We start from the raw sequence: 102,381 nt of genomic DNA, 5'->3' as shown, positions 1-102,381 counted from the left end.
CGGTTCTCCGCAACGCGGATCACGTCGTCTCTGAATTCCTTGGGAAAGGGCTTGGGCATGATGACATCCTTCCAGGCCAGCCTCTCGGCTAGCCATGTTTGATGTCACCTGTTCCTGCACCAGACCCATACCTCTCTGCGCTCGCAGGGTGCGAGCCTCACTACGAACACTAAGTCATACCTCCGACAACCTCACCTGCAGGGTACTAACTGGCATGTCTGCATGCTGCCTGCTGACGAGAGGGCGCGCCAGCCCGGGCCATCGTTGGGCCATTCTTGCCAAGAAAAACAACTGAAACCAACTGACACTCACTGACTGAAACCGCATGTTTCTGCGGATCGCTCCCATATATACAGTGCTGAAGAACCCCTGATCACACTGAAAATCGAAAGGTCACCGGATCGATGCCGGTCGGAGCCACGTAACGGCTATTACACCGTTGCTGAACCCCCGCGTAGCTTCTACATCGCGGGGGTTCTTTACTTTTCCACTCGTCGTCGAGTTCGCAGCTGGTCCAGCGAGCGCGTTGCGACAATGACGCAGTAGATGGGTATAGGAGCGCTATCGAGCCCCCACTACTGCGATACTGCGGCGCTCGACCGAATCGGACACGGCTCCCAATCCGGGGGCGAGAGTCCGCCCGGCCCGGCCGTTCGACGCGACGGCGGGATTCGAACCCGCGCATCCCCGACTATGAATCGGGTACCGAAACCACTTCGGAACGCCGCGATATCTGCCACGGTACGCGAATCGCGACCGCAGATCTCCGATGTTACGCAGCTTTTACCCGGATGACATCGAAAGTCTCGGGGCTTGATTCCGCACCTTCCGAGGTGTAGGGCTGAGTACGCGTTAGGTCGTCGAGGTGCCCGAACGGCTTGCGGCCCACCTAGACTCGGCGTATGACTCGCGCACAGCGCTCGCGCCGCTCACACCGCCCGCACGGTCCGCAGCGTCCGCGCCGCCGACTCGGCCTCTGGCTCGTGTGGGGCGGTGCCGCGCTGATCGCGGCCTCGATCCCTCAGTTCTTCTTCGGCGTGCCGCTCTCCGAGGGCTTCGCTCCGGCCGGCCTCTCGCTCGGACCGATCGCCGTCATCGGAGGGATCGTGCTTCTCACCTCGCGCCGCCCCGTGCGCGGCGAGCGCTACGTCGATGACGGTTCCGCCCTCCGCAACCTCGATCATCTGCAGTGACCTGTAGCGACCCGCACGCGCCCGCGTTACGGCAGCACCGAGAACCCCGCGGGCAGAACGCCGCGCCCGGTGATCGCGAGCAGCAGTTCGGCCCCGGTTCCCGAATCGAGCGCGAGGCCCGCGGCCAGCTCCAGGGTGCTGCGCAGCGCCGGGAGGGGCGGCGCGGCGGGCAGGCCCGAGGCGCGGGCGATGTCGAGACCGTGCACGATCAGTTCGAAGGTGCGGGTGGGCAGGTAGTCGCTCAGCCGCATCCCGCCCACGACCGTCGTGATCGACCGGTCATCGATTCCCGACAGGGATCCCGTGACGCGATTCACGATCGCCTCGAATGCGGGCGAGGGATCCGCTCCGAGCGCAGCGCCGGCATCGATCCCTCGCCGCAGCACGGCGTCGGGGTTGGCATTCGGGATCGCTCCGACGCGCGCGTAGTACTCGGCCGCGCTCGCGGCGTCCGCGCGGTCAGCCGGTGTTCGAAGGTACTCTTCCACGGTGAGCAGCGCACGGCTCGTATGCCCGACGAGTGCGCGCATGTCCCAGTCGCCGAGGCCCGGGCCGCTCCAGGCGGCCTCAGGCAGGTCACGCACCAGCTCGCCGGTCCAGCGCGCGGCGGCGGTGAATACCTCGATCGTCTCGCCCAAGCTGCTCATCACGCCCTCCTTGCTGCCTCAGCCCGAGCGTACCTCGTGTCTGTCAGAGGCGCGGGGTAGCGTGGCACCATGGTCGACCGGCACCGGCACCGGCACCAGTGCGGGAGCGACCGGCCGGCACGAAGAGGTGAGGGAGGCGACGCGATGAGGGATCGGAGGAGCGGAGCGGCGGCGGTCGCGAGGGGAGGGGCGTGCGGCCCCGCCCCGCCGCGGGCGGCCGCGAGGGCGGTCGCGGTCGCGGCGGCGCTCGCACTCGCCGGAGTTCTCGGCGGCTGCGCCGGGGAGGCCGGGGGCGAGCCGGCACCCACGGGAGGCGGCTCCGAACCCGAGTCGGGGGCTGAGGCCCTCTCCGCCCCCGCCCCCGTCGTGTCGGGGTTGGAGGCGCCGTGGTCGGTGGTGTTCCACGAGGGCACGCCGATCCTCAGCGAGCGCGACTCCGGGCGCATCCTCCTGCTCGATCCCGAGGGCGAGGTCGTCGAACTCGTCACCGTGGACAGCACCCACCGCGTCGAGGGCGGGCTGCTCGGGCTCGCGGTGCGCGACGATCACCTCTACGCCTACGCCACGTTCGGCGACGAGAACCGCATCGTGCGCTACCCGCTCATCGGCGAGGGATCGAGCCTCGCGGCAGGAGACCCCGAGCCAGTCCTCTCAGGCATCCCCGCCGGCACCAATCACAACGGCGGCCGCATCGCCTTCGGCCCGGACGGCATGCTCTACGCGACGACGGGAGACGCCGGCGACACCGACCATGCGCAGGATCTCGACTCGCTCGCGGGCAAGATCCTGCGCATGACCCCCGACGGCGGGGTACCAAGCGACAACCCGTTCGAGGGCTCTCACGTCTACAGCTACGGACATCGCAACCCCCAGGGCATCGCCTGGGCCGAAGACGGCACGATGTACGCCTCTGAGTTCGGGCAGAACACCTGGGACGAGCTGAACGTGATCGAGGCGGGCGGCGACTACGGCTGGCCGGAGGCCGAAGGCCTCTCAGGAGACGCGAGGTACATCGACCCCGTGCAGCAGTGGGAGCCGGCGAATGCGAGTCCGAGCGGCATCGCCACCCATGAGGGCAGCATCTGGATCGCCAATCTGCGCGGCGCTTCCCTCCGCGAGGTGCCCCTCGACGCCCCCGCCTCATCCGTGGTGCACTACGCGGGCGAATACGGTCGCATCCGCGACATCGCGGTCGCGCCCGACGGGCGGCTCTGGATGGTCACGGGCAACACCGACGGCCGCGGCGATCCCTCGCCGCAAGACGATCGCATCCTACGCCTGCCCGCGCCCTGACTCCTCGGCGCCCTGCGGGAGCGCGCTCCGGTCGGGGCCGGGCTCGGGCATGAGCACGAGCCCGTGCTCGGAGTACGACGCCCGCATGAGCTGCTCCACCCAGCGGCGCGAGAGCACGATCCGTTCCCGGGAGGAGGAGTGGAAGACTATCGGAACCGACGGGGTGATCCACAGCGAGACCGGACTGCTCCTGCCGTCGCACGGCGTCCAGGTGAGGAAGAACGATTCCCGCTTCCGCAGTCGTGCCGTGATGACGACACGAAGATGCTCGAGGGTGCGATCGTCGAACTCGTAGCGCTGTTTCTTGCCGTAGCTGAGTGTTCCCAAGAGAGCTTTCGTGTGTCGTGGTCGTGCGGTTCGACTGGCGCAGCGCCGCCCCGGCGGCCCATCCGTCGGAGCCGTCGGAGCGCGCGAGAAGAAGAGCTGCAGCGCCGACAGTACCGATCGTCGCCTCACCCCTGGGGGTGTGTTCTCGACGCCGCAGGTCCCTTAGAATCACGCGGAAACCGGGGGTATCGGAGCCCCCGCTGCCGCCCTCGAACTCCCTATACTCAAGGTGTGCACCGAGATCCCCTGCGCTTGCGCCTGCTCAACGACTACGAGGTCGTGCTCGCCGGTCTCGGGGCTATGCTCAGGCCGTTCGCCGATCGCGTGCGCATCGTCGAGGCCGATATCGGCGTCGAGGCGAAGCGTCCCGTCGATGTGACCCTGTACGACACCTTCGCGGGGGTGCAGCCCGACCAGGATGACATCGATGCGGTGCTCGCGGACCCGTTGGCGGGAGCGGTGGTGGTCTACTCCTGGAACACCCATGACGAGCTCGTCCGCGCCGCCCTCGAGAAGGGCTGCCGCGGGTACCTCGGTAAGACGATGCCGGCTGCCGAGCTCGTAGAGGCCCTGGAGCGCGTGGCCGCCGGCAGCACCGTCGCCCGGAAAGGATCGCTTCCGGCGCCCGGAGCCGAGCTCTCGACTCCGGGGGCCGATTGGCCCGGCCGGGCGCAGGGCCTCAGCGTACGTGAGGCCGAGATCGTGGCGCTCATCACGCAGGGCTTCACGAACTCGGAGATCGCCGCCCGCAGCTACATCAGCATGAACTCCCTGAAGTCCTACATCCGCTCGGCCTACCGCAAGATGGGCGTCGAGCGGCGGTCTCAGGCGGTGCGATGGGGCATCGAGCACGGGATGCTGCCGTCGGCGTCCGAGCGCAGCGGTCGGTGACCGTGCTGGGCGAGGGACCGGCGACGCCCTCCCGCGCCGCAGACGGCGAGGGGTGCGATCGCGATGGATGAGCGCATCCGCTCCGCGGCCCGTTCGGCCGAGCGCTCCTCGCCGTTCCGGCTGCTCGCCCGCGGCGGCTACGTCGCGAACGGCCTCATCCACGTGCTCATCGGCTCGCTCGTGATCGCTGCCCTGGTGCAGGGGGGTCGGGCGCGCGCTGATCAGGCCGGCGCTCTGGAGGCGATCGCATCGGTGCCGCTGGGGCTCGCGGTGCTCTGGGCGATCGTCGTGCTGCTCGGTGCGCTGGGCGCCTTCCACGGGGTCCACGGCTTCGCGCTGCGCCGGGAATCGCGGCGGGAGCGCTGGGGCCGCCGGCTGTCGGAGTGGGGGCAGGCCTGCGCTTTCATCGTCATGGGCGGCATCGCCGCGGTCATCGCAGTCGGGGCTAGGCCCGACCCGGATGAGAGCGCCCAGGAGGCCAGCCGCGGGCTGCTGGGGCTCCCGGGCGGATGGGCGCTGCTCGGACTCGCGGGTGCAGGCGTGGGTGTGGCGGGCATCGTCTGGATCGTGATGGGGGTGGGGCGGAGCTTCCGGAAGCAGTTGCGACTTCCGCAGGGCCGAGCCGGGCGCCTGATCTCAGCACTCGGGGCCGTGGGCTTCGTGTCGAAAGGGATCGCGCTGCTCGCGGTCGGAGGGCTGCTGATCAGCGCGACCGTGCAGCGGGACCCCGAAGCGGCCGGCGCGCTCGACGCCGCGGTCGGGTCGCTCCGAGGTCTGCCGTTCGGCGAGGCCGTCATGCTCGTGATCGGGGCGGGCTTCATCGTGTACGGCGTGTTCTGCGTCTTCCGCGCCCGGCTCGCGACGCTGTGAGACGTCTCCGTATAGCCTCTTCTCCTGCCTCGCGTCAACGCCCTGTCCTCTCCGAGAGCCGCGCGTACCGTGGAGATCCAGACCACACCGGATCACTGAGGAGGTCGAATATGTCTGAGAACGAAGAGCATGATGTTCACGAGGCCACCGAGACCGAGGCGCAGAACGGTCACGGCACCGCGAGCGCACCATCAGGGGGCAAGACGCAGGACCGTCCGATACTCGACGGCTCGACCGTCGACTACGGTCGCGCCGGATCGGGAGTGAACCCTCGATACGGCGAGGAGGATCCCGGGCTCGTGCGGCATCCCGAGACGGGGGAGAAGACGCCGACGCCCGACGAGGAGAGCTGACGCCGCGCCGTCGCACCGCCGAGAGTCGACGAACCGGAAATGGGGAGAAGACGGGAAAGAGCGGGAGACGGGGGTTCCGTTCTGAGCCTCGACGTGTAGGCTTATCGAGAAGCACCGAAGAATCGAGTGCAGTTCCCGTTCAACGATCGCCGTATTGCTCGGCGTCGCACTCAGTTTCTTGTTTTCCAGGCGGCTCAGCCGCTCTTCTCAATCGGATCGATTTCTCATCTTCTTCGCGCGTGACTCTCGCGGCCCGGATCACTCGGCCGCTCGCCTCACGTTGCCCCTGCGCCGCCTCCAGGGCGACGCCCCAGACTCCGTGTCGGCATCGCCGTCGCGGTCATCCGGGCCGCTGACGCGGTCCACGACACTGTAAGGAAAGGCGCTATGGCAACTGGCACCGTCAAATGGTTCAACTCCGAAAAGGGCTTCGGCTTCATCGCTCCCGATGACGGCTCGCGAGACGTGTTCGCGCACTTCAGCGCGATCTCGGGTTCGGGCTACCGCAGCCTGGAAGAGAACCAGCGCGTGGAGTTCGAGACCGAGGAGGGCCCCAAGGGCCCGCAGGCGGCTGACATCCGCGCTCTCTGAGCCTCTCGCGGGCCGGTGCCGCTGAGCACCGGCCCGCGCAGCTCACCCGTGGGGCGCGCGTTCGCGCGTCAGCCCCGTGACCCGGAGTAGAGTGCTCTTCCGTGGCCTCCTCCCTCGCGCCGCTGCAGCGCATCCCGCCCAGCGCACTCGCGATCCTCGCCATCTTCAGCGTGCAGTTCGGCAACGCGCTGGTGGGATCCCTCTTCGACGCCGTCGGACCGTTCGGGGCGGCCGCCTGCCGCCTCTGCTTCGCCGCCGCGATACTCGCGCTCGTCGTGCGCCCGAGGATGCGCGGCTGGAGCCGTCGCACCTGGCTGGGCGTCGTGCTGCTCGGCATCGGCCTCGGCGGCATGAACCTCTTCATCTATCTCGCCATCCAGCAGATCCCGATCGGTATCGCCGTGACGATCGAGCTGATGGGCCCGCTCGCCGTCGCCGCCATCGGCATCCGCCGAGTCGTCGACGCGGTCTGGGTGGTGCTCGCCGTCGCCGGCGTCGCGCTGCTCGGCCTCCGCGGAGGCCCCTCGTTCGAAGCCGTCGGCGTGCTCTTCGCCCTCGTCGCGGCTGCTTTCTGGGCGCTCTACATCCTCTGCTCAGCCATGCTCGGCCCGCGCGTTCGCGGCGTCGACGGGCTCGCAGCGGCGAGCGTGGTGGCTGCGCTCGTCATCGCTCCCTTCGGCGTGGGAGAGGCGATCGCGGCGATGGCCGTGGATCCCTCGCTGATCCTCGCGTTCCTCGGCCTCGCCCTGCTCACCTCGGCGGTCCCCTACACGCTCGAGTTCGTCTCGCTGAAGCGCATGTCGTCGCGGGTGTTCGGCGTGCTCTCCAGCCTCGGCCCCGCGGTCGCCGCGCTCGCCGGATTCGTCGTGCTGCACCAGCGTCTCGAGCCGCTGCAACTGCTCGCCATGCTGCTCGTGATCGCCGCGAGCGCCGGGGTTGTCGCGGGGTCGCGCGCCCGCTGAGGAGGGCGGCGCGGAATGCCTCGCCGCACGCGGCGGATGTTATTCTCCGAGCCCCGCGCGAGCGACGATGCTAGCGTGTCTGTGGGGAGAATCCCGCGAGAGGGGTGTATGACGCGATGGTAGACCGGGGACGACGCAGGCTGAGGAGCATTCTCGGAGCCGTGGGAGCGACGCTGCTGGTCGGCGCGATGCTGGTCGGCGGGCAGGGCGCGGCGACCCCGGCTCAGGCCGTCGATCTCCCGACGTGGGACGATGTGCAGCAGGCGAAGAACAACCAGGCCAGCGCCGCGGCGAAGGTCAAGGAGATCGAAGGGCTGATCGCCGCCGGCGAGAAGGAGCTCGAGCGCCTGCGCAACCTGCACGCGACCACCATCCAGGAACTCCAGGAGGCCGAGGCCGCGCTCGCCGCAGCCGCTGCGAAGGCCCAGACGCTCAATGAGCAGGCCGCGGCCAGCCGCGAGGAGGCTGACCGCGCCGCCGAGCAGGCCGGCGTGATCGTCGCGCAGATGTACCGCTCGGGCGGCGTCGACCGCAGCATGGAGCTCTTCCTCGACTCCGACGGCGAGACGGCCGATGCGCTGCTCGAACGGCTCGCCTCGATGTCGAAGGCCACCGAGCGCAACACCCAGCTCTCGGAGGAGGCCGAGCAGGCGGCCAACACCGCGGACTCGCTCGGCAAGCAGGCGAAGGCCGCCGAGGAGGAGCGCGAGGTGCTGCGCCAGGACAAGGAGCAGAAGGAGGCCGCGGCCGCCGAGGCGGTGACCAGCCAGGGCGAGCTGGTGCGGCAGCAGGAGGAGCAGCAGCGTGACCTCGAGGTCAAGCTCGAGGCGCTCAAGGACACGACCACCAAGACGGTCGCCGGATACCAGGAGCGCCTGCGCATCGAGGAGGAGCAGCGCCGCGCCGCCGCGGAGGAGGCCGCCCGCCGCGCAGCCGAGGCCAACGCCGGCGGCGGTGGTGGAGGAGGCGGCGTCGTGGCACCGCCGCCCGGCGGTGGCGGGGGCGGCGGCGGAGGCGTCAGCAACGGCTGGGTGATCCCGACCTCCGGCTACTACGTCTCCGAGGGCTTCGGCGCGTACCCCCGCAACCACACGGGCATCGACCTCGCCACGGGATGCGGCACGCCGATCGTATCGGCAGCCCCGGGCGTGGTGGCGCTCACCTACTGGGACGGCGGCGGTGGCGGCAACATGGTCAGCGTGAACCACCCGAACGGCTGGCAGACCCGCTACGCGCACATGATCGGCTGGGCAGTCGTGTCGCCCGGACAGCCGGTCGGGGCCGGTCAGGTCATCGGTTACGTCGGCACGACCGGCGCGAGCACCGGCTGCCATCTGCACTTCGAGATGCGCCCCAACCAGGACAACGGCTGGTACGGCTTCGTCAACCCGGCCTACTACATCAACTTCTGATCGGGACGTTCGCGGCCGAGTCCGCTGCGGGCGATGCGAAAGAGGGGGTGAGGGATCCGCGGATCCCTCACCCCCTCTTTCATGCGGGGCGCGCGCCCCGCCGCACTCAATGCCCCTCGGCCTTGAGGCGCTCCTGAGCTTCGACGATGAGCTGCTCGGCGTCGGCCGCCGAACCCCAGGCATCGACCTTGACCCACTTGCCGGGCTCGAGATCCTTGTAGTGCTCGAAGAAGTGCTCGATCTCCTTGCGGGTGTACTCCGGGATGTCCGCGACGTCCTGGATGTGCGCCCAGCGCGGATCCTTGTGCTGCACCGCGATGACCTTGTCGTCGCCGCCGGCCTCGTCGCTCATCTTGAGCACGCCGACGGGGCGCACCTTGACGCCGACGCCGGGGAACACCGGGTAGTCGAGCAGCACGAGCACGTCGAGCGGATCGCCGTCCTCGCCGAGGGTCTCCTCGAAGAAACCGTAGTCGGTGGGGTAGACGAAGCCCGTGTAGAGCACGCGGTCGAGGTAGACGCGACCGGTCTCGTGGTCGACCTCGTACTTGTTGCGGCTGCCCTTCGGGATTTCGATGACGGCGTCGAATGCTGCGGCCATATGGAGCTCCTAGCGGTGTGAGAAGGTGGCGTGCACGATCCGGCCGCCTGGCGCGCCGGAGCACGGCTCTAGCGTACCCGCTCGATCTCCAGACGCTTCCGCGCGCTGACCTCGGTACCCATGCGGGGCCGGGAGCGAGGCCGCCGATACCGGGTGGCGACCCATCGAGCTGCGGGGGCGCCGGTACGACTGCGCGGGCGCCCTAGGGCGGCCCGCGAGCCGGGCGCTGCGCGCTGCGCGGCACCGGTGGTCGAGGGCGGCTCGTCCCGGTGAGGCGCTACCGTGGGGGCATGGTGCAGCGGGCGGTTCTCGAGACCAGGGCGTCGGCGCGGCGCGCGCTTCGCGGGTGGCTGACCGAGCGCGCCCCGGAAGCCGGGCGGGGCGCGTCGCCCCCGCTCGTGCTCGTCGCGCTCTCGGGCGGGGCCGACTCCCTCGCGCTCGCCGCCGCTGTCGCCTACGAGGCTCCGCGCGTCGGCCTGAGGCCCGGCGCCGTCGTGGTGGATCACGGCCTGCAACGGGAGTCCGCATCGGTCGCGGCGGGCGCGGCCGAGCAGGCCGCAGCGCTCGGCCTCGACCCGGTGCACGTGGAGCGCGTGCGGGTGGAAGGCGAGCGCGGCGAGGGGCCCGAGGCCGCCGCGCGCGACGCCAGGTACGCAGCCTTCGCGCGCGTGGCGGGGCGCACGCGCGCGGCGGCGATCCTCACCGCCCATACCCGAGACGACCAGGCGGAGCAGGTGCTGCTCGCCCTCGCGCGCGGATCGGGGCTGCGCAGCATCGCAGGCATTCCGCAGCGGCGGCCGCTCCCGGGCTCCGAGGGGGCGATCGTGCTGCGGCCGTTCCTCGGAGAACGGCCCGCGATCACCCGGCAGACCACCCTCGCAGCCTGCGGCGAGCTGGGGCTCGAGTATTGGCGAGACCCCCACAACGGCGACCCCGTCTACGCACGCGTGCGCGTGCGAGAGCGGGTGCTGCCGGAGCTGGAGCGCGAGCTCGGGCCTGGGATCGCGGCGGCACTCGCACGCTCGGCCGACCTCGCGCGCGACGACGCGGACGCCTTGGACGCGCTCGCCGAGGAAACCCTCGAGGAGATCGTGGAGCACGCCGAGGCGGGGATCGCGGTGTCGCTCGCCGCGCTCGCGGCGAACCCGCCGGCGCTCAGGCACCGCATGATCCGGACGATCGCCCGCGCGGAGTTCGGGGTGCAACTCAGCCGGGAGCACACCCTCGCGGTCGCGCGGCTCGTCACCGACTGGCGCGGGCAGGGACCGATCGACGTACCGGGCGCATCGGTGCGGCGCGAACTGGGCCGCCTCGTGTTCACCGCACGCTGAGCCCCGATCCCTCGCCTGCCCCCGTCCTCGTCCACCGTCCCGTGAGTCGGATCTGACCCGTCATTCGGACGAGAACCCGCGATTCCGTCCGAACGACGGGTGCGATCCGAACGAGCAGACGCCCGCTGGGGGCGAGAACGCGACCCGTCCTCCGCGCCCCGCCGAGCAGTGGGAGAATGGAGCGCATGGACGCGAAACACCTGGGAGACGAGCTCTCCGTCGTGCTGCACACCGAGGCCGAACTGCACGCGCGCCTCGCCGAACTGGCCCGCGAGATCGAAGCCGACTACGCCGACGAGCCCCCGCTGCTCGTCGGCGTGCTCAAGGGCGCGGTGATGGTGATGGCGGATCTCGCCCGCGAGCTGCGGTTCCACGCGCAGATGGACTGGATGGCCGTCTCCTCCTACGGCGCGGGCACCAAGTCGAGCGGCGTCGTGAAGATCCTGAAGGACCTCGATTCCGATATCACCGACCGCGACGTGCTGATCGTCGAGGACATCATCGACTCCGGCCTCACTCTGCACTGGCTGAAGGAGAACCTGGAGAGCCGCGGCGCGAGGTCCGTGCGTATCTGCACGATGCTGCGCAAGCCCGACGCGATGAAGGTCGACCTCGAGGTCGCGTACAACGGCTTCGACATCCCCGTCGACTTCGTCGTGGGCTACGGCCTCGACTACGCGGAGGACTACCGCAACCTGCGCGACGTGGCGATCCTCGCACCGCACGTCTACGGCGGGGAGGGCTGAGCGGATCCCTCGCCCCCTGGGCCCCGGCTGCGCCGTGAGCGGACAAACGCCCCCGCTCCAGGCCGGTGTCAGTGGCATTCGTTACGCTAGCTCCTGCTGGACGTCCCGGCACGGTCATCTCGAAAGGCGCCGACTTGGCAGAGAAATCAACGAAGAGCACGTCGAAGACCCGGAAGCTGCTGCGCGGCCCGCTGCTCTACCTGGTCCTCGCACCGCTGATCGTGCTGCTCGGCTGGTCGCTGCTCTCGGGCGGCGACACCCGTGAGGTGACGACCGAGCGCGGACTCGAGATGATCTCGAGCGAGCAGGTGAAGAAGGCCGAGATCGTCGACGGCGATCAGCGCGTCAACCTCGAACTCGCGAAGACCGACAAGAAGACCGGCACCGCCAAGGTCTACTTCTACTACGTGGAGCAGCGCGGCGCCGACGTGGTCGCCGCGATCGACGAGGCGAAGCCCAAGGACGGCTTCACCGACAAGGTGCCGCAGCCCAACCCGATCTGGTCGCTGCTCGGCTTCCTCCTTCCGATGCTGCTCATCGGCCTGCTGATCTGGTGGATGCTCTCCTCCATGCAGGGCGGCGGTCGCGGCGTCATGCAGTTCGGCAAGAACAAGGCCAAGCTGATGTCCAAGGACATGCCGCAGGTCACCTTCGCGGATGTCGCCGGAGCCGACGAGGCGGTCGAGGAGCTGCACGAGATCAAGGACTTCCTGCAAGACGCCTCGCGCTTCCAGGCCGTCGGGGCTCGCATTCCGAAGGGCGTGCTGCTCTACGGCCCGCCCGGCACGGGCAAGACGCTGCTCGCCCGCGCCGTGGCAGGCGAGGCCGGTGTGCCCTTCTACTCGATCTCCGGCTCCGACTTCGTGGAGATGTTCGTCGGCGTCGGCGCGAGCCGCGTGCGCGACCTCTTCAAGGAGGCGAAGGCCAACGCGCCCGCCATCATCTTCGTCGACGAGATCGACGCCGTCGGTCAGCGTCGCGGGCAGGGCATGGGCGGCGGTCACGACGAGCGCGAGCAGACGCTCAACCAGCTGCTCGTCGAGATGGACGGCTTCGACCCCAAGACCAACGTCATCATGATCGCGGCGACCAACCGGCCCGACATGCTCGACCCCGCGCTGCTGCGCCCGGGCCGCTTCGACCGGCAGATCGGCGTCGACGCCCCCGACATGCCGGGTCGCCTCAAGATCCTGCAGGTGCACTCGAAGGGCAAGCCGCTGTCGCAGAGCGTCGACCTCGAGGTCGTCGCACGCAAGACGCCCGGCTTCTCCGGCGCCGATCTCGCGAACGTGCTCAACGAGGCGGCGCTGCTGACCGCGCGATCGAACGCGCAGCTCATCGACAACCGCGCCCTCGATGAGGCCATCGATCGCGTGATCGCCGGCCCCCAGCGCCGCACCCGCGTCATGAAGGATCGCGAGAAGCTCATCACGGCCTACCACGAGGGCGGTCACGCGCTCGTCGCCGCCGGGCTGAACCACACCGACCCCGTCACGAAGATCACGATCCTGCCGAGAGGTCGGGCGCTGGGCTACACGATGGTCATCCCGCTCGAGGACAAGTACTCGGTGACCCGCAACGAGTTGCAGGATCAGCTTGCCTACGCGCTCGGCGGCCGCGTCGCCGAGGAGCTCGTGTTCCACGACCCCACCACGGGCGCGGGCAACGACATCGAGAAGGCCACCGGCACGGCGCGCAAGATGGTCACCGAGTACGGTATGACCACCACCGTCGGCCCCGTGAAGCTCGGACAGGCGCAGCCCGGTGCCTTCATGGGCGAGTTCGGGCAGAGCCGAGACTACTCCGAAGGCGTCGCGGTGACGATCGACAGCGAGGTGCGCGCCCTGCTCGAGCAGGCGCACAACGAGGCCTACGAGGTGCTGGTGATGAACCGCGACATTCTCGACAACCTGGCGCGCGAGCTGCTCGAGAAGGAGACGCTCGACCACATCCAGATCGCCGAGATCTTCCGCGACGTGAAGAAGCTGCCCGAGCGGCCCGTCTGGCTCTCGAGCACGGACCGGCCGATCTCGGACCGACCCCCGATCGAGGTGCCGGTCGCGGTGCGCACCGACGGCGAACGGGCGAACGCCGACGATGTCGAGGTGAAGCCCGCGGCCGGTGAGGCAGCATCCGAGGGCGACGCGGCGAAACCCGCGGACGGCAGTGCCGCCGCGGGCGAGAGCGCCGCGGGCGTCGCGGGGCAGACCTCGACCGAGGGTGCAGCAGGCGAGGCGCCTCCCGCCCAGACCCCGCCCGCGCCGACCTCGGACGGGACGGGCGCCGGGAGCGACGCTCAGCACCCCGCGAACCCCTCGCAGGGCGGGACCGGCCTGCCGCCCCGCAACCTCGGTGTTCCCGACCGCGACGACGACCGGTAGCGCGCATGGCTGAGGGAGTGGACCGTCCGCGCATCGCAGCGGCGGTGCGCGAGCTGCTGGCCGCGATCGGCGCCGATCCGGCGAGCGAGGAGCTCGCGGGAACGCCGGGCCGTGTCGCCGACGCCTACGCCGAGTTCTTCTCCGGAATGGGCGAGGATCCCTGTGCCTTCCTCGCAGACTCCGTGCCGGTGGGCGACCAGTCGGGCGAACTCGTGCTGATGCGCGACATCGAGCTGCGGTCGGTCTGCGAGCACCACCTGCTGCCGTTCCGAGGGCGCGCGCACGTCGCCTACCGCCCGGGGGAGCGGGTCGTCGGCCTGAGCGCGCTGCCGCGCGTGGTCGCCTCGCTCGCCGCGCGGCCCCAGGTGCAGGAGCGGCTGGGCGAGCAGATCGCCGCGGCCATCGATGCCGCGATCGGCCCCCAGGGCGTGCTCGTGGTGCTCGAGGCGACGCACGGGTGCGTGGCCGACCGCGGTGTGCGCCAGACCGGCGCCCGCGCGATCACCGTCGCGGCGCGCGGATCCCTCGCCCGTCCAGCGGAGCAGGCCGCCGTCTTCGCCCTGATCGGCGGCCGCGATGCCTGAGCGCGGCGTGCTCGTCATGGGCGTGCTCAACGTCACGCCGGACTCGTTCAGCGACGGCGGCAGCTATCTCTCCGCCGAGGCTGCGGTGGCGCACGGCCGACGGCTCGTCGAGCTCGGCGCCGACATCGTCGACGTCGGCGGCGAGTCGACGCGGCCCGGAGCCGAGCCGGTGCCGCGCGAGGAGGAGCTGCGGCGCGTGCTGCCAGTGGTGCGCGCGCTCGCCGCAGAGGGCATCGCCGTCTCGATCGACACGCTGCACGCCGAGACGGCGCAGGCGGCCGTCGCCGCCGGCGCGCGCTACATCAACGACGTCTCGGGCGGTCTGCACGACCCCGCGATGCATGCCGCGGCGGCATGGGCCTCGGCCGAGCACGGGGCGAGCTACATCATCGGGCACTGGAGAGGGATCCCCGACCCGCGGCACGAGCGATCCGGATACGACGACGTGGTCGCAGAGGTGCGCGACGCGCTCGCCGGGCTCGCGCGCGAAGCGATCGCCGCCGGTGTCGACCCGAATCGCATCGTCATCGACCCGGGCCTCGGCTTCGACAAGACCGGCGAGCAGTGCTGGGAACTGCTGCGGCGTCTCCACGAGCTCTCCGCCCTCGGCCACCGCGTGCTCGTCGGCGCCTCGCGGAAGCGGATGATCGCGGAAGCCCTCGCCGCCGGCCTCGGCCGCACCGTCTCGCCGGAGCAGCGGGATCTGGCGACGGCCGTGGTGAGCACTCTCGTCGCCCGGGCCGGGGCGTGGGGTGTGCGCGTGCACGACGTCGACGCCACGGCGCAGGCGCTCGCGGTCGAGCGCGCATGGAGCGGTGGGGATCCCTCGCCGCCAGCGGCGGCACCTGAACCGGCACGGTCCCCGGATCCTTCACCGGTACCGGCACCTGAACCGACCGCCGCTCCTGAACCCGCCGTGAGGGACCGCATCACCCTGACCGGGCTCGAGGTGTTCGCGCACCACGGCGTCTTCGACTTCGAGCGGGAGCGGGGGCAGCGCTTCCTGATCGACGCCGAGGTCGAGGTCGACCTCCGGCCGGCCGCGGCGGGCGATGCGCTCGAGCGCACCGTGCACTACGGCGAGCTCGCCGATGCGATCGTCGAGGCCGTGCGCAGGGATCCCGTCGACCTGATCGAGACCCTGGCCGAGCGCGTCGCACAGGTGGCGCTCGGATTCCCCGGAGTGCGGGAGGCGAGCATCACGGTGCACAAGCCGGACGCGCCGATCGACGCGGTCTTCTCCGACGTGTCGGTGAGCATCGTGCGAGGGCAGGGAGGCCGGTGGTGATCGCTCGGATCGTGCCCGTACTCTTCGCGTTCGGCGCCAATCTGGGCGACAGGGGCGAGACCATTCGTGCGGCGCAGCGGGAGCTCGCCGCCGTGCCGGGCGTCTCGGCGTTCCGCGCCTCGCCGCTGCGCGAGACCATCGCCCTCACCACGCACGGCCCCGACCCCGATGCGCCGCGATACCTGAACGGCGTCGCGCTCGCCGAGACGACGCTCGAACCGCACGCGCTGCTCGACGCGATGCAGCGGATCGAGGCCAGCCACGGGCGCGTGCGCGACGTGCACTGGGGGGATCGCACCCTCGACATCGATCTCGTGCTCTACGGGGGTCGCGCGATCGCGGACGACCGCCTGACCGTGCCGCACCCGCGCGCCCACGAGCGCGACTTCGTGCTCTCGCCGTGGCTCGACCTCGACCCCGACGCCGTGCTGATGGGGCACGGCAGGGTCGCCGAACTGCTCGCACGCATCGGCGACACCACCCGCAGGATCGACGAGGCCGGCGATGCGCGGTTTTGAGCGGATGAACCCGCTCGCCTCGCTCGCCGCAGCGGCGATGGGGGCGGCCGTCGGCCTCGTCGTGCAGTTCGCGCTCTCGGGGCGCGGGCAGGCGCCGTTCTCGCCGCCGCTCTCCCTCCCGGTGACGCTCGTGCTCGTCGGCGTCGTGCTGCTCGTCTTCGGCATCCGCCTGCGGCGCAACGTGGAGAAGCGCCCGGGAGCCGTGAACCCGTTCCACGCGGTGCGGCTGCTCGCGGCCGCCCGTGCCGGCCAGATCGTGGGAGGCCTGCTCGGCGGCTTCGGAGGCGGTCTCGCACTCTCGCTGCTCGGCCGCAGCGTGCCGGCGCCGGTCGACACCTGGCTTCCCATGGTGCTGACGCTGGCGGGGGGTGCGGTGCTCGTCGCCTGCGCGGCCGTCGCCGAGCACCTGTGCCGCGTGCCCCCGGGCGACGGCGACGAGGAGGGAGACGCAGGCCCGGATCCCTCGCTCGGCCCCGCCGACAGCGCCGCCTACCGCAAGCCCTGACCCGGCTGCTCACCGGCCGCCCGCACCCGTCTCCCTGCCCATGCACGCCCCGTACCGGGGCAGCACCGAGCTTGGGGGTGTCTGCGGCCTCTAAGCTGGTGCGGTGACGACCCTGCGTGAATTTGCGACGAAGTACTCCTCCCTCGACGAAGCCGAAGTCGAATGGCTCGAACGGTTGACCCTCGACTGGTCGCTGATCGCCGACCTCGCCCTGAGCGACGTCGTGCTCTGGGTGCCGACGGAGGAGGGCGAATATCTCGCCGTCGCGCACAGCCGCCCGGCCGGCTCGGTGACACTCTTCTACCGCGACGTCATCGGCGACTTCCTGCGCTCCGACTGGCGCGCGATCGTCGACGAGGCCATGGAGACCGGCAAGCCCGTCATCTCGACCTCCCCGGCCTGGTACGAGGAGAACCCCATGCGTCTCACCGCGCACGCCGTCAGCCGTCGCGACGAGAACGGCGAGCTGCACGGGCCCTTCGCGGTCGCGACCGTGCACGCGAGCGTCGCCGACACCCAGAACGCGTCTCGCATCGGCGCCGCCTTCCACGAGGTCGCCGACGAGCTGTTCGGCATGATCGAGGAGGGTCTCTTCCCGCCGCCCGGCAACACCCGTGGCGGCGAGCAGGGCGCCCCGCGAGCCGCCGATGGCCTCGTGCGCCTCGACCCCGAGGGCATCGCCACCTTCGTCAGCCCGAACACGCAGACCACCTTCGCGGGGATCGGCTACCGCGATGAGATCGAGGGCGAGAACTTCGCCGCGGTCGTCGCCGAAGTGGTGAAGGGCCAGTTCGACACCAACGAGTCGCTGCCGCTCATCGCGCAGGGCAAGATCGCCAAGCGGGTCGAGATCGACGTGCGCAGGCACACGATCACCCTGCGGTCCATCCCGGTGATCCGCGACGGCGTGCGCGTCGGCGGCATCGTGCTCACGCGAGACGTCACGGAGCTGCGGCAGCAGGCGCAGGAGCTCATCACGAAGGACGCGACGATCCGCGAGATCCACCACCGTGTGAAGAACAACCTGCAGACGGTCGCGTCCCTGCTGCGCGTGCAGGCGCGTCGCGCCAGGAGCGAGGAGGCCAAGCAGGTGCTCGGCCAGGCGATGCGCCGCGTCGCAGCCATCGCCGTCGTGCACGATACGCTGTCGGCCGGCCTCTCGCAGATCGTGGACTTCGACGAGGTCTTCGCCCGCGTGCTCGGCCTCGCCGCCGAGGTCGCGAGCCTGCACAACACCGTCGTGCATCCCCGCAAGGAGGGCGAGTTCGGCGAGCTCCCGTCGGAGTACGCGACGCCGCTCGCGCTCGCGCTCACGGAGATCGTCACGAACGCGGTCGAGCACGGCCTCGCCGGCAGCGAGGGCGAGGTCTTCATCAAGGCCGATCGCAACGACGAGCGGCTCGTCGTCGAGGTCGTCGACACCGGCACGGGCCTGCCCGGCGGCACGGTGGGCGACGGGCTCGGCACCCAGATCGTGCGCACCCTCGTCGAGGGCGAGCTCGGCGGCAGCATCACCTGGGGTCCCGATGCCAGGGGCGGCACCCGCGTGGTGATCGAGGTGCCGCTGCACTGGATCGCGACGCAGACGCGCGAGATCCCGCGCGTGCGGGGGTGATTCGAGGGATTCCCCGCGACCCCCAGCCCGAGCCGCGATGCCCCGGCGGCGCGGGGATCCTCGAGCTAGCGGCGGCCCCGCACCACCACCGCTGCCCCCACGAGCAGGAGCAGGGCGCCGAGCGCGATCGTGGTCGCGGCGATCCACCAACCCGCGTCGAGCTCTGCGGTTCCGAAGACCCGCTGCGCGATGTACCCGCAGAACGCCAGGATGAGCGCGCCCCACACGATGGGCCCCGTGCGAGGTCTCGGCCTGCGATTCGGCGAGGGATCCGCCACCGCTCCGGGGGTCGGCGCCGCGTGCGGGATTCCCGGCGCGGGCTCGGCGGGCGCCTCCTCGCCTGAGGGGGGTGCCGCTGCCCGGAGCCGGGTCTCGGGCGGCGCGTCAGTCGGGAGCGGCGCGTCTCCCGGAGGCTGCGCTTTCTCCGGCGAAGGCTGCGTGTCTGTCGCGGTCGGCGTGTCCGCCGTGGGCGCGGCACCTGCCGAAGGCTGCGTCTCCTCCGTGTGCAGTCCCTCCGTGAGCGGTTGCGTGTCGTCGTGCTGCTCGTTCATCGCTGCGTCTCCCGTTCGCGCGTGCGTGTGTTCTGATCCGCCGGCTCGTCGCCTGCTCTCTGCCCGCCGGTCACGTCCACCCCTCCGGCGAGCAGGTAGACGGTGACGGTGCCGATGCCGTCATCGGCGATGGCCGACTCCCGCTTCCCGGGGGCTCCGACCGAGACCGTGCGGCCGAGGAAGGCGCCTGCTGCCGCGTCCGCCGGGCGGGCGCCGTGGTCGTCGATCCGGCCGGCGAGCACCCGCACGTCGAGGTCGACGGGGGTGTCGTCCGGCAGTCGCACGCTCGTGTCGCCCGCGAGTTGCCAGATGACGATGTCGGAGTCGGGGCCGCGCTCGTCGAGATCCCTCAGGTCGATATCGGCCGATCCCGCGATCAGCACGGCGCCGGTCGCCGTGCGGCCGTCGACCTGCATGGTGCCGAAGGGCTGGAACCGAGTGCCGCCCGGCAGCACGACGGTGGCGAGCAGAGCGAACACGCCGCAGGCCGCGAGGAAGCCCACCCAGCCCGTGTGGCGGCCCCGGATTCCCACGATGATGAGTGAAAGGGCGAGCACCGCGACAGAGGCGGTGAGGCCCGCGACGAGGGCGGGGGCCGCCCCGGAGTCGATGCGACCTCCGGCCGATGCCGCTTCGAAGCCGACCCAGATCGCGGCGGCTCCGCCCGCGAGCAGTGCGAATGCGAGGCTGAGCACCGTCTGCGCGGTGCCCATGCGGTGGGCGTCGTGATGCTCGGCGTAGCGGGCACTCCACTCGTCGGCCTGCTGACCGACCTCCTCGCCCCATCGCGAGGCGCGCTCGCCGAAGCTGCGACCCCACTCCTCGGCGCGCTCGGAGGTGCGTGCCGCCCATTCCCCGGCCCGCTCCTCGAACGGTCTCTCGGTCGACGAGCGCCCCGAGGCCGTCCGCTGCGCGGAGAAGGCGGCCGTCGCGGGCCGTTCGCCCGCGGGCGCCGCGCTGTCGGAGGGCGAGCTGTCCATTCGCGAGGGATCCCGCGCCGTTGCGCTCTGCGCCCCCTGACCGCCAGGAGCGCACGCATCGCCCGCACTGTTCTCGCGCCGCTCGCGTCCGTGCTGCAGCACGAGGTGCCTGACCAGGAAGAAGGCGGCCACGAGCACCGCGATCCAGAACAGCCAGCCGACCGTGCGCATGAGCCAGAGCGGCACGCCCATCGCACTCCAGAGATCCCACCCCCAGAAGCCGGGCGTGCCCGCGAACGGGGCACCCCCGAAGACGAGCCCGACGAACAGCGGGATGATGATGACGCCCGCGACGACGGCCGCCGTGATGATCATCCCGCTCGATGCTCGCCCCCGGATGATCTCCTCCGTGTGGATGCGTCCCGTCTCATCCGGCAGCAGCAACCAGCCCACGAGGTAGAGCAGGAGGCCCGGGCCGCCGAGCAGGGTCAGTACGACGAAGACGCCGCGCACGATGAGCGGATCGATGCCGGCCTTCGCCGCGATGCCGCCCGCGACGCCGGCGAACCATCGATCGGAGCCGCGGACGATGCCGAGGCCGCGGAGCCATGTGAAGAAGGAGCCGCCGGAGGAGGGGACTCCCTGGCGCTCGGACTCTGGTGTCGTATTCATGTCTTCGAGTCTGGCCGGGCACCGCGGGCACCGCCATCGGGGATCACCCTGACCCGACCCTGAGCTTTGCCAGGGGAGACCCCCGATTCCGGTCGTTGCTGCTTGGATGGAGACATGGAACGACCGCCGCTCACCCGTCCGCTCGAGGATCGCATCCTCGCGGGCGTGTGCGCCGGCCTCGCCCGACATCTCGGGCTGCCGGTCGGGGCCGTGCGCATCGGCACGCTCGTGTTCGCCGCGCTCGGCGGCTTCGGTGCGCTGCTCTACCTGTGGTTGTGGGCGACCGTGCCGCGCGAGGGCGAGACGGAAGGCGTGGTACCGCTGCGCCGGGCCCTCACCCGGCCGGCCGATGCGGGCGAGGGATCGCGCCCTCCGGGCGCTGCGCCTACCGAGGGCGCCCCGTGGGCTGCGCCGGCTGCGGGCTCCGCGGGGGCAGCTGTCACGGACCGGCGCAGCTCGGAGCCCGGGGAACGGGGCGGAGCGGACGCGGATCACCGGGAAGGCTCAGGCGAGGCGTCACGGGGCCGCTGGCCGATCGCCGAACTGCTGCTGGGGGCATGTCTGCTCATCGCCGGCGCCGGTCTCGTGCTCGAGCGCCTCGGCGTGCATATCAACCTCGAGCTCGTGCTGCCCGCGCTGGCGGTGCTCGTCGGCGTCGGGCTGACCTGGTGGCAGATCGCCGACAGGGATCGCCCCGATCGCCATCAGCTCCCGCGCGTGCTGGGCGCGCTCGCGCTCGTGGCCGTCGGCGTGCTCATGTTCTTCGTCACCGCGCGCGAGCCCAGTGCGCTCACGGTGATCGCCGCTGCACTTGCCGTGCTCGGCGGTGTCGCGCTCGCGATCGCGCCGTGGCTGCTGCGGCTCAACCGCGAACTGCTCGCCGAGCGTTCGGCGCGAGCGCGCGAGGCCGAACGCTCCGACATCGCCGCGCACCTGCACGACTCGGTGCTGCAGACGCTCGCGCTGATCCAGCAGCGATCGGATCCGGGCAGCGAGGTCGCCAGGCTCGCGCGCGGGCAGGAGCGGGAACTGCGCGAGTGGCTGTTCCGCGCGGCAGACGGGGGAGCGCCGCAGCGCGAGGCCGTCGGCACCGAGCTGCGCGAGCACGCTGCGGCGCTCGAGGAGGCGCACCCGGTGCGATTCGAGGTGATCGGGGTCGGACTCGGCGACTCCGCGACGGCTCCGTCGCCGATCGTCGCCGCGGCCAGGGAGGCCATGCTCAACGCGGCGAGGCACGCGGGGGGCGACGTCACCGTCTACGTCGAGGCGAGTCGGCACAGGATCTCCGTCGACGTCACCGACCGGGGTCCCGGCCTCGATCTCGGTGCGCTGCCCGAGGGGCGGATGGGCGTGCGCGAGTCGATCCTGGGGCGCATGGAGCGCGCGGGCGGCACCGCGAGATTCGTGCCGGGGCCGGGCGGCGCGGGCACGTCGGTGCGGCTCTCGATGCCGCTCGAGGAACCGGGGTCGGTGCCGGAACCGGCGTCGGGGCCCGCGTCGACATCGGTGCAAGTACCGGCATCGGGGCCCGCGTCGGAATCGAATCGGGCGCAGGAGCGCGCCCCTGAGCAGAACGGGAGCAGAGGATGAGCGAGACCGGCCGTGCCGCGATCAGGGTGGTCATCGTCGACGACCATCAGATCTTCCGCGGGGGCCTGCGGGCTGAGCTCGGGGACGAGATCGAGGTGGTGGGGGAAGCCGCGGATGTCGATCAGGCGATCCGCACGATCACGGAGACCTCGCCCGATGTGGTGCTGCTCGACGTCCATCTGCCCGGCGGGTCGGGCGGCGGCGGGGCCGAGGTGCTGCGGCGCCTCGGCCGTGAGCTCTTCGGCACGAGGTTCCTCGCGCTGAGCGTCTCGGACGCAGCGGACGACGTGGTCAGCGTCATCCGTGCCGGGGCGCGCGGCTATCTCACGAAGACGGCCTCCGGTGCCGAGGTCACCGCAGCGGTGACGCGGGTGCACGGGGGAGACGCGGTGTTCTCGCCCCGCCTCGCCGGCTTCGTGCTCGACGCCTTCGGCACCGGCGGCGGGGAGACCGCGACAGCCGACGACGAGCTCGACAGACTGTCGGCCCGCGAGCAGGAGGTCATGCGCATGATCGCCCGGGGTTACGCCTACAAGGAGGTCGCCTCGGAGCTCTTCCTCTCCGTGAAGACGGTGGAGACCCACGTCTCGAACGTGCTGCGCAAGCTGCAGCTGTCGAACCGGCACGAGCTCACGGCCTGGGCGCTCTCCCGCCGTCTCCTGTAACGCGGCTGCTCGGGGCGCGGCGCGAGCGCGGCTCGGCACGGCGCGGAGCGCTCCTGAGATCCGCCCGTCGCGTCGCCCGTCATCGACTTGATCCGATCTGTGCTCATCCCGCCGGTTGAGGTCGCTTTGCGTCAAGTCGACGCGGTGCGGGTGAGGCGGCGGGCACGCCGCTGAGCCGGCGGCCTCAGCTCCAACCGGGCAGCCACATGTGCGCCTGCCAGAACCACTCCGCGACCGGCATCCCCGTCCACACGGGGAAGAAGAGCAGCGCCAGCACCACCGCTACGGAGAGGAAGCACGCCACCGCCGCCCTCCGGCCCCGCAGCGCGTCCGCGTCGTCGCTCGCGGCTGGCGGGTTCACGCCTGCGTCGGCCATGCTCGGTGCGGGCCCCGAGCCGGGACCCCGGACTCGGATCCCGCACAGCACGCCCAGTACGAGCGCGAGTGCCAGCGCCGAGAACGGTGTGAGCACCACGGCGTAGAACTGGAATACCGCCGAGCGCGAGAACGTCAGCAGCCACGGCAGCCACCCCGACAGATACCCGACGATCACGAACACGCTCGCTGCGATGAGGGGATCCCTCGCCGCGGCCGTGCTTCTCGCCACAGTGCTTTCCGCCGCAGCATTCCCCGCAGCAGCACTCCCCGTCACCGCGGTTCCCGGAACAGCCGCGGCACCTCGGGCCGTTCGGGTCGCGCGCAGCGCCAGCCAGGCGAGCGCCCACAGCGCGGCGACCCCGGCCCAGGTCACGAGCGGGTTCGGCAGCGGCGTGATGCCCGACACGCATGCCGACCAGTCGCAGCCCTGATCCGGGCCCCAGCCGATCTCGTACATGGCCGTCGGCCGTAGCGCGAGGGGCCAGGTGAACGGGTGGGCCTGGTAGGGATGCGGGGCCGAGAGCGTGCCGTGCCAGGCGAGCATCTCCGCGTGATAGCGCCACAGCGCCACCGGCCAAGGCACGCCGGGGGTGCGGCCCCATCCGCCGGGCGAGGCGATCCATCCAGCCCAGCTCGCGACGTAGGCGAGCAATGCGACGGGCAGCGCGATCGCCGCCGTCACCGCGGCCTGCAGCGCCGAGCCGAGCAGGGGCCGGGGCTGCCGGGCGTGCGCAACCACCGGATCCGAAGAACCTCGGTGCATCCGTCCCCGAAGATCCCGCGCCTCGCGGAATCTCGCGGCCGCGTCCCACACCGTGATCAGCACCAGGAAGAACGCGAGAGGGTAGAGACCGGACCACTTGACCGCGGCGGCCGCGCCGAACGCGAGGCCAGCGGCCAGCAGCCACGGCCTGCGCCAGGCGATCGGGCGCGAGGGATCCCTCGCTATCCGCTCCTGATCCAGCCACACGAACAACGCCCCCAGTGCGACGAAGAAGGCGAGGAAGCCGTCGAGCAGCGCCACACGGCTCAGCGTCACGTGCACGCCGTCGATCGCGAGCAGCAGCCCCGCCGTCCAGGCGATCACTCGGCTGCGCGAGAGCCGGTACCCGAGCAGCATCGTCACGCCGACCGTCGCGACACCCGCGAGCGCAGCTGCGCTGCGCCAGCCCCAGCCGTCGCCCGCGCCGAACAACAGCACGCCGAGGCCGATCAGCCACTTGCCGAGCGGCGGATGCACCGCGTACGAGGGATCGTCGGTGAACGACGTCGCCCGCGCCCCGCTCATATCGGGGTCGTCGTCCGGCCACACGGTCGGGAAGCCGTGCGCCAGCTGGCTGATCGCGTCGCGCACGTAGTACAGCTCGTCGAATACGAGCACTCCCGGCCGCTCCAGCGCCCAGAACCGCAGGGCGAATGCGACCGCGATCACGGCAGTCGGCGCGGCCCAGCGCAGAGTTCTCATGCACCCAGGGTAGAAGGAATCCCCGACGTCGCGGGGCCGTCGGCGCCGGCCCGAAGGACTAGCATGGTGGGGTGATTACCCGTCTCAGCTCCTACTTCCTGAAGACCCTGCGCGAAGACCCGGCCGATGCCGAGGTGGACAGCCACAAGCTGCTCGTGCGCGCCGGCTACATCCGGCGCCAGGCGCCGGGCGTCTTCGGCTGGATGCCGCTGGGCCTGCGCGTGAAAGGCAGGATCGAGCAGATCATCCGCGAGGAGATGGCCGCCGCCGGAGCGCACGAGGTGCACTTCCCCGCACTGCTGCCGCGCGAGCCCTACGAGGCGACGGGCCGCTGGGAGGAGTACGGCGACGCCCTCTTCCGCCTGCAGGATCGTCACGGCGCCGACTACCTGCTCGCGCCCACGCACGAGGAGGTCTTCACCCTGATGGTGAAGGACATCATCTCCTCGTACAAGGAGCTGCCGCTGGCGCTCTACCAGATCCAGGACAAGTACCGCGACGAGGCGCGTCCCCGGGCGGGCCTCCTGCGCGGCCGCGAGTTCACGATGAAGGACGCCTACTCCTTCGACGTGTCGGACGAGGGCCTCGCCGCCTCGTACCAGAAGCAGCGCGATGCTTACGAGCGCATCTTCTCGCGCCTCGGCCTCGAGTACGTGATCGTGTCGGCCGACGCCGGCGCCATGGGCGGCTCGCGCTCCGAGGAGTTCCTGCTGCCGATCGCGATCGGCGAGGACACCTTCGTGCGCAGCGAGGGCGGCTACGCGGCCAACGTCGAGGCCTACCGCTCTCCCGTGCCCGCGGCCGCTTCGGCCGAGGAGATCGCCGCGATGCCCTCCGCGCTCGTCTTCGATTCGCCCGATACGCCGACGATCGACACGCTCGTCGCGCACACCAACAGGGCGCTTCCCCGCTCCGACGGGCGCGAGTGGAATGCTGCCGACACGCTCAAGTGCCTCGTGTTCGCGGTGACCTCGCTGGAGGGCGAGCGCGAGCTCGTCGCCATCGGCATCCCCGGCGACCGCGACGCCGATATGAAGCGAGTCGAGGTGGCCTTCCCGAACTGCGAGGTCGAGCCGGCCACCGCCGAGGATTTCGCGGCGAACCCGGCTTTGGTCAAGGGGTACATCGGCCCGGTGCTGATCGACGGCTCGGGCGGAGCCTCCCCGGTTCTGGGGCTCGAGGGATCCTCGGGTATCCGCTTCCTGCTCGATCCGCGCATCGTCGACGGCACCGCCTGGGTGACCGGCGCCAACGAGCACGAGAAGCACATCGCGCACCTGGTCGCCGGACGCGACTTCACCGCCGACGGTGTGGTCGACGTCGCCACCGTGCGCGATGGTGACCCCGCCCCCGATGGCTCCGGCCCCGTGTCGCTCGCCCGCGGCATGGAGATCGGCCACGTCTTCCAGCTCGGCCGCAAGTACGCGGAGGCGCTCGGCCTCAAGGTGCTCGACGAGAACGGCAAGCTCGTCACCGTGACGATGGGCTCCTACGGCATCGGCGTCACCCGCATCATGGCGGCGCTGGCGGAGCTCAACCACGACGACCGCGGCCTCGTCTGGCCGCGCGAGATCGCACCGTTCGACGTGCACGTCGTCGCCACGGGCAAGGATCCGATCGTGTTCGAGAAGGCCGAGGCGCTCGTCTCGGCGCTCTCCGTCTCCGGCAGCGAGGTGCTGTTCGACGACCGTCCCAAGGTGTCGCCTGGCGTGAAGTTCGGCGATGCCGAGCTGCTGGGCGTGCCCCGCGTCGTGGTCGTGGGCCGCGATGCCGCCGAGGGCTTCGCCGAGGTGTGGGATCGCGCCGCCGGGACGAAGGACAAGGTCTCCCTCGACGAGGTGCCCGCGCTGTTCGCGTGACCTTCGCTGCGCTCGCTCCACGGCTCCTCCGGCTTCGGCCGGGGGAGCCGTTCTGCTCCTCCGTGCGGTCGGCGCCGGAGCGACGTCCCTCCACAGGGTGGTTTTTTTGGGACCGCAATGGAGTAGTTATTCACATTTTGGGAATCAACCTTGCTCGATTGCGGTGTCGTGGCGGTAGCCTCATTCACACACCGCAGCAGTGGTGATGGATACCGCATCCGACGCGAATCTTGGGGGCTCTTCGCGAAACGAGAACGAACGGAGAGCCAGCATGTCGAATATCAAGGTTTCGTACGCCGAGATCGAGCAATCCGCCATCCAACTCGGGGCCGGGCGAGATGAGATCACGCAGAAGCTGCAGTCGCTGCAGCAGCAGATCGGCTCGCTCGTCTCCTCCGGCTTCGTCACCGACCAGGCCTCGGTGCGCTTCAACGACGCGTATCAGCAGTACACGGCGAGCGCGAACACCGTGATCGAGAAGCTCACCGAGATTCAGAGCTTCCTCACGCAGACCTCGTCCGCGATGCGCGACATGGACGCGCAGATCGCGTCGCGCATCAACTGATCCGAGCTTTCGCAGAAGAGCGGGTGGTGCGTTCGGCGCGCCGCTCCCCTCATGCGAACGCATATGAGCGAGATGAGGCTGTGATGGCTGATCTATTAGTCTCGGACGCGGTGCTCGAAGGCGCGATCGGGCATATCGTGACGGGCTCCGACTGCATGGTCGACGGCAATGCGCCGCGACCGGCGGGTGGCTTCGAGAGCCTGACGGATATCGCAGGCGAGATCGACCTCTTCTTGCGAGGTATGCAGGTGGGGCGGGCTTCGCTCGCCGACGCCGGGAGGTCGGCGGGCCAGGGCCTGCGATCCATGATGCAGGAGGTGAGCGCACTCGACGCGTCGCTCGCGTCCTCGCTGAGCGCGGGCTTCGCGGTGCGGGGGAAGAGCTCATGATGGTGCCGGGTGGCTTCGCCGAGGTGCTGTCAGGCGAGACGCCCATCAAGGGCGATATCGACTCGATCGATCAGGCTGCGTCGTTCTCGGGCGATGTCTCCGACGACTGCGTGTCGTACAGCGCCTACCTGCTCGCTGCCTCGTCGCAGCTTTCGGGCGGGCAGGGCGAAGCCGTGCAGAAGTACCGGTCGAAGCTCGACGCGGCGCTGCAGACGGGCGCGACGCGGCTGAAGGAGAGCGCCGACTCTGCGAAGCAGGGGTTCGTCACGTACTCCTCCGAGGTCGAGGGGATCCATAAGCGTGCGCGGGCGGTGCAAGACAGCGTTGACCGTCACCTCGGCGTGATCCGCGCCGAGTCCTCGGCGATCGAGGGCATTGCGGCTCAGATCCGGTGCCGGGTGGCGATGTCGTGGGACGCCCCGCCCTCCACGGCGATGCCGACCCCGGTGCTCGATCCTGCGCGCGCGGGGGGCATGGACGCGCTGGAACGCGACGCCGCACGCCGTGCCGTCGCCGTGGCCCACGAGGAGGAGTGGCGACGAGCGGTGACGTCCTGGATCGGCGCTCGCGACGGGATCGAGAGCGATCGTGCCACCTGGTCCGCTCTGCTCGACGAGCGCAGGACCGTCGAGAATGCGTTGGTCTCGATGCTCCGGAACACGCCGATCGGCCATCTCATCAGCGTGGGTTCCGGGCCGGGCGGCCCCGGGCCGAAATACACGATCGCCCACGCCATCTCCGGTGAGCTGTGGGGTAAGACTATCGCCCCGGGCGAGGTCGCGAAGCGTCACTCGGGCCTCGCGGGGCTGTTCCCCGGAGGCGACGGTTCGACCGCGTGGGATGCTCCGGCCGACCCCGCGGCGGTCGCCGCATGGTGGGGAACGCTCGAAGAGGCCACCAGGGAACAGCTCATCCGCGAGGTCCCCTGGGTGATCGGCAACCTGCCCGGTCTGCCCTTCGGAGCCCGCGATCGTGCGAATCGCGAGATGGTCAGGTTCTACGCCGCGCACCCCGGGCAACTGTCGGCCGAACAGTTGCAACTGATGGCGCAGGTGCAGGAAGTCCTGCGGCGGGAGGCCGAAGATGCGCGCATCCATGGAGGAGGACGCCCTCCCATCCAGGTGGTCGCGCTGGACCTCACCGGAGCGGTGCCCAAGGCCGCGGTGGGCTACGGCGACTCCGATGCCGCGACGCACACGACCTGGGCCGTTCCCGGCATGGAGAGCGACGCGCACCTCGCGCTCGAGGGCTGGGATATCGCGAGCCGCAACCTGTACGCGGCGCAGAGCGGTGTGGCGGGGTTCGGTGGGCAATCGTCGGTCATCGCCTGGCTCGGCTACGACACCCCCGACCTGGGGGACTCCGCGAACGCCGGCGGAGTGCTTTTCTCGAAAGCCGCGCAGACCGGCGCGCCGCGTTTCGCGGCCGAACTCGACGGCAACTACGCGGCTCGTGCTGCCGGACTATTGGGAGTCCCCGCTGTGAACGTGATCGCGCACTCGTACGGTACGACGACCGCGACGATCGCCCTGACCCTCGTGAAGCACCCCGTCACCACCCTGACGCTGATCGCTTCCGCGGGCCTCGACACGGTTCGGGTGTCCTCCTACGATGTGCTGCGGGTACAGGAGTCTGCTCCGGGCCAGCCGGCGATCTATACGACACATGCGTCGCAGGACTATCTCGCGCCGTCGGGGGCGGGGCTGTCGGGCCGCGGTCAGCCCAACCCCGACGCGCTGGGCCTGTTCGGCTTGGAGCAGCGGAGCCCCGTGTACGGCGGAGGGTTGTCGTTCTCATCCGACGGAGACCCCGCTCGTGGGCTGCTGCCAACGAACGGGCACTCGATCATCGGAGAGCAGGAGAAACGCGATCTGGTCGGCACTGCAGCGTCAGTCGGGCACGGATATCTGGATGTCGACACTCAGTCCCTGAGCAGTGTGGCTCAGATCACCACGGGACGCATCGGTGGCTTGCTCCGCAGCGGGTTCGTGCGTACCGAAGCAGAGTGCACCGCGACCTACGTCGTGCCGGGCGGCACGCGGACGGTGCGTCAGGCATGCGAGTGAGAGGGGAACGCGCGTGGTGCGTTTGAAGAAGACGGCCCTGCTGGCCGCCCTGTGCGGGGCGCTGCTGGTGACGGGCTGCCTGCAGGAGAAGCCGATCGTTTCGATGCCGGGAGGTACGAGCAATATGACGCTGACTGAGCAGCGCGAGTGGGTGGCCGAGCAATTGGATGCCGCCGTGGCAGCGAGTGGGGTGGCCGATGGGTGGTACGACATCTATTGGCAGGACGTGTACTGGGCGGAAGATCGTCCTGATGATCGGGAACTGCTATTCGGTGCATGGCTTCCCAACGAGTGTGGCGGTAATTCGGGCCGGCTGGACGTTTCGCTGAAGAATATGAGTTCCGAGGACCCTCTCGCCGCGACCGCACGGGTGCGGGCGTTCTGGGAGGCCGAAGAGCTTCCGGTGCGCGATCTCTACGAGACGCACAACGACACCGAGCCGTACTTCATCGTCGACTTCGAGGACGGGGGCACCTTCTCCATGCAGGCCTCGTCCGAGGGGATGAGTATCTCCGCCCATACCGCGTGCTCGGTCAACAACACGGTGACGAACTGGCAGGCCCACCGCGACGACGAGGGAAACCCCTTCCAAGACGAACTCGACCGCCGCGACGAAGAGGGCACGGGTTCCGAGTAGTGCGCATCTCCCCGGCCTACGAGAGGCCCGGGACCGCGACCGAGCCGTGTTGCATACGCCGCAGGCCCTCTGCGCCTCGCAACGACGAACCCCGGCGCACTCGCACCCTCCCGCATCAGACCGCAGAACGACGCACACCCCACGAGAACAGAGGAACGAGCAATGACCGACACGACCGATCGCGCGCAGAAGCCCACCCCCGCATTTATCGGGGCATCATGGATCGCCCTCCTGCTCGGCATGGGCACCTACTTCATCGGCCTGTTCAACGCGCACATGCAGCTCAACGAGAAGGGTTACTACTTCACGCTGCTCGTCTTCGGGCTCTTCGCCGCCGTCTCGCTGCAGAAGAGCGTGCGCGATCGGGCGGAGAAGATCCCCGTCACCAATCTCTACCTCGGCTTGTCGTGGTGCGCCCTGCTCATCTCCCTTTGTCTGCTGGCGATCGGCCTGTGGAACGCCGAGAGCCTCAGCGCCAGCGAGAAGGGCGTCTACGGCATCGGATTCGCGATGAGCCTCTTCGCCTCGGTCGCGGTGCAGAAGAACGTGCGAGACCTCGCCCGATTCAAGGGTGAGGAGGAGCCCGAAGATGAGGCGATCAGGAGTCAGGATCCCTTCGCGCAGTGATGGGTGAGGGGCAGCGGCGACGGTCAGGCACGGCGGTTGAGGTCGGAACATGAAGATGCGTTTGTCGGTCGTGCTGCCCCAGGGCGGGACGCACGACGTCGCGCTGTCGTGCGACGTCACCACGACCGTCGGTGATATCGCACGGTGCCTCATCCGCGCCGGTTTCAGCCCGGACCCGCGGCTCGCGGACTTCGCCGCGCGCAGGCTCATGCCGGTCACCCTCCGCGCCTCGCGCGGTCCGCAGGGCCGCGTCGTGCTCCTCGATCCCATGGCTCCGGTGACGGCGGCGGGCCTGCAGTCGGGCCTGGTCGTGCAGCCCGTTCCCGAGTTCGACGCGCCGGGAGAAGCCGAACGCCTCATCGAGGCGACCGGCTTCGTCGACGTGCTCAGCGGGGAGCAGCGCGGAGCCCGCTACAGCCTGCTCGCCGGCGACAACCTCATCGGGCGAGACCGATCCAGCCGCGTGCAACTGCTCGACCAGAGCGTCTCGCGCAAACACGCGCTGCTGCGCGTCGAAGCCGACGGCAACCTCACCGTCACCGACCTCGGCTCGGCCAACGGCATCGCTCTCGGTGACGACTACCGCGAGACGCTCAGCATCACGCGCCCCACGGAACTGCGCCTCGGCAGCATCGAGATCCGGCTCACCCCCGGCCCCGCTCCGCAGCCGCGCCCGCTCCTCTCGCACCGCATTATGCACACCCGCTCGCCGCGTGTCGCTCTTCACTTCCCCGCGAGCGAACGAGAACTGCCGACCCCGCCCGCCCCCGCAACCCCCGCGCGCATCCCGGTGCTCGCCATGTTCGCCCCCATGCTCATGGGCGGAGCCATGTACGCCATCACCCAGTCGCCCATGAGCCTCATCATGGTCGCCTTCACGCCGATGATGATGATCGGCTCCTGGGTAGACTCCAAACTCGGCGGCCGCCGCAAGCACAGGAAGGACGGCCGACGATTCGCCGAGCAACTGGCGGCAGAGCACGCAGAGATCGCGCTGCTCCGCACGCAGGAGATCGCGGTGCGGGCGACGGAGACCCCGAGTTTCGACGAGGTGCGCGGCGCGATCGAGCGCCTGGACGAACTGCTGTGGACGCGCAGACCCGAGCACCGCTCGTTTCTCGAACTGCGCTTCGGCGAGGGCGTGCTGCCGAGCCGCACCGCTCTCACCCTGCCGCCGCGGGGCGAGACGCCCCGCGAGCAGTGGGCTCGACTGCAGCTCATCGCGGAGGAGTTCGAACACGTCTCGCCCGTGCCCGTGATCGAACGCTTCGAGCGGTGCGGCTCGATCGGCGTCGTCGGCGCGCCGATCTGGGCCGAGGGAGCGGCCACATCGCTCGTGCTGCAACTCGTGGGGCTGCACTCGCCGCACGAGGTCGTGCTCGCGTGCTTCGCCGGCCCGCGGCACGAGGAGGCCTGGTCGTGGCTGAAATGGCTGCCGCACGTCGACCCGGTCGCGAGCCCCATCCCCGCCTGGCAGCTCGCGGACAGCCAGCAGAGCTCGCTGCGCCTCCTCACCGCCCTCGAAGGGCTGCTCGAAACGCGCAAGGCCCAGAGGGGCGGTCGAGCGGACATCCGATCGCACCTCGGCGCGGACACGCGCAACGACGAGGCGCAGGGCGACGCCGTGCGCGAACTGCCGACCGTCCCCGCCGTCATCGTGCTCGTGCTCGAGGACGGCCTCGTAGACACGGCTCGGCTCATCGAACTCGCGGAGACCGGCCCGGATCACGGCGTGCACGTCATCTGGGTGAGCCGCAGCAGGGCAGCACTGCCCGCGGCCTGCCGCACCTTCATGGAGATCGACGAGGGATCGGGGCACGTGCACTTCGTGCGCACAGCGACGAGCGTGCCGCTCACCCGGCACGAGCATGCCGACTCGGCCCTCGCACACCACCTCGCCAGACGCCTGGCCCCCGTCGAGGACACGGCCGCGCGCGTGCTCGACGAGAGCGACCTGCCCAAGAGCGTGCCCCTGCACGAGCTGCACCGAACCGACCTGCTCGGCGGGGCAGCGCCCATCGCCCAGGCGTGGGCGCACAGTGGCTCGCTCACGTCGCTCTGGCAGCTCGGCCAGGACCGCGACCCCGTCTCCCTCTCCGCGGTCGTGGGCCAGGGTCCCGACGCGACGACAGCCGTCGATCTGCGCACCCACGGCCCGCACGCGCTGGTCGGCGGCACCACGGGAGCTGGGAAGTCCGAGTTTCTGCAGACCTGGATCATGAGCATGGCGGCCGACGTCAGCCCGGACAGGCTCACGTTCCTGCTGGTCGACTACAAGGGCGGGGCCGCCTTCGCCGAGTGCGTCGATCTGCCGCACACCGTCGGTCTCGTGACCGATCTCAGTCCCCACCTCGTGCGGCGCGCGCTCACCTCGCTGCGGGCCGAGCTGCACTACCGCGAAGAGCTGCTCGCCGCTCACGGCGCGAAAGATCTCATCAGCATGGAGCGCCGCTCGGACGCCGCGGCACCGCCCGTGCTCGTCATCGTGATCGACGAGTTCGCCGCGCTCGCAGGCGAGGTTCCCGAGTTCGTCGACGGAGTCATCGACATCGCCCAGCGCGGCCGCTCCCTCGGCCTGCACCTCGTCATGGCGACGCAGCGGCCGGCCGGCGTCATCAAGGACACCCTGCGGGCAAACACCAACCTGCGCATCGCGCTGCGCATGTCGGACGAGCCCGACAGCACCGACATCATCGGAGCCGCGGACGCCGCCTTCTTCGATGCCGAGACTCCCGGTCGAGGCGCGATCAAGGTCGGCCCCGGCCGCATCGCCCACTTCCAAACGGGTTACCTCGGCGGTAGGGTCGGCGCCGAAACCCCCGCTGGGATCGAACTGTGCTCCCTGGGGTTCACCGAGGGCGAGGCCTGGAATATTCCGCCGGAAGCATCAGCGGAGACGAGGCGTCGCTCGCAGGTACGCGACATCGAGCAGCTGCGCGACGGCATCGTCGGCGCCGCGCATCGATTGGGGCTCGCGTCGCCCAGACGTCCGTGGCTCGACGAGCTGCCGACCTGTCTGACGCTCGCGGAGCTGCGGGGGACATCGGAGTCGCAGCACCGAACCGCCCGAGCACGGTCGCGCCCCTCGGCGGGAGCAGGGCAGGGATCTCGACCCCACGCCGGTGGGCGCGGGCCCGTCGTCGGCCTGCTCGACGACCCCGCAGCGCAGGCGCAGCGCCCGGTGCGCATCGATTTCGAGGACGCCGGCAGCATCTCGATCATCGGCGCCGGCGGCACGGGCAAGACCGGAGCGCTCATCGCCATCGCCGCTGCTCTCAGCGACGAGTGCACGAGTGAGCCCGTGCAGATCTACGCGATCGATGCCGCAGGCGGAGCCCTCGACACCATCAGCACCCTTCCGACGGTCGGCGCGGTCGCCCCGCTCGGCGATGCCGAGCTGACCGGCCGAGTGCTGCGACACCTGAGCGACGTCGTCGCCGAGCGCGGCCCGAGGTACGCCGCCGTGCGCGCAGGCGGACTCTCGGCGTACCGCGATGCGATGCCAGAGGCAGGCGAACCGCGCGTCGTCCTGCTGCTCGACGGCTTCGCGGCGTTCCGCCAGGCGACGGAGACCCTGGGCGGCGCAGACAACCCCTTCGCGATGCTGACCGAGATCATGATGCAGGGTCGCTCCGTCGGCGTTCACGTCGTGCTCACCGCCGACCGCCCCTCGGTGATCCCCGCGACGCTGAGCGCGAGCCTGCAGCGGCAGTTCGTGCTCCGCCTCGCAAACCCGCACGACTACGCCGCCCTCGGCGTGCGGTCCGACGTGCTCGAGGGCACGGCACCCGGGCGCGCGCTGCTCGCGGGCGACGAACGCGAGATGCAGTTCGCCGTGCTCGGCGGTCCCGACCTCGCGCGGCAATCCGCAGGGATCGAAGCGCTCGCCGCCGAGCTGACCGCACGCGGCGTCGAGCGCGCGCCGCGCATCGTGAACGCCCCCGACCGCCTGTCGCTCGACGCGCTGTCGCCGCTCGCGGGCGGGCTGCCGAGCTACGGCATCGACACGCGCAGCCTCGACCCCGTCGGCATGCCTCTGCGGGGTCTCGGCGTCATCGCGGGGCCGAGCGGGGCGGGCCTCTCGCAAGCCGCCCTGTGCTGCGTCGCAGCGATGGAACGCACCGTCGCCCACCAGGGGCATGCCGTCGACACGGTGCTGCTCAGCTTCGCCGAAACCGGACTGGCGCAGCTGCGCGCATGGGGTCGCGTCGCCCGGGGAGACGAGGAGGTCGCGGATCTCGCGGAGGCGCTCACACTGGCACTCGGCGGCAGAACCGCCCCGCGGGGTATCGCCGGAGCGGGGCTGATCGGCGCGGGTCCCATCGGCGGTCCCATCGGCGTGATGATCGGGGGAGGCCCCGGAACCGGAAACGGAGGATCGCCCGGAGGGATCCCTGTCGAGACCGGGACCCCGCCACCGCTTGCCTTCCCCGCTCCGGGGGCCCGAGGGATCGTGGTGGTGGAGAGGCCGGCCGAGGCTGCGGGAACGCCGGCGCTGCCGCAGCTCGTCGCTCTGGCGAAAGCCGCTCGACGGGCGCGGGTGCTCGTGCTCTTCGAGTTCGAATCGGGCACCGCGAGCGAGACGTGGGACCTGTATCAGAGCCTGAAGCAGCCGAGCTGGGGGCTGTCGCTGCAGCCCGACCAGAACGAGACGCAGAGTCCGTTCCGCGAGGATCTCGGCAGGGTGAAGCGCGCCGATTTCCCACCCGGCCGCGGCTTCGCGATCGAGAACGGGCGAGCAGTGCCGGTGCAAGTGGCGCTGCCGAGCCCGGTGGACGGGCCCGGTCCCCTGCAGTAGAGTCGAGGTTTGATCCGATGCCGGATCGATAGCTGAATAGACATTTCAATACTCAAGGAGGCGCCGTGAAGATCGATCTTGCCATGCTGCGTGGGCTCGAACGCGAGAGGGAGATCCCTTTCGAGGAGCTCGCCGAAATCATCGAGCAGGCGATCCAGTCCGCATACATCCGCCACGCCGAGAACCAGAAGCTCTCGGTGCCGCCGGAGGATCAGGTGCGCGTCACTCTCGACCGCAAGACCGGCGAGATCTCCGTGCTCGTGCCGGAGCTCGATGACGAGGGCCGCGTGGTGGGCGAGGCCTATGTCACCACCGACGAGTTCGGCCGCGTCGCCTCCGGTGCTGCGAAGCAGGTCATCAACCAGCGCCTCCGCGATCTCTCTGACGACGCCGTTCTGGGCACCTTCAAGGACAAGGAGGGGCAGATCGTCTCGGGCGTCGTGCAGCAGAACCCCAACCCGCGCATGGTGCACGTCGACCTCGGCGAGCTCGAGGCGATCCTGCCTCCCGAGGAACAGGTGCCGGGTGAGGAGTACCCCCATGGGATGCGCCTGCGCGTCTATGTGACGAGTGTCTCGAAGGGTACCAAGGGTCCGCAGGTCGTCGTCTCGCGCACTCACCCCGGCCTCGTGCGCAAGCTGTTCGAGCGGGAGGTGCCCGAACTCAGCGAGGGGCTCGTCGAGATCGTGTCGCTCGCCCGTGAGGCCGGCCACCGCACGAAGGTCGCGGTGCGCGCCAAGCAGTCGGGCATCAACGCGAAGGGCACCTGCATCGGAGAGATGGGCAGTCGCGTGCGCGCAGTCATGAGCGAGCTCGGCGAGGAGAAGATCGACATCATCGACTACTCCTCGGAGCTTCCGCGGTTCGTCGCGAACGCGCTCTCTCCCGCGAAGGTGACCGACGTGTTCATGCTCAACGAGTCGCTGAAGCAGGTGCGAGCGCTCGTTCCCGATTTCCAGCTCTCGCTGGCGATCGGCAAGGAGGGCCAGAACGCCCGCCTCGCCGCCAAACTGACGGGCGCGAAGATCGATATCCAACCGGACTCGATCATGAACGATTGACGTTCTTCGGGCTCGAGGTTGGATATTTCGATCTTCGCGCCGGAGCGCTCGAGGGAATCGCGCCAGCGATTCCGCGCTCCGGTTCGCGAGCGAAAGCGAGCGCAGCAAGCACAGGGATTCAGCCTGACTCGATCATGAATGACTGATTTGCAAGGGTGTGGGCTGGATGTCTTGATTTTTGCGCCGGAGCGCTCGAGGGAATCGCGCCAGCGATTCCGCGCTCCGGTTCGCGAGCGAAAGCGAGCGCAGCAAGCACAGGGATTCAGCCTGACTCGATCATGAATGACTGATTTGCAAGGGTGTGGGCTGGATGTCTTGATTTTTGCGCCGGAGCGCTTAGGGGAAATGCGCCTCGGGCTGAGAGTGAAACGCGACAGCGTTTCACGACCGGGCTGCTGCGGCCACTGCCGCAGGCATTTCCGCGCTCCGGTTCGCGGCCGGCAGGCCGCACAGCAGACACGGTGATCCAGCCCGCTCCGGCGTTTCGGCTCGCGCCGCTCGCCCCACGGACAAGTGGGAGCGAGTCGAATCGGCGGGTTCGCTCGCCGGGCGGCGGACGTTTCACCTGGGTGCTCGCCGCGAGCGATACGGCCGGGGGAAGACCGGGAAGAGGGAAGCTGGTAGAATGGTTTCGGTTCGGACCTGTGTCGCATGCCGCAAGCGTGCGACACGAGCGGAGTTGCTCCGGGTGGTGCTGCACGACGGTCGTCTGATCGTCGATGATCGTGCGGTGCTTCCGGGGAGGGGTGCCTGGGTGCACCCGACGGCTCGGTGTCTTGAACAAGCAGTGTCGCGCGGATCTTTTTCGCGTGCCCTGCGGGTGTCGGGGAAGCCCGACACCGGCCCTTTAGAGAACAGGCTGAAAACACTCATGGACAACTAATGAGCGGCTCACGATGAGGCCCGTCCGATAACAATGGTTCTCGCCTGTCTGGCGTGAACCCAGACAGGAGAAAAGTGGCAAACCCACGCGTACACGAGATCGCTACGGAGATCGGTGTCGACAGCAAGGTCGTGCTGGCCAAGCTGAAGGAAATGGGAGAGTTCGTCAAGGCGCCCTCTTCCGCGATCGCGCCCCCGGTGGCGCGCAAGGTCAAGGCGGCGCTCGAAGCCGACGGCGTCGCGAAGCCGAAGGGCGATGCGCCCGCCGGCGAGCAGTCGGCTGCGAAGCCCGCGCAGAAGAAGCCGGGCGGCCCGAAGCCGGGCCCGAAGCCCGCGCCCAAGCCGGCTGCGAAGCCCGAGCCCGCTCAGCCGAGGGCCGATGAGCCCTCGTCTAAGCCCGCGGCTCCGGCTCCGTCGAAGCCCGCTGCGAAGCCTGCAGGGGCCAAGCCGGCGTCTTCCAAGCCCGGCCCGAAGCCCGGTGCTCCGAAGCCCTCGGGCCCGCGTCCGGGCAACAACCCGTTCGCCTCGAGCCAGGGCATGGGCATCCCGCGCCCGCCGCGTCCGGGCAACAACCCCTTCTCGCCCAACCAGGGCATGAACCGCGGCGGCGCAGGCCGTCCCAACCCGGGCAACATCCCCCGCCCCGCTCCGCGCCCGCAGGGCGCAGGCGCGGGTCGCCCCGGCGGTCCCGGCCGTCCGGGCGGCGGCGGTCGTCCGGGTGGCGGTGGTGGCGGCTTCAACCGTCCCGGCGGTGGCCCCGGTGCAGGCGGCGGTTTCGGCGGTCCCCGTCCGGGCGGCGGCTTCGCCGGTCGCGGTCGCGGCGGTCGCGGTGCCGGCACGGCCGGTGCGTTCGGCCGCGGCGGCTCCAAGAGCAAGGCGCGCAAGTCGAAGCGGGCGAAGCGGCAGGAATTCGAGATGCGGCAGGCGCCGTCGATCGGCGGTGTCCAGGTACCCCGCGGCGACGGCAGCACGCCCATCCGTCTGCGTCGCGGCGCATCGCTGAGCGATTTCGCCGACAAGATCAACACGAGCGCGTCGAACCTCGTCACGATCCTCTTCCACCTCGGCGAGATGGCGACGGCGACGGAGTCGCTCGACGAGGCGACGTTCGAGATCCTCGGCGACGAGCTGGGCTACAAGATCCAGATCGTCTCTCCCGAGGACGAGGACCGCGAGCTGCTCGAGGGCTTCGACATCGACATCGATGCGGAGCTCGAGGAGGAGGGGGACGACGTCCTCCAGCCCCGGCCCCCGGTGGTCACCGTCATGGGTCACGTCGATCACGGCAAGACCCGTCTGCTCGACGCCATCCGCAAGGCCGACGTGGGCGGCGGCGAGGCCGGCGGCATCACGCAGCACATCGGCGCCTACCAGGTGCACACGCAGCACGAGGGCGTCGATCGCGCGCTGACCTTCATCGATACCCCGGGTCACGAGGCGTTCACCGCCATGCGCGCCCGTGGTGCGCAGGTCACCGATATCGCGATCCTCGTGGTCGCGGCCGACGACGGAATCATGCCCCAGACGATCGAGGCGCTGAACCACGCTCAGTCGGCCGGTGTGCCGGTCGTGGTCGCGGTCAACAAGATCGACAAGGAGGGCGCGAGCCCCGACAAGGTGCGCCAGCAGCTCACCGAGTTCGGTCTCGTCTCCGAGGATTGGGGCGGCGACACGATGTTCGTCGACGTCTCGGCGAAGAACAACATCGGTATCACCGAGCTGCTCGACGCGGTGCTCCTCACGGCCGACGCGGGTCTCGACCTGCGGGCGAACCCCGACAAGGACGCCCGCGGCGTCGCCATCGAGGCGAAGCTCGACAAGGGCCGCGGCGCGGTCGCGACCGTGCTCATCCAGTCGGGCACGCTCCGGGTCGGAGACGCCATCGTCGCGGGCACGGCCTACGGCCGCGTGCGCGCGATGCACGACGAGAACGGCGAGGCCGTGCTCGAGGCGCTGCCCTCGCGTCCGGTGCAGGTGCAGGGTCTCTCGAGCGTGCCGCGCGCGGGTGACAACTTCATCGTCACCTCCGAGGACCGCACGGCCCGCCAGATCGCGGAGAAGCGCGAGGCCGCCGAGCGCAACGCGATGCTCGCGAAGGCCCGCAAGCGCATCAGCCTCGAGGAGTTCACGAAGGCGCTGGAGGACGGCAAGGTCGAGTCGCTCAACCTCATCATCAAGGGCGACGTGTCGGGTGCCGTCGAGGCGCTCGAGGAATCGCTCATGAAGATCGAGGTCGACGACTCGGTGCAGCTGCGCATCCTGCACCGCGGCGTCGGCGCGATCACCGAGTCGGACGTGGATCTCGCCACGATCGACAACGCGATCGTCATCGGCTTCAACGTGCGCCCCGATGTCAAGGCCCGCGAGCGCGCCGCGCGCGAGGGCATCGACATCCGCTTCTACAACGTCATCTACAACGCGCTCGACGACATCGAGAACTCGCTCAAGGGCATGCTCAAGCCCGAGTACGAGGAGGTCCAGTCGGGTGTGGCCGAGATCCGCGAGGTGTTCCGCTCCTCGAAGTTCGGCAACATCGCCGGTGTCATCGTTCGCAGCGGCACCATCACGCGCAACGCGAAGGCGCGCGTGATCCGCGAGGGCGTCGTGCTCGCCGATGGCCTGGCCATCGAGTCGCTGCGCCGCTTCAAGGACGACGTGACCGAGGTCAAGACCGACTTCGAGTGCGGTATCGGCCTCGGCAAGTTCAACGACATCCAGGTCGGCGACGAGATCGAGACCACTGAGATGGTCGAGAAGCCGCGCGCCTGAGCGGCTTGCGAAGGGCGGTCAGGATCGGCGTGCGCTGATCCTGACCGCCCTTTTGCGTGCCCGCCGCACGATACAAGTAGGAGATCCTCATTCAGGCGGATGGAAACGCGAGATACGTCCTGCCCGTGTGAGGATCTCCTGCTTGGACGCCGCCGCTCAGGCGAGCTGCTGCACGCGCACCGTGTTGCCCGCGGGGTCGCGGAAGGCGAAGTCGCGGGTTCCCCAGTCCTGGTCCATGGGTTCCTGCAGCACTTCCGCGGTCGAGGCCTCGACCCGCTCGAAGAGCTCCTGGAGCTCGTCGGTGGCGAAGACGATGGAGGCGTAGGATCCCTTCGCGACCAGCTCGTGGATCACCCGCTTCTCGTCCTCGGTGAGACCGGGGTCGACGGCGGGCGGGGTGAGCACGATGGAAGTGTCGGGCTGGTTCGCGGGGCCGACCGTGATCCAGCGCATGTCGCCGTAGCCGACATCGTTGCGGACCTCGAATCCGAGCACGTCGCGGTAGAACGCGAGCGAGGCCTCGGGATCGGTGTGGGGCAGGAACGTTACGTGGATGTTGATCTTCATGGCTGCAACGCTACTCGTGCGACCGTTGCGGCACTTCTCGATTCCTGACCGGTTTCGTGACCCGCATCGTGATGATGCCGGGCAGCCCGGTGAGGGGTGGCGATCCCTCGCGTCGGTATCGCCCGGGAGGCATGCCGACGAGTTCGGTGAAGCGGGTGGTGAAGGTGCCGAGGGATCCGTATCCCACCGCGAAGCAGACCTCCGTGACGCTGAGGTCGCCGCGGCGCAGCAGTGTCATGGCGCGCTCGATGCGCCTGGTCATGAGGTAGCTGTAGGGCGATTCGCCGTAGGCGGCGCGGAACTCGCGGCTCAGGTGTCCCGCCGACAGTCCGACGCCTCCGGCGAGCGACTCGACGTCGAGGGGGCTCGCGTACTCCCGGTCGATGCGGTCGCGCACGCGGCGCAGCAGCGCGAGATCGCGCAGGCGGTGCTCGAAGCGCGCCGCGGAGGCCCGGGCGCTCCGGTCGTCGGCTCCGGACGGGCTGGGTTCGGATGGGAGCGTCACGGTCTCATTCTCCTCCACGAACGACCGAGGGCGAGGGATCCCTCCCTCGCCCTCGCATCACGGGTCGCGCCGAATCGGCGCAGCCGTCATGGGATCAGCTGTAGTCGAAGCGGCGCCCCTCGGCCTTCGACGGCATGAGCGTGAAGATGAGCACGACGATGCTGCCGATCCAGCCGATGTAGTTGAGGAACGGGATCATGGACCCGAGCACCAGCAGGTACAGCGGGCCGGCGAAGTTCGCGTCGTGGAGGCGGCGCCAGCCGATCGCGAAGGTCGGCAGCAGCATGCCGAGCCAGACCAGGACGTAGAGGCCGCCGCCGATTACGAGCAGGGCGATGGCGCCCGCCGAGGCGCCGGGACTGTAGTCGTAATCGTAGGAGTACGAGTAGGCGGAGGAGGACATCACCGCGACGAAGCCGATCACGAGCAGGATCGAGGGGATGAGGCTCACGAGGAATGAGAAGAGTGCGACCCACCAGTACTCGCTGCGCGAGGCGCGCCCGCTGAACTTCGCGTATCCCTTGAAGAACCGCCTGATCGCCTGGCCGAAGCTGGCGCCGTAGAGCGGGCGGGTCATGTCGTCCGGGTTCACGGCGCCGTCGTAGGGGCCGCCAGGTCCAGGCTCGACCCCGTATGCGGAGGCGAACTGCGGGGCCCCGTATCGCTGCTGGTACTGGGGCGCTCCGTACGAGGGCGCCTGGGGCGCTCCGCCGTACTGGGGCGCCTGGGGCGCGGCCTGCGGTGCTCCGTACTGCGGAGGCTGCGGCGCACCGTACGGCTGCTGCGGAGCGCCGTACTGCGGTGACTGAGGCGGCTGCGGGGCACCGTACTGCGGCGGCTGCTGCGGAGCATAGCCGGGCTGCTGCGGCTGCGTCGATTCGGGCCTGCCCGGCGCGGCCGGCGCCTCCGACTGCGCCGGCGTCGACTGCTGGCCGTCGCCCTGCTGCTGGGAGCCGCCGTTCGGCTGCTCGGGGTGTTCTGGGTTCGGCGGGAGCGTCACGATTCTGACTTCCTTCTTATATAGCGGAACGGTGAGGGATCGCGATCCCTCACCGTTCCATCGTAGGCCGACGTCCTCTCGGCGTCGGGGACGCCTGGCCGTCGGGCTCGGATCAGCGCGCGTCGAAGCGGCGACCCTCGGGCTTCGGAGGCATGATCGTGAAGACGAGCACGACGATGCTGCCGATGGAGGTGAGCGACAGGAACCAGAAGGGGCCCGCGAAGTTGGCGTCGTGCAGGCGACGCCACGCGATGGCCAGCGACGGCACCAGCACGGCGAGACCGATGATGAGCATCAGGATGCCGCCGATGGCCATCATCGCGACGCCACCGCCCGCGGCCGCCTCGGCCCCGGGAGCGGCGGTGACCTGTCCGTACTCGTCGACCGACATGCTCGTCGCCGCGGTCGCCGCGACGCTGCCGACGCCGATGAAGTAGAGGATGCCGGGGATCACCTGCAGCAGGAAGACGAAGAGCTGGGCGAACCAGTACTCGCTGCGCGAGGCGCGTCCCTTGAAGTTGGCGTAGTTCTTGAAGAAGCGCTTGACGGCCTGGCCGAAGCCGGCGCCGTAGAGCGGGCGGGTGAGATCGTCGGGGCTGCTCGCCCCATCGTAGGGCTCTCCCGGGCCGGGCACGCCGGTGGCGTAGGCGGGTGCGGCCTGGTAAGGCTGCCCCGGCTGGTTCGGGTTCTGCGGCTGATAGCTCATCTGTCGTGTCCTTTCGTGGCGGCTTCCGGGCCGCGTCGATATACCAGGCTATTCTCATTCTCACTCGATCGCGACTCGGACGTCCTCGGTGACGGGGCGCGGCGCCCGATACCGGCGCTAGGCTTGAAGCATGAGCAATCCACGTGCGGGCAAGGTCGCGGAGCGGATCCAGCAGATCATCGCGAGGCGACTCGAGAAGGGCCTGAGGGATCCGCGCCTCGGCTTCGTCACGATCACCGACGTGCGGGTCACGGGCGATCTGCAGCAGGCCAGCGTGTTCTACACGGTCTACGGCGACGAGCAGGAGCAGGCCGACTCGGCCGCGGCGCTGAAGGCGGCGACCGGCATGCTGCGCAGCGAGGTCGGCAAGCAGCTCGGTACGCGCCTCACGCCGGCGCTCGAGTTCATCCACGACGAGCTTCCGGAGAGCGCGCAGCACCTCTCCGATCTGCTCGCCGAGGCGAAGCGCCGCGACGAGGAGGCGGCCGCGCTCGCGGCGAACGCGCGATACGCGGGCGACGCCGACCCCTACGTGAAGCCGCGCGAGGACGACGAAGAGGACGACTGAGCGAGGCTCCGTCGCTCCTCCGCTGATTGAGCGAGTGCGCGGATCGTAAAGAAGAAATCGCGACAGCGATTTCTCACTATCCGCGCCGACGCCACCGCGTCGGAGTCGAAATCGAGGATTGTGTCTGGGTTTCGACTCCTCGCAGGCTCGTCGCTCAACCAGCGGGGCTCTACGGCAAGCGCGCGGCGCCCTCGAACTCGACCACGAGACCGTCGGCGATGAGCGAGTCGTAGGCGCGCCTCGGCTGCGCCGCGTCGCGCACGCCGCCCTCGCCCGCGGCGGCGATCACCTCGTCGACGGCGATGGGATCCCTCGCCCCTCGCAGCAGCGCCATGATGCGCCCCCGCACCTGCCGGTCGCTGCCCTCGAACCTCGCCTGCCTCGGCCGCTTCTGCGGGGCGTTGTCGGGGTAGCCGGCTCCGCGCCACTCGCACCACTGCGCCACGGGGCACTCCGCGCAGCGGGGAGCGCGGGCCGTGCACACCGTCGCACCCAACTCCATCGCGGCGGCGTTGAACACGGCGGCCTCTCGGGTATCCTCGGGCAGCAGCGCCTCCATGTCGGCGAGATCGCGAGGCGATGGCATGCCCGCCGCCGCTCGCCCGTGCACGAGCCGCGCGATGACCCGCCGGGTGTTGGTGTCCACCACGGGGTGGCGGTCGCCGAAGGCGAAGGCCGCGACGGCGCGCGCCGTGTACGGCCCGATGCCCGTGAGTGCGAGCAGCCCGTCGATGTCGGAGGGTACGCGGTCGCCGTGCCGTTCGGCGATCTCGACCGCCGCCCGATGCAGCCAGAGCGCGCGTCGGGGGTAGCCGAGCCGACCCCAGGCGCGCACGGCCTCGCCCGCCTCCTCCGCCGCGAGCGCCGAGGGGCGCGGCCACCGCTCCATCCACTCGAGCCAGCGGGGCAGCACGCGGTCGACCTGGGTCTGCTGCAACATGAACTCCGAGACGAGCACGCCCCAGGGGTCGATGTCGGGGGAGCGCCAGGGCAGATCCCTCGCCGCACGCGCGTACCAGGCGTTCATCGCCTCCGAGATCTGCCGCGCATCCATCGGTCCAGTGTAGGGAAGCGCCGGGCCCGTCGCGTGCGCAGACGGCACGGCCGGCGTTCGCGGCACGGCCCGCGCTCGCTAGGCTGGGGGAGTGACGAACGAGCTCTCGAGACTGCCCGAGCAGGGCGCGGTTCTGCTGGTCGACAAGGCCGAGGGGTGGACGAGCCACGATGTCGTCGCGAAGGCGCGCCGGGCGCTCGGCACTCGCAAGGTCGGCCACGCCGGCACGCTCGACCCGATGGCGACCGGCCTGCTCGTGCTCGGGGCCGGGCCGGCGACGCGGCTGCTCACCCACCTCGTGGGCCTCGAGAAGACCTACACGACGACGATCCGGCTCGGCGTCTCGACCGTCTCCGACGACCGCGAGGGGTCGATCCTCGACATCGCGGCTCCGGCCGACGTCGAGGCGCTCGCGGCCGATCCGGGGCGCATCGCGCGAGCGGTGGAGGCGCTCACGGGCGATATCGAGCAGGCACCGAGCGCCGTGAGCGCGATCAAGGTCGACGGCCGCCGGGCCTACGATCGGGTGCGAGCCGGCGAGCAGGTGGAGCTGAAGAAGCGGCCGGTGCGCATCGAGTCGTTCGAGATCGAGGAGCCCAGGCTGGTCGCGGCCGTGGGACTCTCGGGCGGTGAGACGCCGGTCGACGTGGTCGACATCGACGCGGTCGTGCGGTGCTCGTCGGGTACCTACATCCGCGCGCTCGCGAGGGATCTGGGCGAGGCGCTCGGCGTGGGCGGGCACCTGGTCGCGCTGCGGCGCACCGAGGTGGGTCCCTTCGATCTTGCAGCCGCCACGACCACGGAGCAGCTGGTCGAGGGGCGCGTCGGCGCGCTGCTCGAGCCGGCCGACGTCGCGCGGTCGCTGTTCCCCGAGCTGCCGCTCACCGCCGAGCAGGCGGTCGACCTCGGCAACGGCAAGCGCGTGGAGGTCGACGCCGATCGGCACGCCGATGCGAGGCTCGCGGCGGCCGTGGCTCCCGACGGGCGTCTGGTCGGCCTCGTCGAGGTGAAGCGGGGGCGCACGCGGGTCGTTACGAACTTCCCGGTGCCCGCCGCGTCCGCGGGGAGCGCGGCGCAGACCGGGGGAGCCGCGCGGTGATCCTGTGGTTCGGGGTCGCGACCATCGCGGTGGGCATCGTCGCGGGCGTCGTCTGCCTCGTCGTCGCTCTCCGCAAGCAGGGGCCGAACGACTACACGCTCGGCGTCACGCTGCTGGGGGCGGTGCTGCTGCTCGTGCAGATCGTGATCTCGATCTTCGCGCCGCTGGCGGGCAACGACGCGCGGGGCGACCCCCTCGAGTTCTGGATGTACCTGATCGTGGCGTTCATCATGCCGCTCGCCGCGGTGTTCTGGGCGCTCGTCGACCGCTCCCGCTGGGCGAACTACGTGCTCGCGGTGGTGAACCTCTCGGTCGCGGTGATGACGTACCGCATGCTCGTCATCTGGGGCTGACCTCTTGACCCGGGGCGCGCGTTCCGGAAGACTGTGGTGAACTTAATGGTCTAAAAACCGACCATTAAGGTTGCTGTCCCTCAATGACGAGGCCGGGGCGAATCGACGACCGCCTCGGCAGTAAGGATACACATGCCGCACATCGCACGCCCCCTGATCGGCCTGGCCGCAGCGGCGGTCTTCGCCTCCGGGCTCACCGCCTGCTCGGCCCCCTCCCCGAGCGGCGAGGACGAACCCGCCGAAGCCACCGGCTGTCGCACCCTCGACGAGCAGGTCGAGTGGCCCGACGAGGCCCGCACCGCCCTCGATGAGCTGCTCACCTCGCAGGGCGCGTGCGCCGGCGATGACGCGGGCAACGACGCGCCCGTCGCCATCTTCGACTGGGACAACACGGTCGTGAAGAACGACATCGGCTACGGCACCAACTACTGGATGCTCAACAACGACAAGATCCTGCAGCCCGAGGGGCAGGACTGGGGCACGACCAGCCGATACCTCACCCCGGCCGCAGTGACGGCCCTCGGCGAGGCGTGCGGCACCGAGACGCCCGCGGGCGAGCCGCTGCCCACGTCGACCGACACCGCCTGCGCCGACGAGATCGTCGCGGTGCTCGATGGTGAGACGACGGGCGGCGAGGAGGCCTTCGACGGCTACGATGCGCGCCGCATCAACGCGGCCTACGCGTGGAGCGCGGCCCTGCTCGCCGGGTACACGCCCGAGGAGGCGCAGGACCTCGCGGCGCAGGCGAAGGAAGAGCTGCTCGCCGCCGACGAGGGGGCGAGCTGGACCGTCGGCACCACCGAGGTCGACGGCTACGTGCACGTCTACGAGCAGATCGACGACCTCATCGGCGCCATGCACGAGAACGGCATCGAGCCCTGGATCGTCTCGGCGTCGTCGCAGCCCGTGGTGCTCGCATGGAGCGACGAGGTCGGCATCGACGCCGAGCACTCGATCGGCGTGCGCAACCTGCTCGACGGCGAGGGCCGGATCACCGCGCACCTAGAGGGCTGCGGCGACATCGCCGACGGCGAGGACGCCGTCATGACCTACATCGACGGCAAGCGCTGCTGGGCGAACCAGGAGATCTTCGGCATCACGGGGGCCGCTGCGTTCGAGCAGGCGCCGGCCGACGTGCGGCAGATCTTCGGCGCGGGCGACTCGGACACCGACGTCACCTTCATGGAGGATGCGACGGAGCTCCGTCTCGTCATCAACCGGAACAAGACCGAGCTCATGTGCCGCGCGCTCGACAACGAGGACGGCAAGTGGGTCGTGGTGCCGATGTTCATCGACCCGAAGGAGCCGAACGAGGAGGGCTACGCCTGCTCGACCGAGGGGCGCATCGAGCCCGACGGCGGCACCTCGCCGCTGAAGCGTGCCGACGGCAGCGTCGTCGAGGACCAGTCCGAGGCCGTGTAGGGCGCCGCGACGGTGGGGCCGGGATCCCTCGCGGAGAGGCATCCCGGCCGAGCACCGGCGCCTCGAGCACCGGGGCGCCGCTGCGGACGCAGCGGATGCTCCCCGTGCCCGCGGTACACTGGAGCGCGTGTCAGACGCCCAGTTCCGCCACCCCGACGAGCCCGGGGCGCCCGAACGACACGGGGGACTCGGCAACGTGCTCGTCGCGGTCTACATCGTGCTCGCGATCGCCGCGACGTGCCGCTCGGTCTACCAGATCATCACCCGGTTCGACGAGGCGCCCGTCGCCTACGCGCTCTCCGCGGCCGCCGGCCTCGTCTACATCGTGGCCGCCGTCGCGCTCGTCAAGCGGTGGCGGACGGTCGCGTGGGCCGCGCTCGGCTTCGAACTGCTCGGCGTGCTGACCGTCGGCACCCTCAGCGTGACGCACACGGATGCGTTCGGCCACGACGACACCGTCTGGTCGATGTACGGCGCGGGCTATCTCTGGATCCCTCTGGTGCTGCCGGTGCTCGGCATGCTGTGGCTGCGCGGCCTCGGCCGCGAGGAGGAATCGCTCCAAACCGCCCCGAACCCGAACGAGAGTCTCTACTGATGCGGATCATCGAAACGCTCGAGGCGATCGACCCCGCGGATTTCCCGGAGGGATCCGCGGTGGCGATCGGCAAGTTCGACGGCATCCACCTGGGGCACCGCGCCATCCTCGAACGCGTGCGGGGGGCTGCTCCCCTTCGCTCGGTCGTGTTCACCTTCGCCAACAACCCCCTGAGCCTGCTGCGGCCCGAGCGCTGTCCGCGCCCGCTGACGAGCCGGGAGCAGCGCATCGAGGCCTTCGAGACCGCCGGGATCGACTGCTGCGCGATGGTCGAGTTCGACGCCGACCTCGCGGCGATCCCCGCGGAGGAGTTCGTGGAGCGGGTGCTCGTCGGTCGGCTGAACGCGAAGCTCGTGGTGCTGGGCGGCGACTTCCGCTTCGGGCGGGGCGGGGCGGGCGACCCCGACCTGCTGCGGCGGATGGGAGAACGGCTCGGCTTCTCGGTCGATGTCGTGGGCTGGGTGACCGATGAGGGGCCGCAGCAGGTCTCCTCCTCCCGCATCCGCGAGGTGATCCTCGCGGGTGACGTCGTCGCCGCGACGCGCATGCTGGGACGCGAGCCCTCGGTGCGCGGCGAGGTCGTGCACGGCGATGCGCGCGGGCGCGAGCTCGGCTTCCCGACCGCGAACCTCGGCGGGCGCATCGAAGGGCTGGTGCCGGCCGACGGCGTCTACGCGGGCCGGGCCGTCATCGGCGGCGTCGCGCATCCCGCGGCGATCTCCGTGGGCGTCAACCTCACCTTCGAGCCCGACGGAGAGCCGCGGGTCGAGGCGTATCTGCTCGACTTCTCGGGCGACCTGTACGGCGAGCGCATCGAGGTGCGCTTCGCCGAACGGCTGCGCGGGATGGAGCGCTTCGACTCGCTCGACGCGCTCGTGGCGCAGATGCGCACCGACGTCGAACGCACCAGGGCGCTCACGCGATCGTAGGCGGTGTTCGCTCGCGGCGGTCACTCACCCGTTCACGGATACGAATGGTAGAGTAGTCGCCAGGTCGTGCCCTGCGCATTCTTCATCGGCCCCGTGCTACGCACGCTGTCAGGCCAGGGATCGCAGGCCGTTCTCGTCTCGGTGAGACTTCCGGGGCGAATCACTCTGATCAGGAGATGCATTGGCAACCACCACTGCCACGCGCCAGTCGAGCGCGAAGGGGCGCACGGGCGCTCGCCGCAAGCACAGCCACAACGAGGGCATCATCCCGCTGCTCGCCCGGGCGGTGCGGGAGGTCGAGGCCTCGGCGCAGCGGGGCAAGGCGACCCCGGCGAATCGCACCAAGTTCCACGTGATCGCGCTGCTCATGCGCGAGGAGCGGGCCCGGGTGAAGACCGACGAGAGCGTGAGCGAGGCCGAGCGCACCGAGACCCTCAAGCGCCTCGACGGCGTCGCCGCGATCCTCGCGAAGACCGCGGCCCGCGACACGAGCCTCATCACGCTGCTCGAGCCCGCCGCCCCGATCACCGAGGCCACCCGTCTGCTCAAGCGCAAGATGCTCGCCCAGGCGGGCATCGAGCTGCCCGAGGAGGAGAAGGCCGCCCCCGAGCCGGCGCAGGCGTTCGTGCCGCCCGAGCTCGCCGAGCGGCAGGTCGAGCCGGCGGGCGTCGAGGTGCGGATGCTCGCGAACCCGTTCCTCACCCCCGACCTCACGCCGCCGAAGCAGCCCACCCCGGTCGTGCGCCTCGCCAACTGGGAGCTGCTCTCCCCGCTGCTCAAGGCCTTCGAGCAGGGCGGCGGCGGTTCGGCGTGCATGGAGCTGCCGGAGCCCCCGGTGCCCGACCGTCTCGCCCCTCCCGGGCGCGAGCTCATGCCGCACCAGGCCCGCTTCCTCGCGAGCGTGGCCGAGGGGCACCGCAGCTTCCTGCTCGCCGACGAGCCCGGTCTTGGCAAGACGGCGCAGTCGGTGCTCGCCGCATCCGTGGCCGAGTCCTACCCGCTGCTCGTGGTCGTGCCCAACGTCGTGAAGATGAACTGGGCGCGCGAGGTCGAGCGGTGGACGCCGCAGCGGCGCGTCACCGTGATCCACGGAGACGGCGACGACATCGACGCCTTCGCCGACGTATTCGTGGTGAACTACGACATCCTCGATCGCCACCTGAGCTGGATCTCGCGGTTCGGATTCAAAGGCATGGTCGTCGACGAGGCCCACATGATCAAGAACGTGCAGTCGCAGCGCTCCCGCAACGTGCTCGCGATCGCAGAGAGCATCCGCGAGCGCACGCCCGGCGTATCGCCGCTGTTGATCGCGCTAACGGGCACGCCGCTCATTAACGACATCGACGATTTCCGCGCCATCTGGCGTTTCCTGGGCTGGGCCGGCGCCGACAAGCCGGGGCCCGAGCTCATGGCGAAGCTCGAGAACAACGGCTGGACGCCGGCCGATCCCTCGTTCTATCCCGAGGCGCGGCAGAGCGTCATCGACATGGGCATCGTGCGCCGCCGCAAGATCGACGTCGCAGCCGACCTGCCGGCGAAGCGCGTGGTCGATCTGCCCGTCGAACTCGACGACGAGCTGGGTCGGGGCATTCGCGACGCCGAGGCGAAGCTCGCGCGCAAGCTGCTCGATCGCTTCCTCGCGGTCAAGAACGGCAAGCTGGGGGAGAAGCTGGGCGATGAGGCGATCATCCGCATGGTCTGCGCGCAGGAACTCGAGGAGTCGAACGCCTCGGCGGACGGCATGAACGTGTTCACCATGGTGCGCCAGATCGGCCAGGCCAAGGCCGGCCTCGCGGTCGACTACACGGCGCAGCTCGCCCGCTCGGTCGGCAAGGTCGTCTTCTTCGCCAAGCACGTCGACGTCATGGACCGCGCCGAGGCGCAGCTCGCGGAGGCGGGGCTGCGCACGGTCTCGATCCGCGGAGACCAGACCGCCGCGTTCCGCCAGGAGCAGATCGACGCCTTCAACAAGGACGACTCGGTCTCGGTCGCGGTGTGCTCGCTCACCGCAGCGGGCGTCGGCGTCAATCTGCAGGCCGCGTCGAACGTGGTGCTCGCCGAGCTGTCGTGGACCGACGCCGAGCAGACTCAGGCGATCGACCGTGTGCACCGCATCGGCCAGGAGGAGCCGGTGACCGCATGGCGCATCATCGCCGCGCAGACGATCGACGCGAAGATCGCGGAGCTCATCGACGGCAAGGCCGGCCTCGCCGCCCGTGCGCTCGACGGCGCCGCGGCGCCCGCCGAGGACGAGGACTCCGTGCAGCTGCGCGCCCTCATGGAGGTGCTGCGCTCGGCGCTGTAGGGCTCGGCGGGACGTGATCGGAAGGTCTCACGGCCTGGTACCGACGATGGCCGCGGCACGCCCGAGTGCCTGGCCGATTCGGTGCCCATTTTGGCAGGAACGGAACTGTTCGTCATGATCCTGCCATCGCTAGCATGGTCGTGTCAGGCGAGGCGCTTCGCCTCGCGAGTCGGAACAGCGGGAGAGTCATGCGCATCGGTGTCCTCTGCTCGGGAGGCGACAGCCCGGGGATGAACGCGGCGATCCGAGGGGCGGTGCTCCGCGGGGTCGACGTGCACGGATTCGACATGGTCGGGTTCATGGACGGCTGGCGCGGCTTCCACGAGGGGGAGTGGATCCCGCTCGACCGTTCGACGGTGCGGGGTCTCTCGCCTCTCGGCGGCGTCATGCTCGGCACGAGCCGCGCGCGCCCGTTCGTGCACGGCGACGGCGACGAGTCCGACATGCGGGTGATCAGGGAGCGCATGGCCGAGTACGGCCTCGACGGCTTCCTGCTCATCGGCGGCAACGGCACGCAGACCGTCGCGAAGATGCTGAACGACGCCGGCATCAGGGCGATCGGCCTGCCCAAGACCATCGACAACGACCTCGGAGGCACCGACTACACCTTCGGCTTCGATACCGCGGTGTCGATCGCCTGCGAGGCCGTCGACCGGCTGCGCACCACGGGCGAGTCGCACCGTCGGTGCATGGTGCTCGAGGTGATGGGGCGCAATGCCGGCTGGATCGCCCTGCACGCCGGCATGGCCGGCGGCGCTCAGGTCACCCTGATCCCCGAGCACCCCGAGTCGATCGAGCAGATCTGCGAGTGGGTGCTGAGCGTGCGCAACCGCGGTCGCTCCTCCCTCGTGGTGGTCGCCGAGGGTTTCAAACCCACCGGCTTCGACGACGAGGTGACGCGCGAGGGCCTCGACGGCTTCGGGCGCCCGCGGCTGGGGGGCATCGCGGAGGTGCTCGCGCCGCTCATCGAGAGCCGGACTGGGATCGAGACCCGCGCCACGGTGCTCGGGCACGTGCAGCGCGGCGGCTCGCCCACCGCCTTCGACCGGGTGCTCGCCACCCGCACGGGTCTCGCGGCCGCCGACGCTGTCAAGGAGGGACTGTGGGGCACGATGATGGCTCTTCGCGGCGACTCCATCGAGTTCGTCTCGCTCGAGGAGGCCGTGAGTCGGCTCAAGACGGTTCCCGCCGACCGCTACGAGCAGGCGCGCCTCAACTTCGGCTGAGCCGGATCCCTCGCCCATCTCCCGACCGGGAGCGCAGCGCCCGGTGCGTCTCGCGGCCTACGCGAGAGCGAGCTTGACGTCGTTCAGCGACGGATTCGTCGCGGTCGTGCCATCGGGGTAGATCACGGTCGGCACCACCGCGTTGCCGCCGTTGATCGACTTCACGAGGTCCTCGGTGCCCGGGGTTCGCTCGATGTCGACGATGGTGTAGCCGATGCCGGTCTTGTCGAGCATCAGCTTCAGCCGCTTGCAGTAGCCGCACCACTCCGTCGAGAACATCGTGACGGTGCCGGCTTCGGGGGTGAAATCTGCGATCTGCGCGGTGTCCATGGTGCTCCTCGTGCTGCGTTCGGTACTCCGGCTGAAACCCCGCCGCCAGCCGGGCTATTCCCGGTGCCCCGCGCCACTGCGCCCGGGCCTCCGTCGCGGGGTAAACGGCTGGTGAACTCGCCTGCCTCAGCTTGACCGAGTCCCGGTGAGGTGGAACCATGATAACGGCGCGCGCAGGTCCTCCGTCGATGCTGAACGAACGGTGAAGCAGTGAGGGCAGGTGAGCTGGCCTCCTCCCGAGCCCGACCCCGAACGAAAGACGCCGGTGGAACTCACCCTCATCGTGCTGCTGGTCATCGTGCTGGCGCTCTTCTTCGACTTCACGAACGGTTTCCACGACACCGCCAACGCGATGGCGACGCCCATCGCCACCGGTGCGCTGAAGCCGAAGACCGCGGTGCTGCTCGCAGCGATCCTCAACCTGGTCGGCGCCTTCCTCTCGACGGAGGTCGCGAAGACGATCTCGGGAGGTCTCATCAACGAGGGCGACGGGGGCGTGCTGATCACCCCCGAGATGATCTTCGCCGGCCTCATCGGAGCGATCGTCTGGAATCTCGTGACCTGGCTCTACGGGCTGCCGTCGAGCTCGTCGCACGCCCTCTTCGGCGGCCTCATCGGCGCTGCGATCGTGGGTGCGGGAGTCGCGGCGATCAACGGCGGCGTGTTCATGTCGAAGATCCTGATCCCCATGGTCGCCGCCCCGCTCACCGCGGGCATCGTCGCCTTCACCGCGACGAAGGTCGCCTACGCGATCACGCGACGCCACGACGGCAAGAAGGACGGCCGCGGCCGCTTCCGCTACGCGCAGATCGCCTCCTCCTCGCTCATCGCGCTCGCCCACGGCACCAACGACGCGCAGAAGACCATGGGCGTCATCACGCTCACCCTCGTCGCCGCGAACATGCAGGATCCCGGCACCGGCCCGCACCTCTGGGTCGTCGTCGCGTGCGCCCTCGCGATCGCGATCGGCACCTACTCCGGCGGCTGGCGCATCATCCGCACGCTCGGCGCGGGCCTCACTCAGGTGAAGCCCGCTCAGGGCTTCGCCGCCGAGACCTCGACGGCGGCCACCATCCTCGCCTCGAGCCACCTCGGCTTCGCGCTCTCGACGACCCAGGTCGCCTCCGGCTCGGTCATCGGCTCCGGGCTCGGCCGCCGCGGTTCGAGCGTGCGCTGGCGCACCGTCGGACGCATCGCCTCGGGCTGGCTCTTCACCCTGCCCGCGGCCGGAGCGGTCGGAGCGCTCGCGGCGGGCATCGCGCACCTCGGCGTGATCGGTGTGATCGCCGACGCCGTGCTCGGTCTCGGCTTCATCCTCTTCATCTTCTGGCGCTCGAGCCGCAACAAGGTCGATCACTCGAACGCGCTGCCGGCGCCGGCACCCTCCGATGTCGCCGAGTCGGGCTACGCGGTGCGCATCCGCAAGGGCAAGGTCAAGCCGGTCAAGACGCAGACGGGATCCATCCCTCCGCTCACCCCGGTCGCCCAGTCGGCAGTACGCGCCGACCAGGCCGCGCGGGAAGCGGAGAAGGCCGCCCGCGAAGCCGAGAAGGCCGCCCGCGAGGCGGAGGAGGCCGCGGAGAGAGCTGCGCGCGAGGCCGAGGAAGCCGGCGGATCTGCGAAGGGTGACGAACGATGAACATCGACTGGACGGCCTTCCTGATCGTCTTCGCCGCGGCACTCGGCTCCGCGGTGTTCGTGGTCGCGCTCTACTCGCTCGGCATCCGCTTCCTCGCGACCCCGGCCCCTCCGGTGCGCAGGGAGGACGGCACCTTCGAACCGAAAGGACCGTCGCGCGACGACGAGGACGACGACGTCGAGGGCGTGGGACGCCCCCGCTGGGCGACCGTCGCCGCGAACATCTGCTTCGCGTTCTCGGTGCTCGCGGTGCTGGTCGGCATCTTCCTCATCGTGCCCGCGCTGCACTTCTGGTAGGCGGGACGGTTCGCGAGGGATCCCTCGCCGCCGCGCACGCTCGACGCCTCGCGGACTCTCGTGCGTGATCCCTCGCGGTCCCTCACGGGATATATGGCAGGTGCACACCTGCCCCTCGCTAGGATTGTGCCGTGGAAGAGCGTAGAGGCGAGGAGGCGGCCGCGAATGCGAACGCCGAGCAGGAGCTGCCGCTCGGGGTGCGCATCGCGGCGGCGTGGTCCTGGCGCCTGATCCTCATCGGGCTCGCCTGCGCGGGGGTGCTCTGGCTCATCGTCCAGGTGCGCATCATCGTGATCCCGCTGCTCGTCGCGATCCTGCTGACCGCCCTGCTCGCCCCGGTCGTGCACTGGTTCGAGCGCCAGGGTGCACCCCGCTGGGTCGGCATACTCACATCGCTGCTGATGTTCGTCGCCTTCGTCTGGGTGCTCGTCACGCTGATCGTGACGCAGCTGCGCAACGGATTCGACGACGTCGCCAAGCGTTCCGAAGCGGTCTGGTGGGATCTGCTGAACTGGGTCGAGAGCAACAAGCTCGGGCTCTCGGCCGATCAGATCGACGGCTTCGTCGCCCAGCTCATGAAGACGGTCGAGGAGCACCAGTCCGCGATCTGGAACGGCGCGCTTGGCGTCGCCACGAGCGCCGGACAGTTCGTCGCGGGCGCGCTGCTGACCCTCTTCTCGCTGATCTTCATGCTGATCGACGGGAAGCGCATCTGGTACTGGGTGCTGGGCTTCCTTCCCGCACGGGCGCACGCCCCGGTCGATGCCGCGGGGCGCGCGGGCTGGGTTTCGGTCGGGCAGTACGTGCGGGTGCAGATCTTCGTGGCCTTCGTCGACGCCGTCGGCATCGGTCTCGGCGCCGCGCTGCTCGGCGTGCCGCTGCCGATCCCGATCGCCGTGCTCGTCTTCCTCGGATCGTTCATCCCGTTCCTCGGCGCGATCTCGACGGGTGCCCTCGCCGTGTTCATCGCGCTCGTCTACAACGGACCGGTCAACGCCGCTGTGATGCTCGGCGTCGTGATCCTCGTGAACCAGATCGAGGGGCACGTGCTTCAGCCCCTCGTCATGGGCAGCGCCGTGCGCGTGCACCCGCTCGGCGTCGTGCTCGCGGTGTCGACCGGAGCGCTGCTCGCGGGCGTTCCCGGCGCTCTGTTCGCGGTGCCGGTCGCGGCGGCCGCGAACTCCATCGTCAACACGCTCGTCGGCAGGCGATGGGATGGCGGAACGGATCCGGTCGCCGACTACCACCGGCGTGAGAAGACACACCAGAAGGCCAAGCACCGCGCCCGCGCCCTCGCGCGTCTGCGGCGCAAGGAAGGAAGCTCATGATCGAGGCAGCCCCCCGGCTCGAAGACTTCGAACGCGCGCTCGACGTCGTGCACCGCATCACGCAGCGCACGCCTCTCGAGTCATCCCGCTATCTGGCCGAGGTGCTCGGCGTGCCGAGCGTCTACCTGAAGTGCGAGAACCTGCAGCGAACGGGCGCCTACAAGCTGCGGGGCGCCTACAACCGCCTGCTGCAGCTGAGCGACGAGGAGCGCAAGCGGGGCGTGGTCGCCGCCTCAGCCGGCAACCACGCGCAGGGAGTCGCCTTCGCCGCGCGCGAGCTCGGCGTCAAGGCCACCATCTTCATGCCCCTCGGCGTCGCCCTCCCGAAGCTGCAGGCCACCCGCGGATACGGCGCGGACGTCGTGCTCGAGGGGGCGACCTTCGACGAGACCAATCGTGCCGCGCAGGCCTTCGTCGCCGAGACGGGCGCACTGTTCGTGCCGCCCTTCGACCACCCCGCGATCATCGAGGGGCAGGGCACCGTCGCGCTGGAGATGCTCGAGGCGCGCCCCGACATCGAGACGATCATCGTGCCGATCGGCGGGGGAGGGCTCATCTCGGGCGTCGCGGCGGCCGCGAAGCAGTGGGCCGCGCGCGAGGGCCGCACGATGCGCGTGATCGGCGTGCAGTCGGAGAACGCCGCGCCGTTCAAGCCTTCGCTCGACGTGGGTCGGCCCGTGACGATCGAGACGCGGCCGACGATCGCCGACGGCATCGCCGTCGCACGACCCGGTGATCTGACCTTCGAGATGGTGCGCGAGTACGTCGACGAGGTCGTCACGGTGAGCGACGACGACATCGCCCGCGCGATCGTCATGCTGCTCGAGCGCGCGAAGCTCGTGGTCGAGCCTGCCGGTGCGGCGGGCGTCGCCGCGATCCTCTCCGGCAAGGCGAAGGCGAAGGGCGTGACCGCGAGCGTGCTGTCAGGCGGCAACATCGATCCGCTGCTGCTGCAGCGCGTGATCGGGCACGGTCTCGCTGCGTCGGCTCGCTACATGAAGCTCCGCATCCTGCTGCCCGACATTCCGGGTCAGCTCGTGCGCACGGCGTCGATCGTCGCCTCGCAGAACGCGAACGTGGTCGAGGTGATCCACACGCGCCACGCCACCGAGTTGCCGATCAGCGAGGTCGAGCTCGAGCTGCACATCGAGACGCGCGGGCACGAGCACGGAGATGCCGTCGCCCAGGCGCTGCGCGACGCCGGCTACGTCGTGCGGGTGGGCGAGCGGTACTAGGCCGCCCGGCTCATGTAGTCCGCTCCGGCCTGCGCGGCGAAGAGCGCGATCGCGCGGTGCGCGTCCTCGAGGGTGATGCTGCCTCCCGCGACGATGTGCAGCCCGTACGCGTCCTCGAGCGCCACGAAGTTCATCGCGATATCGTCGAGGGGCCCTGTGAGCGCGAACTCGCCGGACTCGACTCCCTCGGAGAGGATCGAGCGGAACAGCGCGAGCTGTTCGGCGTAGAGCTGCTGCACGAGTTCGTCGTGCAGGGGCGACTTGCCCGCCAGCACATCGAACTCGTAGAGCAGGCGCATGAGTGCGTCCTCGGGCCCGTTCGGCAGACCTGCGGCTACCGCGGTCGCGAGTTTCGCCCGTGCCCCCTCCTGCTGCGCCACGAGTGCGGCGCGCTCGGAACCGACGCGCTGCATGCCGGCGGCGTGCGCCTCGACGAGGATCGCGTCGAGGTCGTCGTAGTAGTAGAGCAGTGCGCCGCGGGTGACACCCGCCTGGTTCGCGACGTCGGTGAGCGAGAGGTCGCGGAGGCCGTGCTCGGCCGCCGCTTCGAGCGCTGCCGCGATGACCTCTCGGCGTCGTCGCTGCTGCGTGCTCGGTCTGGCCATGCCTGCCAGTATGCCAGTCGCGAGGGATCCCTCGTCGGGGCACGCGCGGCGCGGTGCTCCCGAGCGGCGATGCCGGGGAGAGAAGCCGAGGGATCCCTCGCGGAAGAATGCGAACCAGTTTCTTGACAATCGAGTAAATTAATTTACTCTTGAGTTAAATAACTGATCGGGCGGCGACGGAGCCCGCGCGAGATCCGGGAGATGACATGGCAGTCGACACGCTCTACACCGGCGGCAAGATCCGCACCTTCGACCCCGAACGTCCCTGGGCCGAGGCGCTCGGCGTGATGGGCGACCGCATCAGCTACGTCGGCAGCGCCGCCGATGCTCCCGCCGCCCGCCGCACGGTGCAGCTGGAGGGACGCCTCCTCACCCCCGGTGTCGCTGACACCCACAACCACCTGCTGCTCGGCTTCGACGACCTCGCCGTGAGCCTCGACCAGGTGACGAGCCTCGACGTCGTGCGCGCCCGCATCGCGGAGTTCGCCGAGACCCACCCCGAGCTCGAGTGGATCTGCGCCGAGAACGCGCTCTACTCCGTGGTCGAGGGCCGCCGCCCCAACGCCGACGACCTGGTCGGCGTCACGGACAAGCCGGTCTTCATCACCACCTACGACCAGCACTCCGTCTGGCTCAACCGCCCCGCCCTCGCGAAGCTCGGCATTCTGAACGGCGGCGACATCGCCTGGGGCAACCCCGAGATCGATGCGACGACCGGCGAGCCGACGGGGTGGGTCACCGACTTCTACACGAGCGCGATGACGATCGACGGCCTCGCCGAACTCCAGCGCGACATCCCCATGTACTCGCCGGATCGCCGCTACGCGAAGATCGCGAACAGCCTCGACATGGCCGCCCGCTTCGGCATCACGACCGTCGTCGAGCCGCAGGTGCCGCTCGCCGAGCTCGACCTCTTCGCCCGCGCCGAGCGCGAGGGGCGCCTCACGAGCCGCACGATCGCCGCAATCTACCACCCGGTCGGCGCCGACGGCGACTTCCGCGCCCGCATCACCGAGGCGATCCGCGAGACCCCGCAGCACGACCGCTTCAAGCTCGGCCCGGTCAAGCTCTACGCCGACGACGTGATCGAGCCGCACACCGCCGCGATGCTCGAGGACTACGCGAACCGCCCGGGCCACCGCGGCCACACGAGCCTCGAGCCCACCGAGTTCACGAAGCTCTTCACCGAGCTCGACCGCCTCGGCTACCAGGTGCACACGCACGCCACGGGCGACTGGGGGATCAGGCTCACGCTCGACTCGATCGAGGCGGCGCAGCGGGCGAACGGCCGCACCGACACCCGCCACGGCATCGTGCACGTCGAATGCCTCGCACCCGAGGACCTGCCGCGCTTCCGCGAGCTCGGCGTCGTCGCAGCGATGCAGCCCCGCCACGCCTCGCCCGACCTCGTCGCCGGTACTTGGATGGAGAACGTCGGCGAGGCGCGCTGGGATCAGGCCTGGCGCTTCCGCTCCATGATCGACTCGGGCGCCCGTGTCACCTTCTCGAGCGACTGGCAGGTCGGCGAGATGGATCCCCTCGTCGGGGTCTACAGCGCGATGACCCGCGCCGGCCTCGACGGCTCCCAGGCCTGGACGGCTCACGAGCGCGTCGGGCTCGACGCCGCGCTCGAGGCCTACACGAAGGGCGGCGCCGAGGCCTTCCACCACGAGAACGCGCTCGGCATGCTGCGCGAAGGCTACCTCGCCGACCTCGTCGTCTGGTCGGGCGACCTCTACGGCATGGAGCCCGCCGAGATCCTCGCGCAGAGCGCAGACCTCACGGTCGTCGGCGGCACCGCGATCCACGACGCGCGCGGCGAGCTGGGCGGGGCGGCGGCAGCCGCGCACGCACAGGATCCCGCGGGCACGGGGCAGAGCTGCAGCGAGCCCGGCGACGACCACCACTGCCACAACCACTGATCCGTTCCTGCGCTCGTCCCCTGAGCTTGTCGGAGGGGCGAGTCCGGGCTCTCGCTCCCTTCGACAGGCTCAGGGAACGAGAGCCCGGAACCCGAAATGACAGAGCAGCCACAACGAAGTGAAGGAATCCATGTCCACTCTCCCCTCCCACTCCGGAGTCGCCGCGGGTGATGACCAGATCGCGCACGCCATCACCGGCGAGCCCGGACAGTTGAAGCGCACGCTGAAGCTGCGCCACCTGGTCTTCATCGGCCTCGCCTACATGGCCCCGGTCGCGGTGTTCGACCTCTTCGGCATCGTCTCCGACGAGACCGACGGCCACGTGCCGCTCGCGTACCTCGTCGTGATGGTCGCCGTGCTGTTCACCGCCTTCAGCTATTCGCGCATGGTGCGCTTCTTCCCGATCGCGGGCTCCGCCTACACCTATGCGAAGGAGGCGATCAACGCGCACCTCGGCTTCCTCGTGGGCTGGGCGGCGACGCTCGACTACATCCTCCTGCCGATGGTCAACGCGATCCTCTCGGGCATCTACATGGGCGCGATCTTCCCCGATGTGCCGTTCTGGATCTGGGTGGCGCTCACCGTCGCGATCTGCACGGTGCTCAACCTCGTCGGGGTGAAGCTCTCGGCGAACCTCAACATGGCCTTCGTCGTGATCCAGCTGATCGTCGCCGTCGTGTTCGTGGTGCTCACGGTCGTCAACATCTCGAACGGCGCGAACGGCGCGGAGTTCAGCGTGCGCCCGTTCTTCTCGGAGGACATCCAGCTGGTCTCGATCACGGCCGGCGCGGCACTGCTCGCGCTCTCCTTCCTCGGTTTCGACGCGGTGTCGACCCTCGCGGAGGAGGCCGAGCGGCCGACCCGCGACATCCCGCGCGCGATCTTCATCATCGTCCTCGTCGCTGGCGCGTTCTTCCTCTCGGTCTCGTACGTGATGCAGGTGCTGTTCCCCGATGTGTCGCTGCTCGAGGACGTCGTGGGCGCCTCGCCCGAGATCGCGAAGTACATCGGCGGCGCCGCCTTCCAGGCCGTATTCGTCGGCGGCTACATGATGGCCGTGCTGGCCTGCGGCATCACGCAGCAGATGAGCGCCGCACGGCTGCTCTACGCGATGGGTCGCGACGGGGCACTGCCGAAGCGCCTGTTCGGGAAGGTGAACCCGCGCACCGGCGTTCCCGTGGCGAACGTGCTGCTCATCGCACTCGTCGCGCTGACGGCGACCTTCGTCGATCTCGATCAGGCGACCGCGATGGCGAACTTCGGCGCGTTCCTCGCCTTCACCTTCGTGAACCTGTCGGTCATCTTCGTCTTCTTCCGCTTCCTGAAGCGCCGCAGCCTCGGGCTCTGGCTCGGCTTCGTCGCCGTGCCCGCGGTCGGCGTGGCGATCAACGTGTGGCTGTGGCTCAGCCTCGATCCGCTCTCGAAGGTCATCGGAGGGATCTGGCTGGTCGCCGGTCTGCTCTTCCTCGTGGTGAAGACGCGCGGCTTCCGGGCGCCCGCGCCCGACCTCACGGGCCCCGTCAACATCTCGATGTACGAGTAACCGGATCCCGAGCTCTCCGTCCGCGGGACGCCCCGGCCCACCCCGACGAGATCGACGCTTTCAGCGAGACCGACTGTTTCAGAGCCACGGGAACCGTCGGTCTCGCTGAAAGCGTCGGAGTCGGCGCAAGAGGCGCGGGGGAGAGGCGCCGGGCCGGCGGAGGCTAATCTGGGGGTGTCGGGCAACACCCGGCGTGCCCGGGAACCGCTGGAGACCGAGATGAAGATCCTGATCGTGGAAGATGACGAGCGCGTCGCCGACGCGCTCGGCGCCTATCTGCGTCAGGCCGGCTACACGACGGTCCGCGCGGCGGACGGCGCTTCCGCGCTCGAGGCCGTCGGTCCCGACACCGAGGCCGTGCTGCTCGATCTCGGCCTGCCGGACATGGACGGCCTCGACGTGTGCCGGCGCATCCGCGGCTTCTCGGGCGTGCCGATCATCGTGGCGACGGCCCGCAGCCACGTGGAGGAGCGGATCAGGGGCCTGCACGCGGGGGCCGACGACTTCGTGGTGAAGCCCTACGATGTGCGCGAGCTCATCGCGCGGATCGAGGCGGTGACGCGTCGAACGCACGCCCTGCCTGTGGACTCCGAGGAGACGTCGGGCATCGACATCGACGGCATCTACTTCGACTTCGTGAATCGCCTCGTGCTCGCGGGCGACACCCCGGTCGATCTCACACCGAAGGAGTTCGACATCGTCGCGGTGCTCGCGCGGTACCCGGGCGTAGTGGTGCCGAGGGATCGCATCATCCGCGAGGTCTGGGGCACCGACTGGAACGGCTTCAGCAGATCCCTCGAGGTGCACGTCGGCTCGATCAGGCGCAAGCTCGACAGGCCGTCCCTCATCGCGACGGTGCGCGGCGTGGGCTACCGATTGACCGGGGTGTGAGGTGCGCAAGCGGCTGATCATCGTCTTCCTCGTGCCGATGACCGTGATCCTCCTGGCGCTCGCCGGCGCCTACGCGTGGAGCGTCGCGCGCAGCATCCAGCAGGAGGTCTCGAACCAGCAGCTCGGCGATCTCAGCTACTTCCTGACCGGCGCCAGGCAGGCGCTCCGCGCCGGCGCACCCGATGTGATCGAGGGCGAGCTCAGACGCTACAGCGAGCTCTACGACGCCGAGGTCGCCGTGTTCGACCGCTCGGGTGCGCTGTGGGCGTCGGGCGGTCTGGAGCCGGGCGAGCTGGGGGAGGAGGCGACCGCGCAGCTCGGCCTGGCGCTCTCGGGCCGCCGCAGCGAGCCGGTGCAGACGGTGCTGCCGTGGTCGCTCGGCGAGACGACGGTGGTCGAGCCGGTGTTCGACGACGGCATCGTGATCGGCGCGGTGGTGATCTCCGCGAGCGCGGAGCAGCCGCGCAGCGAGATCCTGACCCACTGGCTGGCGCTCATCGCCGTGTGCATCGCGATCGTGGCGCTGCTGGTGCTCGCGGTGTTCAGGCTCGCCAGCTGGGTGCTGCAGCCGATGCATCGGCTCGACGAAGCCATGGCCGCGATCGAGCACGGCGAGATGAACGCCAGGATCTCCGACGACACGGGGCCTCCGGAGACCCGCAGCATGACGCGGATCTTCAATCAGATGGCCGAGGAGATCGAGCGTGTCATCTCGCGGCAGCAGGAGTTCGCGATGAACGCCTCCCACGAGCTGCGCAACCCACTGGGCGCGCTGCTCATGCGGGTCGAGTACCTGGCGACGGGGCTCGACGAGAGCTGGGACGACGACGTCGAGAAGACCCGCGAGGAGGGCAGGCGCATGTCTCGCATCCTCGACACGCTGCTCGGCATGGCGCGCGCGGGTCGGGCGGACTCCGTATTCGCGGTCGTGGACCTGGTCGACGTCGTCACGGCCAGGGTCGCCGCGTGGCGCCACGTCGCCCGCGAGCGCGGGGTACGGATCGCCGTGAGCGCTCCGGCCGCCGCACCGGCGCTCACCGACCGCACGGCGGTCGAGAGCGCCTTCGACGCGGTGATCGACAACGCGCTGAAGTTCGCGCCGCGCGGCACGGAGGTCGATGTGACGGTCGCGGTGCCGGGCGAGGAGTGCGAGATCGCGGTGAGGGATCGCGGCCGCGGCCTCGAACCGGAGGAGCTGGAGCGGGCGACCCGCCGCTTCTGGCGCAGCGCGCGCGATCAGAACGTTCCGGGGTCCGGGCTGGGGCTCGCCATCGCGACGGATCTGATGCACGCGCTGGGAGGCCGGATCGAGGTCTCGGCCCCCGGTGGCGGCGGGCTCAGGGTCGCGCTGCATCTTCCGGCGGGGGAGGTGTGATGCGGAGGCTCGTGCGGATGGTCGCGGCGCTCGCCGCGACGGTCGTCCTGGCCGCGCTGGCGGGGTGCGGCGGCGCGCAGTACGCCGATGGGAAGTCGTACCGGATAGCGGGAGGCGGCACGGCGGGGGTCTACTACGCCTACGGGGAGCGCTTCGCCGAGGAGCTGCACCGCGGCCTGGGCCTCGATATCTCGGTGTCCGAGACTCGCGGCTCGGTCGACAACCTGCTGCGCGTCGGCTCGGGCGACGCCCTGCTCGGATTCGCCCAGGGCGACACCGCGGCGGATGCGATCGCGGGCGTCGGCGCCTTCGACGAGCCGCTCCCGGTGCGGGCGGTCGCGCGCGTCTACGACGAGTACGTGCACATCGTGGTGCCCGCCGACTCCGAGATACGCGGGATCGCCGAGCTGCGTGGCCGTCGGGTATCGCTCGGAGCCTTGAACTCGGGGGTCGCCGTCATCGCCGAGCGCGTGCTCGACTCCTCGGGCGTACCGGTCGACGCCTTGGACAACCCGGCCCTCGGTCTCGACGACTCGATCCGGGCGATGGAGGCGGGGGAGATCGACGCGTTCTTCTGGGTCGGGGGTCTGCCGACCCCGGGCATCGAACGGCTCTCGGAGGCCATGCCGGTGCGGATGCTGTCGATTGGGGCCGACACCGTCGAGGCCGTCAACGCGGGGCATGCCGGGGTCTACCGGATCGCCGACTTCCCGATCGGCGCCTACGGCATCGAGACCTCGAGCGAGACGATGACCGTGCCGAACTACCTCGTCACCTCGGAGAGCGCCCCGCACGATCTCGTCTACGACGTCGCGGGGGTGCTCTTCGCATCGCGGGCGTCGATCGCGCGCTCGGTGCCCGCTGCGGCCTTCCTCGACAGGCGACAGGCGATCTTCACGGAGCCCATGGCGCTGCACCCCGGCGCAGCCGACTACTACGTCGACACACGCCGATGAGGGGCGCCTCAGCGCGCCCGCGGGACGCGCGATAGGGCGTCGCGAGCGCTCGAACGGGCGAAGCTCAAGAAACGCTCAAGCACACACTCAAGAAAACCTCAAGGCCCATGACGGCGAGGGATCCCTCCCCTAGCTTGGGGCTGATCGGTTCGACGAGGAGCAGACGCCGCACCCGGAGACGGGGCGGATGCTCATCGGAATCGGCGCAGCCCGGCAACACACCTGAAGCGTCCCGCGCGGCAGGTCAGGATCCAAAGGTGGACATGATGAGTGCGAGCGAACCGCTGGTCGTCGTGGAGAACGTGCAGAAGCACTACGGCGACTTCCAGGCGCTGACCGACATCGATCTCACGATCGAACGGGGCGAGGTCGTCGTGATCATCGGCCCGTCCGGCTCGGGCAAGTCGACCCTGTGCCGCTCGATCAATCGCCTCGAGACCATCACCAGCGGCTCGATCCGCATCGACGGCAGGGAGCTTCCGGCGGAGGGCAGGGAGCTTGCGAAGCTGCGCGCCGAGGTCGGCATGGTCTTCCAGTCGTTCAACCTCTTCGCGCACCTCACGATCCTCGAGAACGTCACACTCGGCCCGATCAAGGTGCGCGGCATGAAGAAGGCCGACGCCGAGCGGGAGGCGATGGAGCTGCTCACACGCGTCGGCGTGGAGAAGCAGGCTTCGAAGCTTCCGGCCCAGCTCTCCGGCGGCCAGCAGCAGCGCGTCGCGATCGCACGATCCCTCGCCATGCACCCCAAGGTCATGCTCTTCGACGAGCCCACCAGCGCGCTCGACCCCGAGATGATCAACGAGGTGCTCGACGTCATGGTCGGCCTCGCCAAGGAGGGCATGACGATGATCGTCGTCACCCACGAGATGGGCTTCGCGCGCAAGGCCGCCGACCGCGTGGTCTTCATGGCGGACGGGCAGATCGTCGAGCAGGCGACGCCCGAGGAGTTCTTCACCAACCCGAAGAGCAGCCGCGCCAAAGACTTCCTCTCCAAGCTCATCACCAACTGAGGCTCAGGGGATCGCGCCGCGGTGCGATCCCTCGCCACCGATCGAAAGGAACGCACCATGCGATTCAAGAAAGCACTCGCCGCAGTCGGCCTCCTCGCCGCCGCGACGCTGACGCTCGCGGGCTGCAACAGCGGCAGCCCGGCGGCCCCGGGCGGCTCGGGAGACGACGCGGCGAGCAGTGAGACGCCGTGGGAGGTCGCCGAGGGCTTCACGCTCGAGGGCAGCCCCACCTTCGACAAGATGGAGGAGCGCGGCAAGGTCGTGATCGGCGTCAAGGAGGATCAGCCGAACCTCGGATACCTCGACAATGTCACGGGCGAGCGCAGCGGCTTCGACGTCGACATCGCCCGCTGGATCGCCGCCTCGCTCGGCTTCGACGAGGATCAGATCGAGTACAAGGCGATCGCCTCCGCCAACCGCGAGCAGGCGATCGTGAACGGCGACATCGACTACTACGTCGGCACCTACTCGATCAACGACAAGCGCAAGGCCGACATCGACTTCGCCGGTCCCTACTTCATCACCGGCCAGGGTCTGCTCGTGAAGCAGGGCGACACCGACTACCAGTCGCTCGAGGAGCTCGACGGCAAGACGGTGTGCTCGGCGACGGGGTCGACGCCCATTCAGAACATCAAGGAGAACTTCCCCGGTATCAAGACCCAGGAGTTCGACCTTTACTCGGCGTGCGTCGAGAGCCTGCTGAACGGGCAGGTGGATGCCGTGACGACCGACCAGGCCATCCTCATCGGCTACGCCGCGCAGGATCCCGACAACCTCATGGTGACGAGCGGCCCGCTGCTCACCGAGGAGAAGTACGGCGTGGGCCTGCCCAAGGGCGACGACGTGCTGCGCGCGCACATCAACGACCTCTTCACCGACGGCGGCGACGTCTGGGATGCGGTCTTCGAGCGGAACCTCGGCGACTCGGGCATCAAGGTCGAGCAGCCCGAGGTGGACGCCTACTGATCCGCGCGTCCGGGGGCGGGCCACCGCCCCCGGACGCACTGCCTAAGGAGGAAGACGCATGGACGTCATCTTCGGGAACCTCGACCTCTGGGGAACCGCGATCAAGAACACGCTGCTCGTGTTCTTCGGCGGTGGCCTGCTCGCCCTCGGGCTGGGCATCATCGTCGGGGCCATGCGCGTCTCGCCGGTGCCGATCGCGCGGGGCGTGGGCACGCTCTACGTGACCCTCGTCCGCAATACGCCGCTGACGCTCGTCTTCTTCTTCTTCGTGCTCGGCTACCCCGCGCTGGGACTGCCCAAGATGAGCACGCTCGTGCTCGGCATCCTCGCGATCGGCATCTACACGGCGACCTACGTGGCCGAGGTGCTGAGGGCCGGCATCAACACGGTGCCGGTCGGGCAGGCCGAGGCGGCACGCGCGATCGGGCTGCCGTTCGGGCAGGTCATGTCGCTCGTCGTGCTGCCGCAGGCCTTCCGCTCGGTCGTGCCGCCCATGATGAGCGTGTTCATTGCACTGCTCAAGAACACGACGGTCGCCGCAGGATTCTCGGTGGCCGAGCTCGGTGCGCTGCGCGCCACGATCAACGACGCCGCGGGCCGCCCGGGCAGCCCCATGGAGGTGCTGCTCTGGGTCGCGCTCGTCTTCGTGGTGCTGGTGATGATCCTGAGTTTCGCCCAGAACCGCCTCGAGAAGAAGTGGAGGATCGCGCGATGAGCACCTCGGTCCTGTATGACGTACCCGGCCCGCGCGCCATCCTCCGCAACCGCGTGATCGCGGTGATCACGGTGGTCGGCGTAGGAGCGATCGTCGCCTTCATCCTCTACCGCTTCGCGCTCTCGGGGCAGTTCTCCGCGACGAAGTGGGGCATCTTCACCTACACGGCCATCTGGGAGCAGATCCTCCGCGCGCTCGGCAAGACCCTCGCGGCCTTCGGCCTCGCGGCGGTGCTGAGCGTGGCGCTCGGCTTCGTGCTCGCGATCGGCAGGCTCTCCGACCATGCCTGGGTGCGCGCGCCGTTCACCGCGGTCACCGAGGTATTCCGCGCGGTGCCCGTGCTGGTCATGATGATGCTGCTCTACTACGGCCTGCCCTCCGTCGGCGTGAAGATGGAGCCCTACTGGGCCGTGGTCATCGCGCTCGTCGTCTACAACGGCTCGGTGCTCGCCGAGGCCCTGCGTGCGGGCATCGAGTCGCTGCCGCGGGGACAGAAGGAGGCCGGCTACGCGATCGGCCTGCGCAAGAGCGGCGTGATGCGTCTCGTGCTGCTGCCCCAGGCAGTGCGCGCGATGCTGCCGGTGATCGTATCGCAGCTGGTCGTGACGATGAAGGACACCGCGCTCGGTTTCATCATCACCTACCCCGAACTGCTCTATCTCGCGAAGCAGCTCTCGAGCAACGTGCAGTTCGGGCGCCCCCTGCTGCAGTCGGCGTTCGTCATCGGCGGCATCTACATCGTGATGTGCCTGATCCTCTCGGGGCTCGCGAGGTGGCTGGAGAAGCGCCTGAGCCGCAGCCCGAGGGCGAAGGCGCGCGCGGGCACCTCGACGGCCACGGTGCCGGTGCAGCCCGGAGACCCGAGGCTCCACCCCGGCACGGTCACGGAGGTGATCGCGACGCAGCGGGACGAGGGCAGGGCTCCCTGACCCCCGAGCGCTCGATGAGGGATCGCGAGCGAGTGTGAAAGGCTGTGCTGGTGGATCCGACGACCGCTGCGCCCCTCCTGCTCCCCGAGGGCGGGGACTGGACCGCGCTCGCGCTGCTCCTGGCCGCTGCATTCGCCGCGGGCTGGGTCGACGCAGTGGTCGGAGGCGGCGGTCTGCTGCAGCTGCCGGCGCTCCTGCTGCTCCCCGGCATCACGCCCGTGCAGGCGCTCGCGACGAACAAGCTCGCCTCGGTGTTCGGCACGGCGACGAGCAGCGTCAGCTACTACCGCAGCGTGAGGCCGGGCCTGCGCACGGCGCTGCCGATGGCTGCGGTGGCACTGCTCGGTTCGTTCGGCGGCGCGTCGGTCGCCGCATACCTGCCCGCGCAGGTGTTCAAACCGATCATCGTGTTCGCGCTGATCGCGGTCGCACTCATCACGCTGTTCAAACCGGCGATGGGGGCCGTGACGCGGCTCAAGCATCGCGGCTCCCGCCACGTCGTGCTCGCCGGGGCGACCGGCGCAGCGATCGGCTTCTACGACGGCATGCTCGGGCCAGGCACCGGCACCTTCCTCGTCATCGCGCTCGTCGGGCTGCTCGGCTACGACTTCCTGATGGCGAGCGCGCAGGCCAAGATCGTGAACTTCGCGACGAACCTGGGTGCGCTGCTGTTCTTCATCCCGCTCGGCGCCGTGCTGTGGCCGCTCGGACTGCTGATGGGCGCGGCGAACGTCGCCGGAAGCCTGCTCGGCTCGCGCATGGCCATCGCCCGGGGCGCCCGATTCGTGCGAGCGCTGTTCCTCGTGATCGTCGCCGTGCTGATCGTGAAGCTCGGCTTCGACATCTGGAACGAGAGCAGGGGGTGAGGGATCGGCGGACGCTCCCGACCGACCGCCCCGCCCGCGCCGTTACGCGCGCAAGGGGTCGCGTTCGGGGGTTTCGAGCTGGTCGAAACCCCAGAACGCGACCCCTTGCGCGAAGAGTCGATGGCCGGCGGACCCGGCCGGCGCCTCAGCCCGTGTAGGTCTCGACCGCGAGCACCTTCACCGGGATCTGCTTGCCGTTGGGAGCGGCGTAGCTCGTCTCCTCGCCGACCTTCATGCCGAGGATCGCGACGCCGAGCGGGCTGTCGGCGCTGTAGACGTCGAGGTCGGATCCGTCGGCGAGCTCGCGGCTGCCGAGCAGGAAGCGCTCTTCGTCGCCGAAGACCTCGGCCGTGACGACCGTGCCGATCTCCACGACGCCGCTCGCCTCGGGCGCCTCGCCCACAACGGCGTGCTTCAGCAGCTCCTCGAGGTCGCGGATGCGCGCCTCCATCTTGCCCTGCTCGTCCTTCGCCGCGTGGTAGCCGCCGTTCTCCTTGAGGTCGCCCTCCTCGCGGGCGGCCTCGATGCGGGCCGCGATCTCGCGGCGACCGGTTCCGGTGAGCTCGTCGAGTTCGCTCTTCAGCCGGTCGTACGCCTCCTGCGTCAACCAGGTCTGTGTGGGCTCGGCCATCGTCGGTCCTCGTTTCCGTTCGGGTGTCGATGCGTGCGGGGCCGCGTGCGCGGATAACACGAACGCCCCGAGAAGCTCAGGGCGCCCGTTCAGGGTAGCAGGCGGCGCGCAGAAGGCGCTGAGGCTCGCGGGTTGCGATCCCTCGCCCCTGTGTTAGCCCTCGAGGACCCAGCACTCTCTGACGTGCGCGGCGGTGGCCGGGCCGATCGTGAGCAGCTTCGTCGTGATCGTGTGCGAGCGCTGCTCGGTGACGGGGAGCTCGATCACGTTCCACCCCACGACGGCCTTGGACGTGCTGAGCGCCTCGACCGCGCACGCGACCGGCGCGCCGGGCGGAGCGCTCACCGCGAACTTCACCGATACCTCGAAGTCGCCCTGCTTCGCGAAGCCGATGCTCTGGGTTTCGATGCGGCCGCCCTCTTCCCAGCCGCTCCAGAGCAGGAACACGACGCCGGCGAGCACCAGCAGTGCCGCCGCACCCCAGCCGAAGCGCCGGTCGACGCGGACCCTTCGGCCCGTGCCGTAGCGGTCGTCGAGACCGTTCCCGGATGTCGCAGAGCCCTGCGGAGCCCCGGTCCGGGGTTCGTCGGGGGCCGCTGTGCCGAGCGCCTCTGACACGGGAACCTCCGAACTCCGCTGGGTAGACTGTGTGCCTGTGCCAGCGTATCGGGAACGCCCGGGAGGCACTTGTGAAAGGACGCGCATGACGCTCAGGCTGATCGCCGTACACGCGCACCCCGATGACGAATCGAGCAAGGGTGCCGCGACGTACGCGCACTACGTCGACCAGGGCGCCGAGGTGCTCATCGTCAGCTGCACGGGCGGCGAGCGGGGCGATGTGCTCAACGAGCTCGTCGCGCGCGACCCGAAGAGCCGCCGCGACCTCGCCGGCCTGCGCCGCGAGGAGATGGCCCGCGCCCGCGACATCATCGGCTTCCAGCACCGCTGGCTCGGGTACCAGGATTCGGGCCTGCCCGAGAGCGGCGAGCCGGTTCCGCCCGGCTCCTTCGCCGATATCCCGATCGAGGTCTCGGCCGAGGCGCTCGTGCGGGTGGTGCGCGAGTTCCGCCCGCACGTCATGATCACCTACAACGAGCAGGGCGGCTACCCGCACCCCGACCACATCCGCTGCCACGAGATCTCGAAGCGCGCCTGGGAGCTGTCTGGCGACGCCGAGAGCTACCCCGATGCGGGCGAGCCCTGGACCATCAAGAAGCTGTACTACGAGGCGATCTTCAATGCCGACCGAGTGAACCGCATGCTCGAGGCGCTGCGCGACCGCGAGCCCGAGTCGCCGCTCGTCGCACAGTTCGCCGACCTGGCCGAGCGCTTCGCGCTGCGCCCCTCCGACAGCACCGCGAAGATCGACGTCGGTCGTTTCTTCGAGCGCCGCGACGAGGCGCTGCGCGCGCACGCGAGCCAGGTGCCGCCCGACAGCCCGTTCTTCTTCTGGCCCAACGAGCTGCAGCGCGAGGCGTGGCCGTTCGAGGATTACCGGCTCGCGGCGTCGCGGGTCGCGACGAGCGAGTTCGAGGCCGACCTGTTCCAGGGCATCGAGGAGGAGAGCGAATGAGCGCGCTGCAGACCGCGTGGGCGGCCGTCGCACGGATGGCCGAGGACGACACGGAGTTCGATCCGGCGATCGTGACGCCGGGCGTCGAGGGCTTCATCTTCACGGGGCTGTTCGCTGCCGCGGTGATCGTGCTCGGCATCGTGCTCGTGCGCAGACTGCGCCGCAACGCCTACCGCGCCGAGGTGCGCGAGCAGATCGCCGAGGAGCTGGCGGGGCGCGGCGAGGGCGCGGGCGATGCCTCTGACGCTGGGGCCGGCGAGGATGCGGATGCCGGGCGCGATTCCGGCGAGGGATCCGCCGAGGCGCCCGGCGCCGACAAGTAAGGCGGGCCTCCATGAGCGGCGGAGGCTGGAGCGACGATCCCCCCTGGGGCGACGAACCGGGATGGGGCGACGACGAGCGTTGGCCCGGCGAGGCCTATGGAGCTCCACCGCCCGAGAGCGCAGGGTTGCGCGGCGGTGCCGCGGCGTCGGGAGCGACGGGCGGTCGGGGACTCTCCGATCCCTCGCCCGCCGATCGCGGCGCGCCCGCCGAGCCGACCATGGTCGGCCGCGATCCGCTCGAGGTGCTCTCCGAGGTCTTCGGCTACGACTCGTTCCGGGGTGAGCAGGAGGACATCGTCCGGCACGTGATCGGCGGCGGGGACGCCGTCGTGCTCATGCCAACCGGCGGCGGCAAGTCGATCTGCTACCAGATCCCGTCGCTCGTGCGCGAGGGCACCGGGGTCGTGCTGTCGCCGCTCGTGGCGCTCATGCACGATCAGGTCGCCGCGCTGCGGCTCGCGGGCGTGCGCGCGGCGGCGCTCAACTCCGCGCTGGGTCTCGACGAGCGGCGCGAGGTCGAGCGGGCGTATCTCGCGGGCGAGCTCGACGTGCTCTACCTCGCGCCCGAGCGCCTGTCCGCGCCCGGCACGGTGGAGCTGCTGCGACGCGGGCGCATCGCGCTGTTCGCGATCGACGAGGCGCACTGCGTGTCGCAGTGGGGCCACGACTTCCGCCCCGACTACCTGCGGCTCGGCGCGCTCGCCGAGCACTGGCCCGACGTGCCGCGCATCGCCCTCACGGCGACCGCCACGCCCGAGACCCACCGCGAGATCGCGGAGCGCCTGCACCTCGACGGCGCCAGGCACTTCGTGTCGAGCTTCGACCGGCCGAACATCCGCTACCGCATCGAGTCGAAGCAGAACGCCCGCGCCCAGCTCATCTCCTTCGTGCGCGGCGAGCACGCCGGCGAGGCCGGCATCGTGTACGCCCTCAGCCGCAAGCGCGTCGAGCAGACCGCGGCCGCCCTGCGCGACGCGGGAGTCGACGCCGTCGCCTACCACGCCGGCCTGCCCGCGTCGGAGCGGCTGGAGGCGCAGACCCGCTTCCTGCGCGAGGACGGCGTCGTGGTCGTCGCGACGATCGCCTTCGGCATGGGCATCGACAAGCCCGACGTGCGCTTCGTCGCGCACATCGACCTGCCGAAGTCGATCGAGGGCTACTACCAGGAGACCGGCCGCGCCGGGCGCGACGGGCTGCCGTCGGAGGCGTGGCTCGTCTACGGGCTGCAGGACGTGGTGCAGCAGCGGCAGATGATCGAGTCGAATGATGGCGACGCGGCCACACGAGCGAACCAGACCCGCCATCTCAACCAGATGCTGGCACTGTGCGAGGGGGTGGAATGCCGCCGCGCATTCCTGCTGCGCTACTTCGGTCAGGATCCCTCGCCTTATGCCGAGACAGGCGGCCCGTACCGCTGCGGCAACTGCGACGTCTGCCTGAACCCGCCGAAGACGTGGGACGCGACCGTGCCCGCCCAGATGCTCATCTCGACGATCGTGCGCACGCAGCGCGAGCGTGGCCGCACCTTCGCCGCGGGGCAGCACATCGACGTGCTGCGCGGCGTCGGCTCGGAGCGCGTGACGCAGCTGCGCCTCGACGAGCTCACGACCTGGGGCATCGGCGCCGAGTGGTCGGTGGCCCAGTGGCGCGGCGTCGTGCGGCACCTGCTCGCGACCGGCCTGCTCGAGGCGCGAGGGGAGTGGGGCGTGCTCGCGCCCGCTCAGGCCGCGCTCGCGGTGCAGCGCGGCGAGATGCCTGTGCTCATGCGCGAGGAGGTCATCGTGCGGAGCGGCGGGCGTTCCCGATACGGATCCGGCGGGGGTGCGAAGCGCTCCGCGGCGGCAGCCGAGCTCAGCCCCGAGCAGGCGGAGGTCTTCGAGCGCCTGCGCGCCTGGCGCGCCGGGGAGGCGAAGGAGCAGGGCGTGCCGGGCTACGTCGTGTTCGGCGATACGACGCTCGCAGCGCTCGCCGTGCACCGCCCCTCGACCGATGAGGAGCTGCTCGCGATCTCCGGCATCGGCCAGGTGAAGCTGGAGCGCTACGGGGCCGCGGTGCTCGGGGTGCTCGCGGCGGGGTGAGCGGAGGCCCCGGCGCGTTGTCGGTCCTCCTCTCAGCGTCGGCTCGTGCTTCTCTGCGCTCGACGGCCCTCTGAGTTTCTGCGCTCGATGGCCCTTTGCGGTCGGCAGTAGATACTCGAGATCCTCGAGCCTAGGACATCTACCGCCTATCCGAGGCGGCGAGCACGTCGCCCCAGGGCGTCGGCTCGAGCCCGAGTTCGGCTGTGAGCCGGCCTGGACGCAGCTCGCTCGGCGCCGACCAGAGATAGCGCTGCCGGAACAGCTCGCGCGCGAGGGGCGAGACCGCGCCGCCGAGCGCGAGCGCCGCGGCAGGGATCCTGCGGACCGGCCCCGCGGTCCTGCCTGCGGCCGCTGCGGCGTCCCGGGCCATCTGTCGTTGGGACAGCGCGGGCGGGACCGGCGCCATGAGGACCGTGTCGCCGGCCGACGCGAGGGGAACAGCGGCTGCCATCGCGCGGGTGAGGTCCGGGATGAAGGTGACGGCGTGGGGAGCATCCGGATCTCCCAGAACCCAGGTCGTGCGCCCCGCCGCGGCCGGCCCGAGGACCGTCGCGAGGATCACCGACGCCTTCGGGTCCGCCGTGGGCCCCACGAGATCCGAGGCGACGATGCTCGCCGTGCGGGCAGGGTGCGCGGCGCGGGCCGCGAGGAGCTCGGCGCGGACCCGCCCGAGCGGGGAGACCGGAGCGAGCGGGGCGCTCTCCCGGAGGTCGCGCGCTCCGTGACCGAAGGCATAGACCGATTCCGGGAAGATCACCGGGATGCCGAGCTCTGACGCGACATCCATCACCACCCGCTCCCGATGCGGCAGTTCGCGCCGCCAGGCCGCCTCGGAGTAGGGCGCGTGGATGCAGTGGAAGATCGCGTCGGCGCCCGCGGCGGCGGCACGGAGGGTTTCGCCGTCGCCCGCGTCGCCGCTCACGACGCGGGCACCTCGCACCGCTGTGGCGCTTCGTCGCAGCACGACGACCTCGTGGCCGGTAGCGGAGAGGTCGTGGGCGAGTTGGGTGCCGATCTGGCCGGCTCCGGTGATGAGGGCGCGCATGGGTCTCCTTCTGTGAGCAATGCTCTCTATTAGGCCGAGCATCACGGTAATGGGGTCCCGGGGTAAAATCAAGAGCAGCGCTCTCTGAATTGCATCGGGAGTCTCAGGAGTGCCAGACTGGCGGGATGGACCGTCCTCGTCGCACGCATGCCGAAGCCCGGGCGCGCATGCGCGAGGGGATCCTCAGGCTGGGCCGGGAGCAGCTGGCGCAGTCGGGCGCCGCAGGGCTCTCCGTGCGCGAGATCGCACGCGGACTCGGGGTCGCCTCCTCGGCCATCTATCGGCACGTCGCGAGTCGCGATGAACTGCTGACGCTGCTGCTCGTCGACGCCTACACGGCGCTCGCCGAGGCCGCCCTGGCGGACGTCGACCCGGCGGCTCCTCCCATCGAGCGGCTTGCCACGATCGCGCGCGGGATGCGCGACTGGGCGGTCGTCCATCCCGCGAGCTGGGCGCTCGCCTACGGCTCACCCGTTCCGGGCTACGCCGCGCCCGCCGAGCAGACGACGGGACCCGGTACGCGGGTCATGGCGGCGTTCATGGAGGTGCTGCTGCTCGGTCGTGAGCAGCGAAAGGGTGCGGGCCGGGCGTCGGCCTTTCGGGTCTCGCCGCCGGTGTCGCCCGGGCTGGCCGCCGAGATCGCCGCGGGAGCAGCGGAGCTCGGCTTCGAGGAGGGGGGCGAGGGCGACGCCGATGCAGCCGCGGCGGACCCCGGGTTCGCGGCCGACGCCGTCGAGGCGTGGACGGGACTCGTCGGGCTCGTCAGTGCCGAGGTCTTCCAGCAGCTCGGCCCCGACCTCGCCCGCCACGGCTCCGAACTGCTCGAACGCTGGATCGCGACGACGGCCGACCGCTTCGCGCTGCGGGGATCCCTCGACGACTGACTAGACTGTCCGAGGGTTCACCCCTCGTCTGATGAGCATCGGGCGGAAACCACACCGGATGGAGAGAACAGATGAGGAACACCTCGATTGCCCGTATCGGCGGCGCGCTCGCCGCGGCCGCGCTCACCGTCTCCCTGGCGGCGTGCTCCGGCGGTCAGAGCGTCGCGGAGGCCTGCAAGACGGCAGACAACGCCATGCAGGAGGTCAACGCGAACACCAGCACCATGCTGCAGGAGGCCATGTCGGGCGACGCCGACTACGCCGAGCTGTTCAAGCCCGTGCAGGAGGCGCTTGACAACGCCGAGTCGCAGGTCACGAACGAGGAGGTGTCGGCCGCCCTCGGCGACGTCAGCACCGAGTTCGACGGGCTCGTAGATGAGCTCTCGGGCCTCGAGATCCCGAAGATGGATGACATCGATCCGACGGATCCGGCGGCGATGGAGAAGCTCAACCAGATGCAGGCCGACATGGAGGCCGCCTCCACCTCGATCCAGGAGCGCGCGGACGCCCTCACCAAGGCAGGTCAGAACCTCACCGAGGTCTGCAGCGCAGGCTGATCGAGCGACCGCTGCACGCACTCGGCCCCGTCCGCCTTCCCGGTGGATGGGGCCGAGGTCTGTCGGCGCCTAGGTGGCCCGGAGGAGCTGCGGTCGGGGCCCTTCGAGTCGCGCGACCGACACCTTCACCTCGTTGAGGTCTGCGGCGAGGGCGCGCGCCTCGTCGCGCACCTCCTTCACCTCTCCGCGCACGTCCTTGATCTCTCCGCGCACGTCCTTGATCTCCTCGCGCACCGCCTTGAACTCCTCGCGCACCTTCTCGAACTGCTGGTCGACCTGCCTGAACTGCTGATCCACCTGCTCGAATCGCAGTCGGGATAACTCTCTCCGAATCGCGCTCTCTCGGCGGCTGTGAGGGGAGAATGTCTCGGAACCGGCGCTACCTCAGGTAGACGGGGTCGAGTGCCACGAGCAGTGCCGCGGTCCAGTGGCACAGGAACGCGATGACTGTGAGCGAGTGGAAGATCTCGTGGAAGCCGAAGACTCCGGGTACCGGATTCGGGCGTTTGACGCCGTAGACGACCGAGCCGAGCGTGTAGAGCAGGCCACCCACGATCACGAGCACCATCGCAGCGGCGTTGGCGTGGTAGATGTCGACGACGAACATCACCGCAGCCCACCCGAGCAGCACGTAGAGGGGCACGTAGAGCCAGCGCGGCGAGCCGATCCAGAATACGCGGAAGCCGATGCCGAGGAGCGCGCCTGCCCATACCAGCACGAGCAGCAGCACCCCTTTGTCGAGGGGGAGGGCGAGCAGCGCGATCGGGGTGTAGGTGCCCGCGATCAGCAGGAAGATGTTCGCGTGGTCCAGGCGGCGGAACACCTGCTTCGTGGTCGGCTTCCAATTGAAGCGGTGGTAGAGCGCGGATACGCCGAAGAGCAGCATGCTCGAGAGCATGTAGACCGCCGATGCCCACTTCGCGACGGCCCCGTGCGCGAGGCAGATGAGCACGATGCCCGCCGCGACGGCGATGGGGAACATTCCGGCGTGGATCCACCCGCGCCAGCGGGGCTTCGCGTCGTTCGTGGGAGCGGCGTCGGGAGCGCCGGGGCGGCCGCGGGAGTGCTCGAGGGCGTCTGCGAGCAGAGGCAGCGAGAGGCTGTCGGGCTCTGGGAAGGGGCGTTCGACGTGCGGGCGCTCCGCGTCGTGGTCGTGCTGGGCTGCGCCGTGCGGGGTCATAGCTCCGAGTGTATGTTCACGACAGATCGACGTCGGCATATATGTAGGGGATGGCCAGGAAACGAACGCCGCGATTCGGGCGATACACTCTGAGGGTGAATCCCCAGCCGCCGACGCCGCGCACCGGACTGCTGTACCGGCTCTATCAGCGGCGTCTGCGCCGAGAGATCGACCCGGCCCGTGTACCCCACCACATCGCGGTGATCGTGGACGGCAACCGTCGCTGGGCCAAGCAGCGGTTGCAGGAGCGGGCGTCGTTCGGCCATCGCGCCGGGGCGCGCAAGGTGCCCGAGTTCCTCGAATGGTGCGAGGAGGCCGGTGTCGGAACGGTCACCCTCTACCTGCTCTCGGCCGACAATCTCAGGGCGAGGGATCGCCAGGAGCTCGAGGACCTGCTCGGCATCATCGGCGATCTCGCCGCCGAGCTCGCCGCGAACCCGCGCTGGCGGGTGAAGCACGTCGGATCGTGCGAGGGGCTGTCTCCCGAGCTCACCGCTGCGCTCCGGTCGGCCGAGGAGGCGACCGCCGACCACGACGGGCTGCACGTGAACCTCGCCGTCGGCTACGGCGGGCGCAGCGAGATCACGGAGGCGATGCGCAGCGTGATCGCCGCGCACCAGGCGGAGGGCGGCACGATCGACACGCTCGCCGAGCGGCTCACCCCCGAGATGATCGGCGAGCACCTGTGGACGCGCGGTCAGGCGGACCCCGACCTCGTGATCCGCACCTCGGGCGAGCAGCGGCTCTCCGACTTCATGATCTGGCAGTCGGCGCACTCCGAGTTCTACTTCGTCGAGGCGCTGTACCCGGATCTGCGGCAGGTCGATCTGCTGCGGGCGCTGCGCGACTACTCGTCGCGGCAGCGCAGGCTCGGCGCGTAGGCGCGTAGGCGCGTAGGCGCGTAGGCGCTCGGCGGAGCCGGCCTGCCCGCGTCTGCCCCCCGCCGGCCTGCCCGCGTCTGCCTGCCCCCGCCGGCCTGCTCCCGCGTCGGTCCTCTCCCGCGCCAACCCCTCCCCGCGCTGCCCCATTCACGCACGAGGTGAGGGCTTATGCACGAGATGAGGGTCTCTGCACGTTGCATCAGCCCCCATCTCGTGCGGAAGGCCGCATGTCGGGCGGCTGGCGGGCGACGCGGAAGGCCGCGTGTCGGCGCAGGCGGCGGGCGGCGCGGCGGGCCCGCACGTCGACGCGGGAGCGGAAGATCGGCGATGATGGAACGATGAATCCTGCACCCGAGACCGTCATCCGCGCCGATGCGATGCTGACCCCGGATGGGCCGATCGCAAACGCGGAACTCGCATTCGACGCGAGCGGCCGCATCACCTACGCGGGATCCCTCAGGACGGGATCGGCCGTGACCCACGACCTCACGGGCCATGTGCTCATGCCCGGCCTCGTGAACGGACACACCCACTCCGCGATGACGCTGCAGCGGGGCGTCTCGGACGACGAGGGCTTCATGCCGTGGCTTGCGATCGTGCAGGGCATCGAGCAGCGGCTGACCCACGACGACCTGGTGGCCGGGCTCGAACTCGCGCTGCTCGAGATGATCGAGACGGGCACGGTCGCGTTCGCCGACATGTACTTCTGGGATGAGGCGCTGGTAGAGCGCGTGCGCGCCGCGGGCCTGCGCGTGTTCGCCTCGCTCGCCTGCTCGAACGCGGAGCACGTCGCCTACCCGTCGGTGTCGAGCTGGACCGGCGCCGAGGTGCTCGCGGAGACGGAACGCCTCGCCGCCCGCTACGCCGACGACCCGCTCGTGCGCATCGGTTACGCTCCGCACGCGCCGTACACGTGCACGCCCGAGTTCCTGCGCGACGTGCGGGAGCGGTCGCTGCGGCTCGGCATCCCAGTCCACACCCATATCTCCGAGTCCGCGGCCGAGGTCGCGCAGATCACCGAGCAGCACGGCATGACGCCCGGCGCCTATCTCGATTCGCTCGACTTCTTCGACGCGGAGGTGCACGCGGCGCACTGCGTGCACCTGACGGGCGGAGAGATCGCGCGGTTCGCCGAGACGCGCACGTCGATCAGCCACAACCCGGTTTCCAACCTCAAGCTCGGCAACGGCATCGCTCCGCTGCCCGAGATGATCGACGCCGGCGCCAGGCTGAGCATCGGCACCGATTCGGTCGCGAGCAACAACTCCCTCGACCTCTTCGAGGAGCTCAAGCTCTCCGCCATCCTGCACCGGGGAGCCCGGGAGGACGCGGCGGCCGTCCTGGCTCCGACCGTGCTCGACATCGCGACGCGCGGGGGAGCGGAGGCGATCGGCTTCCCGGAGTCGGGAGCGCTGCGGGTCGGCGCGTTCGCGGATGTGATCGCGCTCGACGTGACGGGGGCCTCGGCGGCGCCGTTCACTCCCGAACGGTTGGTCTCGCACCTCGTGTTCGCGGCGCGCGGCGCCGATGTGCGGCACGTGTTCGTCGGCGGGCGCCACCTCTACGCCGACGGCGAGCACCTGACTCTCGATGCCGCCGATATCAGGCATCGGGCGCGGGCGGCGCGCGAGCGCCTTGTGCCGACGGAATAGGGATCGCCGTGCGCCGCTTCCTGATGCTCGCCTCGAACCGGCTGGTCCTCGAGCCGGGTGCGCCTTACCTCTACCCGTACTCGGTCGACGTGAGCGTGAGCCCGCTGCCCGCGAAGGTCGGCTTCTCCGAGGGTGACGCCCACGGCGCGCACGGGAGCGTGGTCTGCCTCGATGAGGCGCTCTCCGGGCGGTGGGACGAGCACTTCGCGAAGGCCGAGGCTGAATGGCTCCTGCCGTATCTGCTGCGGCTGCAGGCCGGAGGGCGGGTCGAGGAATTCGAGCTCATCGCCGACTTCGAGCGGCGCAACGGATACGCCCCGCGCACGGTGGAGTCTCAGGGAGAGTAGGGATCCCTCGCCCTCGGCGGTGCGAAGAGGCAGGAGGCATCACGCACCAGCTGACTGAAGCTGGAGTTGGGCGCTCCCTCTTACGCGATCTCGGAGCGATCGAACGCGTCGAGACTGATGCCCTGGTCGAGCACCTGCTTCGCCCACTCCTTCGCCGAGTGCAGGCTGTGGTCGCGGTAGTTGCCGCAGCTCTCGGCGGTGGTGCCGGGCACATCCTCCCAGGTGACGCGCTCGACGAGGTCCTCGAGCGAGCTCTTGATCGCCGCGGCGACCTCGGCCGGGGTCGGCTCGCCCCACGCGATCATGTGGAAGCCGGTGCGGCAGCCGAACGGCGAGATGTCGATCAGGCCGTCGAAGCGGGTGCGCAGCAGGCCGGCGATCGTGTGCTCGATCGTGTGCAGCCCCGCGGTCGGGATCTCGCCGGCGTTCGGCTGCACGAGCCTGATGTCGTAGTTCGAGATCGCATCGCCCTTCGGGCCGTGCTCCACGCCGATGAGGCGCACGTAGGGGGCCAGCACCTTCGTGTGGTCCAGGGAGAAGCTCTCAACCTCGGCAAGTTCGACGTCGCTCATGCGGCCAGTGTAGCGACGAGGCCGGGGCGACTTCCCGCGTGTGACGCGGGAAGTCGCCTCGGCCTCTGCCGTGGTGCGCGGGTGCGGCGGCGCGGCGGCCGCAGCGCCACCGCGGTCATGCCGCTCGGGCGAGCTCGCGGCGAGTGAGCGCGATGCGCGCGCCGGATCCCTCGGGGGACTCCGCGATGCGCACCTCCCAACCTGCGCGGTCGAGTCGGGCGAGGTCGCTGCGGGCCTCGCCCAGGCTGTCGGTGTCGACGAGATAGAGGGTGCGCCCCGAGGAGCGGTAGACGGAGCGGTGCTGCGCCCACTCGGGGATGCGCATGTCGCCGTCTCCCAGCGAGTGGTAGGGCGTGCGCTTCGGCGCGGTCGTGCCCGGTCGGATTCGGTTCTGGTTCGTCATGATGGTCCTTTCTGCGCTCGCGGCGACGACGCTCGCGAGCGGTGTGGTGCGGCATCCGTTGCGGATCGCGACGGATGTCGGCGCGCCGATCCTCGGGCCGGTTGTCTCACGGCTCGTCGTTGTGGCATCGGAACGCCGGTTTCGGGCGGCACAGCGGTAGCCGCCTACTGAGAGCCGCTGCGACCTCCGCGGGAGTCGATTTCTGCATCGCCCGGGACGGCTGGTGCCGGTGGCGCCGGGGCGGAAAACGCGGGTCTGCTGCGTGCTCAGCAGTTCAGTTTAGAACATTCTTTCGAGAAACGCTAGTGTGGGTTCGAATTCGTTTCGACGGGCGCGCCGCGCCGCTGGGAGAAGACATGGCTGAGCCGGGCACGCTGCTCGTATTCGCGCACGGCGACGAGGCGACGGCGTTCGCCGACGTCGAGCACCTGGTAACGGGCGTCGGAAAGGTCAACGCCGCCACGGCGCTGTCCGCGGCGCTCGCCGCGGGCGGCATCGAGCGGGTGGTGGTGCTCGGTACGGCCGGCGTCGTCGGAGACGGCGCGAGCCGCCTCGATCTCGACACCGTCTACCAGGTGACGGGGCTCGTGCAGCACGACTTCTCACTGCCGTCGCCGACCCTGCGCCCCGCGGGCGAGGCGTTGCTGCCGGATGCGCAGCGCACCGTGATGGCGACGGGCGACGTGTTCGTGAAGAGCGACGAGCAGCGATCCCGCATCGCGGGGCTGGGCGCGGCGCTCGTCGACATGGAGGGCTACGCCTACGCCGCCGTATGCGCGCGATTCGGCACGGCCCTGCAGATCTTCAAGATCCCATCGGACTTCGCCGACAGTTCCACGACCGACGCCGAATGGGACGAGGTCGTCTTCCGCAAGAGCGAGCAGCTGCGCGAGTTCTGGGAGCGGCGCCTCCGATAAGCCGCGCCTGCGCCTGGCCAGCCGGCGGTTGAGTCGGGAACGGGAGGCGTCGATGTCGCCGGCCGGCGGTAACGTGGTCGCGTGACCGCGGATCCCTCACCCGATGCTTCCGACGCGCCCGTCGCGCCCGGGCGCTGGTGCGTGCTCGGGCGCGGTGCGGGCGACCGCATCGGGGCCGTGGATGTCGATGCCTCCGGTCGAGCGGGCGAGCCCGTCGAGTTCACCCCGGCCGAGTTGGCCGCGTTCGTGAGGGATCGTGAGGCGTGCTCCGCGCCTCGCTGGGTGTGGAGCGACACCGTGCACTGGCTCCCGCGGCTGCTCGACGAGGGGGTGCGGATCGAGCGCTGCCACGACCTCCGGCTGACGCACGCGATCCTCCGGGGCTCGGAGTTCGTGTCCGACCGTTTGGCGCTCGCCGAGGCGACCGAGTGGAGCCGTGCGCCCGTGGAGACGGAACCGGAGTCGCGCGGGGCGGCGCTTTTCGACCTCGAGGAGGCCGCCGACTCCGCACGCACGGTGCCGCACGGCCTCGCGGAGGCGCGCGAGGAGTTCGCCCGTCAGCGCGCGGTGCTCGACGCCGTCTCGGGAGAGCCCGGCGCACGTTTGCGCCTCCTGCTCGCCGCGGAATCCGCCGGGGCGCTCGTTGCGGCCGAGATGCGCGCGGCCGGGCTGCCGTGGGACTCCGAGGAGCACGACAGGATCCTCCGGGACGCTCTCGGACCCCGCCCGGCCAGGGGTGCGAAGCCCGCGAGGATGGGGGAGCTCGCCGAGGCGATCGGCAGGGAGCTCGGTGCGCGCAACCTCTCGATCGACTCGCAGCCGAAGCTGCTGGGTGCGCTGCGGCGCGCCGGTATCGATGTGGGGTCCACATCCAGGTGGGAGCTCGCGGAGCATGAGCATCCGGCGATCGCCCCGCTGCTGCAGTACAAGAAGCTGGCGCGCCTGCTGTCGGCCAACGGATGGGCCTGGATCGACGACTGGGTGCGCGAGGGCCGGTACCGTCCCGTCTACGTGCCAGGGGGCGTCGTCACCGGCCGTTGGGCATCGAGCGGTGGTGGGGCGCTGCAGATCCCTCGCCTGCTGAGGCCGGTGATCCGCGCCGATCCGGGGTGGATGCTCGTCTCGGCCGATGTCTCGCAGCTGGAGCCGCGCGTACTCGCCGCGATGTCGGGAGATCGGGCGATGGCGGCAGCGGGGCGGGGGAGGGATCTCTACGACGGTATCGTCGAGAGCGGGATCGTTGAGACCCGACAGGAGGCGAAGATCGCGGTGCTCGGCGCGATGTACGGGTCGACGACCGGAGACAGCGGTCGGCTCGTACCGCGCCTGCGGCGGAGCTTTCCGCGTGCGATGCGGCTGGTCGACGAGGCGGCCGCGGCGGGCGAGCGGGGAGGGATCGTGACGACCTGGCTCGGGCGTTCGTCGCCCGCGCCGAGCGCGGAATGGTTCGAGGTGCAGGCCCGAGCGCAGAGGAGCGGGGCGACGGCGGCCGACGAGGCCCGTGCCCGCCGCTCGGCCCGCGACTTCGGCCGCTTCACGCGGAATTTCATCGTGCAGGGCACCGCCGCGGAGTGGGCGCTCGCCTGGCTCGCCGAGACGAGGCTGCGGTTGTCGCGCCTCCCCGAGGCCCGCGGGGCGCGGGCGACCGCCTCGGGCTCCGCGTTCTCGAGTCGTGCGCACCTCGCGTTCTTCCTGCACGACGAGGTCATCGTGCACACCCCGATCGAGCAGGCGGAGGACGCGGCGGCGGCGGTGGAGGCCGCTGCTGCGGCCGCCGGCCGGCTGCTGTTCGGGAGCACCGACGTCGATTTCCCGCTCGATGTCAGAGTCGCGGAGCGCGCGGCGAAGCACTGAGAGGTAGGCTCGTGAGTCATGGCGATTGGTGCGACGATCCACACCTTCGAGGTGCAGCTGGCCGACGTCGACCGCGGGGTCTACGAGGAGTTCTCGCTGCGCGCGGCGCGGCATCCCTCGGAGACCGAAGCGTTCATGGTGACCCGGGTGCTCGCCTACTGCCTCGAATACGAGGAGGGTATCGCGTTCGGTGCGGGAGGGATCTCCTCGACCGAGGAGCCTGCCGTGCTCGTGAGGGATCTCACGGGCAGCGTCACCGCGTGGATCGAGATCGGTGCACCCGAAGCCCAGCGTCTGCACTTCGGCAGCAAGCTCGCCGACCGCGTCGCCGTCTATACGCACCGCGACCCCGCGAAACTGCTCGCCTCGTGGGAGGGCAAGACGATCCACCGCGCGGAGGACATCGTGCTGCGCTCGTTCGATCAGGGATTCATCGACGGAGCCGTTGCAGCGCTCGCGCGGCGCAACGCCGTGTCGGTCTCGGTGACGGAGGGGCAGCTCTACCTCGAACTGGGCGATGCCGTGCTGAACACGCCGATCCACGAGCACCGCGCCGGCTGACCGGGGCCGCGCGCTCAGAAGGCTCCTGGCGACCGCACCGCTGGTGCCGCCGATCGCTCCGCGTCACTCGTGTCGGGGTTCAGCTGGTTTCGGCGGCGTACCAGCGCTCGAAGATCTCGGCGGTGACCGTTGCAAGCTCTTCGAGCCGTTCCAGAGGAACGTTCTTGGTCTTCGGGCCGATCGCCCAGCCGTCCGTGTACCCTTTCGCGAGGTAGGCGTGCTCGCCGAGGTGCTTCTGCGCCAGCGGCTTCTTCCACCTCCCGAGCGCTCGCCGGCTCGTGCCCGGTGCGCGTCGGCTGATGAGCAGCCGGTCCTCCTCTCCCGTGAGCACTTCGCGCTGAAGCGTCTTCAGGTTCTCGATCCAGATGGGCACGGAATCCGACCGCTCGGGGTCGAAGTAACTCGTCTCGTCCTCGGATACTGCGATGCCGATGTGGCTCTCGAGGCGCACGTCCTCCACCTGATCCGGCACACCGCGGCCCACGACCTGGATCTGCCCCCGGAGCGTGCGGCCGTCGGGCAGTTCGGGCGACTCGAAGACGATGGAGGGATTGCCGTTGCCGTTGCGCTCCGTCTCGATGCGCCAACCGACCAGCCGCCCCTCGAAGGAGAGCCCGTTGAGCTGCGCCTCGATGGCGACCTTGGGGACCTTGATCGCGGCGAGATCATCGATCGTGATCCGAGGGGCGATAAAACACTCCAGGGTCTCCTTCCAGCCGATCACCGGAACCTCGGGGAACTCGTCGTGGAGCCACTCGGGCACGGCATCGAAGTCGGGGACGAGCACGAAGAGCGTGTCGAGGGCCGAGCTCTCCCGCGAGATCTGGTCGCGGCCCAACTCGTGGTTGAACTTCGCTTCGATGCCGACCAGGTAGGGTTCGCCGTCGCGTTCGAACTCGAGGAGCACGTCGACCTGCTCGAGGGCTTCGCACCGTACCCGCTGCAGGGCACCGAAGCTCCGCGCGCCGCTCCGGTGTCTGAGCAGGTTCAGGAAGCGGCGGGCGTCCTGGCGGATCTCAGCGGCCAGCGCGCGGGTCGCCATCGGTTCGGTGGTGTAGATCGGTGAAAGCTCCATCCTTCAAGGGTGGCGGCGAAGATCGTAATGCCCGAGTCAACAGGCGTTTCCGCACAAGGCTGAACAGCCCGGGCGCGGCAGGAGCATCACTAGCGCGCCTGCCGCGCCCGGAACGGAGCCGATCAGCTCGGCGGCAGTTCGCCGGTTCGAGTGACCGTCCCGCTCGCCTCGTCCCATCGATAGGTGGAGGTCGCCGTGTTCGCGGGGCCCGCGATGTCGTCGCCCTGCCACATGTAGGTCACCGAGAGTTCCTCGTCGGACAAGCGCTGAACTCCCTTCTCGGAGTCCACGGCGTGGCCGGTCGAGGTGGCGGAGGAGACATACTCGCCGTTGTGGAAGAACAGCACCGGAGTGATCGAGAACCGGGTGCAGCAGGGCTCGGGGCGAAGCACGATCCAGGAGAGCGCCGCGCACTCGTCGTAGCCCTTCACATCGCTGAACTGTCCCGTGAGATCCCATGGGCCACCGGAGATTCCGGCTCCCCACTTCCCGAGTGCTTCGTTGCCCGAGAGTCCAGAGCACTTCGGGCTTCCCGATGCCGCGGAGCCTTCGCCCTTGCCTGCGAGCGAGGGGTTCGCGGCGAGGATGCCATCGAGTGCCGCCTGTGCATATTCCCGCTGACCGGCGTAGTCGAAGATCAGCACCCAGATATCCCCGATGAAGAGGTATGTGACCTTCGTATCGTTGGCCATCGGGTTGTCGGCGGGGATCGTGTAGCTGAAGCTCTCCGCATCTCCGAGTGCGCTCGCTTGCACACCGCTGTCGACCTTCAGCGCTTCGATGAGAGAAGCCCGATCGGCTTCGGCCAGCTCGGCGACATACCCTGTGACCGCTCCCTGCATGTGCACCGGCCAACGGCATCCCCGCTGCTGCACGGCCTTACCCATCGCCGTCTTCGCGGCTTCCCCCGCAACCTGGTTGAACACCGTCAGATCGGTCTCGCCAGCAGGAGCGCTGAAGTTCTCCGGCCCATAGTCTTCGTACTCCTGGTGCGCCGCCGCGTTCATAGCGTCGCAGGTGGGCAGCACGACAGGCTCGGGCACCGGGGGCGGCGTCTTCGCTACTTCGGCAGCCGCCGGCTTCGGCGCAGTCTGCGGCTTCGCGTCCCCGGCGCAGCCGGTGAAGAGCATGGAGACGCCCAGAGCGAGAGCGATGGCGGCGAGCAGCGATTTCCGAGCCGAGTTCGTCCCTTCGCCGCGCACTACTGGAGCTTCCGATCCTGCTTGATCCGGTCGCGGTTCTCCATCACCTGCCCGATGAAGCCTCTCTGCTGACCGAACAGCGCATCGTTCTGTGCCCGGGTCTCGGCAAGCACCGCCTTCTGATGCTCCATCTGCTGCTGCATCGCCGCCATCTGCGCCTCGTGCTGCCGCTGCTGCATCGCCATCTGCTTCTCGGCCTGGCGTCGCTGGTGCTCCGTCATGCGCTCCACCTCGGAGAGTGTGCTCAGCCAGAGGTTGTCTGCGCGCAGCACAAGCCCGGACGCCGGAGCGTCGAGGGTTTCACCGCGTCCGAATACTCCCGCTGCATGATCGGCGGCCGTTCGAGAGGCCTGCGCGAGCGCCTGCGCCTTACCGCCCAGAATGCTCCCGAAAACAGCGTTGCCGATGAAGGCGATGGCAGCGAACACGAGGCAGAGCCACCAGGTGTTCCCGGTGAACAGCATGAGGAACGCCACGAAGAGGAGGACCGTGAACCCGAGAACCCGGATCAAGCCGAGGTTCTTCAACTGCTTCGCCTCCGCCACCGCAGTAGCCGACTGGCCAGGGTTCTGAGTGTCGAAGGCCGCGAGCGTGTTCTGCATCGTCTCCGCGATGGTCTGGTACTCGGCGCTCTGGCCTGCGTCGAGCCGCGAGCGGTCGATGCGGTTCAGCACCTCCAGCACCTCGTTGTAGCCGTCGACCACCCACCCGCGCTTGTCTGCTGTGGCAGCGGCAATCGCCACCTTGAAGTCCTTGCTCCGCGACACGAAGGTTCTTCCTTTCTCTGAGGCGCGGCAGATATGCCTCGCTCGTGATGTGGGCTCCCGGGGTAGGACGGCGCAGAGGGAGCGGCCATCGAAACTGCCCATGTATCGACGCTATTCAGCCGACACCCGAGATCCGCATGATTCCGGGGTTCTCGCACAACTTTGAACAGCAGTGGAGGTCGCGTATAAGGTTGAAAACGCGGAGCGCGTGGCGCGTCCGCCTCGTATGCCGGAGGCGCCATATGAGAGCTCAGCGGTGAGGGGGCAGTGATGACAGAAGCGAGCGAGCGAGCCCAAGGAACCTCCGATGAGTCCTTCGACCGGATCGCCCTCGACCTCCAGAACCTCCGCGAGTCAGCGGGCGAAGTGTCCTACGCCGAGTTGGTGCGTCGCATCACCGCCCTGCGGCTCCAGCGCGGTATCCATACCGCCGCCGCGATCCCCGCTCGATCTACCGTCTACAACGCCTTCAAGACGGGCCGCGCGCGGATGGATACCGGCCTCCTCCGAGACATCGTGCTCGCACTCGGTGCGACGACCGAAGAAGCCGATGCCTGGGTGCTCCGGTGCCGGGAGGTCCGCAGAGTCGCAGAGCGACAGGCGAAGAGAGAAACACCGGAAGCCGCGAAGCCTCAGCCCCTGCCGGTGCCGGACCTCATGGTCCCGACGGCCTCGCCTCTGTCTCTCGGCACCACCGGTCTGCTCATGGTGGGCTGTGTCGCGCTCAACCTCCTCGGCCTCTGGGTCACCGCTGTCTTCAAGCTCTCGGTCTACCTCGACATGGTGGGCACGGCGATCGCGTCGATCGTCCTCGGCCCCTGGCATGGGGTTGCTGTCGGCATCGCATCGAGCAACCTGGGCTTCCTCACCGGGGATCCCGCTACCAATCCGTTCACCTTGGTCAACATCGCCGGGGCGCTCGTCTGGGGCTACGGAGTCCGGAGGTTCCGCATGGGCGCTGACCTCGGCCGATTCGTGACCCTCGACCTGATCGTTGCCGCAGTCTGCTCGGCTGTCGCCGTGCCGATTCTGCTCATCGCCTTCGGAGGGTACAACGGGCATGCCTCAGTCGGGGCTGTCCTGTCCCTCGAAGCCGATGGCTTGCCGACGCTCGTTTCCCTGTTCTCCACCAACATCGTCACAAGCATCATCGACAAGCTCATCACCGGAGTGATCGTGCTGCTCGCTTTCGTTCTGCTGCATCGTCGGTTCAGGATTCCTGTCGGGCACATGCCCCTCGTGGAGAGGCTGAGCACTTTGCGGGTCAGGCCCGAACTCGCCGGAGTGCGGTCCCCAGTCCTCAGGACCTGAGCCGAGGGGAGCCTCGTTTCTCCCGTAACCGCTGAACAGTGGAGGGTTCCGGTGGGGAGGCGGATTGGGTTTCGACTCGCTTCGCTCGCTCAGCCCGAGGCTCGCCCAACCGGCGGAGGAAGCGGGTGGGGCGGGCATGACGAAGGCCCCGGATCCATTGATTTCTCAAGGATCTCGGGGCCTTCGCTGTGGCGGTGACGGTGGGATTTGAACCCACGGTAGGGGGTTACCCTACACGACTTTTCGAGAGTCGCACCTTCGGCCGCTCGGACACGTCACCGCGAAAAAGAATACGACATCCGCAGGCGAGATGCGAATCGCGGCCCGGTCACCGGGCGTGTTGCACGCCCCGTGCCGAGTGCCGGGCTGGAGCGGGGAAGACCGGCGTGACGCCCGACGGGAAGTCGGCTGCGCCCGCTGCGTTCAACCGAGACCCGAGTTCTTCGCGGCTCGTGACGCCCAGCTTGGCACGAGCCTGCGAGACGTGCGACTCGACCGTGCGCACGCTGCAGCGCAGACGCTCGGCGATCTCGCGGTTGGTGAGCCCCTCGGCGGCGAGCTTCGCCGTCTCGGCTTCGCGCGGCGTGAGCTTCTCGCGCGGCGCGCTCGGAAGTACTCCGGCGTCGAACCAGGGCACCCGTTTCGCGGTCTCGGCCTGCAGCGCTGCGATGCGCGCATCCGTCGCGGTGACGCTTCCCGCCGCGCGACGTCGCAGGAATATGCGCCGTGCCTCCTGCATCGCGTAGGCGGCGGGCGCCCAGAATCCGTGGGACTCGAGGGTGTCGGCCGCACGCATGAGCGCGAGCGGGTTCTGCGCATGCAGCGCCTCCAGGTGCGCCCGGATGGCGAGGCGCTCGGGCATCTCGGTGAGTTCGCCCGGGTCGATCCCTCCGATGCCGCCGAGCTGAGCGAACTGCTCGACGGGTTCGGCGAACGCCGCCGGGCTCACCCGATCGAGCTGGCCCGAAAAGTAGGCGGTGATCTGTGCGCTGTACCCGCAGAGCGGGTCGGGATCCCTCGTCTCGCCCGGGGCCATCTGCTCGAGGCTCGCGAAGAGCGATCGGAGCCGCCACGGTATGAACCGCGGCACGGCGCTCGAGGTTCGCACCCACTCGAAGCGCGCGCGGTCGATGTCTCCGCAGATGATCGCTGTGCGGGCCGCGTGGAGATGCGTGGCCCAGATGCGGTGGCGGGAGGCGCCGGGCAGGCAGCCGACCAGACCGAGCAGGTAGGGGGCGCGACCGGCGCGATCGGCGGAGAGGAAGCGGATGATGCTCTGCGCCGCGACCGCGCATTCGAGGGTGTCGCGCTGCGCGTCGGAGGCGTTGATCGCGAGGCGAGAGATCCGCTGATCGACGGGGCTGCCCGAGAAAGCCCTGTAGCGAAGCCCCACCGTGGTCGCCTCGAGTGAGAGGAGCTGTTCGGCGAGCAGAGCGACCTCGGGGAGTGGGTGGGTGAGGGCGATGCGCAGCAGCAGGGGCGCGTCCGATCCGAGCGGACGGTCGTCGTTCCAGCGCCGGGCCACGAGCTGCGCATCGTTCCACTGCTCGTCGTCGGGCGCGATGTCGGGATCGTGTTCGAGAGGGATCCCGGCCTCGGCTGCCAGCCTCGCGCGCAGCAGGAGGGTGGCGAACCTGACCTCCGGGTCGACGGAGGGGAGGTCGCAGTTGCCGCGCGGCGGGTTGGCGACCATGAGCACCTGCAGGCCGGTGCGGGCGTCGCGCAGCACGGCGGTGAGGCGGGCGCGGGCGAGCGGGCTGAGCCCCGGCCCGTCCTGCCCGAGGCGCAGCAGCAGGTCGCGGGCGCGCTCGCCCTCGCCGAACGAGACGAGGTCGCCGATGATGCGCTGCTGGAAGCGGGCGTGGTGCTCGCCGAGCACGGGGTCGGTGCTGATGCTGTCGTCGCGCCGCGAGAGCACGCGCGAGCAGAAGATCGCTTCTCGGTCGGCGAGAGGGATCCCGAAGACCTCCTGCGAGAGGAGGTGCGCGGCGGTGCGTCGCCTCGTGGCGTCCAACAGTTCGGGATCGGCGCGGCGCTGCATCGCGGCGGCGTAGAGCTCGGGAACTCCGAGGAGCTCGGGCGATCCCGGCACGGGCAGCAGCATGCCGGTCGTCGACAGCATCTTCTCGGCGTGCGCGCCCACGACGTCGAAGACGCCGCTGCGGCTGCGCGGGCCGATCTCCGAGAGCACCACCGCGGCGGCGATGGCGGGCGCATCGAGTTCGGTCTCGGCGATGCGCGCCGGGTGGCGGAGCGAGGAGAGGTGCAGATCGCCGGCGTAGGGGCGTCTGATGCGTGGTCTCGGTGAATGGGCGAGGGATCCGCTGCGGTGCAGCTGCAGCAGGTCGAGCGCCCATCCGGGTCTGCCCCAGGCGAGTTGCTGGATGGTGGCCACCGTGACGGCGTCCAGGCGTTCAGGGCTGGCGCGGTGGATGATCCGCGCGATCTGCTCATCGCTCGTGGGCTGGATCCAGAGGGTACGTGCGCGCCCGAGGGTGTCGGCGAGGTGGGGCATCTGATCGTAGAGCCGGCTCAGCCGTGTGCCGTATACCGAATCGACGTGGCTCTCCGCCGCGGCCCCGACGGCAGGCGCGCCGTCGAGCAGGTGTGCTGCCGCGCGCTGCAGCACCTCGAAGGGTGCGACCTCGTAATTGTCGAAGAGCAGCACGGCGCGGGGCGGCGCGTTCTCGATACGCTCGGCGGCATCGTCAGCGGTGGCGTCGACGTAGACGTGAGGGATCCCTCGCTCCTCGAGCAGCGAGGCGAAGGTGCGCAGCACATGCGTCTTGCCGCTGCCATCGGGGCCGATGAGCATGGTGGGATACGGATCCTCGAGGCCTCCCAAGAGCTCGTGCGGAAGGTGTTCGATGTGTGCGTTCGTCGCGCTCTGCATTGAGCTCCCCCCTCCGACCCGGCCAGATCCGAGAACTGCGTGCCGGGCTTCTTTCCCCACTATCCAGACTAGAGGAGCGGCGCCTGCTCTTCTGAGCGAGGGGTGGTGTTTTGTTGCGGAGAAAGAGCGCAGTATCACAGTACTCATCTCTTCTCATCTCAGTATCCAAGTTCTTGTGAATGAGTATCTGCGACGTCCGAAGTACGCATCACGATGCCGATCGCGCAGGGGTACGGAGGGCGGCATCGAGGGCCACGGAGACCCGTGGACCCTGTGCGGCTTTGCTGGGAGTCTTCTGATCGGGTGTCTGTACCTCTTGTCGCGCGTGCGGCGGGGCAGGCACGCGTTCCCATGGCAAGGCACGACGAGATGACTGGGGAGTCTCTTGGATACGAAGAACGAATTACGAGGGGTCAGACACCGCAGACGCGGCGTCCGGGCCCTGGCGGCCGGAGCGGCCGCGGCCACGGTCGTCGCGGGCGGAGTGCTCATCGCGCCGCTCACCGCGACTGCCGATGTCGCTCCCACGACTGCCGTTTCGGCAGGGCACGGGCACTTCCTGAATGCGTCCGGGCTCGGCCTGAACGTAGCGGGTGCGGCGCGGGCCACCACTGAGTACCCGGCCGAGCCGGGACCGGTGCGTGAACCGCTCAACGCGTCAGTGTTGAACGGCCTTGTCAACCTGGACCTCGGCGGCGGAATCACGCTGCCCCTGCTCACCGACGGCAGCGCTCCCGGCCTGCTCAACCTCGGAAGCAACGTCGGAGCGGTGAAGAGCTACTCGTCGTCGCCGTCCGAGCTGAGCTCGCTGGCTGCCTCCGGCGCGATCGCCGACACCGGCGCGATCAATCTCGACGCGGTCACCGGTGACGCCGGCTACAGCCCGGCCTACTTCGATCTGACCGAGCTGTTCCAGCAGCTGCAGATCGCCGGTCTCACCGATCAGGTGCTGAACGGCGCCCGGATCGAGCTCGGCGCCGTCGCCTCGCAGGCCGAGAAGGACACCGATACGGCGACCTCGCGTGCCTACGCCCTCGCCGACCTGCGCGCCGAGCTGAGTTCGCCGATCCTCGGCGACGTGACCACCGCCGTCGATCAGGTGGCGGGCTCTGCCGGCACGGCGATCAACGGCCTCACCGGACCCGGCGGCTCGGTGAACACGCTCGTGACGAACCTCGTGAACGCCCTCGATGTCAACGTGCTGGGTGTGGGCACCGTCACGGCATCGACCGCGAACGGCCTGGTCATCGACACCTCCAGCCTCGTGAACACCGTTCGTGCCGAGCTGCTGCAGTCGCCTCTCAACAACGCGACCGCGACGGACCCCGCGTCGATCAACGTCGACCTGGAGAGCGGTCTGGTCGAGGTGGATCTCGCCCAGCTGCTCGTCGGCCCTGACGGCCCCTATGCCGGCCACTCGCTGAACGATCTGCCCGCGAACACCGATGTGCTGCAGGCCGCTGTGGTCGAGGCGCTCGCGAGCGGCCTCACGCACGCGCTCACCGGCGATGCGGCGACCTACCCGAACTCGCTGTCCGCCAAGGCGACCGAGGCGCTGACCAAGGGCATCTACGGCCTCGAGGTGCAGCTCGACCTCGATCTCGACGCGCGACTGCTCGGTGTTCCCCTCGTGGGAGTCTCCGCGGCGCTCGAAGACGTCAACGGCGCACCTGCCACGGTCGGCGGCCTGCTCGGGGCCGACGGCTACGAGGACGTCACGCTGAAGCTCACGGGAAGCGGCCTCGCGGGTCTGCTCAACCCGCTGCTGGGCGCCCTCAGCACGCTGACGACGGACCTGGTCGGCGGTATCGCACCACTTCTGCAGCCGGTTGTGAATACTGCCGTGACCAACCTGTCCACGAGCCTGTCGAGCCTGCTGAACCCGTTGGTGGACGGCCTGCTGGGCAACGACGGCGCGCTCCTCAAACAGGTGCTCGACGCGCTTGCGACGGTCACGCTCAACGAGCAGCCCGACCAGCCGGGCGCCCGCCCCGCAGCTCAGGCGGATCTGGGAGCGGGAAGCGCCACCGTTCGCGCGGTCGCGGTCGACGTGCTGCCCGCCATCCTCACCGGGGATGCGGCGATCCGCGTCGAGCTCGCGTCCTCGTCGGTCAAGGCCGAGAACCCCTCCGCAGCGCTGACGGCGACCCCGTCTCATGTCGCCGTGGGTGAGACCGTCACGCTGGCCGGCACCTTCTTCGGACCCAATGAGGACGTCACATTCACGATCGACGGCGAGCCCTCGACCCTGACGGCGACGACCGGAGCCGACGGCTCCTTCGGCAACGTGACCTGGGAGGTTCCCGACACCTACCAGCCGGGCGATGTCATCACGTTCACCGCGACCGACGAGTCGGGGAACACCCGTACCGCGACCGTCACGGTGGTCGCGCCCGCCCTCACCGCGACGAGCCCCGTCGAACAGGGCGGCACGGTGACGCTGACCGGCAGCGGTTTCGGTTCGGGAGAGACCGTGACCATCACCCTTCCGGGTGGCGGCACCGTCGACGTGACCGCCGATGACAACGGCGCCTTCACGTACCCCTGGCCGGTCCCCGAGACCCAGGCGCCCGGCACCGTGACCTTCACGGCGACCGGCAACGACACGGGTCGCGAAGCGAACGCCGAGTCGACGATCACGCGTGCGATCGCCACACTGACCGCTTCGCCGAACCCGGTCGCGGCCGGCGGAACGGTAACGCTCACCGGCGGCAACTTCGCCCCCAATGAGCCCGTCACCGTGACGCTTCCCGCCGACTGCGTCGCAGCGAGCGGCATTCCCGCCACCGCCGACGCCGACGGCAACTTCACGGTCACTTGCACGGTGGGCGAGGATGTCACCGACGGCGCGGCGCTGAGCTTCGAGGCGGAGGGCGACCAGAGCGGACGCGCCGCGGAGGCTCAGACCGAGGTCGACAGCCAGCCCGAGGCCGACGTGAACACGAACGCCTCCGCATCGGCGGCGGCTTCGGCTCAGGCCAACGGCAACAACGAGGTCGCGGCTCAGGCGGCGGCTGAGGCCGCGGCGATGGCGGACAACTCGACCGCTGCCGAGGCCGCGGCGACGCCGAACGCGGAGGCGGCTGCCGAGTCGGCTGCACGCGCCAGCGTGCGCGCCGGTGCTTCGACGCAGGCCTCGGTCGACGCGACCACCGCGACGAACGCTGCGGCGCAGGCATCCGCCCAGGCCAGCAGCGACAGCACCGCGACGGCGAACGCCGACGCGAGCGCCGCCGCATCGGTCGCGGGCACGGTCGACGCCCGCTCGGCTTCGCAGGCGTCGGCCGACGTCGCAGCGAACGCGACCTCGTCGAACGACGCGTCCACGGACGCCACCGCGAACGTGCGCGCGAACGCCAACGCTTCGGCTTCGGCTTCGGCCTCGGCCCGCGCGAACGGCGACAACCAGGCTGCGGCTCAGGTCGCGGCTCAGGCAGCGGCGTTCTCGCAGAGCGAGAGCGACGCGAGCGCTGCTGCTGACGTCGATGCCACGAGCGCGGCTCAGGCTGCGGCCTACGCCGACGTGGAGGACGACGCTTCGGCCAACTCCTCCGCCGACGTGACGACCAACGCCAACGTCGCGGCTCAGGCCGCAGCGCAGACCTCGTCGACGGCTCAGGCCGCCGCGAGCGCTCAGGCGGAAGCCGCAGCGGATCACAACGCCGATTCGGAGGCCGACGGTTCCTTCGATTCGCGTTCGGCTGCTCGTTCGGCCGCCGAGGCCTCCTCGGCCTCGAACGCGCACACGACCGGCTCAGCCGACGCTGCGGTCGACGCCGCCGCTGAGGTGCAGGCCAATGCCAACGCTTCGGCTTCGGCATCGGCATCGGCCGACGCGGACAACCACAGCAACCCCGCTGCGGTCGCCGCCGCCCTCGCCGCCGCGATGGCGAACAACGAGTCGGCAGCCGAGGCAGCCGCGACGCAGAACGCGCAGGCCGCCGCCGAGGCAGCCGCACGTCCGAACGTCGATGCGGAGGCAACGGCGACCGCGTCGCAGAACGCCGGGTCGTCGGCTCTCGCCGCCGCGACCAGCACCGCCGAGGCCTCGGCGGTGCAGGACGCCCAGGCGTCGGCTGCCGCCGACGTCAACGCCGAGGCATCGTCGGCCGCCGCCGCCCAGGCGACGGCGTCGACGCAGGCCTCGTCGCTCGCAGCCGCGGATGTCAACGCGTCGGCGTCGGCCTCCGCCTCGGCGAAGGCCGACAGCAAGGCCAACGCCGCGGCTCAGGCCGCTGCCGAGACCGCTGCGATGGCGGATGCCTCGACGACCGCCTCGGCGGATCAGTCGGCGCAGGCCACGGCCAACGCAGAGGCCGCGGCGCGTGCGGCGGCGCAGATCGCGGCCCGCGCGGATGTGCGTCAGAACGCTTCGGCGAACGCGTCGCAGGAGACCTCGGCGCAGGCCAACGTCGCGGCGAACGTCGCCGCGCAGGCGAGCGCCGATCACTCGGCGAGCGTCAACGCGGCAGCGTCGGCGCAGGCCAAGGCCGCGGCTACGGCCAACGCCTCTGCCGCCGCTGAGGCTGCTGCCCGCCAGGGTGCGAACGTCGACTCGACGGCCTCGGCCTCGGCCTCGGCCGCGGCGAAGGCCACCGCATCGGCTTCGAACGAGGCGTCGGCGCAGGCCGCCGCCAAGGGCGCTGCCGACGCGAGCGGCGCGAAGCTGGCGCAGACGGGCGCCGCACTGAACGGCCTCGGCGCAGCCGCTCTCCTGCTGCTGCTCGCCGGCGCCGCCACCTTCGCGATCGCCAAGCGGCGCTCGATGAAGGCGGCTCAGTAAGGAGCTAATGAGGGGGCCGCGCCGCGCCCCAAGCCCAAGGCCTGGGTGCGCCTCGTCGCACTGCTCGCAGCGCTCTTCACCGCATGGCACGTGCTCGCCTCGTTCCTCTGGATCGCACCGTACTCGGAGAACGCGCGCGAGATCGTCCCGGGCTCCCAGGACACCCTGACGGCCTACATGATCCCCTTCTTCGGACAGTCGTGGAGCGTCTTCGCCCCCGAACCCATCAACGGCGACTACCACTTCAACGTGCGCGCCACCCTCGCCGACGGCAGCGAGACCGGCTGGGTCAGCGCCACCGACGTCGAGCTGTCGATGATCCAGTACAACCTCTTCCCGCCGCGAGCCGGCATCCAGTCGAGCGAGGTCGCCTCCAGCTACAAGGACGCCTACGACTCGGTCGACGAACTGCAGCGCACGGTCGTCGGCGGCGATTTCGCCGTCGACGACTGGGAGGGCCTCAGAGCGGCCCTCGAGACGCCGCAGAAGGCCGCCGACGAAGAAGCCGGGGAAGGCGACGCCGATCCCTCGCCCGCCGTCGACAACACGGCCGAGATCGAGCAGCTGCTCGCCGAGGAGCACCGCACCACCGCCTACGCCACGCAGGTCGCCCGGGCCATCTGGGGCGACGAGGTCGAGAAGGTGCAGTTCCGTGTGAGCCGCCAGAACATCATCCCCTTCGCCCAGCGGCACGACCCGCAGGCGCAGCGGCCGGAACCGACCGTCGTGCTGCCGGGATGGCCCGCCCCCATCGTCGAAGAGGGGCAGAACGAGGGCAACTTCGCCGACGTGTTCCGCGGCCAGTTCGAGAGGATCACCCGATGAGCCAGCAGCGCACGACCCTCGAGAAGGACGCGGCGAAGAAGGCCGCTCCCGAAGCGCCGAAGACCGAGGACGCCGCCGCGCCCGATGCGTCCCGGAGCTCGACGAGCGCGCCCGGCACCCCGGTCGCGGGATTCTTCGCCTTCCTCGGCAGCATCATCGCCTCGGCGTGGATGGCCTTCGCGAACACGATCGGCGACTCGATCGCCTTCGTCGAGCGCTGGCTCTTCAACGGCAAGAAGGCGCTCTACGGCATCGCCGTCACGCGCATCGTGTTCGGCGTGATCGCGATCGGCCTGCTCGCGTCGAACTTCAGCACCCGCCTCTACACCTTCGGCTCCGGGTCGGCCTGGAACGGCGAGATCGCCGAGCCCGTGAGCGATTTCCCGAAGATCTGGCTGTTCAGCGCCTTCCACGCGGTCGCGGCGAACGACGTCGCCTTCACTCTCCTCTACATCGCCCTGATGCTGCTCGCCGTGCTGTTCATGCTCGGCTGGCGCTTCCGCATCGTGCTGCCGGTCTTCTTCGTGATGTGGATCGGCTTCATCGAGATGAACGACATGGTCGGCGATCAGGGCGACAACATGTTCCGCATCGCCCTCATCCTGATGTTCTTCACCGACGCTGCCGCCAGGTGGTCGCTCGACGCGCGGCGCCGGGCGAAGCGGGAGTGGTTCCCCGAGGGATCCTCGCCGAACCAGATCGGCACCGTGCTCCACAACCTCGCGCTCGTCGCCCTGACGGCCCAGGTCGCATTCGTCTACGGATCGGGCGGACTCTTCAAAGCGCAGGGCGCGCCGTGGGCCTCCGGCTACGCCGTCTACGACCCGCTGCAGACCATGCGCTTCGGCACCTGGCCGGTGCTCAGCGACCTCATCACCGCCTGGGGGCCGATGGTCGCGATCGGCACCTGGGGCTCGATCCTGCTGCAGGGCGCGTTCCTGCTCGCGCTGCTGTCGCGCCCCACCCGACTCATCGCCCTGTTCGGCATTCTCGGCTTCCACATCATGATCGGCGTGCTCATGGGCCTGCCGTGGTTCTCGCTCACCATGATCGCGATCGACTCGATCTTCATCCGCGACCGCAGCTGGAAGCGGTTGAGCGCCGGGATAGCGCGCAGATGGCGAGCGGCCGTGGTCCGTCGTCCCGCCGATGTCGGAGGTGCGGGCTAGGCTCGCCGCATGGCGAAGACGATCAGCGCGTACACATGCACCGAGTGCGGGTGGCAGACCTCGAAGTGGGTCGGCCGCTGCGGCGAGTGCCAGCAGTGGGGCACCGTCGAAGAACGGGGCCACCAGGGCGCCTCGCTCGCCCGCACCACCCGGGCCGTCGCGCCGCTCGCGGGGCGGGAGGCGCGACCGATCACGCGGTTGGAGGGCGAGTCGCTGCAGCACCGCTCGACGGGCATCGGTGAGCTCGACCGCGTGCTCGGGGGAGGGATCGTGCCCGGGGCCGCGATCCTGTTCTCCGGCGAGCCCGGCGTCGGCAAGTCGACGCTGCTGCTCGACGCCGCGGCCCGGGCCGCAGCGGGCGGACGGTCGAGCGGCGGTGACGGGCGACCGCGTGTGCCCGGTTCCGACGGCCGATCACGTGTGCTCTATGCCAGCGGCGAGGAGTCGACGGGGCAGGTGCGCATGCGCGCCGAGCGCATGGGCGCCCTCCACGACGACCTCTTCCTGGTGAGCGAGACCGACCTCGCGACCGTGCTCGGGCACATCGAGGCCGTCGATCCCGCGCTCGTGATCGTCGACTCGGTGCAGACCCTCGCGAGCGGCGAGGTCGACGGGGCGGCGGGCGGGCCCGCCCAGGTGCGCGAGGTGGCGGGCGCGCTGATCCGCGCGGCGAAGGGGCGCGGCACCCCCGTGATCCTCGTGGGGCACGTCACGAAGGACGGCTCGGTGGCGGGCCCGCGACTGCTCGAGCATCTCGTCGATGTCGTCTGCCATTTCGAGGGCGACCGTCAGACGTCGCTGCGCTTCCTGCGCACCCTCAAGAACCGCTTCGGGCCGACCGACGAGGTCGGCTGCTTCGAGATGAGGGATCGCGGCATCGTCGAGGTGCCCGACCCCAGCGGCCTCTTCCTCAGCCGGGCGGCCTCGCCCGTGAGCGGAACCTGCGCCACGGTCGCGCTCGAGGGCCGGCGCGCACTGCCCGTCGAGGTGCAGGCGCTCGTCGCGAAGAGCGCGACGCCGAACCCGCGGCGCGTCACGAGCGGGGTCGATCCCTCCCGGGTCGCCATGATCCTCGCCGTGCTCGAGCGGCGGGTGGGTGCGCGCCTCCACGACCAGGACGTCTACGTGTCGACGGTCGGCGGCGTGAAACTCGCCGAGCCCGCTGCCGACCTCGCCATCGCGCTCGCCGTGCTCTCCGCCATCACCGACCGGCCGCTGCCGCACGACCTCGCGGCGTTCGGAGAGATCAGTCTGGCCGGCGAGGTGCGGCCCGTCGTCGGAGGTGCTCAGCGCAGCAGCGAGGCGGCCAGACTCGGTTACGTCCGCACCCTCGACGCGGCCGCCGAGACGCTGCAGCAGGCGCGCAAGCACGCGGGCCTGTAGAGCCGTGCCGCGGCGACGGGCCGGTGGGCGGTCGCACCCGATCCGGAGAGTAGACTAGGGCCTCGTGAGCAACAACACTGTCGATGTCGTCCTCATCGGGGGCGGCATCATGAGCGCAACCCTCGGCACGCTGATCAGGCAGGTGCAGCCGGACTGGTCGATCGAGATCTACGAGTCGGCGACCCGGGTCGCGACCGAGAGTTCCAACGCCTGGAACAACGCGGGCACCGGCCACGCAGCCCTCTGCGAGCTCAACTACATGCCCGAGGGCAAGGACGGCAGCCTGTCCGCCGACAAGGCCATCCAGATCAACGAGCAGTTCCAGCTCTCGCGCCAGTGGTGGTCGGCGCTCGTACGCGACGGCGTACTGGGCGATCCCTCCGGGTTCATCAACCCGACCCCGCACATGACCTTCGTGCGCGGCGAGGCGAACGTCGACTACCTGCGCCGGCGCTACGAGATCCTCAAGAACGAGCCGCTCTTCGCCGACATGGAGTTCAGCGACGACCCCGCGCAGATCGCCGAGTGGGCCCCGCTACTCATCGACCGGCGCGCGAAGGACGAGGTCGTCGCGGCGACCCGCTCCGCGAGCGGCACCGACGTCGACTTCGGCTCGATCACCCGTCAGCTCATCCACCACCTCGTCGAGGGCGGCGCGAAGCTCCACCTCGAGACGCCGGTCAAGAAGCTGCGGCGCCGCGCCGACGGCACCTGGGACGTCTGCCTGCCCTCCTTCTCCGGCTCCGGGCACCGGCGCGTCAACGCCCGGTTCGTGTTCGTCGGGGCGGGCGGCGGCGCTCTTCCGCTGCTGCAGTCGTCGGGCATCCCCGAGATCGAGGGCTTCGGCGGCTTCCCGATCAGCGGCAAGTTCCTCAAGTGCGACAACCCCGAGATCGTGAAGCAGCACCGCGCCAAGGTCTACGGCAAAGCCGCGGTCGGCGCGCCGCCGATGTCGGTGCCCCACCTCGACACCCGCATCGTCGACGGCAAGGAGAGCCTGCTCTTCGGCCCCTACGCCGGCTTCAGCCCGAACTTCCTGAAGCAGAGCAGCTGGTGGGACCTGCCGGGATCCGTTCGCGTGCACAACCTCGGCCCCATGCTCAAGGTCGGCGTCACCCAGTTCTCGCTCGAGAAGTACCTCCTCGGCGAGGTGCTCGCGAGCCGCGAGAAGCAGATGCAGACGCTGCGCGAGTACATGCCGACCGCGCGCACCCGCGACTGGGAGATGATCACCGCGGGTCAGCGCGTGCAGGTCATGAAGAATGACCCGGAGAAGGGCGGCATCCTCCAGTTCGGCACCGAGGTGATCACCGGCGCCGAGGGATCCATCGCCGGCCTGCTCGGCGCCTCGCCCGGAGCCTCGACCGCCGTGCACGCGATGCTCGGAGTGCTCGCGAAGTGCTTCCCCGAGCAGTTCGAGAGCCAGTGGAAGCAGGTCTTCAAGGCCCAGGTGCCCGCGCTCGGCGAGGGATTGAACAGCGACCCCGCGGCTGCGGCCGCTTCGCTGGCCGAAACCGCGGAGGTGCTCGGCCTGAACGCGAAGACCGACGCCTGAGCGCTCAATCGGCGAGCAGTTCCTCCAGGAATGCCGCGGTGTCCTCCCAGCCGTCGACGGCCTGGCAGGTGACGCCGAGCGCCAGCACGGGGTAGTCGTTGCCGTCGGGATCGAGGCGGTCGCCCACGAACAGCATGTCGTCGAGGGGGATGCCCGTGTGTTCCTCGAGTTTGCGCATGCCATAGGCCTTGTCGATGCCGCGGCGCGTGATGTCGACTGACGTCGAACCGCCGCTGCGCACCTCGAGCCCCGGCAGGCGCTCGGCGACGGCCGCGCGCAGCGCGTTCTTCTTCGATCCGTCGGGATCCCACGCCTGCTTCACCTCGACGGGTGCCCGCTGCCCGAGCGCCGAGAACGTCACCTGCGAGCCGCGATCCTCGAGGATCTCGCCCCAGGGCGCGGTCTCCCAGAGTCCGAGCCGCTCGGCCTCCTCGCGCAGCGCAGCGAGCGCGGCGTCGCGCTCGGCCGCATCGAGGTGTTCGCGGTACACCGTCTCCCAGCGGCCACCGGCCCGACGCTCGTAGCGCGTGCCGCAGGTGGGCAGCAGGTGCAGCCGCTCGAGCGCGGTCTCGTCGACACCCTCGAAGGCGTCGAGCCGGTCGACGAGCTGCGCCTCGAACTGCTCGAAGTTGCCGCCGGAGATCACGGCGACGTTCGTGCGGGCGAGAAGACGGGCGAACACCGCGAGCATGCGCGGGTCGACCGGCGACTTCGAGGGCGCCAGAGTGTCGTCGAGATCGAAGGCGATGAGGCGAGGGATCTGCGGCATCCCCCGATTCTCCCACAGCGGCCGCGCCGGGCTACTTGTACCCGGTCAGGAGGTTGGTAGCAGCGACGGGCTTGTGAAACAGGAGAACCTCCGGGCTTAGTGGAGATGTCTAACGTCTTCACCTATTCCCGGAGGTTCTCGTGACCCACCGTAACGCCCGTCTGACTCCTGCTGGTAGGCGATTGATCATTCAACGTCATCAGCAGGGCTGGAAACAATCCCATATCGCTGCCGCGATGGGTATCTCGCGC

92 protein-coding genes, 2 tRNA genes and 1 pseudogene are annotated in these 102,381 nt (G+C 69.9%); 68 read left to right on the top strand and 27 right to left on the bottom strand.

Features of this window, described 5'->3' with window-relative positions:
* Positions 1-656: 656 nt before the first annotated feature.
* Positions 657-729, bottom strand: a tRNA-Met gene (locus tag J4H91_RS09395).
* Between the two features lie 173 nt (positions 730-902).
* On the opposite strand from J4H91_RS09395, the gene J4H91_RS09390 reads away from it, so the two are divergent.
* On the top strand, positions 903-1,193 hold the full coding sequence (locus tag J4H91_RS09390) for a hypothetical protein (RefSeq protein ID WP_208046000.1): 291 nt from the start codon (positions 903-905) through the stop codon (positions 1,191-1,193).
* 26 nt (positions 1,194-1,219) lie between these two features.
* Here the strand turns inward: J4H91_RS09390 and J4H91_RS09385 are convergent, their stop codons facing one another.
* Positions 1,220-1,840: a maleylpyruvate isomerase N-terminal domain-containing protein gene (locus J4H91_RS09385; protein ID WP_208045999.1), complete on the bottom strand. Its 621-nt coding sequence runs from the start codon at positions 1,838-1,840 to the stop codon at positions 1,220-1,222.
* Between the two features lie 144 nt (positions 1,841-1,984).
* Between J4H91_RS09385 and J4H91_RS09380 the strand changes: the two genes are divergently transcribed.
* Positions 1,985-3,133, top strand: a complete 1,149-nt coding sequence (locus tag J4H91_RS09380) for a PQQ-dependent sugar dehydrogenase (RefSeq protein WP_208045998.1) — start codon at positions 1,985-1,987, stop codon at positions 3,131-3,133.
* Here the strand turns inward: J4H91_RS09380 and J4H91_RS09375 are convergent.
* Positions 3,113-3,460: a DUF7882 family protein gene (locus tag J4H91_RS09375; protein ID WP_208045997.1), complete on the bottom strand. Its 348-nt coding sequence runs from the start codon at positions 3,458-3,460 to the stop codon at positions 3,113-3,115. The genes J4H91_RS09380 and J4H91_RS09375 overlap by 21 nt on opposite strands.
* 231 nt (positions 3,461-3,691) lie before the next feature.
* Between J4H91_RS09375 and J4H91_RS09370 the strand changes: the two genes are divergently transcribed.
* The 6 genes from J4H91_RS09370 to J4H91_RS09345 all read left to right on the top strand — a co-directional run bounded on the left by J4H91_RS09370 (position 3,692) and on the right by J4H91_RS09345 (position 8,539).
* A complete protein-coding gene (locus J4H91_RS09370) occupies positions 3,692-4,351 on the top strand; it encodes a LuxR C-terminal-related transcriptional regulator (RefSeq protein WP_208045996.1) in 660 nt (219 codons plus the stop codon).
* A 63-nt stretch (positions 4,352-4,414) separates the two neighbouring features.
* Positions 4,415-5,221, top strand: a complete 807-nt coding sequence (locus J4H91_RS09365; protein ID WP_208045995.1) for a DUF1206 domain-containing protein — start codon at positions 4,415-4,417, stop codon at positions 5,219-5,221.
* A 110-nt stretch (positions 5,222-5,331) separates the two neighbouring features.
* On the top strand, positions 5,332-5,574 hold the full coding sequence (locus J4H91_RS09360) for a hypothetical protein (protein ID WP_208045994.1): 243 nt from the start codon (positions 5,332-5,334) through the stop codon (positions 5,572-5,574).
* Between the two features lie 387 nt (positions 5,575-5,961).
* Positions 5,962-6,165 carry a cold-shock protein gene (locus tag J4H91_RS09355; RefSeq protein ID WP_208045993.1) on the top strand — a complete coding sequence of 68 codons (204 nt, stop codon included), beginning with the start codon at positions 5,962-5,964 and terminating at the stop codon, positions 6,163-6,165.
* A 101-nt stretch (positions 6,166-6,266) separates the two neighbouring features.
* The gene (locus J4H91_RS09350; RefSeq protein ID WP_341783501.1) at positions 6,267-7,127 is read left to right on the top strand and encodes an EamA family transporter; all 861 of its coding nucleotides are present in this window, start codon (positions 6,267-6,269) and stop codon (positions 7,125-7,127) included.
* A gap of 161 nt (positions 7,128-7,288) precedes the next feature.
* Complete coding sequence (locus J4H91_RS09345) at positions 7,289-8,539, top strand: peptidoglycan DD-metalloendopeptidase family protein (protein ID WP_341783500.1); 1,251 nt, start codon at positions 7,289-7,291, stop codon at positions 8,537-8,539.
* Positions 8,540-8,645: 106 nt separating this feature from the next.
* On the opposite strand, the gene ppa is transcribed toward J4H91_RS09345, so the two are convergent.
* A complete protein-coding gene (gene ppa, locus J4H91_RS09340; protein ID WP_208045991.1) occupies positions 8,646-9,140 on the bottom strand; it encodes an inorganic diphosphatase in 495 nt (164 codons plus the stop codon).
* Between the two features lie 290 nt (positions 9,141-9,430).
* On the opposite strand from ppa, the gene tilS reads away from it, so the two are divergent.
* From tilS to J4H91_RS09300, 8 genes are all read left to right on the top strand, one after another.
* Positions 9,431-10,471 (top strand): tRNA lysidine(34) synthetase TilS, encoded by a 1,041-nt coding sequence (gene tilS, locus J4H91_RS09335; RefSeq protein WP_208045990.1) that lies wholly within the window; start codon positions 9,431-9,433, stop codon positions 10,469-10,471.
* Between the two features lie 185 nt (positions 10,472-10,656).
* The gene (gene hpt, locus J4H91_RS09330; protein WP_208045989.1) at positions 10,657-11,217 is read left to right on the top strand and encodes a hypoxanthine phosphoribosyltransferase; all 561 of its coding nucleotides are present in this window, start codon (positions 10,657-10,659) and stop codon (positions 11,215-11,217) included.
* Between the two features lie 134 nt (positions 11,218-11,351).
* Positions 11,352-13,598 carry an ATP-dependent zinc metalloprotease FtsH gene (ftsH, locus tag J4H91_RS09325; RefSeq protein ID WP_243752838.1) on the top strand — a complete coding sequence of 749 codons (2,247 nt, stop codon included), beginning with the start codon at positions 11,352-11,354 and terminating at the stop codon, positions 13,596-13,598.
* A gap of 5 nt (positions 13,599-13,603) precedes the next feature.
* Positions 13,604-14,182, top strand: coding sequence for a GTP cyclohydrolase I (gene folE, locus J4H91_RS09320; RefSeq protein WP_208045988.1), 579 nt, complete (start codon positions 13,604-13,606; stop codon positions 14,180-14,182).
* The gene (gene folP / locus J4H91_RS09315) at positions 14,175-15,470 is read left to right on the top strand and encodes a dihydropteroate synthase (protein ID WP_243752837.1); all 1,296 of its coding nucleotides are present in this window, start codon (positions 14,175-14,177) and stop codon (positions 15,468-15,470) included. Before folE ends, folP begins: the two co-directional genes overlap by 8 nt.
* The gene (gene folK, locus J4H91_RS09310) at positions 15,467-15,988 is read left to right on the top strand and encodes a 2-amino-4-hydroxy-6-hydroxymethyldihydropteridine diphosphokinase (protein ID WP_208045987.1); all 522 of its coding nucleotides are present in this window, start codon (positions 15,467-15,469) and stop codon (positions 15,986-15,988) included. Before folP ends, folK begins: the two co-directional genes overlap by 4 nt.
* The gene (locus J4H91_RS09305; RefSeq protein ID WP_208045986.1) at positions 15,975-16,493 is read left to right on the top strand and encodes a DUF3180 family protein; all 519 of its coding nucleotides are present in this window, start codon (positions 15,975-15,977) and stop codon (positions 16,491-16,493) included. The genes folK and J4H91_RS09305 overlap by 14 nt, the downstream gene beginning before the upstream one ends.
* Before the next feature lie 103 nt (positions 16,494-16,596).
* A complete protein-coding gene (locus J4H91_RS09300) occupies positions 16,597-18,108 on the top strand; it encodes a histidine kinase N-terminal domain-containing protein (RefSeq protein WP_208045985.1) in 1,512 nt (503 codons plus the stop codon).
* A 65-nt stretch (positions 18,109-18,173) separates the two neighbouring features.
* Here J4H91_RS09300 and J4H91_RS09295 read toward each other — a convergent pair whose 3' ends face one another.
* Positions 18,174-18,659 (bottom strand): hypothetical protein, encoded by a 486-nt coding sequence (locus J4H91_RS09295; protein WP_208045984.1) that lies wholly within the window; start codon positions 18,657-18,659, stop codon positions 18,174-18,176.
* Complete coding sequence (locus tag J4H91_RS09290) at positions 18,656-20,251, bottom strand: PspC domain-containing protein (RefSeq protein ID WP_208045983.1); 1,596 nt, start codon at positions 20,249-20,251, stop codon at positions 18,656-18,658. The genes J4H91_RS09295 and J4H91_RS09290 overlap by 4 nt, the downstream gene beginning before the upstream one ends.
* A 114-nt stretch (positions 20,252-20,365) precedes the next feature.
* Between J4H91_RS09290 and J4H91_RS09285 the strand changes: the two genes are divergently transcribed.
* A complete protein-coding gene (locus tag J4H91_RS09285) occupies positions 20,366-21,841 on the top strand; it encodes an ATP-binding protein (protein ID WP_208045982.1) in 1,476 nt (491 codons plus the stop codon).
* Entirely contained in the window at positions 21,838-22,506 is a 669-nt protein-coding gene (locus J4H91_RS09280) for a response regulator (RefSeq protein WP_208045981.1), read from the top strand. The genes J4H91_RS09285 and J4H91_RS09280 overlap by 4 nt, the downstream gene beginning before the upstream one ends.
* 184 nt (positions 22,507-22,690) lie before the next feature.
* Here the strand turns inward: J4H91_RS09280 and J4H91_RS09275 are convergent, their stop codons facing one another.
* The gene (locus J4H91_RS09275) at positions 22,691-24,349 is read right to left on the bottom strand and encodes a phospholipid carrier-dependent glycosyltransferase (RefSeq protein ID WP_243752836.1); all 1,659 of its coding nucleotides are present in this window, start codon (positions 24,347-24,349) and stop codon (positions 22,691-22,693) included.
* A 71-nt stretch (positions 24,350-24,420) separates the two neighbouring features.
* On the opposite strand from J4H91_RS09275, the gene J4H91_RS09270 reads away from it, so the two are divergent.
* From J4H91_RS09270 to infB, 10 genes are all read left to right on the top strand, one after another.
* Positions 24,421-26,208 carry a proline--tRNA ligase gene (locus J4H91_RS09270; RefSeq protein ID WP_208045980.1) on the top strand — a complete coding sequence of 596 codons (1,788 nt, stop codon included), beginning with the start codon at positions 24,421-24,423 and terminating at the stop codon, positions 26,206-26,208.
* Between the two features lie 271 nt (positions 26,209-26,479).
* Positions 26,480-26,773: a WXG100 family type VII secretion target gene (locus J4H91_RS09265; protein ID WP_208045979.1), complete on the top strand. Its 294-nt coding sequence runs from the start codon at positions 26,480-26,482 to the stop codon at positions 26,771-26,773.
* A gap of 83 nt (positions 26,774-26,856) precedes the next feature.
* Positions 26,857-27,162 (top strand): hypothetical protein, encoded by a 306-nt coding sequence (locus J4H91_RS09260; protein ID WP_208045978.1) that lies wholly within the window; start codon positions 26,857-26,859, stop codon positions 27,160-27,162.
* Positions 27,159-29,228: an alpha/beta hydrolase gene (locus J4H91_RS09255; protein WP_208045977.1), complete on the top strand. Its 2,070-nt coding sequence runs from the start codon at positions 27,159-27,161 to the stop codon at positions 29,226-29,228. The genes J4H91_RS09260 and J4H91_RS09255 overlap by 4 nt, the downstream gene beginning before the upstream one ends.
* Before the next feature lie 13 nt (positions 29,229-29,241).
* Positions 29,242-29,865 carry a hypothetical protein gene (locus J4H91_RS09250; protein WP_208045976.1) on the top strand — a complete coding sequence of 208 codons (624 nt, stop codon included), beginning with the start codon at positions 29,242-29,244 and terminating at the stop codon, positions 29,863-29,865.
* 162 nt (positions 29,866-30,027) lie between these two features.
* Positions 30,028-30,492, top strand: coding sequence for an inner membrane protein YiaA (gene yiaA, locus J4H91_RS09245; protein ID WP_208045975.1), 465 nt, complete (start codon positions 30,028-30,030; stop codon positions 30,490-30,492).
* Positions 30,493-30,541: 49 nt separating this feature from the next.
* Positions 30,542-35,290: an FtsK/SpoIIIE domain-containing protein gene (locus tag J4H91_RS09240; protein ID WP_208045974.1), complete on the top strand. Its 4,749-nt coding sequence runs from the start codon at positions 30,542-30,544 to the stop codon at positions 35,288-35,290.
* A 65-nt stretch (positions 35,291-35,355) separates the two neighbouring features.
* A complete protein-coding gene (gene nusA, locus J4H91_RS09235) occupies positions 35,356-36,351 on the top strand; it encodes a transcription termination factor NusA (protein WP_208045973.1) in 996 nt (331 codons plus the stop codon).
* Between the two features lie 625 nt (positions 36,352-36,976).
* Positions 36,977-37,234: a YlxR family protein gene (locus J4H91_RS09230; RefSeq protein WP_208045972.1), complete on the top strand. Its 258-nt coding sequence runs from the start codon at positions 36,977-36,979 to the stop codon at positions 37,232-37,234.
* A gap of 74 nt (positions 37,235-37,308) precedes the next feature.
* A complete protein-coding gene (gene infB / locus J4H91_RS09225; RefSeq protein ID WP_208045971.1) occupies positions 37,309-40,002 on the top strand; it encodes a translation initiation factor IF-2 in 2,694 nt (897 codons plus the stop codon).
* 156 nt (positions 40,003-40,158) lie between these two features.
* Here the strand turns inward: infB and J4H91_RS09220 are convergent, their stop codons facing one another.
* The 4 genes from J4H91_RS09220 to J4H91_RS09205 all read right to left on the bottom strand — a co-directional run bounded on the left by J4H91_RS09220 (position 40,159) and on the right by J4H91_RS09205 (position 42,780).
* Positions 40,159-40,569, bottom strand: a complete 411-nt coding sequence (locus tag J4H91_RS09220) for a VOC family protein (RefSeq protein ID WP_208045970.1) — start codon at positions 40,567-40,569, stop codon at positions 40,159-40,161.
* 10 nt (positions 40,570-40,579) lie between these two features.
* On the bottom strand, positions 40,580-40,993 hold the full coding sequence (locus tag J4H91_RS09215; protein ID WP_208046006.1) for a helix-turn-helix transcriptional regulator: 414 nt from the start codon (positions 40,991-40,993) through the stop codon (positions 40,580-40,582).
* A 175-nt stretch (positions 40,994-41,168) separates the two neighbouring features.
* Positions 41,169-42,074, bottom strand: a complete 906-nt coding sequence (locus J4H91_RS15890; RefSeq protein ID WP_341783499.1) for a DUF805 domain-containing protein — start codon at positions 42,072-42,074, stop codon at positions 41,169-41,171.
* 112 nt (positions 42,075-42,186) lie between these two features.
* Positions 42,187-42,780: a DUF805 domain-containing protein gene (locus tag J4H91_RS09205; protein WP_208045969.1), complete on the bottom strand. Its 594-nt coding sequence runs from the start codon at positions 42,778-42,780 to the stop codon at positions 42,187-42,189.
* A 130-nt stretch (positions 42,781-42,910) separates the two neighbouring features.
* Here J4H91_RS09205 and rbfA point away from each other — a divergent pair, with 130 nt between their 5' ends.
* Complete coding sequence (rbfA, locus tag J4H91_RS09200) at positions 42,911-43,348, top strand: 30S ribosome-binding factor RbfA (protein ID WP_208045968.1); 438 nt, start codon at positions 42,911-42,913, stop codon at positions 43,346-43,348.
* A 169-nt stretch (positions 43,349-43,517) separates the two neighbouring features.
* On the opposite strand, the gene J4H91_RS09195 is transcribed toward rbfA, so the two are convergent.
* The gene (locus J4H91_RS09195; protein WP_208045967.1) at positions 43,518-44,402 is read right to left on the bottom strand and encodes an A/G-specific adenine glycosylase; all 885 of its coding nucleotides are present in this window, start codon (positions 44,400-44,402) and stop codon (positions 43,518-43,520) included.
* 91 nt (positions 44,403-44,493) lie between these two features.
* On the opposite strand from J4H91_RS09195, the gene truB reads away from it, so the two are divergent.
* From truB to J4H91_RS09160, 7 genes are all read left to right on the top strand, one after another.
* Positions 44,494-45,501, top strand: a complete 1,008-nt coding sequence (gene truB, locus J4H91_RS09190) for a tRNA pseudouridine(55) synthase TruB (RefSeq protein ID WP_208045966.1) — start codon at positions 44,494-44,496, stop codon at positions 45,499-45,501.
* Complete coding sequence (locus J4H91_RS09185) at positions 45,498-45,854, top strand: hypothetical protein (RefSeq protein ID WP_208045965.1); 357 nt, start codon at positions 45,498-45,500, stop codon at positions 45,852-45,854. Before truB ends, J4H91_RS09185 begins: the two co-directional genes overlap by 4 nt.
* Positions 45,855-45,986: 132 nt before the next feature.
* Positions 45,987-47,276 carry an HAD family hydrolase gene (locus J4H91_RS09180; RefSeq protein ID WP_208045964.1) on the top strand — a complete coding sequence of 430 codons (1,290 nt, stop codon included), beginning with the start codon at positions 45,987-45,989 and terminating at the stop codon, positions 47,274-47,276.
* Positions 47,277-47,403: 127 nt separating this feature from the next.
* Positions 47,404-47,871 carry a hypothetical protein gene (locus J4H91_RS09175; protein WP_208045963.1) on the top strand — a complete coding sequence of 156 codons (468 nt, stop codon included), beginning with the start codon at positions 47,404-47,406 and terminating at the stop codon, positions 47,869-47,871.
* The gene (locus J4H91_RS09170) at positions 47,871-48,800 is read left to right on the top strand and encodes a bifunctional riboflavin kinase/FAD synthetase (protein WP_208045962.1); all 930 of its coding nucleotides are present in this window, start codon (positions 47,871-47,873) and stop codon (positions 48,798-48,800) included. Before J4H91_RS09175 ends, J4H91_RS09170 begins: the two co-directional genes overlap by 1 nt.
* 181 nt (positions 48,801-48,981) lie before the next feature.
* Entirely contained in the window at positions 48,982-51,105 is a 2,124-nt protein-coding gene (locus J4H91_RS09165; protein ID WP_208045961.1) for a DEAD/DEAH box helicase, read from the top strand.
* 188 nt (positions 51,106-51,293) lie between these two features.
* Positions 51,294-52,331 carry a 6-phosphofructokinase gene (locus J4H91_RS09160; protein WP_208045960.1) on the top strand — a complete coding sequence of 346 codons (1,038 nt, stop codon included), beginning with the start codon at positions 51,294-51,296 and terminating at the stop codon, positions 52,329-52,331.
* Between the two features lie 57 nt (positions 52,332-52,388).
* Here J4H91_RS09160 and J4H91_RS09155 read toward each other — a convergent pair whose 3' ends face one another.
* Positions 52,389-52,661, bottom strand: coding sequence for a mycoredoxin (locus tag J4H91_RS09155; RefSeq protein WP_208045959.1), 273 nt, complete (start codon positions 52,659-52,661; stop codon positions 52,389-52,391).
* A gap of 265 nt (positions 52,662-52,926) precedes the next feature.
* Here J4H91_RS09155 and J4H91_RS09150 point away from each other — a divergent pair, with 265 nt between their 5' ends.
* The 4 genes from J4H91_RS09150 to ilvA all read left to right on the top strand — a co-directional run bounded on the left by J4H91_RS09150 (position 52,927) and on the right by ilvA (position 57,159).
* On the top strand, positions 52,927-54,300 hold the full coding sequence (locus tag J4H91_RS09150) for an inorganic phosphate transporter (RefSeq protein ID WP_208046004.1): 1,374 nt from the start codon (positions 52,927-52,929) through the stop codon (positions 54,298-54,300).
* Positions 54,297-54,596: a hypothetical protein gene (locus J4H91_RS09145; protein ID WP_208045958.1), complete on the top strand. Its 300-nt coding sequence runs from the start codon at positions 54,297-54,299 to the stop codon at positions 54,594-54,596. The genes J4H91_RS09150 and J4H91_RS09145 overlap by 4 nt, the downstream gene beginning before the upstream one ends.
* Positions 54,597-54,727: 131 nt before the next feature.
* Positions 54,728-55,924: an AI-2E family transporter gene (locus J4H91_RS09140; protein ID WP_208045957.1), complete on the top strand. Its 1,197-nt coding sequence runs from the start codon at positions 54,728-54,730 to the stop codon at positions 55,922-55,924.
* On the top strand, positions 55,921-57,159 hold the full coding sequence (gene ilvA, locus J4H91_RS09135) for a threonine ammonia-lyase (RefSeq protein WP_208045956.1): 1,239 nt from the start codon (positions 55,921-55,923) through the stop codon (positions 57,157-57,159). Before J4H91_RS09140 ends, ilvA begins: the two co-directional genes overlap by 4 nt.
* Here ilvA and J4H91_RS09130 read toward each other — a convergent pair.
* Complete coding sequence (locus J4H91_RS09130) at positions 57,156-57,893, bottom strand: TetR/AcrR family transcriptional regulator (protein WP_243752835.1); 738 nt, start codon at positions 57,891-57,893, stop codon at positions 57,156-57,158. The two genes, ilvA and J4H91_RS09130, sit on opposite strands and share 4 nt — an antisense overlap.
* Before the next feature lie 77 nt (positions 57,894-57,970).
* On the opposite strand from J4H91_RS09130, the gene J4H91_RS09125 reads away from it, so the two are divergent.
* The 10 genes from J4H91_RS09125 to J4H91_RS09080 all read left to right on the top strand — a co-directional run bounded on the left by J4H91_RS09125 (position 57,971) and on the right by J4H91_RS09080 (position 68,940).
* A complete protein-coding gene (locus tag J4H91_RS09125; RefSeq protein WP_208045955.1) occupies positions 57,971-59,686 on the top strand; it encodes an amidohydrolase in 1,716 nt (571 codons plus the stop codon).
* Between the two features lie 130 nt (positions 59,687-59,816).
* Positions 59,817-61,229, top strand: coding sequence for an APC family permease (locus tag J4H91_RS09120; RefSeq protein ID WP_208045954.1), 1,413 nt, complete (start codon positions 59,817-59,819; stop codon positions 61,227-61,229).
* 219 nt (positions 61,230-61,448) lie between these two features.
* Positions 61,449-62,120 carry a response regulator transcription factor gene (locus J4H91_RS09115; protein WP_208045953.1) on the top strand — a complete coding sequence of 224 codons (672 nt, stop codon included), beginning with the start codon at positions 61,449-61,451 and terminating at the stop codon, positions 62,118-62,120.
* Position 62,121: 1 nt separating this feature from the next.
* Positions 62,122-63,495, top strand: coding sequence for an ATP-binding protein (locus tag J4H91_RS09110; RefSeq protein WP_208045952.1), 1,374 nt, complete (start codon positions 62,122-62,124; stop codon positions 63,493-63,495).
* Positions 63,495-64,451, top strand: coding sequence for a TAXI family TRAP transporter solute-binding subunit (locus J4H91_RS09105; protein WP_208045951.1), 957 nt, complete (start codon positions 63,495-63,497; stop codon positions 64,449-64,451). Before J4H91_RS09110 ends, J4H91_RS09105 begins: the two co-directional genes overlap by 1 nt.
* Before the next feature lie 266 nt (positions 64,452-64,717).
* The gene (locus tag J4H91_RS09100; RefSeq protein WP_424960837.1) at positions 64,718-65,464 is read left to right on the top strand and encodes an amino acid ABC transporter ATP-binding protein; all 747 of its coding nucleotides are present in this window, start codon (positions 64,718-64,720) and stop codon (positions 65,462-65,464) included.
* Between the two features lie 57 nt (positions 65,465-65,521).
* Complete coding sequence (locus J4H91_RS09095; RefSeq protein ID WP_208045950.1) at positions 65,522-66,430, top strand: glutamate ABC transporter substrate-binding protein; 909 nt, start codon at positions 65,522-65,524, stop codon at positions 66,428-66,430.
* A gap of 58 nt (positions 66,431-66,488) precedes the next feature.
* Entirely contained in the window at positions 66,489-67,145 is a 657-nt protein-coding gene (locus J4H91_RS09090) for an amino acid ABC transporter permease (RefSeq protein WP_208045949.1), read from the top strand.
* On the top strand, positions 67,142-68,074 hold the full coding sequence (locus J4H91_RS09085) for an amino acid ABC transporter permease (RefSeq protein ID WP_208045948.1): 933 nt from the start codon (positions 67,142-67,144) through the stop codon (positions 68,072-68,074). Before J4H91_RS09090 ends, J4H91_RS09085 begins: the two co-directional genes overlap by 4 nt.
* A 77-nt stretch (positions 68,075-68,151) precedes the next feature.
* Entirely contained in the window at positions 68,152-68,940 is a 789-nt protein-coding gene (locus J4H91_RS09080; protein WP_208046001.1) for a sulfite exporter TauE/SafE family protein, read from the top strand.
* Positions 68,941-69,085: 145 nt separating this feature from the next.
* Here the strand turns inward: J4H91_RS09080 and greA are convergent, their stop codons facing one another.
* Together greA and J4H91_RS09070 are read right to left on the bottom strand one after the other, a co-directional pair.
* Entirely contained in the window at positions 69,086-69,571 is a 486-nt protein-coding gene (gene greA, locus J4H91_RS09075) for a transcription elongation factor GreA (protein ID WP_208045947.1), read from the bottom strand.
* 153 nt (positions 69,572-69,724) lie between these two features.
* On the bottom strand, positions 69,725-70,189 hold the full coding sequence (locus J4H91_RS09070) for a DUF4307 domain-containing protein (protein ID WP_341783498.1): 465 nt from the start codon (positions 70,187-70,189) through the stop codon (positions 69,725-69,727).
* Positions 70,190-70,274: 85 nt separating this feature from the next.
* Here J4H91_RS09070 and mca point away from each other — a divergent pair, with 85 nt between their 5' ends.
* From mca to recQ, 3 genes are read left to right on the top strand one after another with little or no spacing between them, the layout of a single operon-like run.
* A complete protein-coding gene (gene mca / locus J4H91_RS09065) occupies positions 70,275-71,144 on the top strand; it encodes a mycothiol conjugate amidase Mca (RefSeq protein WP_208045945.1) in 870 nt (289 codons plus the stop codon).
* The gene (locus J4H91_RS09060; protein ID WP_208045944.1) at positions 71,141-71,467 is read left to right on the top strand and encodes a hypothetical protein; all 327 of its coding nucleotides are present in this window, start codon (positions 71,141-71,143) and stop codon (positions 71,465-71,467) included. The genes mca and J4H91_RS09060 overlap by 4 nt, the downstream gene beginning before the upstream one ends.
* An 11-nt stretch (positions 71,468-71,478) precedes the next feature.
* Positions 71,479-73,545, top strand: coding sequence for a DNA helicase RecQ (recQ, locus tag J4H91_RS09055; RefSeq protein WP_208045943.1), 2,067 nt, complete (start codon positions 71,479-71,481; stop codon positions 73,543-73,545).
* 139 nt (positions 73,546-73,684) lie between these two features.
* On the opposite strand, the gene J4H91_RS09050 is transcribed toward recQ, so the two are convergent.
* Positions 73,685-74,590 (bottom strand): NAD-dependent epimerase/dehydratase family protein, encoded by a 906-nt coding sequence (locus tag J4H91_RS09050; RefSeq protein WP_208045942.1) that lies wholly within the window; start codon positions 74,588-74,590, stop codon positions 73,685-73,687.
* Positions 74,591-74,715: 125 nt separating this feature from the next.
* On the opposite strand from J4H91_RS09050, the gene J4H91_RS09045 reads away from it, so the two are divergent.
* Positions 74,716-75,474, top strand: a complete 759-nt coding sequence (locus J4H91_RS09045) for a TetR/AcrR family transcriptional regulator (RefSeq protein ID WP_208045941.1) — start codon at positions 74,716-74,718, stop codon at positions 75,472-75,474.
* Between the two features lie 71 nt (positions 75,475-75,545).
* The gene (locus J4H91_RS09040; protein WP_208045940.1) at positions 75,546-76,031 is read left to right on the top strand and encodes a hypothetical protein; all 486 of its coding nucleotides are present in this window, start codon (positions 75,546-75,548) and stop codon (positions 76,029-76,031) included.
* 69 nt (positions 76,032-76,100) lie between these two features.
* Here J4H91_RS09040 and J4H91_RS09035 read toward each other — a convergent pair whose 3' ends face one another.
* The gene (locus J4H91_RS09035; RefSeq protein WP_208045939.1) at positions 76,101-76,328 is read right to left on the bottom strand and encodes a hypothetical protein; all 228 of its coding nucleotides are present in this window, start codon (positions 76,326-76,328) and stop codon (positions 76,101-76,103) included.
* An 82-nt stretch (positions 76,329-76,410) separates the two neighbouring features.
* A complete protein-coding gene (trhA, locus tag J4H91_RS09030; protein WP_208045938.1) occupies positions 76,411-77,211 on the bottom strand; it encodes a PAQR family membrane homeostasis protein TrhA in 801 nt (266 codons plus the stop codon).
* Between the two features lie 95 nt (positions 77,212-77,306).
* On the opposite strand from trhA, the gene J4H91_RS09025 reads away from it, so the two are divergent.
* The 3 genes from J4H91_RS09025 to J4H91_RS09015 all read left to right on the top strand — a co-directional run bounded on the left by J4H91_RS09025 (position 77,307) and on the right by J4H91_RS09015 (position 80,091).
* Entirely contained in the window at positions 77,307-78,092 is a 786-nt protein-coding gene (locus tag J4H91_RS09025; RefSeq protein WP_341783497.1) for an isoprenyl transferase, read from the top strand.
* Between the two features lie 338 nt (positions 78,093-78,430).
* On the top strand, positions 78,431-79,744 hold the full coding sequence (locus J4H91_RS09020) for an amidohydrolase (RefSeq protein ID WP_208045936.1): 1,314 nt from the start codon (positions 78,431-78,433) through the stop codon (positions 79,742-79,744).
* 8 nt (positions 79,745-79,752) lie between these two features.
* Positions 79,753-80,091 carry a hypothetical protein gene (locus tag J4H91_RS09015; protein ID WP_208045935.1) on the top strand — a complete coding sequence of 113 codons (339 nt, stop codon included), beginning with the start codon at positions 79,753-79,755 and terminating at the stop codon, positions 80,089-80,091.
* A gap of 80 nt (positions 80,092-80,171) precedes the next feature.
* Here J4H91_RS09015 and J4H91_RS09010 read toward each other — a convergent pair whose 3' ends face one another.
* Positions 80,172-80,663, bottom strand: a complete 492-nt coding sequence (locus J4H91_RS09010) for an S-ribosylhomocysteine lyase (RefSeq protein ID WP_208045934.1) — start codon at positions 80,661-80,663, stop codon at positions 80,172-80,174.
* Positions 80,664-80,778: 115 nt separating this feature from the next.
* Positions 80,779-81,066 carry a hypothetical protein gene (locus J4H91_RS09005; protein ID WP_208045933.1) on the bottom strand — a complete coding sequence of 96 codons (288 nt, stop codon included), beginning with the start codon at positions 81,064-81,066 and terminating at the stop codon, positions 80,779-80,781.
* Between the two features lie 356 nt (positions 81,067-81,422).
* Here J4H91_RS09005 and J4H91_RS09000 point away from each other — a divergent pair, with 356 nt between their 5' ends.
* The 3 genes from J4H91_RS09000 (at position 81,423) to J4H91_RS08990 (ending at position 84,398) form a co-directional block, all read left to right on the top strand.
* The gene (locus tag J4H91_RS09000; RefSeq protein WP_208045932.1) at positions 81,423-81,983 is read left to right on the top strand and encodes a phosphorylase family protein; all 561 of its coding nucleotides are present in this window, start codon (positions 81,423-81,425) and stop codon (positions 81,981-81,983) included.
* Between the two features lie 81 nt (positions 81,984-82,064).
* Positions 82,065-83,837: a bifunctional 3'-5' exonuclease/DNA polymerase gene (locus tag J4H91_RS08995; RefSeq protein ID WP_208045931.1), complete on the top strand. Its 1,773-nt coding sequence runs from the start codon at positions 82,065-82,067 to the stop codon at positions 83,835-83,837.
* A gap of 18 nt (positions 83,838-83,855) precedes the next feature.
* Positions 83,856-84,398 carry a YaeQ family protein gene (locus J4H91_RS08990; RefSeq protein ID WP_208045930.1) on the top strand — a complete coding sequence of 181 codons (543 nt, stop codon included), beginning with the start codon at positions 83,856-83,858 and terminating at the stop codon, positions 84,396-84,398.
* Between the two features lie 79 nt (positions 84,399-84,477).
* Here J4H91_RS08990 and J4H91_RS08985 read toward each other — a convergent pair whose 3' ends face one another.
* From J4H91_RS08985 to J4H91_RS08975, 3 genes are all read right to left on the bottom strand, one after another.
* The gene (locus J4H91_RS08985; protein ID WP_208045929.1) at positions 84,478-85,473 is read right to left on the bottom strand and encodes a hypothetical protein; all 996 of its coding nucleotides are present in this window, start codon (positions 85,471-85,473) and stop codon (positions 84,478-84,480) included.
* 122 nt (positions 85,474-85,595) lie between these two features.
* On the bottom strand, positions 85,596-86,675 hold the full coding sequence (locus J4H91_RS15885) for an LppP/LprE family lipoprotein (RefSeq protein WP_208045928.1): 1,080 nt from the start codon (positions 86,673-86,675) through the stop codon (positions 85,596-85,598).
* Positions 86,675-87,442 carry a hypothetical protein gene (locus J4H91_RS08975; protein ID WP_208045927.1) on the bottom strand — a complete coding sequence of 256 codons (768 nt, stop codon included), beginning with the start codon at positions 87,440-87,442 and terminating at the stop codon, positions 86,675-86,677. Before J4H91_RS08975 ends, J4H91_RS15885 begins: the two co-directional genes overlap by 1 nt.
* 384 nt (positions 87,443-87,826) lie before the next feature.
* Between J4H91_RS08975 and J4H91_RS08970 the strand changes: the two genes are divergently transcribed.
* Entirely contained in the window at positions 87,827-88,753 is a 927-nt protein-coding gene (locus tag J4H91_RS08970; protein ID WP_208045926.1) for a hypothetical protein, read from the top strand.
* 189 nt (positions 88,754-88,942) lie between these two features.
* Here the strand turns inward: J4H91_RS08970 and J4H91_RS08965 are convergent.
* Positions 88,943-89,033 (bottom strand) — tRNA-Ser (locus tag J4H91_RS08965).
* Positions 89,034-89,081: 48 nt separating this feature from the next.
* Positions 89,082-91,646, bottom strand: a complete 2,565-nt coding sequence (locus tag J4H91_RS08960) for a LuxR C-terminal-related transcriptional regulator (protein ID WP_243752834.1) — start codon at positions 91,644-91,646, stop codon at positions 89,082-89,084.
* 385 nt (positions 91,647-92,031) lie between these two features.
* Here J4H91_RS08960 and J4H91_RS08955 point away from each other — a divergent pair, with 385 nt between their 5' ends.
* From J4H91_RS08955 to J4H91_RS08935, 5 genes are all read left to right on the top strand, one after another.
* Positions 92,032-96,429, top strand: coding sequence for a choice-of-anchor G family protein (locus tag J4H91_RS08955; RefSeq protein ID WP_208045924.1), 4,398 nt, complete (start codon positions 92,032-92,034; stop codon positions 96,427-96,429).
* A 45-nt stretch (positions 96,430-96,474) separates the two neighbouring features.
* The gene (locus tag J4H91_RS08950) at positions 96,475-97,254 is read left to right on the top strand and encodes a DUF5819 family protein (protein ID WP_208045923.1); all 780 of its coding nucleotides are present in this window, start codon (positions 96,475-96,477) and stop codon (positions 97,252-97,254) included.
* Positions 97,251-98,423: an HTTM domain-containing protein gene (locus tag J4H91_RS08945; protein ID WP_208045922.1), complete on the top strand. Its 1,173-nt coding sequence runs from the start codon at positions 97,251-97,253 to the stop codon at positions 98,421-98,423. Before J4H91_RS08950 ends, J4H91_RS08945 begins: the two co-directional genes overlap by 4 nt.
* A gap of 9 nt (positions 98,424-98,432) precedes the next feature.
* Entirely contained in the window at positions 98,433-99,806 is a 1,374-nt protein-coding gene (radA, locus tag J4H91_RS08940) for a DNA repair protein RadA (protein ID WP_208045921.1), read from the top strand.
* A gap of 64 nt (positions 99,807-99,870) precedes the next feature.
* A complete protein-coding gene (locus J4H91_RS08935; RefSeq protein WP_208045920.1) occupies positions 99,871-101,361 on the top strand; it encodes a malate:quinone oxidoreductase in 1,491 nt (496 codons plus the stop codon).
* Positions 101,362-101,365: 4 nt separating this feature from the next.
* On the opposite strand, the gene J4H91_RS08930 is transcribed toward J4H91_RS08935, so the two are convergent.
* Positions 101,366-102,130 (bottom strand): HAD-IIB family hydrolase, encoded by a 765-nt coding sequence (locus J4H91_RS08930; protein ID WP_208045919.1) that lies wholly within the window; start codon positions 102,128-102,130, stop codon positions 101,366-101,368.
* 140 nt (positions 102,131-102,270) lie between these two features.
* On the opposite strand from J4H91_RS08930, the pseudogene J4H91_RS15560 reads away from it, so the two are divergent.
* Positions 102,271-102,381 (top strand): annotated as a pseudogene (locus tag J4H91_RS15560) (leucine zipper domain-containing protein); the annotation flags it as partial.

This window comes from Leucobacter ruminantium (genome assembly GCF_017565705.1).
In the GTDB taxonomy this organism is placed as follows: domain Bacteria; phylum Actinomycetota; class Actinomycetes; order Actinomycetales; family Microbacteriaceae; genus Leucobacter; species Leucobacter ruminantium.
This window is presented reverse-complemented; position numbering and strand designations above follow the sequence as displayed.

Bases quoted from the DNA above. Each gene is read 5' to 3' on its own strand.
- J4H91_RS09390 (WP_208046000.1), top strand. From the start codon at position 903: ATGACTCGCGCACAGCGCTCGCGCCGCTCACACCGCCCGCACGGTCCG.
- J4H91_RS09385 (WP_208045999.1), bottom strand. From the start codon at position 1,840: ATGAGCAGCTTGGGCGAGACGATCGAGGTATTCACCGCCGCCGCGCGC.
- J4H91_RS09380 (WP_208045998.1), top strand. From the start codon at position 1,985: ATGAGGGATCGGAGGAGCGGAGCGGCGGCGGTCGCGAGGGGAGGGGCG.
- J4H91_RS09365 (WP_208045995.1), top strand. From the start codon at position 4,415: ATGGATGAGCGCATCCGCTCCGCGGCCCGTTCGGCCGAGCGCTCCTCG.
- J4H91_RS09360 (WP_208045994.1), top strand. From the start codon at position 5,332: ATGTCTGAGAACGAAGAGCATGATGTTCACGAGGCCACCGAGACCGAG.
- J4H91_RS09355 (WP_208045993.1), top strand. From the start codon at position 5,962: ATGGCAACTGGCACCGTCAAATGGTTCAACTCCGAAAAGGGCTTCGGC.
- ppa (WP_208045991.1), bottom strand. From the start codon at position 9,140: ATGGCCGCAGCATTCGACGCCGTCATCGAAATCCCGAAGGGCAGCCGC.
- tilS (WP_208045990.1), top strand. From the start codon at position 9,431: ATGGTGCAGCGGGCGGTTCTCGAGACCAGGGCGTCGGCGCGGCGCGCG.
- hpt (WP_208045989.1), top strand. From the start codon at position 10,657: ATGGACGCGAAACACCTGGGAGACGAGCTCTCCGTCGTGCTGCACACC.
- folE (WP_208045988.1), top strand. From the start codon at position 13,604: ATGGCTGAGGGAGTGGACCGTCCGCGCATCGCAGCGGCGGTGCGCGAG.
- folP (WP_243752837.1), top strand. From the start codon at position 14,175: ATGCCTGAGCGCGGCGTGCTCGTCATGGGCGTGCTCAACGTCACGCCG.
- J4H91_RS09305 (WP_208045986.1), top strand. From the start codon at position 15,975: ATGCGCGGTTTTGAGCGGATGAACCCGCTCGCCTCGCTCGCCGCAGCG.
- J4H91_RS09295 (WP_208045984.1), bottom strand. From the start codon at position 18,659: ATGAACGAGCAGCACGACGACACGCAACCGCTCACGGAGGGACTGCAC.
- J4H91_RS09290 (WP_208045983.1), bottom strand. From the start codon at position 20,251: ATGAATACGACACCAGAGTCCGAGCGCCAGGGAGTCCCCTCCTCCGGC.
- J4H91_RS09285 (WP_208045982.1), top strand. From the start codon at position 20,366: ATGGAACGACCGCCGCTCACCCGTCCGCTCGAGGATCGCATCCTCGCG.
- J4H91_RS09280 (WP_208045981.1), top strand. From the start codon at position 21,838: ATGAGCGAGACCGGCCGTGCCGCGATCAGGGTGGTCATCGTCGACGAC.
- J4H91_RS09275 (WP_243752836.1), bottom strand. From the start codon at position 24,349: ATGAGAACTCTGCGCTGGGCCGCGCCGACTGCCGTGATCGCGGTCGCA.
- J4H91_RS09265 (WP_208045979.1), top strand. From the start codon at position 26,480: ATGTCGAATATCAAGGTTTCGTACGCCGAGATCGAGCAATCCGCCATC.
- J4H91_RS09260 (WP_208045978.1), top strand. From the start codon at position 26,857: ATGGCTGATCTATTAGTCTCGGACGCGGTGCTCGAAGGCGCGATCGGG.
- J4H91_RS09255 (WP_208045977.1), top strand. From the start codon at position 27,159: ATGATGGTGCCGGGTGGCTTCGCCGAGGTGCTGTCAGGCGAGACGCCC.
- yiaA (WP_208045975.1), top strand. From the start codon at position 30,028: ATGACCGACACGACCGATCGCGCGCAGAAGCCCACCCCCGCATTTATC.
- J4H91_RS09240 (WP_208045974.1), top strand. From the start codon at position 30,542: ATGAAGATGCGTTTGTCGGTCGTGCTGCCCCAGGGCGGGACGCACGAC.
- J4H91_RS09230 (WP_208045972.1), top strand. From the start codon at position 36,977: ATGGTTTCGGTTCGGACCTGTGTCGCATGCCGCAAGCGTGCGACACGA.
- J4H91_RS09220 (WP_208045970.1), bottom strand. From the start codon at position 40,569: ATGAAGATCAACATCCACGTAACGTTCCTGCCCCACACCGATCCCGAG.
- J4H91_RS09205 (WP_208045969.1), bottom strand. From the start codon at position 42,780: ATGAGCTATCAGCCGCAGAACCCGAACCAGCCGGGGCAGCCTTACCAG.
- rbfA (WP_208045968.1), top strand. From the start codon at position 42,911: ATGAGCAATCCACGTGCGGGCAAGGTCGCGGAGCGGATCCAGCAGATC.
- J4H91_RS09195 (WP_208045967.1), bottom strand. From the start codon at position 44,402: ATGGATGCGCGGCAGATCTCGGAGGCGATGAACGCCTGGTACGCGCGT.
- J4H91_RS09180 (WP_208045964.1), top strand. From the start codon at position 45,987: ATGCCGCACATCGCACGCCCCCTGATCGGCCTGGCCGCAGCGGCGGTC.
- J4H91_RS09170 (WP_208045962.1), top strand. From the start codon at position 47,871: ATGCGGATCATCGAAACGCTCGAGGCGATCGACCCCGCGGATTTCCCG.
- J4H91_RS09160 (WP_208045960.1), top strand. From the start codon at position 51,294: ATGCGCATCGGTGTCCTCTGCTCGGGAGGCGACAGCCCGGGGATGAAC.
- J4H91_RS09155 (WP_208045959.1), bottom strand. From the start codon at position 52,661: ATGGACACCGCGCAGATCGCAGATTTCACCCCCGAAGCCGGCACCGTC.
- J4H91_RS09145 (WP_208045958.1), top strand. From the start codon at position 54,297: ATGAACATCGACTGGACGGCCTTCCTGATCGTCTTCGCCGCGGCACTC.
- ilvA (WP_208045956.1), top strand. From the start codon at position 55,921: ATGATCGAGGCAGCCCCCCGGCTCGAAGACTTCGAACGCGCGCTCGAC.
- J4H91_RS09125 (WP_208045955.1), top strand. From the start codon at position 57,971: ATGGCAGTCGACACGCTCTACACCGGCGGCAAGATCCGCACCTTCGAC.
- J4H91_RS09120 (WP_208045954.1), top strand. From the start codon at position 59,817: ATGTCCACTCTCCCCTCCCACTCCGGAGTCGCCGCGGGTGATGACCAG.
- J4H91_RS09115 (WP_208045953.1), top strand. From the start codon at position 61,449: ATGAAGATCCTGATCGTGGAAGATGACGAGCGCGTCGCCGACGCGCTC.
- J4H91_RS09105 (WP_208045951.1), top strand. From the start codon at position 63,495: ATGCGGAGGCTCGTGCGGATGGTCGCGGCGCTCGCCGCGACGGTCGTC.
- J4H91_RS09100 (WP_424960837.1), top strand. From the start codon at position 64,718: ATGAGTGCGAGCGAACCGCTGGTCGTCGTGGAGAACGTGCAGAAGCAC.
- J4H91_RS09095 (WP_208045950.1), top strand. From the start codon at position 65,522: ATGCGATTCAAGAAAGCACTCGCCGCAGTCGGCCTCCTCGCCGCCGCG.
- J4H91_RS09090 (WP_208045949.1), top strand. From the start codon at position 66,489: ATGGACGTCATCTTCGGGAACCTCGACCTCTGGGGAACCGCGATCAAG.
- J4H91_RS09085 (WP_208045948.1), top strand. From the start codon at position 67,142: ATGAGCACCTCGGTCCTGTATGACGTACCCGGCCCGCGCGCCATCCTC.
- greA (WP_208045947.1), bottom strand. From the start codon at position 69,571: ATGGCCGAGCCCACACAGACCTGGTTGACGCAGGAGGCGTACGACCGG.
- mca (WP_208045945.1), top strand. From the start codon at position 70,275: ATGACGCTCAGGCTGATCGCCGTACACGCGCACCCCGATGACGAATCG.
- J4H91_RS09060 (WP_208045944.1), top strand. From the start codon at position 71,141: ATGAGCGCGCTGCAGACCGCGTGGGCGGCCGTCGCACGGATGGCCGAG.
- recQ (WP_208045943.1), top strand. From the start codon at position 71,479: ATGAGCGGCGGAGGCTGGAGCGACGATCCCCCCTGGGGCGACGAACCG.
- J4H91_RS09050 (WP_208045942.1), bottom strand. From the start codon at position 74,590: ATGCGCGCCCTCATCACCGGAGCCGGCCAGATCGGCACCCAACTCGCC.
- J4H91_RS09045 (WP_208045941.1), top strand. From the start codon at position 74,716: ATGGACCGTCCTCGTCGCACGCATGCCGAAGCCCGGGCGCGCATGCGC.
- J4H91_RS09040 (WP_208045940.1), top strand. From the start codon at position 75,546: ATGAGGAACACCTCGATTGCCCGTATCGGCGGCGCGCTCGCCGCGGCC.
- trhA (WP_208045938.1), bottom strand. From the start codon at position 77,211: ATGACCCCGCACGGCGCAGCCCAGCACGACCACGACGCGGAGCGCCCG.
- J4H91_RS09020 (WP_208045936.1), top strand. From the start codon at position 78,431: ATGAATCCTGCACCCGAGACCGTCATCCGCGCCGATGCGATGCTGACC.
- J4H91_RS09010 (WP_208045934.1), bottom strand. From the start codon at position 80,663: ATGAGCGACGTCGAACTTGCCGAGGTTGAGAGCTTCTCCCTGGACCAC.
- J4H91_RS09005 (WP_208045933.1), bottom strand. From the start codon at position 81,066: ATGACGAACCAGAACCGAATCCGACCGGGCACGACCGCGCCGAAGCGC.
- J4H91_RS09000 (WP_208045932.1), top strand. From the start codon at position 81,423: ATGGCTGAGCCGGGCACGCTGCTCGTATTCGCGCACGGCGACGAGGCG.
- J4H91_RS08990 (WP_208045930.1), top strand. From the start codon at position 83,856: ATGGCGATTGGTGCGACGATCCACACCTTCGAGGTGCAGCTGGCCGAC.
- J4H91_RS08985 (WP_208045929.1), bottom strand. From the start codon at position 85,473: ATGGAGCTTTCACCGATCTACACCACCGAACCGATGGCGACCCGCGCG.
- J4H91_RS08960 (WP_243752834.1), bottom strand. From the start codon at position 91,646: ATGCAGAGCGCGACGAACGCACACATCGAACACCTTCCGCACGAGCTC.
- J4H91_RS08945 (WP_208045922.1), top strand. From the start codon at position 97,251: ATGAGCCAGCAGCGCACGACCCTCGAGAAGGACGCGGCGAAGAAGGCC.
- radA (WP_208045921.1), top strand. From the start codon at position 98,433: ATGGCGAAGACGATCAGCGCGTACACATGCACCGAGTGCGGGTGGCAG.
- J4H91_RS08930 (WP_208045919.1), bottom strand. From the start codon at position 102,130: ATGCCGCAGATCCCTCGCCTCATCGCCTTCGATCTCGACGACACTCTG.